This is a genomic window from Streptomyces novaecaesareae, from assembly GCF_000716875.1.
GTDB classification, from domain to species: Bacteria; Actinomycetota; Actinomycetes; order Streptomycetales; family Streptomycetaceae; genus Kitasatospora; species Kitasatospora novaecaesareae.
Genome location: NZ_JNWQ01000008.1, coordinates 1 through 115,343, shown reverse-complemented (window position 1 = coordinate 115,343; position 115,343 = coordinate 1). Strand labels below are relative to the sequence as shown.

The following is a 115,343-nucleotide window of genomic DNA, read 5'->3' as shown; positions in this document are numbered from 1 at the left end:
GCTGGTCGGGCACCTCTCGGTGATGAGCACGGACCACGCGCTGGACCGGGCGAGCTGGATCCACCACACGGAGCAGGTGATCGGGCTTCCCGACGAGGCGTCCTGGCAGGCGGCGATCACGCCGTACCCGGTGCTGGTGCGGCTGGCGAACTACTACTACGCGGTCATGCACTTCGCGGTGATGCTCGGCGTCCTGCTCTGGGTGTTCGTGCGGCACCGCGAGCGGTACGCGTGGGTGCGGAACACGGTGGTGATCACCACCGCCGTCTGCCTGTTGGTGCAGTTCATCCCGGTGGCGCCGCCCCGGATGCTGCCGGAGAGCGGCTTCGTGGACGTGGCCGCGGAGTACGGGCAGTCGGTGTACGGGGGCGTGGTCGGTGGTGTCGTGGTGGCCGACCAGCTGTCGGCGATGCCCTCGGTGCACGTTGCCTGGTGCGTGCTGGCCGCGGTCGCGGTGATCCGGGTGTCGCGCAGTTCGCTGCGGTGGGTGATGCTGCTGCACCCGGTGCTCACGGTCGCGGTGGTGGTGGTGACGGCCAACCACTTCTGGGCGGACGGCATCGTCGCGGTCGGCATCCTCCTCCTCGCGTACGCCGTGTTGGCGTTGGCGGCATGGCGACGGGGCCGGCTCTCCGACGGGACGGAGAGCCGACCCCGCAACACCGCCGAGGAGCCGTTGAAGCAGGTCAGTTGAACAGGGCCGGTTGAACAGCCCGGTTGAACAGGCCGGTTGAGCCGCGTCCTACGGCGGCTCACTTGACCGGCAGGGCGACCTTCCCCCAGGAGCCGTTGCTCAGCGCGGAGGTGGCCCAGTACCAGGCGGCGAGCCCGGAGACGGCCGCGACCCAGCCGGCGACCTTGGCGAGGCCGCCGTACCCGCCGAAGGTGGCGATGGCGGACAGCAGCAGGGAGAGCGTCAGCAGGCCGTAGACGGCACGGCTGAGCAGGCCCGAGCCCCAACTGGCCGCGGTGAGGGTGAGGGCGAGCAGGGCCCAGAGCAGCAGGAACAGTCCGGCGGCGTTCTTGCCCGCGCCGCCGGCCGCCGACCAGGTCGCCCAGAAGGCGCCGAGGCTGGTGAAGGCGGTTCCGGTGAAGCCCTCGCCGCCGCGGAGCTGCCAGAGGCCCGCGATGAAGAGGGTGAGGCCGCCGAGCAGGTGGGCGAGGTGGGCTGCGTCCCCGACTCCGGCGCCGTGCAGGACGCCGGTGGAGAGCAGGCCGTAGGCGAGAAGTGTCAGACCGAGGGCGAGGTAGCCGAGGTTACCCGCGTCGGCTCCGGTGGAACGGGCGTTCGTTGCCCCGGTAGCGTCGTTGCTCACCGGAGGCTCCTTTCACTGTGGCGCGCGCAGGGCGCAGTGACGCTGTGGTGTGGTGTCGACGAGTGGATGCGCGCGACCGCGCCGAGGGCGCACGGCTGTGAGCGTGCGCGGGCTGCGGTCAGAAGTGATGGGCCAGCGGAGAGCCGCTGGTCACGTCCCCGCCGGGTGGATTCCCCGGTGGGATCGGTCTACCCGACCGCGGGCGCTTGTACCATTGTGAAGATAACAATTTGTGACTGCGTCAGCTGCGGAGTGCTCACCAGCACGTGGAGCGCCGAGGGGTCGGCGACCGCTCAGGACTGGCGCTGGTTCGGCACCCGCAGGGTCAGGATCGCCATGTCGTCGGACGGCGGCTCGGGGGCGAAGCGCTCGACGGCGCGCTGGACGCGGGCCGCGACGGCGCCGGCGGTCAGGCCGGTGCAACCGGTGAGCACCTCGGCGAGGCCGTCGTCGCCCAGCATCCGCCGGCCCTCCCGGCGTTCGGTGACGCCGTCGGTGACGCACAGCAGGACCTCGCCGGGGGAGAGCACCAGGGTCTCGGCGGTGAGGTCGAGGTCGTCCATGACGCCGAGCAGCGGCTGCGGGGTGGCGGCGCGGTCGACCCGGCCGTCGGTGCGCAGCCGCAGCGGGAGCGGGTGGCCGGCGCAGACCAGGGAGAGTTCGGTGCTGCCGTCCGGGCGGGGTGTCAGTTCGCCGTAGAGCAGGGTGAGGAAGCGGCTGCGCGAACCCTCGTCCAGGATGGCCGCGTTGAGGCGGCGGAGCACCTGCGGGGCGTCCAGGCCCTCGCGGGCGAGCAGCCGCAGCGAGTGCCGGGCCAGGCCGGTGACCGAGGCGGCCTCGGGGCCGGTGCCGCAGACGTCGCCGATGGCGAAGCCGTAGGTGCCCTCGCGGATGGTGAACAGGTCGTAGAAGTCCCCGCCGACCTCGTTGCCCTCGCCGGCGGCCTGGTAGTAGACGTCCACTTCGACGCCCGGGATCTCGGGCAGGTCGGGCGGGAGCAGGCTGCGCTGCAGGGCCTGGCTGGTGGCGGTGCGCTCGGAGTAGAGGCGGGAGTTGTCGAGGGCGAGGGCGGCGCGGCGGGAGAGGTCCTCGGCGAGTTCGAGGATCTCCTGGCGGAACCGGACGCCGGCCGGGACGCCGAGGGCCAGCAGGCCGATGACGCGGTTGCGGGCGGTCAGCGCGATGGCGACGGTCTCGCCGAGCAGGCCGGCGAGTTCGGGGCTGTCGGTGAGTCCGCCGGCCTCGGCGGCGTCGGCGGGGGCCGTCCAGAAGCGGACGCCGTGGCTGGGGCCGGCCTCGGGGGCGGGGGTCTTGTCGAGCAGGGCGCGCAGCGGGTCGATGCGGTCCTCGTCCTCGTGCAGGACGAAGGCGAGCCGGGCCGGGGAGGCGTGGTCGGCGGTGGTGTAGACGGCGCACCAGGAGGCGAGGGTGGGGACGGCCATCTGGGCCATCAGCGCGAGGGTCTGCTCGTGTTCGAGGGTGCCCGCCAGCAGGTCGGAGGCCTCGACGAGGAAGGAGAGCGAGCCGCGGCGCAGCCGTTCGAGCTCCGTCAGCCGGGTGCTCTCGACGGCGAGGGCGACCCGGTCGGCGGCGAACTGCAGGCGCAGCGCGTCCTCGTTGTCGTAGCGGCCGGGCGAGGTGGCGGCGATGCCGAGCGAGCCGATCAGGCGGCCCTCGACCTTGAGCGGGACGGTGAGCAGGGAGCGCATGCCGCTGTCGGAGAGCAGGGGCAGGCCGGTGGGGCGGGTGGCGAGGTCCTCGTGGACGGAGGGCAGCCGGGCGGAGTCGTAGCGGTTGCCGGTCTCGACCGGGAAGCGGGTGTGCCGGCGGTGTCCCGAGGTGAGGCCGGTGGCGGCGCGGACCTCGAACTCGGCCTCGTCGTCGGTGGTGAGCAGCAGGTAGGCGGCGTCGCCGTCGAGCAGGTCGCGGGCGCGTTCGACGGTGCGCTGCAGCAGGGTGTCGAGGTCGTCGGTGGCGACCGGGCCGGCCAGCAGGTCGAGTCTGGGGCCGACCGGGTCGGGGCGTTCGCCGGGCAGGGCGCGGGCGGGGGAGCGCAGGACGGCGCGGTCGGGTTCGAGGACGAGCAGGCAGAGGGTGGAGGGGACGCCCACGGTGTCGCGCACGCGCACCTGGACGCCGTACACCTCGACCTCGCAGCCGTCCTGGCGGCGGATCCCGTAGCCGCCCTCCCAGCGGGCCAGCCGCAGGGTGTCGGTCAGGCCGAGGCCGCGGTCGGAGGTCTGCGGCCAGACGGCGAGGTCGGCCCAGGGGCGGCCGAGGACGGCGCCGGCGGGGTACCGGAAGAGCGCCTCGGCGTCCGGGTTCCAGGCCAGGACGCGGCCGTCCTCGTCGAGTTGGACGACGGCGACGTGCACCGGGCCGGGGCCGCTGGGCAGGTCGCTGCCGGGGGTGGCGGGAACGGCGTAGCGGGTGCCGAGCACGTGTGCGGGCAGGGTGAGGCGGAACCAGACGGTCTTCCGGCCGGCCCCGTACTCGACGCCCCACCGCTCGGCGAGGGCGGAGCACATCAGCAGGCCGCGGCCGCCCTCGCCGTCGGGGTCGGCGTAGCGGTCGGAGGCGGTGACGGGCCCGTCACCGAGGGAGGGCAGGCCGCGTTCGGGGTGGCGGTCGGTGACCTCGATCCGGACGGTCTCCTCCTCGCGCAGGCAGCAGACCTCGGCGGGGGTGCCGGCGTGCACGACGGCGTTGGTGACCAGTTCGCTGACCAGCACGACCGCGTCGTCCACGACCTCGGGCAGGCCCCAGCCGAGCAGCGCGTCCCGGACGAAGCCCCGGGCGGCCGCCGCGGACCTGCCGTCGGGGTCGAAGGTGGCGGCTGCGCGCGCGGTGACCACGTTGCCACTTCTCCTCTGCTGCTCTTGCCCTGGCTGTCCGGGGTGCGGCGCCGACTTCCCCGTGCGCGCCGTCGGGATGAGCGGCGGCGCTGGGTCGGGTCGTGGCCCGGTGCAGCGCTCCACCCTACTTTCCGCTTGGTACCCCGTGGGGGCGGGGAGCCGAAACAGGCACCTGAGGGTGATTCTGCCCACCTGTTTCGGACGGTGCGCTACTTTCCGTGCGTAACCGGCCGTGCACCCGGCGCGGGTGCTGCCAGACTGGGGGGTCCGCGACGACGGGTACGAGCAGTACGGTCGTGTGGGTGCCGGTGCGCCGCAGGCCGCCGGTACGCAGCCCAGCCGGGCCGGTGCCCGGGCGCGTGCCGGGCCCGGCACGGGCGGTCACCGGACAGTTCACGATGTGGGAGGGGCCCGTTGAGTTCGGCCACCAAGGACGCAACCGGTACGACGCCGCCCGCCCAGCGCGGCGGCCGCCCCGGGACCGCGCCGCGGAACGCGGCCGGCCGTCGGGCGAGCCACAACCGCGGCGCGGAGCCCGCCGACCTGCGCAAACTGCTGTCCGCGCTGACCGCGATGCGCGACGGCAACTTCCGCCGCCGGCTGACCGTCCCGGGCGACGGGCCGCTGGCGGAGATCGCCGCGGTGTTCAACGAGGTCGCCGAGCGCAACCAGCACCTGACCGGTGAACTGGCCCGGGTGCGGCGGGCGGTGGGCCGCGAGGGCCGGCTGAACGAGCGGCTGGAGACCGGCGCCGGCGAGGGCGCCTGGATGGCGGCGACCGACAACTGCAACGCGCTGATCGACGACCTGGCCCGCCCGATGGCCGAGGTGGGCCGGGTGCTGACCTCGATCGCCGAGGGCGACCTGGACCAGAAGATGGAGCTGCGCTCGCTGCACAGCAACGGGGTGAGCCACCCGCTGCGCGGCGAGTACCTGAAGATCGGCCGGACCGTCAACGGACTGGTGGACCAGCTCTCGGAGTTCACCGACGAGGTGACCCGGGTGGCCCGCGAGGTCGGCACCGAGGGCAAGCTCGGCGGCCAGGCCAAGGTCCGTAGCGTGTCGGGCAGTTGGAAGGACCTGGCGGACTCGGTCAACACCATGGCCGGCCGGCTGACCGCGCAGGTGCGCAACATCGCGCAGGTGACCACGGCGGTGGCCAAGGGCGACCTGTCCCGCAAGGTCACCGTCGAGGTGGCCGGCGAGATGCTGGAGCTGAAGAACACCGTCAACACGATGGTGGACCAGCTGAACGGCTTCGCCGCGCAGGTCACCACGGTCGCCCGGGACGTGGGGACGGAGGGCCGGCTGGGCGGTCAGGCCCAGGTGCCGGGCGTGGCCGGGGTGTGGCGGGACCTCACCGATTCGGTGAACTTCATGGCCGACAACCTGACCGGCCAGGTGCGCAACATCGCCCAGGTGACCACGGCGGTGGCGCGCGGCGACCTCTCGCAGAAGATCGAGGTGGACGCGCGCGGCGAGATGCTGGAGCTGAAGAACACCATCAACACGATGGTCGACCAGCTCTCCGGCTTCGCCGAGCAGGTGACCCGGGTGGCCCGCCAGGTGGGCACCGAGGGCCGGCTGGGAGGCCAGGCCCAGGTGCCCTGGGCGGCCGGCGTGTGGCGGGATCTGACCGACAACGTCAACTTCATGGCGAACAACCTCACCGATCAGGTGCGCAACATCGCCCAGGTGACGACCGCGGTCGCCAAGGGCGACCTGTCGCAGAAGATCCAGGTGGACGCGCGCGGGGAGATCCTGGAGCTGAAGAACACCATCAACACGATGGTGGACCAGCTGGGCGCCTTCGCGGACGAGGTCACCAGGGTCGCCCGGGACGTCGGCACCGAGGGCATCCTCGGCGGCCAGGCCAGCGTGCCCGGCGTGGCCGGCATCTGGAAGGACCTGACCAACTCCGTCAACCTGATGGCCAACAACCTGACCAGCCAGGTCCGCAACATCGCCGAGGTGACCACGGCGGTGGCCCGCGGGGACGTGTCGAAGAAGATCACCGTCGACGCCCGGGGCGAGATCCTGGAGCTGGTGACGACCGTCAACACCATGGTCGACCAGCTGTCGGCGTTCGCCGACGAGGTGACCCGGGTCGCCCGCGAGGTGGGCACCGAGGGGATCCTGGGCGGCCAGGCGCGGGTGCGCGGGGTGTCGGGCATCTGGAAGGACCTGACCGACAACGTCAACTTCATGGCGTCCAACCTGACCGGTCAGGTCCGCAACATTGCCGAGGTCGCCGGCGCGGTGGCCCGCGGAGACCTCTCCAAGAAGATCGCCATCGACGCGCAGGGCGAGGTGGCGGCGCTCGCCGCCACCCTCAACACCATGGTCGACCAGCTCTCCTCCTTCGCCGTGGAGGTGACCCGGGTGGCCCGCGAGGTGGGCACCGACGGCACCCTGGGCGGCCAGGCGAGCGTGCCGGGGGTGGCCGGCATCTGGAAGGACCTGACCGACAACGTCAACCTGATGGCCAACAACCTGACCGGTCAGGTCCGCAACATCGCGCTGGTGATCACCGCCGTCGCCCGCGGCGACCTCTCGCAGAAGATCGACGTCGACGCGCGCGGCGAGATCCTCCAGCTCAAGACCAGCATCAACACCATGGTCGACCAGCTCTCCGCGTTCGCCGACGAGGTCACCCGGGTCGCCCGCGAGGTGGGCACCGACGGGCGGCTCGGCGGCCAGGCCCGGGTGCCCGGGGTGGACGGCACCTGGCAGGACCTGACCGAGTCGGTGAACGAACTGGCCAACAACCTGACCCGGCAGGTGCGCGCGATCGCCCAGGTCGCCACCGCGGTGACCAGGGGCGACCTGAGCCTGCGGATCGACGTGGACGCGGCGGGCGAGCTCGACGAGCTCAAGGACAACATCAACCAGATGATCGCCAACCTGCGCGAGACCACCCGTACCAACCAGGAGCAGGACTGGCTCAAGACCAACCTGGCCCGGATCTCCGGCCTGCTCCAGGGCCGCCGGGACCTGGAGGCGGTCGCCTCGCTGATCATGACCGAGCTGACCCCGGTGGTCTCGGCCCAGCACGGCGCCTTCTTCCTCGCCCAGCCGGCCGGCCGCACCGCCGAGCTGATCACCGAGGACGACGACGAGAACGACACCGTGCTGCGCCTGATCGGCAGCTACGGCTACCAGCGCAGGGCGATGCCGACCACCTTCCGCCCCGGCGAGTCGCTGATCGGCCAGGCCGCGGTGGAGAAGCGGGCGATCATCCTCAAGGAGGCGCCGCCCGGGTACCTCAAGATCGCCTCCGGCCTCGGCGAGGCCTCCCCGGCCCACATCGTGGTGCTGCCGGTGCTGTTCGAGGGCCGGCTGCTCGGCGTGATCGAACTGGCCACGTTCAGCTCCTTCACCACCGTCGCGCTGGACTTCCTGAACCAGATCGCCGACCTGATCGGCGTCACCGTCAACACCATCAGCGTCAACACCAAGACCGAGGGTCTGCTGCTGGAGTCCCAGCGGCTAACCGCCGAACTCTCCATGCGGTCAGCCGAGTTGGAAGCACGCCAGGAGGAACTGGAGCGCACCAACGAGGAGTTGCAGGAGAAGGCCGAGCAACTCGCCCAGCAGAACCGCGACATCGAGATCAAGAACAGCGAGATCGAGGAGGCCCGGCAGGTCCTGGAGGAGCGCGCCGAACAGCTCGCCCTGGCCTCCCGGTACAAGAGCGAGTTCCTCGCCAACATGTCGCACGAGCTGCGCACCCCGCTCAACTCGCTGCTGATCCTGGCCAAGCTGCTCTCCGACAACAACGAGGGCAACCTCTCGCCCAAGCAGGTCGAGTTCGCCGACACCATCCACGGCGCCGGCTCCGACCTGCTCCAGCTGATCAACGACATCCTCGACCTGTCCAAGGTCGAGGCCGGCAAGATGGACGTCCGCCCGGCCAGGATCGCCCTGGTCCAGCTGGTCGACTACGTGGAGGCCACCTTCCAGCCGGTCGCGCTGGACAAGAACCTGGACTTCTCCGTCCGGGTCTCGCCCGCCCTGCCGGTCACCCTGCACACCGACGAGCAGCGGCTCCAGCAGGTGCTGCGCAACCTGATCTCCAACGCGGTGAAGTTCACCGACGCGGGCGCCGTCGACTTCTCGATCCGCGCGGCCGGCCGGGAGGTCCCGCCGCACGTGCGCGAGCGGCTGCTGGAGTCCGGCTCCATCAAGGGCCCGGACGACGAGCTGATCGCCTTCGCCGTCTCCGACACCGGCATCGGTATCCCCGGCAACAAGCTGCGGGAGATCTTCGAGGCGTTCAAGCAGGCCGACGGCACCACCAGCCGCAAGTACGGCGGTACCGGCCTCGGCCTGTCGATCAGCCGCGAGATCGCCCGGCTGCTCGGCGGCGAGATCCACGCCGAGAGCGAGCTGGGCACGGGCTCCACGTTCACGCTCTACCTGCCGCTGCGCACCCAGGCCCCGGAGGCCGGCGCGGGCGACCAGCGGCCCTCCGTCGAGCGCCTGGCCGGGCCGAACGCCCAGGCGCCGCGCGCCTCGGTCGGGGTGACCCCGGTCGGCCTGCCGGTTCCGGTCGGCGAGAACCCGGCCGACCACTGGGCCCAGGAGGTCCGCGAGATGGCCGAGGAGCGCCGCCGCGGGGCCGTGGAACGCCGCCGCAGCGCAGCCCTGGAGAGCGCCGCCGGGCCCCGGACGGTGGAGCCCGCGGCGCCCCGGCCGGTCGGCGGCGGCCCGCGCTTCGACGGACAGCAGGTGCTGATCGTGGACGACGACGTCCGCAACGTGTTCGCCCTCACCAGCGTGCTGGAGCAGCACGGCCTGACCGTCCTGTACGCCGAGAACGGCCGCGAGGGCATCGAGATGCTGGAGCAGCACGAGAACGTGGCGCTGGTCCTGATGGACATCATGATGCCGGAGATGGACGGCTACGCGACCACCGAGGCGATCCGCCGGATGCCCCAGTTCGCGGGCCTGCCGATCATCGCGCTGACCGCCAAGGCGATGAAGGGCGACCGGGAGAAGTCGCTGCAGGCGGGCGCCACCGACCACATCACCAAGCCGGTGGAGACCGACCACCTGCTGTCGGTGATGCACGAGTGGCTGAGCGGGGACCGCTCGTGAGCTCCGGGAGAGGCGCGTACCCCGGGCCGGGCACCCGGGTTCGCGCCTGCCGGTCGGTCGGTTTGCTGGCGGTCGGGCCCGGGAACCGGGTAGGGTCACCGATCGTTGCGAACAGTGACCGGATGGCGACGCCCTGCTGAGCGTACGCCGGAGCACTGGCCGCGCGCCGCTCCGGATCGGGTCACGACGGAGCGATGTGCCGGGCGAGGGGGTGCGGCTAGCATGACCGGGGTAGCGGTGGGCAGTACGCGGGTGCCTGCACCGGGCGGCAGGCAGGCGACAGGAGGGCGAGCCCTGATGCAGAAGGCGAAGATCCTCCTGGTCGACGACCGACCGGAGAACCTGCTGGCGCTGGAGGCGATCCTCTCGGCCCTGGACCAGACGCTGGTGCGTGCCGCGTCCGGCGAGGAGGCGCTCAAGGCGCTGCTCACCGACGACTTCGCGGTGATCCTGCTGGACGTCCAGATGCCCGGGATGGACGGCTTCGAGACCGCCGCCCACATCAAGCGCCGCGAGCGCACCCGGGACATCCCGATCATCTTCCTGACCGCGCTCAACCACGGTCCGCACCACACCTTCCGCGGCTACGCGGCCGGGGCCGTGGACTACATCTCCAAGCCCTTCGACCCGTGGGTGCTGCGCGCCAAGGTCTCCGTCTTCGTCGACCTGTACGTGAAGAACTGCCAGCTGAAGGAGCAGGCCGCGCTGCTGCGGCTGCAGCTGGAGGCGGGCGGCGGCGAGCCGGCCCTCGGCGGGGTGCTGCTGGGCGAGCTGTCCGCGCGACTGGCGGCCGTCGAGGAGCAGGCGGAGTCGCTCGGCAAGCAGCTGGACGGGGTCGAGGACGCCGGGGTGGGCGCGACCGCCGCGCACCTGGAGCGCAAGCTCGCCGGACTGCGCCGGGCGCTGGACGCGATGCGCCCGGGAAGCCCCTGATCTCCGGCCGGACGCTCACCCGTCCGGGTGGTTCGGTGCTGCGCGCGGGTGAATCCCGGTCAGGGTGACGGTGTGTCTGCGACACGTCCGGGCGGCCCGGCTCGGGCGCATGTGCACCGGTGGTCCGCACCGGTAGGCTGCTGACCCATGGCCACTCGTACGCCCGGGAACGCAGCACGTAAGACGAGTCCGGGACCGGCCAAGAAGGCCGCGGCGAAGGCCCCCGGCAAGCCGCCCGCGAAGAAGGCCGCGGCCCGGAAGGCGGCCCCCGCGAAGAAGGCGGCGGCCAAGCCCGCACCGCCGGCGCCGCCGTCCCGCTCGGTCCTGATGAGCGCGCTGAACGCGCTCGCGAGCCCGATCGCCGCGATCTTCCGGGGCTTCGGCCACGGCGCCAAGAACCTCGACCCGGCCCACCGCAAGGACGGCGTGGGCCTGCTGCTGTTCGCGCTCGCGCTGGCCACCGCCGCCGGCACCTGGTTCAGCGAGAAGGGCTGGCTGAACGACGCGGCCACCGCCGTGGTGTCCGGGCTGTTCGGCCGGCTCGACGTTCTGGTGCCGTTCCTGCTGGCCGGGATCGCGATCCGGATCTGGCGCCACCCGGACCTGCCGGAGGCCAACGGCCGGATCATGATCGGGCTGACCACGCTGCTGGTCGGGGTCCTCGGTCTGGTCCACATCGGCTGCGGCGCGCCCGTGATGGGCAGCGGCGCCTCCCGGATAAGGGCGGCCGGCGGCATCCTCGGCTGGGCCGTGTCCACCCCGATGCTGGCCGCCGCGGGCCCGGCGCTCGCCGTGCCGCTGCTCCTGCTGCTGGCCTTCTTCGGCCTGCTGGTGGTCACCGCCACCCCGGTCAACCGCATCCCGGAGCGGCTGCGGGCGATCGGCATACGGCTCGGCGTGGTCGAGCCCGGGCCGGACGACGAGCTCCGCGGGGGGCGTACGCCGGAGCGCGAGCTGTCCACCGATCCGCCGGAGGACGCCGACCCCGACGCCCTGCCGTTCACCGTGGACCCCGGTGGTGACGACCCGACGGACGAGGTGGCCGCCCGCCGGCGCCGCCGTCGGCGCAAGCAGGTCGACCCGGAGGACCCGGCGGAGGCCGTCAGGGTCTCCCTGGACAAGGAACCGTCGGACCCGTACGCCACCCGCAACCTCGCCGCCGGCGCGGCCGCCGACCTGGACGGCGCGCTGGTCTACGGCGTGCCCGCCTCCTCCGCGGTGGCGGACATGATGCACCAGGTGCAGGACCGCACCGCCCCGCCGGAGGAGCCCGTCGTCCCGGCCGCCCGCGGCGCGGGCCCGGGCGCGCCCGAGGAGCACGGCCCGGCGCCGGTGCGGATGGAGCAGCTCCAGCTCGCCGGCGACACCACCTACGCGCTGCCCCCCCTCGACCTGCTGGAGCGCGGCGGCCCGGCCAAGGCCCGCAGCGCCCTCAACGACGAGGTGGTCGCCCAGCTCACCGGCACCTTCTCCGAGTTCAAGGTGGACGCCCGGGTCACCGGCTTCACCCGGGGCCCGACGGTCACCCGCTACGAGGTCGAGCTCGGCCCGGCCGTCAAGGTGGAGCGGATCACCGCGCTCGCCAAGAACATCGCGTACGCGGTCGCCAGCCCGGACGTGCGGATCATCAGCCCGATCCCGGGCAAGTCCGCGGTCGGCATCGAGATCCCCAACCGGGACCGCGAGATGGTCAACCTCGGCGACCTGCTGCGCTCGCGCACGGCCGCCGAGGACACCCACCCGATGGTCGTCGGCATGGGCAAGGACGTCGAGGGCCACACCGTGATGGCCAACCTCGCCAAGATGCCGCACATCCTGGTGGCCGGCGCGACCGGTGCGGGCAAGTCGTCCTGCATCAACTGCCTGATCACCTCGATCCTCGCCCGGGCCACCCCGGACGAGGTCCGGATGGTGCTGGTCGACCCCAAGCGGGTCGAGCTGACCGCGTACGAGGGCATCCCGCACCTGATCACGCCGATCATCACCAACCCCAAGAAGGCCGCCGAGGCCCTCCAGTGGGTGGTGCGCGAGATGGACATGCGCTACGACGACCTCGCGGCGTACGGCTTCCGGCACGTGGACGACTTCAACGCGGCGGTGCGGGCCGGCAAGGTCACCCCGCCGCTGGGCAGCGAGCGGGAGCTGCGGCCGTACCCGTACCTGCTGGTGATCGTCGACGAGCTGGCCGACCTGATGATGGTCGCGCCGCGCGACGTCGAGGACTCGGTGGTCCGGATCACCCAGCTGGCCCGCGCGGCCGGCATCCACCTGGTGCTCGCCACCCAGCGGCCCTCGGTGGACGTGGTCACCGGCCTGATCAAGGCCAACGTGCCGTCCCGGCTGGCCTTCGCGACCTCCGCGATGGCCGACTCCCGCGTCATCCTGGACCAGCCCGGCGCGGAGAAGCTGATCGGCAAGGGCGACGCGCTCTTCCTGCCGATGGGCGCCAGCAAGCCGATCCGGATGCAGGGCGCGTTCGTCACCGAGGCGGAGATCGCCAAGGTGGTGCAGCACTGCAAGGACCAGCTGAGCGCCGTCTACCGGGACGACGTGACGGTCGGCGGCGGGCCGAAGAAGGAGATCGACGAGGAGATCGGCGACGACCTGGACCTCCTCATCCAGGCGGCCGAGCTGGTCGTCTCCACCCAGTTCGGCTCGACCTCGATGCTCCAGCGCAAGCTCCGGGTCGGCTTCGCCAAGGCGGGCCGGCTGATGGACCTGATGGAGTCGCGCGGGATCGTCGGGCCCAGCGAGGGCTCGAAGGCCCGCGACGTCCTGGTGAAGCCGGACGAGCTCGACGGGGTGCTGCTGACCCTGCGGGGCTGAGGGGTGCCCGTGGGGCTGACGGGCCGTGTCCTCCCTCCGGGCCCGTGTCCCGGGCGGGGTGTCACTCGTTCGGAGGAGGGTAGGCGCGGTGTGGGGAACCGAACGTCCGTACACCGCGTCACAGGGCGGAAAGCGGACCGCGGGGTCTTGCGCGCGGCTCCGCTGACGCCCGGTCAGTGGGGTGCCGGCCTCCGGCCGGAGCGGGTGCGCGCATTCGGGCCCTCTCCGCTTGAGAAACGATCCGTCCACGCCCCTAGACTGTTCCCCAGCAGGTGGCCATCCGCTCGAAAGGCGTGCCCCGTGACCATCGGCAAGTCCTCCGACCGCGAGAACGCCCCGTCGTCCGTCGAGCCGACCGACGACGCGGCACACGCGGCCGATGCCCCGAGCATCGGCCGGGTGCTGTCCGCCGCCCGGATCGACGCGGGACTCACGGTGGACCAGGTGAGTACCGCCACCCGTGTCCGGGTGCCGATCGTCCATGCCGTCGAGGAGGACGACTTCGGCCGCTGCGGTGGCGACTTCTACGCCCGCGGGCACATCCGCCTGATCGCCCGCGCCGTCGGCGTGGACGGCGAGGCGCTGGTCGCCCGGTACGACGCCGCGCACGGCGGCTCCCCGGCCTCCAAGCGCCCGGCGGGCCAGCTGATCGACAGCGGCCCGATCAAGGTGCCCAGCCGCGGCCGGCCGAACTGGGCGGCCGCCATGGTCGCCGCGATCGTCGCCGTGGTCGCCCTGATCGGCTTCAACCTGGTCAGCGGCAAGAGCGGGCACGGCACCACCGGCTCGGCCAGCGCGCCGCTGCCCAGCGGCTCCGGCACCGGCTCGATGGCCCCCGCGACCACCCCCGCCGTCCAGCCGCCGGCGCCCGCCCCGAGCGCCGCCGCGATCGCCGCCGTCCCGGCCGACAAGGTCACCGTGAAGCTGGTCGCCGAGGGCACCAGCTGGGTCTCGGCGACGGACGGCAGCGGCAAGTCGCTGTTCCAGAACAACATCAGCGACAGCCAGGCCCAGACCTTCACCGACCCCAAGCAGATCAAGCTGGTGCTGGGCAACGGCGGGGCCGTGCACGCGTACGTCAACGGCAAGGACCTCGGCCTCCTCGGCAAGGACGGCCAGGTGGTGCACGTCACGTACACCCCCGGAGACCCGCAGGCGGGCTGACCACAGGGGCTGCGGGGCCCCATGATGATCAGCTGATCCGAGGCGCGCGGCCTCCGGGGCGAACGGCACCGGAGGCCGCGCGTTAATCTTGGGCCTATGCCTGAACGCCGCACTGTCGCCCTTGTCACGCTCGGATGCGCCCGTAACGAGGTGGACTCCGAGGAACTCGCCGGGCGACTGGAAGCCGACGGCTGGTTGCTCGTCGACGACGCCGCCGAGGCCGACGTCGCCGTCGTCAACACCTGCGGCTTCGTCGAGGCCGCCAAGAAGGACTCCGTGGACGCCCTGCTGGAGGCCAACGACCTCAAGGGGCACAGCCGCACCCAGGCCGTCGTCGCGGTCGGCTGCATGGCCGAGCGGTACGGCAAGGAGCTCGCCGACGCGCTGCCCGAGGCCGACGGCGTGCTCGGCTTCGACGACTACGCCGACATCTCCGACCGCCTGCAGACCATCCTCTCCGGCGGCCACCACGCCCCGCACATCCCGCGCGACCGCCGCAAGCTGCTGCCGATCAGCCCCGCCGAGCGGCAGTCCGCCGCCGAGACCGTCGCCCTGCCCGGCCACGGCGCCGAGGCCGCCGCCGAGCCGATCGCCGACCTGCCCGAGGGCCTCGCCCCGGCCTCCGGCCCGCGCACCCTGCGCAAGCGGCTGGACGACAACCCCGTCGCCTCGGTCAAGCTCGCCTCCGGCTGCGACCGGCGCTGCTCCTTCTGCGCCATCCCGGCCTTCCGCGGCTCCTTCATCTCCCGCCGCCCCTCCGACGTGCTGAACGAGGCCCAGTGGCTGGCCGAGCAGGGCGTCCGCGAGATCGTCCTGGTCAGCGAGAACAACACCTCGTACGGCAAGGACCTCGGCGACATCCGGCTGCTGGAGACGCTGCTCGGCGAGATCGCCGCGATCGAGGGCGTCGAGCGGGTGCGGGTCTCCTACCTGCAGCCGGCCGAGATGCGCCCGGGCCTGATCGACGCGATGACCGGGATCGCCGACGTGGCGCCCTACTTCGACCTGTCCTTCCAGCACTCGGCGCCCGCCGTGCTGCGCCGGATGCGCCGCTTCGGCTCCACCGACCAGTTCCTTGAGCTGCTGAAGACCATCCGCGACAAGGCCCCGCAGGCCGGCGCCCGCTCCAACTTCATCGTCGGCTTCCCCGGCGAGACCGAGGAGGACTTCGCCGAGCTGGAGCGCTTCGTCACGCACGCCGGGCTGGACGCGATCGGCGTCTTCGGCTACTCCGACGAGGAGGGCACCGAGGCCGCGACCTACGACGGCAAGCTGCCCGAGGACGTGATCGCCGACCGGCTGGACCGGCTCAGCCGACTGGCCGAGGAGATGACCGCCCAGCGGGCCGAGCAGCGCATCGGCGACGAGGTCGTGGTGCTGGTCGAGTCGATCGAGGACGGCGTGGTCGAGGGCCGGGCCGCCCACCAGGCCCCGGAGACCGACGGCCTGACCACCCTCGAAGGCGTCGAGGCCCCCCGGGTCGGGCAGTTCTGGCGGGCCAAGGTGGTGGCCAGCGAGGGCGTCGACCTGGTCGCCGAGGCGCTGGAGCAGGTGCGGCCGGCCAGGACCTCGGGGGCCGAGACCCCGGGAGCCGGGGAATGACCCAGGGGCCCGGCGCCCCGGCCGCGGCCCACCCGGGCAGACCGGCGGCCGCGGTGCCGTCGACCCCGGGGATCTGGAACATCGCCAACGTGCTCACGATGGTCCGGGTGCTGCTGGTGCCGGTCTTCGTGGCGCTGCTGTTCGCCGGCGGCGGGCACGACCCCAAGTGGCGCTCGGTCGCCTGGGCCTCGTTCGCCATCGCGATGATCACCGACCTGTTCGACGGGGAGCTCGCCCGCCGCAAGGGCCTGGTCACCGACTTCGGGAAGATCGCCGACCCGATCGCCGACAAGGCGATCATGGGCTCGGCGCTGATCGGCCTCTCGCTGCTCGGCGACCTGCCCTGGTGGGTCACCGCGGTGATCCTGGCCCGCGAGCTCGGCATCACCCTGATGCGCTTCTGGGTGATCCGCTACGGGGTCATCCCGGCCAGCCGCGGCGGCAAGCTCAAGACGCTGACCCAGGGCACCGCGGTCGGCATGTACGTGCTGGCCCTGACCGGCTGGCTGGCCACCGGGCGGGCCGTGCTGATGGGGCTGGCGGTGCTGCTGACCGTCGGCACCGCGCTGGACTACGTCGGACAGGCGCTGCGACTGCGCCGCGAGGGACGGGCCGCGGACCGCGCGGACCGCTGAGCGACGGGGGAGACCGGGTGGCGGAGCACGACTACCGGCTGGCCGAGCGGGCGCACGCCGCGCTGCGGGCCGAGGGCGGCACGCTGGCCGTCGCCGAGTCGCTGACCGGGGGGCTGCTGGCCGCCGCGCTGGTGGACGTCCCCGGGGCGTCCGCGACCTTCCGGGGCTCGGTCACCGCGTACGCGACCGAGCTGAAGGCCTCGCTGCTCGGCGTCGACGAGGGCCTGCTGGACGTGTACGGGCCGGTCCACCCGGTGGTGGCCCGGCAGATGGCCGAGGGCGTACGGGGGCTGCTGGGCGCCACCTACGGGCTCGCGACGACCGGGGTGGCCGGTCCGGAGCCGCAGGACGGGCAGCCGGTGGGCACCGTACACCTGGCGGTCGCCGGACCGGGGGGAACTCTGGTCAGTTCGCCCCTGCTGTCGGGCGGGCGTGCCACAATCCGTCACGGGGCGGTGACCGCCGCACTGGAGCTGCTCGTCGGCCGCCTCGCACCATGAGGGCCCGCTCCGACGGATCTCCACCGAACCGAGATCTGCCGATCTGGCACGACACAGCTGGAGGATCGTGTTACATCCAACAGCCTGGTTGGGCAGAAACCAGGTGGCGAACGAGTTGCGTGATGGTGACCGGGTGGCCCGCGTCGGGTACCACGAGGGGCCCGCGGACCCGGGTAGGACACCGGAACGAGGAGGGGGACAGCCTTGCAGCCCAGAGTGAACACGACCATGGTCCCCGCACGCGAAGCGGGCAAGGCGGTACGGTGGGGTCGTGACATCTCGATCCGCAGTCCGAGGAGGGAGGCACCGATGATCCTGCTCCGTCGCCTACTGGGCGATGTACTGCGTCGGCAGCGCCAGCGCCAGGGCCGCACACTCCGCGAGGTGTCGGCGGCCGCCAGGGTTTCGCTCGGATACCTCTCCGAGGTCGAGCGGGGACAGAAGGAGGCCTCCTCGGAGCTGCTCTCCGCCATCTGCGACGCACTCGACGTCCGGATGTCCGAGGTCATGCGCGAGGTCAGCGACGAACTGTCGCTCGCCGAACTTGCGGCGATGGCCACCCTCTCCGAAGGTGATCTGCTGAGGCCGGTACTCGAACCGGTTCCGCTTCCCGCCCCCGGCAGCGACCGGGCGAACATGTCGCCCAAGGCCGCCGCGATGGACGTGGTCGCCGCCTGAACCCGGCCTCGACTCCCGGGCGCCCCTGCCCGGAGCGAGCGAAGGGAGGGCGGTCGTGCGGAGAGACGTGCGGATGCGCCCGTCGGCCCGAATACGGGCACGGGCGCGACTGTTGCTCCGGGTGCGACGCCCGGTGCGGTGGGGCCTGGCAGCCGTGGCGGCCGGGCTCGCCTGGTGGCTCCTGGTCGTCCGGGGACAACTCGCCGACGGTGCGGCGCTCGGGCTGCTCGCGGCCGGAGGCTGGGGGCTCGGTCTGATCCCGGTCCATGCCGACCGGAACGCGACCGGACCGGCCCGGCGCGGGCACGAGGAGACCGTCCGGCCGGTGGAGGCGCAGCCGCCGCAGATCGGGTGATATGACGTGGCCGGAGGCCGCGGGGTCCGACCCCGCGGCCTCCGGCGTTCTCGTGCCCGACCTCGTGCCCTGGTTCAGGGACGCAGGCGCAGTCCGCGCGGGGTGGCGTGGAATCCGGCCTCCTCCAGGACGCGGCCGAGAGCGGAGCCGAGGGTCGGCTCGCCGTTGGCCCGCTCCACCGTGACGCTGCCCAGCGCGCCCGCCCGGACGGCGGCGGCCAGCGCACCGGCCGCCGGCGCCAGAGCCGCCTCGTCCTCCGGCCAGGCCAGCAGGGACTTGCCACCGCGTTCGACGTACAGCACCAGCTCGCCGTCCACCAGGACCACCAGGGCGCCCGCCTTGCGGCCCGGGCGGTGGGCCGTGGACTCCTTGCCGTCGGGCGCGGTGGGCGGATCCGGCCAGGGCAGCGCGGCGCCGTAGGCGTTCGCCGGGTCGGCGGCGGCCAGCACCAGCGTTTGCGGCGGCTCGGCGGCCGGTGCGGCGGGCCATTCGGCGGCCCGGGCCCGCTCCAGCCGACCGTTGACGGAGCGCAGGCGGTCCGCCGCGCCCTCCATCGCGAACTGGGCGCCGCCGAGGCCCTCGACGAAGTAGCCCCGGCGGGCCCGGCCGCGCTCCTCCATCGCGGCGAGCACCCGGTAGACCCCGGCGAAGCCGCCGGGCACCCGTTCGGCGGCCACCGTGCCCCGGGTGAGCAGGCCGTGGCGGTCCAGCAGGCTCTGCGCCTGGGCGGTGGCCCGGACCGTCGGGTCGGCGGCGAGGGCGGGCAGCAGCGACCAGCGCCCGGCCACCGTCGGCGGGCCGCTGCGCAGGGCGCCGCCGACCCGGCCGAACGGGCGGCCGGCCCCGCCGTAGCGCCCGCGCGGGGTCGCCCGGGGCGCGCGGTGGGCGGTGGCGCCCGCCGTCCGGCCGGAGCCGAGCAGGGCGCGCAGCGGGGCGAGGGTGTCGTTGGTGACGTAGCCGGCCCAGACCAGGTCCCAGAGGGCCGTCACGACCTCCGGCTCCGGCATCTCCTCCGGGAGCTGCTGGACGAGCTGGCGGAAGAACAGGCCGTAGCCGCCGGCCAGCGCGGCCATCAGGGCGCTGTGCAGCGGGGTGAGCGCGGGCGGGACCGGCTCGGGGCGCAGCAGGTGGGCGTTCTCGGTGAGGTGCAGGCTGAGCCAGCCGTCCTTGCCGGGCAGCGCGCCGGCCCCGCACCAGCCGATCTCACCGGCCGCCGTCAACTCGTCCAGCAGGCCGGGGGAGTAGTCGGCGAGCCGGGCCGGGAGGATCAGCTTCTCCAGCGCGGAGGCGGGCAGGGCGGTGCCCTGCAGCTGCTCGACCACCCGGAGCAGGCCGTCCGGGCCGCGCAGCCGGTGGCCGGCCAGGTGCTGCCACTGCGGGAGGAAGGCGGCCAGGGCGCGGGGCGGGACCGGCTCGACCTCCTGGCGCAGGGCGGCCAGCGAGCGGCGGCGCAGCCGGCGCAGCACCTCGGCGTCGCACCACTCGGCGGCGGTGGTGTGGCTCTCGGCGGGCCGGAAGGCGCCCTGCACCAGGCGGCCGGCGGCGGTGAGGCGGTGCAGGGTGCCGGTGACGACGGCGGTGCCCAGGCCGTAGCGGGCGGCGGCCTCGGCGGCGGTGAACGGGCCGTGGGTGCGGGCGTGGCGGGCCAGCAAGTCGCCCAACGGGTCCTTGACCGGTTCGGTGAAGGCTTCGGGGACGCCGACCGGCAGCGGGGTGCCGAGCGCGTCGCGCAGGCGGCCGGCGTCCTCGATCGCGGCCCAGCGCTGCTCGCCGGCGATCCGGACCTGGATCACCCGGCGGGCGGCCTCCAGCTCCAGGGCCCAGAGCGGCTCGGCGCCGCGGGCGGTCAGCTCGGCCTCGTCGAGCGGGCCGAGCAGGCGCAGGGCGTCGGCGACGCCCTCGGCGTCCCTGATCCGGCGCTCGGGGGTGAGGCGCTGGAGCTCGGCCTCCAGCTCGGCGAGCACCTGGGGGTCGAGCAGTTCGCTCAGCTCGGCCTGGCCGAGGAGCTCGGACAGCAGCCGGGAGTCCAGCGAGAGGGCGGCGGCGCGGCGCTCGGCGAGCGGGGAGTCCCCCTCGTAGAGGAACTGGGCGACGTAGCCGAAGAGCAGCGAGCGGGCGAAGGGCGAGGGCTCGGGGGTGGTGACCTCGACCAGCCGGACGGCGCGGGATTCCAAGTCCCCCATCAGCTCGACCAGGCCGGGGACGTCGAAGACGTCCTGCAGGCACTCGCGGACGGCCTCCAGGACGATCGGGAACGAGCCGTACTCGGAGGCGACTTCGAGCAGTTGGGCGGCGCGCTGGCGCTGCTGCCAGAGCGGGGTGCGGCGGCCGGGGTTGCGGCGGGGGAGCAGCAGGGCGCGGCCGGCGCACTCGCGGAAGCGGGAGGCGAACAGGGCGGAGCCGCCGACCTGGTCGGTGACCAGCTGCTCGATGTCGCCCGGGTCGAACAGAGCGGCGTCGGCGCCGACCGGGGCCTCGTCGGAACCCGCCTGCTCCGAGGGGCCGGCGAAGTCGAAGTCGGGGGCGAGCAGGTCGGCGTCGGGCAGGCGCAGCACGATGCCGTCGTCGGCGTGCATGACCTGCGGGTCGAGGCCGTGCTTCTCCCGGAGCCGGGCGCCGAGGGCGAGCGCCCAGGGGGCGTGCACCTGGGCGCCGAAGGGGGAGTGGATGACGATCCGCCAGTCGCCGAGCTCGTCGCGGAAGCGCTCGACCACGATGGTGCGGTCGTCCGGGAGGTGGCCGCAGGCGGCGCGCTGTTCGGCGAGGTAGTCGAGCAGGTTGGCGGCGGCCCAGTCGTCCAGCCCCGCCTGCTTGAGGCGCTCGGTGGCGGCCTCGGGCTGCAGCGCGCCCAGCTCGCGGGTGAACGCGCCGAGGGCGCGGCCGAGTTCGAGCGGGCGGCCGAGGGTGTCGCCCTTCCAGAACGGGAGCCGGCCGGGGACGCCGGGGGCGGGGGTGACCAGGACCTTGTCGTGGGTGATCTCCTCGATCCGCCAGGAGGTGGTGCCGAGGGTGAAGACGTCGCCGACGCGGGACTCGTAGACCATCTCCTCGTCGAGCTCCCCGACCCGGCCGCCGCCCTTCTTCGCCGCTTTCGCATCGGACGCGGCCGAGCCGGCGATGAAGACGCCGAACAGGCCGCGGTCGGGGATGGTGCCGCCGGAGGTGACGGCCAGGCGCTGGGCGCCGGGGCGGCCGGTCACGGTGCCGGCCACCCGGTCCCAGACCACGCGGGGGCGCAGCTCGGCGAAGGCGTCCGAGGGGTAGCGTCCCGCCAGCATGTCGAGCACGGCGTCGAAGGCGGACTGCGGGAGGGTGGCGAAGGGCGCGGCGCGGCGGACCACGGCGAGCAGCTCGTCCACCGGCCAGGCGTCCAGGGCCGTCATCGCGACGAGTTGCTGGGCCAGCACGTCCAGCGGATTGCGCGGGATGCGCAGCGCCTCGATCCGGCCGGCCCGCATCCGCTCGGTGACCACGGCGGACTGCACCAGGTCCCCCCGGTACTTGGGGAAGAAGACACCGGTGGAGACCGCGCCGACCTGGTGGCCGGCCCGGCCGACCCGCTGCAGGCCGGAGGCGACCGAGGGCGGGGACTCGACCTGGACGACCAGCTCGACGGCGCCCATGTCGATGCCCAGCTCCAGGCTGGAGGTGGCGACCACGGCGGGCAGCCGGCCGGCCTTCAACTCCTCCTCGACCAGGGACCGCTGCTCCTTGGAGACGGAGCCGTGGTGGGCCCGGGCGATGACCGGGGGAGCGCCCTTGGCCGCGCCGGAGCCGCCCATCAGCTCGGCCGGGGCGTGCGCCTCGGGGAAGGCGGTGCCGGTGGCGCGCTCGTGGGCGATCTCGTTCAGCCGGTTGCACAGGCGTTCGGCCAGGCGGCGGGAGTTGGCGAAGACGATGGTCGAGCGGTGCGCCTCGACCAGGTCGACGATCCGCTCTTCGACGTGCGGCCAGATCGAGGCTTGGCGCTGCGGGTCGCTGCCGGCGGCGCCGCCGGTGGCCGGGGCGGCGGGCAGGTCGTCCAGGTCGGGGACGGGGACGACCACCGAGAGGTCGAACTCCTTGGCGGCGGGCGGCTGGACGACGACGGCGCCGCGCTGCGGGCTGAGGAAGCGGGCCACCTCCTCGACCGGGCGCACCGTCGCGGACAGGCCGATCCGGCGGGCCGGGCGGTCCAGCAGCTCGTCCAGCCGCTCCAGGGTGAGCGCGAGGTGCGCGCCGCGCTTGGTGCCGGCGACCGCGTGCACCTCGTCCAGGATCACCGTGTCCACGCCGCGCAGTGCCTCCCGGGCGGCGGAGGTGAGCAGCAGGAACAGCGATTCGGGGGTGGTGATCAGGATGTCCGGCGGGTGGGTCGCGAAGCGGCGGCGGTCGGCGGCCGGGGTGTCGCCGGAGCGGATGGCGACCTGGACCTCCGGCTCGGGCAGGCCCAGCCGGACGGCGGCCTGGCGCAGGCCGGTCAGCGGGGCGCGCAGGTTCCGTTCGACGTCCACCGCGAGGGCCTTGAGCGGCGAGACGTAGAGGACCCGGCAGCGGTGCTTGGGCTCGGCCGGGGGCGGGGTGCTGCTGAGCCGGTCGAGGGCGGAGAGGAAGGCGGCGAGCGTCTTGCCGGAGCCGGTGGGGGCGACCACCAGGACGTCCGTCTCCCGCCGGATGGCGCGCCAGGCCTCGGCCTGGGCGGTGGTGGGGGCGGAGAAGGCACCGGTGAACCAGGCCCGGGTGGCCGGGGCGAAGCCGGCCAGGGGGTCGTCGGGGCCGTCGGGGTCGTCGGCGGGCGGGGTCGGGTGCTGGGGCGCCATGCCCCCATGGTGCCGGGTGGGACCGACAACCGGGGGTGGACTGGGCGGGCGAGGGGCGGGGGTGCCGTAGCGGGGTGCAAGCCGAGGAGTAGCGGGGTGCAAGCCGAGGAGCAGAAACGACAATCCGCTCATATCGTGATGATTCGGGAGCATGATCCACCCGTGAACCACCGGACCGACGAGCGGAGGCCGTGCGATGGCGCAGGCGCACCCGTCGGGCCCGCCCGCCCGCACCGCCCGCCGCCGGGTCCGCGGGCCCGCCCGGGCGCTCCTCGCGATGCTGCTCACGGCGCTCGTGGTGGGCGGGGCCGTCCCGTACGTGTCCGGGCCCGGCCGGGCCTACCTCAGCTACCTGGTGCTGGCCGAGCGGGAGGACGCCCCCGGCGCCGACCGGGCCGCGGCGGAGAGCCGGGCGGCCGGCGGGCAGGTGGTGCAGGCGTACCCGCAGATCGGGGCCGTCCTGGCGTACGCGACCGGGGGGTTCGCGGACCGGGTGCGGGCCCGGCCCGGGATCGCCGCCGTCGGCGCCACCCGGACCGCCCCGGTGGTGGCGCCGCCCCGCGCGGTGGACGGCGCCGGGGACTTCACGGCGGGGGTGCCCCGGGGCGTCCGCGGGACGGTTGGTACGGACGGGGTCGGGGCGGCCGGGGCTGGGATCGGGGTTGGGGCCGGCGGCGAACGGGCGGACGGCGAGACGGCCACCGTGCCCGACCCGGCCGAGGGCGGGGCCTGGAACCTCGCCATGCTCGGGGCCACCACGGCCCGGGCCGGCGACGCCTCCCCGGTGCCGAACGGCGCCCCCGCGGGCGGCGTGCCGGGCCCGGAGACACTGCGCGGGGTGCTGGTCGCGGTGCTGGACTCCGGCGTGGACGACACCCACCCCGACCTGCGCGCCGCCGTCGACCCGAAGGCCTCCGCCTCCTGCGCCGACGGCCGGCCCGACGCCAGGACCGGCGCCTGGCGGCCCGACCCCGGAGTCGGCGAGAGCGGCCACGGCACCCACGTCGCCGGGATCGTCGGCGCCACCCGGGACGGCCGCGGCGTCACCGGGGTCGCGCCGGGCGTGCGGATCGCCGCCGTACGGCTGCTCGGCCCGCTCGGGCAGTACTACGTCGAGAACATCGTCTGCGGCCTGGTCTGGGCCGCCGACCACGGTGCCAAGGCGATCAACAACAGCTACTTCGCCGACCCGTGGAAGTACAACTGCCCCGGGGACCGCGACCAGGCCACGCTGATCGCCGCCGTCGACCGGGCCGCCCGGTACGCCCGGAGCAGGGGCGCGGTGGTGGTCGCCTCGGCGGGCAACGACGGGCAGGACCTCGGCGCCGCCCGGACCGACGAACGCAGCCCCAACGACCGGGTCTCCGGGCCGCCGCGCACCCGCTACCTGGGCACCGAGTGCGTCCGGCTGCCCGGCGAACTGCCCGGTGTCGTCACCGTCACCGCCGTCAACCGGGACGGCCACCCGTCCGCCTACTCCAACTACGGGCGCGGCCGGGTCTCGCTGGCCGCCCCCGGCGGGGACCCGGACGGCGGGGCGCAGAACGCGATCGTCTCGGACTGGCCCGGCGGGCAGTACGCGGCGCTGGCCGGCACCTCGATGGCCGCCGCGCACGTCACCGGCGCGGTCGCGGTTGCCGCGGCGCTCCACCCGGGCCTCGGCTCCGACGGCCTGGCGGCGCTGCTCGCGAACACCGCGACGGCGGGCTGCCCGGCGGGGCCGTACGCGTGCGGGGACCGGCAGTACTCCGGGGCTGGCCTGCTGGCGCTGCCGCACTGAGCCCGGCCCACCGCGGAGAGCCGGGCGACGGGGCAGAACGGGCGGGTGGCGGGTGGCGGATGGCGGGCGGTGGCGGGCCGGGGCACGGGCGGCGGGTCCGGGATACTTGAGCCATGAGGCTGACGGAGTTCTGGCGACGGATGCACGCGCACTTCGGGGAGACGTACGCGGAGTCGTTCGCGACCGACCACGTGATGACGGAACTGGGCGGGCGGACGGTGCGGCAGGCGCTGGAGGCGGGCTGGGAGGCCAAGGACGTCTGGCGGGTGGTCTGCGAGACCCAGGGGGTCTCGACGCTGCTGCGCTGAACGGGGCCTCCGGTGCCCGGGCGGGCACCGGGCGTGGGACAGACTGTCCGGGTGACAAGCAGCGCAGAACAGAAGGATTCGGACAGGTCGGCGCGGGGCGGCGGCGAGGACGCGGGCGAGATCATCGGGGGCGAGCGCCCCGGCGGTGAGCGCACCCGCGCGGGCGAGCGCACCGGCGGCGAGCCCACCGGCGGGGGCGGCGTCCTGTGGGGTGGCGGGATGCCGCGCTGGCTGCCCCGGGCGATGGTGCTGTTCCTGGTGCTGGTCGGGCTGTTCCAGCTCGCCGACTGGGCCTTCCGGCAGCTGATCGACCTGTTCGTGATGCTGCTGGTGGCCTTCTTCCTCTCGCTCGCGCTGGAGCCGGCCGTCGACCGGATGGCGGCGCGCGGGGTGCGCCGGGGGGTCGGCACCTTCCTGGTGTTCGTCGCGGTCGGGGTCGCGGTGCTCGGCTTCCTCGCGGCGCTCGGCACGCTGCTGGTGGACCAGGTGGCGAAGATCGCCGGAGACCTGCCGCACCTGGTCGACAACCTGATCGGCTGGACCAATCGGACCTTCCATCAGGACCTGTCGCTGGGCGAGCTGCAGAAGAAGCTGCTCAAGGACTCCGGCACCATCGAGAACTACGCCCAGCAGGCCGCCGACAACATCTGGGGCGTCTCCTCCACCGTGCTCGGGGGGCTCTTCCAGATCTTCACGGTCGGGCTGTTCACCTTCTACTTCACCGCCGAGGGCCCGCGGGTGCGCCGGACGGTCTGCTCGCTGCTGCCGCCGGCCAAGCAGGGCGAGGTGCTGCGGGCCTGGGAGATCGCGCTGGCCAAGACCGGCGGCTACCTGTACTCCCGGGCGGTGCTGGCGGTGGTGTCGGCGGCCGGGCACTGGGTGATGTTCGCGCTGATCGACCTGCCGTACTCGGCCGCGCTGGCGATCTGGGTCGGCGTCATGTCGCAGTTCGTGCCGACCATCGGGACGTACCTGGCGGGTGCGCTGCCGGTGCTGGTGGCGCTCACCGTGCAGCCGGTGGACGCGCTGTGGGTGCTGGTCTTCACGGTGGTCTACCAGCAGGTCGAGAACTACCTGCTGCACCCGAGGATCACCGCGCGGACGGTGGACGTGCACCCGGCGGTGGCCTTCGGCTCGGTGATCGCGGGCGCGGCGCTGCTCGGGGCGGTGGGCGCGCTGATCGCGATCCCGGCGGCGGCGACCCTGCAGGGCTTCGTCGGGACGTACGTGCGGCGGTACGAGGTGGCCGCCGATCCGCGGATCGACCGGGGCGAGCAGGGGCGGGCCCGCCGGGAGCTGCGCCGGGAGGCGGCGCGGCGGCTGCGGCGGATGGTCGGCGGGGACGGGGGCTGACGGCCGGCGGGGGCCGTGACGGGAGCCACACCGCGGGGACGTGCGACGCTTGAATCGAACAGATGTTCTTTGTACTCTCCGGCGACGAGTTTTCCACAGGCCGAGCCCGGACTGGCTCGTTTGTCAGTGGGACGCGCTAGCGTCGAGGACGATGAAGCGCACAGCACAGAACCCGAGGGAAAAAGCCATGGCAGGTACGGACCGCGAGAAGGCCCTGGAAACCGCGCTCGCCCAGATCGAGCGGCAGTTCGGCAAGGGCTCGGTGATGCGCCTCGGCGAGAAGGCCAACGAGCCCATCGAGGTGATCTCCACCGGGTCCACCGCCCTGGATGTCGCCCTCGGGGTCGGCGGCATCCCGCGCGGCCGAGTGATCGAGATCTACGGCCCCGAGTCCTCCGGCAAGACGACCCTGACCCTGCACCTGGCGGCCAACGCCCAGAAGGCCGGCGGCACGGTCGCCTTCGTCGACGCGGAGCACGCGCTCGACCCGGAGTACGCCAAGAAGCTCGGCGTGGACACCGACGCCCTGCTGGTCAGCCAGCCGGACACCGGTGAGCAGGCACTGGAGATCACCGACATGCTGATCCGCTCCGGCGCGATCGACCTGGTGATCATCGACTCGGTCGCGGCGCTCGTCCCGCGCGCCGAGATCGAGGGAGAGATGGGAGACTCGCACGTCGGTCTGCAGGCGCGACTGATGAGCCAGGCGCTGCGCAAGATCGCCGGTGCGCTGAACCAGTCGAACACCACCGCGATCTTCATCAACCAGCTGCGCGAGAAGATCGGTGTGATGTTCGGCTCGCCGGAGACCACGACCGGTGGCCGGGCACTGAAGTTCTACGCCTCGGTCCGTCTGGACATCCGCCGGATCGAGACCCTGAAGGACGGCACCGAGGCGGTCGGCAACCGCACCCGCGTCAAGGTGGTCAAGAACAAGGTCGCCGCGCCGTTCAAGCAGGCCGAGTTCGACATCCTCTACGGCGTGGGCATCAGCCGCGAGGGCGGCCTGATCGACATGGGCGTCGAGCACGGCTTCATCCGCAAGTCGGGCGCCTGGTACACCTACGAGGGCGACCAGCTCGGCCAGGGCAAGGAGAACGCCCGCAACTTCCTGCGGGACAACCCGCAGCTCGCCGACGAGATCGAGCGGAAGATCAAGGGCAAGCTCGGCATCGGCCCGAAGACCGAGGAGCCGACCGAGGGCGAGGCGGACACCGCGGCCGCCGACGGCGCGGCGAAGCCGATCACCGCGACCGTCGCCAAGACGGCCGCGGCGAAGAAGACGGCTGCTGCCAAGGCCTGAGCCGTTGACGCAGTACGACACGGTGGGAGGCGGCCCGGCGGGCCCGGAGGACGAGGACTACGGGCCGCCGGACTGGTTCGCCGCAGTAGCGGAGGAGCCGGAATCCGACCGGGCCCCGGCCCGGGCGGTGCGCGGCGCGGCGCCCGGGCCCGCTCAGGAGTGTGAGCAGCCGGCGGAGGTCTCGGTCGAGGCGCTCGGGCTGGTCTCCGCCTCCGAGCTGCCCACCGGCCGCCGTCGGCGGCGCTCGGCCGTGACGGCCGAGGAGTTCGAGGCGGGCGTGCCCGCTTCCGCACCGGCGTTCGCGTCGCGCCGCCGGAGTGAGGACGGGGCGGCCGGTCACGGGGGTGTGGCCGCCTCGACCCCGCGCTCCGGTGCGCGTCGGGGCCGCACCCGGCGCGGGCGCACCGCCGACGGGCTGTCCGGCGAGGGACTGTCCGGTGAGGGACTGTTCGGCGATGAGCAGCGCGGTGAGGATCTGTCCGGCGAGCGGAAGAAGGGCGCCCGCGGCGCTCGGAAGCAGGCCGAGGAGTCGGCCGATCCGGAGACCAGCGCCCGGGACGTCTGCCTGCGGCTGCTGACCGGCGCGGCCAAGACCCGCAAGCAGCTCGCCGACGCCCTGCGCAAGCGGGAGATCCCGGACGAGGTCGCCGACGAGGTGCTCACCCGGCTCGAAGAGGTCGGGCTGATCGACGACGCGGCCTTCGCCGAGGCCTGGGTGGAGTCCCGGCACGCCGTCCGGGGCCTGTCCCGGCGGGCGCTGGCGCAGGAGCTGCGCACCAAGGGCGTGGCCGCCGACCTGGTCGAGCAGGCCGTCTCGCAGCTGGACCACGACGACGAGGCGGACGCGGCCCGGGCGCTGGTCGAGCGCAAGCTGCGCTCCACCCGGGGGCTGGATCCGCAGGTCCGCACCCGGCGGCTGGTGGGGATGCTGGCCCGGCGCGGCTACTCCGAGGGGCTGGCGTTCCGGGTGGTGCGCGCTGCACTGGAAGAAGAGGGGAGCGAACTGTCGGAAACCGAGGGGGAGTAGTGGCTGTTTCGTACGCCTCTTGATGCGGAACGGGGCAAGTCTTGACCGTCTCGTGACCCGCACTTAGCCTCGCCTTCAGTGCCCGGGGCCGCTTCCGAACGTGCCCCGCACAGGGACGGGGAGTGGGGCGGCATGGGGATCTCTGCGGGCACCGGACCGGACGGCTCGCTGCTGCCGATCGCCGGATCGGCCGCCGCCCTGCTGGTGCTGGTGCTCGCGGTACTCGCCGGGCTGGTCATCGGACGGCTCCGGGCGGCCCGGCGCAGTGCGCTGGCCGAGGCCGAGCGGGTCCACCGGTGGGCCGAGGAGCAGGCCGTCCGGCAGCGGGCCGAACTCGCCCGCCGCGAGGAGGACTTGGCCGAGGGGCTGCGCCGACTGCGTCACCGGGAGGACGAACTGGCCGGTCGATCAGCCGAGTTGGAACGTTCCCGGGGCGAGGTCGAGGCGTTGGCGACCCGCCGGGCGGCGGCCCTGGAACGCGCCGCCGGGCTCTCCGCCGAGCAGGCCCGGGCCGAACTCCTGCGTGAGGCCGAGGCTTCGGCCCGGCGGGAGGCGGCGGTCACCGTCCGGGAGATCGAGCGCGAGGCCAAGGAGGAGGGCGAGCGCCGGGCCCGGTCGATCCTCACCGGGGCGATCCAGCGGCTGGCGACGGAGCAGACCGCGGAGACCGCCGTCACCGTCCTCCGGCTGCCGAGCGAGGACATGAAGGGCCGGATCATCGGCCGCGAGGGCCGCAACATCCGCGCCTTCGAGGCGGTCACCGGGGTGAACCTGATCGTCGACGACACCCCGGAGTCGGTGCAGCTCTCCTGCTTCGACCCGGTGCGGCGGGAGACCGCCCGGCTCACCCTGGAGCAGCTGATCGAGGACGGCCGGATCCACCCGACCCGGATCGAGCACCTCCACGAGCGCAGCCGTACGGAGGTCGAGCAGCGCTGCGTCCGGGCCGGCGAGGACGCCCTGCTGGACGCCCGGGTCGGCGGGATGCACCCCGAACTCGTCCGCACCCTGGGCTCGTTGCGCTATCGGGCCTCGTACGGGCAGAACGTCCTCGGGCACCTGCTGGAGTCCGCGCACCTGGCCGGGATGATGGCCGCCGAGCTCGGCGTGGACCCGGAGCCGGTGCGGCGCGCGGCGCTGCTGCACGACATCGGCAAGGCGCTCACCCACGAGGCCGAGGGCAGCCACGCGGCGGTCGGCGCGGAGCTCGCCCGGCGGTACGGCGAGTCCCCGGAGGTGGTGCACGCGATCGCCGCCCACCACAACGAGGTGGAGCCGTCCACCGTGACGGCGGTGCTGACCCAGGCCGCGGACGCCTGCTCGGGCGGCCGGCCGGGGGCGCGCAAGGAGTCGCTGGAGCTGTACGTGCGCCGGCTGGCGCGGCTGGAGGAGATCGCGCGCTCGTACGCGGGCGTGGCCGAGGCCTACGCGATGCAGGCCGGCCGCGAGGTCCGGGTGATGGTCCGCCCGGAGGAGGTGGACGACCTGGGTGTGGAGCTGATCGCCCGTGAGGTCGCGCGGCAGGTCTCGGCCGAGCTGACGTACCCGGGCCGGATCCGGGTGACCGTGGTCCGGGAGAGCCGCGCCACGGCGGTGGCGGGTTAGGGCCTGTCCGGCGGTCGGGGCTAGCTCGGGGAGTCGACCTGCTGCGGTGCGCGGCGGCGGTCGGCGCGCTGGGGCTCGGGCCGGTCGGCCTGCTCGGGTTCGGGCGCGGCGTCGGCGGTCGGTTCAGGGGCCGGTTCAGGGGCCGGTTCGGGGGCCGGTTCGGGGGCCGGGGCGAGGGTGGCCGGGCCGCCGCGAGCGCTGTCGGCCAGGGCGAGGAGGTCCTCCGCGACGGCGCCCTGGGTGACGCCGACCAGGTGGCCGTCCGGGCGGATCAGCAGGACGGTGTGCGGCCCGGCGCCCGGGTAGTCCTCGGTGACCAGCACCTCGGCGGGTACCGGCAGGGCCTCGGCGACCTCGGCGAGCCGGGGCATCAGGCCGGCGCCGAGCCAGTGCTCGGACGACCAGACGGCGGTGCCGGGCGCGACCAGCAGCAGCAGGAAGGTGGCGCCGAGGCGGGCGTGCAGGTGGTCGGGGGCGCCGTCGGCGGCGAGCACCGGCAGGTCCGGGACGAGCACGCCGGGGGCGGTGGCGGGCAGCAGTTCGCTGAGCGAGGTGGTGCCGCGCGAGCCGCGCTGCACCGGGACCCGGCCGGGGACGCCGGAGGGCGCCGCCGGGTAGGCGGGCGCGCCGCCGAAGCGGCCGGTGCCGAGCTGGCCGTCGGCGAGCAGCGGGGCGTGCTTGCGGAAGCCGCCGACCAGCAGCGAGCGCCGGGTCTGCTGCCAGCCGCGCAGCGGGCGCAGCAGCGGCATGGACTGGTCGACGGCGCGCAGCCGGGCGCCGACCGCGCCGCGCCGTTCGGCCTCGTAGCCGTCCAGCAGCGAGCCGCCGGGCTGGGGGCCGCCGGAGTGCAGGTGCCAGGCGAGGGCGAGCCGCCAGGCGAGGTTGTCGGCGTCGCGCAGCCCGTCCGCGAGGTTCTGCATGCCCAGGGCGCCGTGCAGGTGGGCGGCGTCGCCGGCCAGGAAGCAGCGGCCGACCCGGAAGCGGGCGGCCAGGCGCTGCTGGGCGGTGTGGTCGGCGGCGGCGAGCAGGTCGAAGCGGGGGAGTTCGCCGCACCAGCCGGTGAGGGTGGAGGTGACCCGGGTGAGCAGGGTGTCGCCGGTGACGATGCCGGGCCAGGTGGCGTGCGGGTCGACCGTCTCGGTGAGGGCGGGCCGGCCGGGGGGCAGTCGCCAGTCGAGCCGCCAGACGCCGTCCGGCAGCGGACGGGCGGAGGCCTCGCGGTCGCCGCGCCACGGGGGTTCGCGGTGCAGCCGGGCGCCGTCGAAGGGCAGGTCGACCCGGACGGTGGCGATGGCGTTGCGGTCGACCGCCGGGCGGCCGGGGAAGCGGATCTTCAGGAGCTTGCGGACGGTGGATCTCGCGCCGTCGCAGCCGACCAGGTGGCTGCCGCGCCACCAGGTGGTGGTGCCGTTCTGGGTGCCCGTGGTGCGGATGCTGACGCCGTCCCGGTCCTGTTCGAGTTCGACGACCCGGTTGAGCGGGACCAGCTTGATCAGCGGGGTGCCGGTCAGGGCGTCGCGCAGGCCGCGCTGGAGGCGGTGCTGGGGGAGGTGGAAGGTGGGCGAGTCGGTGAGGTCGATCCGCAGCACCTCCTGGCGGCGGCGCCAGATGGCGAAGGAGTCCCACAGGGCGGAGTCCGAGACGGCCCGCGGGTAGCCGATCCGGGTCAGGAAGGCGGTGGTGTCGGCGCCGAGGACGAGGCTGCGCGGGCCTTCGGGGCAGAGCCCGGAGCCCTCGTCGAGGACGACGGTCGGCACCTCGTGCCGGGCCAGGGCGAGGGCCAGGGCCAGACCGACCGGTCCGGCCCCGACCACGATCACCGGGTCCATGAGGGGACCTCCGGGCACGAACCGGCCGATCGGCCGGCGTCAGTTACCGCTGCCGCATATGCCGCGTGGATGCTCCCGGGAGGTGTCACGAAGAGCAATGCAACAGTTCACCTGCGTGTCCGTCAAGCAGCAGCCGAAGTGCGCCGGTTCGCGCCGCGACGGCCGCGTGCTTCGATCCAGCGCGCGAGCGCGGTCAGCAGCAGGCACATGGCGATGTAGAGCGGGCCGATCACGAGCACCACGGGGATGTAGGGGAAGCCCGCGGCGTTGATCGGCTGGCTGGCGATCGCCTTTCCGACGAACAGCAGCTCGTGGTAGGTGATGACGAAGCCGAGCGAGGTGTCCTTGAGGGTGACGACCAGCTGGCCGATCATCGTGGGCAGCATCGAGCGGACGGCCTGCGGCACCAGGATGGACATCATCACCTGGGTCTTGCGCATGCCGAGGCCGTACGCCGCCTCGCCCTGACCGCGCGGGACCGCGTTGACGCCGCTGCGGATGATCTCGGCCTGGACCGCGCCGTTGTAGAGGGTGAGCCCGAGCACCAGCGCCCACATCGGCTGCTGGGCGAAGAACGCGTAGTAGAGGCCGACGATCAGGATCAGCAGCGGCATCGCCCGGAAGAACTGGGTGAAGGCCGTGCAGGCCCAGCGGACCGGCTTGTGGTCGGAGAGCTGACCGGCCGCCAGCAGGGCGCCCAGGGTCAGCGAGAACAGCGCGGCCAGCCCGAAGGCCTCCAGGGTGGCCAGCAGGCCGTCCACGATCCGCTGCTGGACGGTGTTGTACTGGAACGCGTCCCACAGGTCCGCGTCGAACTGGCCGTTGTCGGCGAGTGCGGTGAAGACGTACCCGAGGAGTCCGGCGACGCCGATCAGGGAGAGGACGCCGAACAGGCGGTACCGGGCGCGGGCCTTCGGGCCGGGGGTGTCGTAGAGGACACTGGCCGTCGCGGGGCGGTTGAACAAGCTCATGCGCCCACCTCGCTGCGCTCGGCAGGGGCATTCGCCCATGCGCGCCTCTTGATTGTTCGCTCGCTGCGCTCGCTCATCGGGCCACCGCCAGTCGGGATTCCAGGAAGCGGAAGAACGTGGCGACCGTCGCGCTGATCAGCAGGTAGGCGCAGGCCACCCAGAAGAAGATCGCGAAGATCGAGTAGCCGCGCTCGGAGAAGGTCTGCTGGGCGCTGTACAGCTCGCCGACGCTGAACGCGCCGGCGATCGCCGAGTTCCTCGGCAGCGCGATGAACACGCTGCTCATCGGGGCCAGCACGGTGCGGGCGGCCTGCGGCAGGACGACCATGGTGAGGGTCTGGCCGAAGGTCATGCCGAGGCTGCGGGCGGCCTCCGCCTGGCCGAGCGGCACGGTGTTGATGCCGGAGCGGATCACCTCGCAGACGAACGAGGCGGTGTACCCGCCGAGCGCCAGCACCGCGAAGACCAGGTGGCTGAAGTGCACGCCGAGCGGCGGCAGGCCGAAGGTGACGGCGAAGAACAGCAGGGTCAGCGGGGTGTTGCGGAAGAGCGTGACCCAGCCGGTGCCGAAGGCGCGCAGGACCGGCACCGGGGAGACCCGGAAGGCCGCCAGCAGGGTGCCCAGCAGCAGGGCGAGCAGCGCGCTGAGTGCGCTCACCTCGATCGTCTGCAGGAAGCCGTCGCGGAACAACGCGAAGTTGTCGTCCTCGAACAGGAACCCCATCCGGCGGCCCTCCTCTCAATCAGGGTTGGGAATGTGGTGCGGGGGCGGATCAGTAGCGGTCGAGGGCCGGGACGTCGGGCGCGGCGGAGCCGGAGGCGGCCAGGGTCGCGTCGTAGGCCTTCTTCCAGTCGCCGTTGTCCTCGTGCGCCTTGAGGGCGTCGCTGATGGCGTTGCGCAGCACCGCGTCGTCCTTCTTGAGGCCGACGCCGTAGTTCTCCTTGGTGAAGGGCTTGCCGACGACCTTGAGCTTGCCGGCGTACTTGGAGGCGTAGCCCTTGAGGATGGCGTCGTCGGTGGTGACGGCGTCGACCTCACCGGAGAGGAGCTTCTCGACGCAGGCCGAGTAGGTGTCGAACTGCGTGATCTTCGGGCTGTACTGCTGGATGTTCTTGATCGAGGTCGAGCCGGTGGCGGTGCAGACGTTCTTGCCGTTCACACTCTCCGGGCCGGTGATCGAGGTGTTGTCCTGCTTCACCAGCAGGTCCTGGCCGGCGATGTAGTACGGGCCGGCGAAGGAGACGGTCTTCTTGCGCTCGTCGTTGATGCTGTAGGTGCCGACGTAGAAGTCGATCTGGCCCTTGTCGATGGCCGGCTCGCGCTGCGAGGAGACCAGGGTCTGCCACTTGATCTGCTGCGGGGTGAAGCCGAGGTCGGCGGCGACCATCTTGGCGATCTCGATGTCGAAGCCGCTGCGGTCGCCGCTGGCGACGTCCTCCCAGCCGAGGTTCGGCTGGTCGGCCTTGGCGCCGATGATCAGCTGGCCGCGCTTGCGGGCCTCGGCGATGATCGGGGAGTCGACCTTGGCGTCGGTCTTGACGGTGTAGGTCGGCAGCTTCGGGGCGTCGCTCGCGCTGGCGGCGGCACCGGGGGTGCCGTCCTTGCCGCAGGCGGCGGTGGCGGTGAGCGCGACGGCACAGAGCACGACGGCGAGGGTGCGGGAAGTCCTCATGAGGGTGTTCTCCTGGGGCTGGGCCGCGGTGTCAACCGGGCTCTGGCGTCTGGAAGTTGTGTACGGGCAGGGCCGATCGGCACCGTTGCCGGAGGCGGCCCGCGTGGTCTCGAAGCGTCAGTGGTGGAGGATCTTCGAGAGGAAGTCCTTGGCGCGGTCCGAGCGCGGCGCGGTGAAGAAGGCGTCCGGGGTGTTCTGCTCGACGATCTTTCCGTCGGCCATGAACAGCACGCGGTTGGCGGCGGAGCGGGCGAAGCCCATCTCGTGGGTGACCACGACCATCGTCATGCCGTCGGCGGCCAGCTGGCGCATGACCTCCAGCACCTCGTTGACCATCTCCGGGTCGAGGGCCGAGGTGGGCTCGTCGAAGAGCATCACCTTGGGCTTCATCGCCAGCGCCCGGGCGATCGCCACGCGCTGCTGCTGGCCGCCGGAGAGCTGGGCCGGGAACTTGTCGGCCTGGGCGCCGACGCCGACGCGCTCCAACAGCTCCCGGGCGGTCTTCTCGGCCTGCGGGCGGGGCACCTTGCGCACCTTCACCTGGCCGATGACCACGTTCTCCAGCACGGTCTTGTGCGCGAACAGGTTGAAGCTCTGGAACACCATGCCGACCTCGGCGCGCAGCCGGGCCAGCTCCTTGCCCTCGGCGGGCAGCGGCCGGCCGTCGATGGTGATCGCGCCGGAGTCGATCGTCTCCAGCCGGTTGATCGTCCGGCAGAGCGTGGACTTGCCCGAACCGGACGGGCCGATCAGTACGACGACCTCGCCCTGGGTGATCCTGAGGTCGATGTCCTGCAGCACGTGCAGCGCGCCGTAGTGCTTGTTGACGTTGCTCAGCACGACCAGCGGGGCGGCTGCGGGGGTGGAGTCCTGGACCGGGCTCTCGGTCATCGCGCCTGCTCCCTCTGTTTCGGATCGTGCCTGCCCGAGAAGTCTTCAACTCCCTTGGGAGGCAATGGTGGTGCGAATCCGGGAGCCGCGGCCGGCGGAGCCGCAGCCCCCGGTGGGCCGACCTTAGGAGCCGTGAGCGCGCGCCGTCAGCCGATCTGAGCGGAACTTGAGGATCACAAAACGGCCACACGGTCCGTACGTACTGTTCGCGAGGGCGCCGACGGGGCATGTCACAGCGGGAAGGTGCACCGGTGCTGCCCGTCCCCCACGAGCCCGGTGCGCGGTCCAGCCTGGCGTCGGGCCGCCCGCTGGCCCATACTGCGCAAGGGCCTGACCGATCGGTCCGCAGAACACCGGTGATCACGTGGGGGAAGGAGGAGAACACAGGATGCGACTGCTGCTCGTCGAGGACGACGAACGCGTGGCCGCCGCGCTGGTCGCGGTACTGGGCCGGCACGGCTTCCAGGTCCGGCACGCCCGCAGCGGGCACGAGGCGCTGGACGCCCTGGTGCCGGACGGGAACGAGCCGTACCGGGTGGTGCTGCTCGACCTCGGGCTGCCCGATCGCGACGGCTTCGAGGTGTGCAGCCGGATCAGGGCCGGCAGCGGAGTGCCGGTGATCATGGTCACCGCCCGCGCCGACGTCCGCTCCCGGATCCACGGCCTCAACCTGGGCGCCGACGACTACGTCACCAAGCCGTACGACATGGGCGAGCTGCTCGCCCGCATCCACGCCGTGGCCCGCCGCGGCGCCGCCCCCTCCTCGGTGTCGGTGCCCGCCCCCGACACCGTCCCGCAGCAGCGCGGCCCGCTGGAGTCCCGCGGCATCCGGATCGACCGGGAGCGCCGCCGGGTCAGCGTGGACGGCCGCGACGTGCCGCTCACCCGCAAGGAGTTCGACCTGCTCGCCCTGCTCGCGCAGAGCCCGGGCGTGGTCTACCGGCGCGAGCAGATCTTCAGCGAGGTCTGGCGCAGCGGCTGGGAGGGCAACGGGCGCACCCTGGAGGTGCACATCGGCTCGCTGCGCAACAAGCTCGCACTGCCCGGCCTGGTCGAGGCCGTGCGCGGCGTCGGCTACCGCCTGATCCCGGAGTGCCCGGCGGCCGCCGCGGCCGACCCGGCGCCGAACGCCCCCGCGGAGCACTGACCGCACGTGCGCACCCGCCTGCTCGGCATCCTGATCGCCCTCATGCTCTGCGTCCTGGCCGCCCTGGGGCTGCCGCTCGCGGCGGCGGTCGCGGCGGCCGAGCAGACCAAGGTGGTCGTCGACCGGCTCGACGACGCCGCCCGCCTGGCCCAGGACCTGCCCACCTCCGGCGCCGTCGACTCGGCGCGCAAGGGCGACCCGGAGCCCGCCCCCGGCGACCTCAGCCGACAGCGCGCGATCGACGCCGAGGTCCGCCGCTACTTCGACCTGTACGGCGTGCGGCTGGGCATCTTCCAGCGCGACGGCCTGCCGATCGCCGCCGCGCCCGAGAACTGGCGGGTGCCCGCCTCCGGCTGGGGCGCCCAGGCCTTCCAGGAGGCCCTGGACGGGCGGCGCAGCCACAACCCGCCGCAGGTCTGGCCGTGGACGCCGGACCGGACGATCACCGTCGCCACCCCGGTGGTGCGCGACGGCGACGTGGTCGCGGTCGTGCTCAGCGAGTCCCCGACCGGGGCGCTGCGCACCCGGGTGCTGCACAAGTGGCTGGTGCTCGTCGCGGGCGAGGCCGCCGCGATGATCGTCGCCGTGCTGCTGGCCGTCCGGCTCACCGAATGGGTGCTGCGACCGGTGCGCACCCTGGACCGGGCCACCCACGACATCGCCACCGGCCGGATGGCCGCCCGAGTCGCCCCCGGCGGCGGACCGCCCGAACTGCAGCGGCTGGCACGCTCGTTCAACGAGATGGCGGACCACGTGGTGCTCGCGATGGACCAGCAGAAGGCCTTCGTCGCGGACGCCTCGCACCAGCTGCGCAACCCCCTCTCGGCACTGCTGCTGCGGGTCGAGGTGCTCGGCCTGGAGCTGCCCGAGGGGCACGAGGAGGAGCTCAGCGGCGTCCGGGAGGAGGGCGTCCGACTGGCCCGGGTCCTGGACGACCTGCTCGGGCTGGCCACCGCCGAGCACGCCCGCCCCGAGCCGGAGCGCACCGACCTGGCCGAACTCACCCTGGCCCGGGCCGACGCCTGGCGGCCGGTCGCCGAGCAGCGCGGGATCGGGCTGCGCTGGGACGGCCCGGCCCTGGCGATCGGCATGGTCGACCCGATCGGCTTCGGCTCCGCCCTGGACGCCGTGGTGGACAACGCGCTCAAGTTCAGCCCGGCCGGCAGCGAGGTGCGGCTGCGGGTCGCGGTACGCCGGGACGAGGTCGCGGTGACCGTCGTCGACGCCGGGCCCGGCCTCACCGAGGACGAGCTGTCCCGGGCCGGTGACCGGTTCTGGCGCAGCCCCCGGCACCAGAACGTGGACGGCTCCGGGCTGGGCCTGTCCATCGCCCGCACCCTGCTGGCGGCCGGCGGCGGCTCGCTCGGCTTCGCACCGGTCAAGCCGACCGGGCTCGCGGTGACGCTGACGGTGCCGCGGCCGGAGAAGTGACGGCGGGCGCTCGCCGCCGCGCGCGGGCGCTCCGGCTTCGGCGGGTGCTCCGGCCTCAGTGGGCGCTCCGGCTTCGGCGGGTGCTTACGGCTTCACCGAGCGGTAGTAGCGCGCCGCGCCCGTGTGCAGCGGGAGCGGGTCGGTGTAGACGGCGGTGCGCAGGTCGACCAGCTGGGCGGCGTGCACCTGGGCGCCGATCTGGTCGCGGCTGTCGATCACCGCGCGGGTCATGCCCTCGACCAGGCCCGGGTCCGCGTCGTCCCGGGTGATCAGCAGATTGGGCACGGCCACCGTGGCGACGGCCTCCTTGGGCTCGGCGTTCGGGTAGGTGCCCTTGGGCATGGTGGCTGCCCGGTAGGCGTCGGTGCCGCCGCCCTCGGCCCTGTGCAGGGCCTCGGCGAGGTCGCTCAGCGGCACGAGCCGGATCCGGACGTGGTCGGACAGGTCGGTGAGCGCGCTGGTGGGCAGCCCGCCGGACCAGAAGAAGGCGTCCAGCTTGCCCTCGCGCAGCTGGTCGGCGGCGTCGCCGACCCCGGCCGGCACGGGAACGATGTCGCGGTCCGGGTCCAGCCCGGCCGCGGCCAGCAGCCGCTTGGTCACCAGGTTCACCCCGGACTGCGGCAGGCCGACACCGACCCGCAGGCCCTTGAGGTCGGCGGTGCGGCGCACCGGGGAGGAGACCGGGACGATCAGCTGCAGGTAGTCGTCGTAGAGCCGGGCGATCGCCCGCAGCCGGTCCTTGCCGGGGCCCTGGTAGTCGGCGACCGCGTCGGCGGTGGCGATCGCGAAGGCGTCCCGGCCGGTGATCACCCGGGTGAGGTTGTCTATCGAGCCCTCGGAGTTGTCCAGGGCCAGCCGCACCCCCGGCATCGTCGAGGAGACGTGTGCCTGCAGCAGCTGCCCGTACCGGTCGTAGACGCCGCGCTGCACGCCGGTGGCGAAGCGGACCTCCCCGCGCGGGTACCCGGGCGAGCGGCCCGCCGACAGCCACCAGCCGCCCAGGCCGGCGACCAGCAGCACCAGCACCAGCAGCGTCCGCCACAGCGGGCTGCCGGCCGCGGTGCGGACGGCGGAGCCGAGCGGGGACGGAGTGGTGGGGGCCATGCAGGGGATACTGCCAGGCGCTCCGGCCGAACGGGAGGGGACCGGGACGGCGAAAGCTCCGGGACGGGCCGCGGAAACCCTCCGGGACGGGGCCGGGGAGGCCCCCGGACCGGCCGGGGGAGGCTGCGGGCGGGGCTGCGGGCGGGCCGGGGAGCTCCGGGAAAAGCGCTTCGCGGCTGCCCGTACCCTGGTCTGGTGAGCGGTGAGAGCGGATTGAAGAGCTACAAGGTCGTCACGCACGGCTGTCAGATGAACGTCCACGACTCCGAGCGGCTGTCCGGGCTGCTGGAGGAGGCGGGCTACGTCAAGGCCGGGCCCGAGGGCGACCCGGACCTGGTGGTGTTCAACACCTGCGCGGTGCGCGAGAACGCCGACAACAAGCTGTACGGCAACCTCGGCCAGCTGGCGCCGGTCAAGGGCCGCCACAAGGGCATGCAGATCGCCGTCGGCGGCTGCCTGGCCCAGAAGGACCGCGACACCATCGTCCAGCGCGCCCCCTGGGTCGACGTGGTGTTCGGCACGCACAACATCGGGCACCTGCCGGCTCTGCTGGAGCGGGCCGCGATCGAGCGGAAGGCCCAGGTCGAGATCCTGGAGTCGCTGGAGACCTTCCCCTCCACCCTGCCGACCCGCCGCGAGTCCGCGTACGCCGCCTGGGTCTCGATCTCGGTCGGCTGCAACAACACCTGCACCTTCTGCATCGTCCCCGCCCTGCGCGGCAAGGAGGAGGACCGCCGGCCCGGCGACGTCCTCGCCGAGATCGAGGCGCTGGTCGACGAGGGCGTCATCGAGGTGACGCTGCTCGGCCAGAACGTCAACGCCTACGGCTCCGACCTGGGCGACCGCGAGGCCTTCTCCAAGCTGCTGCGCGCCGCCGGCCAGGTCGAGGGCCTGGAGCGGATCCGCTTCACCTCGCCGCACCCGCGCGACTTCACCGACGACGTGATCGCCGCGATGGCCGAGACCCCCGCCGTGATGCACCAGCTGCACATGCCGCTGCAGTCCGGCTCCGACCGGGTCCTCAAGGCGATGCGCCGCTCCTACCGGCAGGAGCGTTTCCTCGGGATCATCCGCAAGGTCCGCGAGGCGATGCCGGACGCGGCGATCTCCACCGACATCATCGTGGGCTTCCCCGGCGAGACCGAGGAGGACTTCGAGGAGACGATGCACACCGTCCGCGAGGCCCGCTTCACCAACGCCTTCACCTTCCAGTACTCCAAGCGCCCCGGCACCCCGGCCGCGGAGATGGAGGACCAGGTCCCGAAGGAGGTCGTGCAGGCCCGCTACGACCGGCTGATCGCCCTCCAGGAGGAGATCTCCTGGGAGGAGAACAAGAAGCAGGTCGGCCGGACCCTGGAGATCCTCGTCGCGGAGGGCGAGGGCAAGAAGGACGACCAGACCCGGCGGCTCTCCGGCCGCGCCCCCGACAACCGCCTGGTGCACTTCAGCAAGCCCGAGGAGCCGGTGCGCCCGGGCGACATGGTGACCGTCGAGATCACCTACGCCGCCCCGCACCACCTGCTCGCCGAGGGCCCGGTGCTCTCGGTGCGCCGCACCCGGGCCGGCGACGCCTGGGAGAAGCGCCAGGCCAAGCCCGCCGCCAAGCCGGCCGGCGTGATGCTCGGCCTGCCGTCCATCGGCGCCCCGGCCGCACTGCCGCTCGCCGCACCCGCGGGCGGCGCCTGCTGCGGCGACTGACGCACTGCTCCGTACGGCGGCCAGGTGGGACTCCCGAGTCCCGCTGGGCCGCCGTTCTTGTTGGCTAGAGTGATCCACATGCTGGTAGCCGCCGCCGTGTGCCCCTGTCCGCCGCTGCTCGTCCCCGAGGTCGCCGCCGGGGCGGCCGCCGAGCTGGACGCGCTGCGCGCCGCCTGCGACGAGGCGCTGGCGGTGCTGGCCGCGGCCGGGCCGCAGCTGGTCGTGGTGGTCGGCACCGGGCCGGAGGCCGAGGTGTGGACCGAGGGCGGGGCCGGCTCCTTCCACCGCTACGGGGTGCCGCTGGCCGCCAAACTGCCCGGCGACCGGGTCGAGGGGCCGGAGCTGGCGCCCTCGCTGACCGTCGGGGCCTGGCTGCTGGAGCGCGCCGGGGTGACCCTGCCGACGCACGCCTGCGCGGTGCCCGCCGACGCCCCGGCCGACCGGATGCTCGGCCTCGGCCAGGGCCTGGCCGGCCTCGCCGACCGGGTCGCCCTGCTGGTGCTCGGCGACGGCAGCGCCTGCCGCACCGTGAAGGCGCCCGGCTACCTGGACGAGCGGGCCGAGGGCTTCGACGCCGCGCTGGGCGCCGCGCTGGGCTCGGCCGACCTGCCCGCCCTCGCCGCCCTGGACGCGGGCCTCGCCGCCGAGCTGAAGGCCGAGGGCCGGGCGCCCTGGCAGGTGCTGGCCGGCGCTGCGGAGGGCGCCGGCCTCACCGGGCGGCTGGCCTACCAGGACGCACCGTACGGGGTCGGGTACTTCGTGGCGTCCTGGAGCTGACCGTCACGACTGCGGGGCCTGGCCCCCGTCCTGCGGCTTCGGCTTGTGGGCGAAGTCGTCGACCGCGCCCTTGGCCTTGTCGGTACCGTGCTCGATCTTCTCGCTGTACTTGCCCTTGGTCGCCTTGTCGATCGCGCCGCCAGCCTTGTCGACGATGTGGTCGATCTGGTCGCTGTGCTTGCCGGCCAGTTCGCTGGCCTTCTCCTTGAGCTCCTCGGCCTTGCCCTTGAGGTTGTCCATCAGACCCATGGCGGTCTCACCCTTCCCTGTCGTCCGTCCATCCCCGTCCCCCCGCACAACGTCCGTGCCCGGTGAAGCGTTCGCAAACCGGGCATCAACTGGGGAAACGGCTGGAAACGCTCCTGGGAACAGTCATATCGTCGCGCAGCCCGGGCCGAGCGGCAGCCCGGTCTCCGGTGCCGCCGCGGTTTTGCGAGACTGGAGCGGTGAGCAGCTCCCGTACCCCGCGTGTCGCCCCTCCCCGTGTGGTCTGCGTCGTCGGCGCGACCGCCGCCGGCAAGTCCGACCTCGCCGTCGCCATCGCCCGCAGCCTCGACGGCGAGGTGATCAACACCGACTCGATGCAGCTGTACCGGGGCATGGACATCGGCACCGCCAAGCTCACCATGGCCGAGCGCGGGGGAGTGCCGCACCACCTGCTGGACGTCTGGGACGTCACCGAGGCCGCCAGCGTGGCCGAGTACCAGCGGCTGGCCCGGGCCGAGATCGACCGGCTGCTGGCCGCCGGGCGCACGGCCGTCCTGGTCGGCGGCTCCGGGCTGTACGTCCGGGCGGCGATCGACGAGATGGAGTTCCCCGGCACCGACCCGCAGGTGCGGGCCCGCCTGGAGGCCGAACTGGAGCAGGCCGGCCCGTACGAGCTGCACCGGCGGCTGGCCGCGCTGGACCCGGCGGCGGCCGAGGCGATCCTGACGAGCAACGGCCGCCGGATCGTCCGGGCGCTGGAGGTCATCGAGATCACCGGGCAGCCGTTCACCGCCAACCTGCCGAGCAACACCGCCGTGTACGAGGCCGTGCAGATCGGCGTCGCCGTGCCGCGTCCGGAGCTGGACGAGCGGATCACGCTGCGGGTCGACCGGATGTGGGAGGACGGACTCCTCGACGAGGTGCGGGAGCTGGAGAAGGCCGGACTGCGGGAGGGGAGGACCGCCTCCCGGGCGCTCGGCTACCAGCAGGTGCTCGACCACTTCGCCGGCGAGTGCACCGAGGACGAGGCGCGGGCCGAGACCGTCCGTGCCACCAAGCGCTTCGCGCGCCGTCAGGAGTCCTGGTTCCGCCGGGACGACCGGATCAACTGGCTGTCCCGACCGGCCGGCACCGACCCCGTCGAGCTGCTGGAACACTCCCTCGAACTGATCGACGGTCAGGGAGTTCCGGCCGCGTAGGACGGGTTCCGGCCAATTCGGCGGTGCACCTGCGCGCGCAGGCGACCGTGCAGGACGAACCGGCGGTCACGGCCCGATCACGTGATGGCCACGGATCACCCGTCGACCCCGGTCAGGCCCGGAACTCCCCTCTGGACATGCCATCATCGATGCCATAGGGATCGGCCGAACGGGCCGACCATGCCCGGCCGCGAGTCCGCTCGTGTCGAACTGTCAGGGGAGGCCGCGTGTCGACGGGTACCGGCCCCGACTCCGGTCAGAGGGGAAGCGTCACCGCCCCGGCCGAGGAGTTCGACGAGTCGACGATGGGCGACCTCCCGGTGCTGACCGGACTGGAGGCGCCGACCTCGTACGCGGTCGCGCTGCCCGCCCTGGACACCCGCACACCGCCCGGGGGTGCCGTGCACGAACGGGAGATCCGGCCGCGGCGCCGGCTGCGCTGGTGGCAGACCCTGCCGATCGCCCTGCTGGGCACCCTAGGCTCGCTGATGTTCGCCTTCCCGCTCGCCTTCGGCTCGGCCGGGGCGCGCGCCACCATGGTCGGCATGCTCGGGCTGCTGCTCACCGCCGCCTCCTTCGGCTGGGGCGCGATGGCCGCCCGGCACGCCGGCTACAAGTGGCCGGGGCTGCCGCGCCGGGGCTCCGGGCAGCGGGCCGGCTGGAAGGCGATCGTGGTCTACACCCTGATCGCGCTGGCCGCCTGCGCGCTCGCGGTCTGGCGGGTCGCCTACCTGCGGTAGGCCCTCCCCGGGCAGCCGCCACGCACCTCTCAGTACCATCGGAGGGGTGAGCGCATCCTCTTCCCCGCAGGGCGGCCTCCCCTTCTTCAAGGGGCACGGCACCCAGAACGACTTCGTCATCGTCCCGGACCCGGACGGCGTGCTGGAGATCGGTCCCGAGACCGTCGCGGCGCTGTGCGACCGGCGGGCCGGCATCGGCGGGGACGGGCTGCTGCGGGTGGTGCGCTCCGCCGCCGACCCGGCCGCCGCGGGGATGGCCGACCGGGCCGAGTGGTTCATGGACTACCGCAACTCCGACGGCAGCATCGCCGAGATGTGCGGCAACGGCCTGCGGGTCTTCGCCCGCTTCCTGGTCGAGGCCGGCCTGGCCAAGCCGGGCGAGCTGGCGATCGCCACCCGCTCCGGGGTGCTCACCGCGAAGGTCGCCGAGGACGCCGAGGACGGCACGCCCGGTGACGTCACCATCGACATGGGCCGCGCCCGGCTGCCCGGACCGGACGGCATCGAGGTCGCGGTCGGCGAGCGGCGCTGGCCGGCGCTGAACGTCAACATGGGCAACCCGCACGCGGTGGCCTTCGTGGAGAGCCTGGACCACGCCGGTGAGCTGCGGACCGCGCCGCTCACCAGCCCCGACGGCGCCTACCCCGAGGGCGTCAACGTCGAGTTCGTGGTGGACCGCGGGCCGCGGCACGTCGCGATGCGGGTGCACGAGCGGGGCTCGGGCGAGACCCGCTCCTGCGGCACCGGCGCCTGCGCGGTCGCGGTGGCCGCGATCCGCCGGGACGGCGCCGACCCGGCCGTCACCGGTGAGGCCGTCGCGTACACCGTGGACGTGCTCGGCGGCCGACTGGTCATCACCGAGCACCCGGACGGCCGGGTGGAGATGGCCGGCCCGGCGGTGATCGTGGCCGAGGGCCGGCTGGACGAGCGCTGGTGGGCGTCGATCCGGTAGGGCCGACGGCCCGGTTTGCCCAATTCGTGCAGCGACGAATCCCCCCGATCGGGTGATACCGGTCGCGGACGGGAATCACGGCATCGCGGAACGTGCTCTGCTCGGTAGCATGGACCACCGGGTCGATCACCCCTGGGAGGGGCAGCACCCGGCGACTGTTGCCGGAGGTGCCGATGACCATCGAAGCCGGGCAGTCCCTGACGGGGCAGCCGACGACCGTACGGCAGGCCGGGGCCAGGAGGCCCCTCGGAGAGCTCGGCCGGGCAGCGCTCGGCCGGGCCGGGCGGGCCGCGTTACTGGCCACCGGCCGGCCGCTCGTGCCGGACGCCCTGGAGCCGCTCGTCCGGGTCCACCGCCTGCACCACCCGCAGGCCGACCTCGGCCTGCTCGCCCGGGCGTACCGGCTCGCCGAGGCCAGCCACCGCGGCCAGAAGCGCAAGAGCGGCGAGCCGTACATCACCCACCCGCTCGCCGTCACCATGATCCTGGCCCAACTCGGCGCCGGGACGACCACCTTGGTCGCCTCGCTGCTCCACGACACCGTCGAGGACACCGAGTTGACGCTGGACCAGGTCGGCGCCGGTTTCGGACCCGAAGTCGCCTACCTGGTCGACGGGGTGACGAAGCTGGAGAAGGTCGACTTCGGTGCCGCCGCCGAGGCGGAGACCTTCCGCAAGATGCTGGTCGCCACCGGGGACGACGTCCGGGTGATGGTGATCAAGCTGGCCGACCGGCTGCACAACATGCGGACCATCCGGCACATGAAGCCGGCCAGCCGGGTGCGGATCGCCAAGGTCACCCGGGACGTGCTGATCCCGCTGGCCGAACGGCTCGGCATCCAGGTGCTCAAGGCGGAGCTGGAGGACATCGTCTTCGCCACCCTGCACCCCGAGGAGTACGCCCGCACCCGGGCCCTGATGGCCGGTCACGAGGCCCAGCCGGACACCGTCCTGGAGCCCTTCGCCCGGCAACTCGCCCGGCAGCTGGCAGAGGCCGGGGTGGCGGCCGAGGTGACGGTGCGGCCCCGGCACTGCGTCTCGCTGCACCGGGTGCTGCTCAAGCGCTCCGGCGGGCCCGGGCCGGACGGGCGGCCGGAGGAGCCGCGGTCGGCCGACTTCGGGCGGCTGCTGGTGGTCGTGGAGGAGAACGCCGACTGCTACGCGGTGCTCGGCGAGCTGCACACCTGCTGGACACCACTGCCCGGGGAGTTCAAGGACTTCGTCGCCGCGCCCAAGTTCAACCTCTACCAGTCGCTGCACACCGCCGTGGCGCTGAGCGGCGGTGCCGTGGCCGAGGTGCTGGTCCGCACCCGGCGGATGCACGAGGTGGCGGAGACCGGCGTGGTCGCGCTGGGCGACCCGTCCCCGGCCGGCGCCGCCCAGGACGCCGACGAGCTGGACCGCACCGACCCGGCCCGGCCGGGCTGGCTCAGCCGGCTGCTGGAGTGGCAGCAGGAGACGCCCGACCCGGACGCCTTCTGGTCCGCGCTCACCGCGGACCTGGCCGGTGACCGCGAGATCACCGTGGTGACGGAGAGCGGCGAAACGCTTCAGCTGAGGGCCGGCGCGACCTGCGTCGACGCGGCCTACCTGCTCGGCGAGGAGACCGGCCACCGATGTATCGGCGTCCGGGTCAACGGGCGGCTCAGCGCGCTCTCCACCGTGCTGGAGGACGGCGACCTGATCGCGGTGCTCACCGAGACCCTCCCGGCCGACGGCGGGCAGCCCTCCGGCCCCGCCCCCGAGTGGCTGGCCCACGCCCGCACCCCCGCCGCCCGGCTGGCCATCGAACGGTGGCTGGCCGACCCGCCGGCCCGGCTGCCGGTGGTCCGGACCGGCCCGGCGGGCGCCCAGCCCGCCCAGCCCGCCCCCCCCGGCCGCCGGACCACCGAGAAGCGGGCCGCCCCGGTCACGGTGGCCGGACGGCCGGGGGCGGCCGTACGGCTGGCCCGCTGCTGCACGCCGGTGCCGCCGGACGAGGTGGCGGGTTACCCGATCCGCGGCGGCGCGGTGGCCGTGCACCGCACCGGCTGCCCGGCGGGGGAGCGGATGCGGGCGGACGGCCGGGCCGTACTGGAGGTCCGCTGGCAGCCGCAGGACGCCCCCGCCGAGGGGCACCGGGCCACCCTGCGGGCCGAGGCGCTGAACCGGCCCCGGCTGCTCGCCGACCTCACCGCGGCGATCTCCGCCAAGGGCGTCGGCATCGTCTCGGCCGAGGTCGAGCCGCCGCAGGAGTCCAGGGTCCGGCACACCTACACCGTGGAGCTGCCCGAGCCGGGCGCGCTGCCCGGCCTGATGCGGGCGATGCTGCGGGTCTCCGGGGTGTACGACGTGAGCCGGCCGCACGCCCCGGAGGTCGGCCGGACGCGCGGGCTGCTGTGAAATGGGATGACCACCGCGGGCCGGGCGTGCGACCATCATGGGGAATTCACGGCCGGTCCTCGGCGTTCTCAGGGCACAGGAGCCCCGGTGGCGCCGGAGGATCCGAGGGGTAGCTCACCCCGCCCGGACGGTAGCCGGGGCGGCAGCTGGGCAGACTCCCTACGGGACCGCTCCGACGGTCCCCGAAGGCCACCCGTACCAGCAGCCTAAGGACAGAATGACCTCCACGTTCGACACCCGCGACCACGCCGACGCTCCGCGCCGCATCGACGGTCTGCGGGCGGAAGCCCTCATGGACGAGGACCTCGCGGCCATCGACGAGGACCTCGACCGCCACTACGACGGCGACCAGTACGACCGCAGCGAGCGAGCCGCGCTGCGCCGTGTCGCCGGCCTCTCCACCGAACTCGAAGACGTCACCGAGGTCGAGTACCGCCAGCTCCGCCTGGAGCGCGTGGTGCTCGTCGGCGTCTGGACCGACGGCACGCTGGAGGAGGCCGAGAACTCGATGGCGGAGCTCGCCGCGCTCGCCGAGACGGCCGGCTCCGAGGTGCTGGACGGCGTCATCCAGCGTCGCGACAAGCCCGACGCGGCCACCTACATCGGCTCCGGCAAGGCGAAGGAGCTGCGCGACATCGTCGCCGCCAGCGGCGCCGACACCGTGGTCTGCGACGGTGAGCTCACCCCCGGCCAGCTGATCCAGCTGGAGGACGTGGTCAAGGTCAAGGTCGTCGACCGGACGGCCCTGATCCTGGACATCTTCGCCCAGCACGCCAAGTCCCGTGAGGGCAAGGCGCAGGTCTCGCTCGCCCAGATGCAGTACATGCTGCCGCGGCTGCGCGGCTGGGGCCAGTCGCTGTCCCGGCAGATGGGTGGTGGCGGCTCCGGCTCGTCCGGCGGCGGCATGGCCACCCGTGGTCCCGGTGAGACCAAGATCGAGACCGACCGGCGCCGGATCCGCGAGAAGATGGCGAAGCTCCGCAAGGAGATCGCCGACATGAAGAAGGGCCGCGACACCAAGCGCCAGGAGCGCAAGCGCCACCAGGTGCCGTCCGTGGCCATCGCCGGGTACACCAACGCCGGCAAGTCCTCCCTGCTCAACCGGCTCACCGGCGCGGGCGTGCTGGTGGAGAACGCGCTGTTCGCCACCCTGGACCCGACCGTGCGCCGGGCCCAGACCCCGAGCGGGCGGGTCTACACCCTGGCCGACACGGTCGGCTTCGTCCGGCACCTGCCGCACCACCTGGTCGAGGCCTTCCGCTCGACCATGGAGGAGGTCGCCGACGCGGACCTCATCCTGCACGTGGTGGACGGCTCGCACCCCGAGCCGGAGACGCAGCTGGCCGCCGTCCGCGAGGTCATCGTCTCGGTCGACGCGCAGAACGTGCCGGAGATCGTGGTGATCAACAAGGCGGACGCCGCCGACCCGCACGTGCTGCAGCGCCTGCTGCGCCGCGAGCCGCACGCCATCGTGGTGTCGGCCCGCAGCGGCGCGGGCATCGAGGAACTGCTGCAGCTCATCGACGACGAGCTGCCGCGCCCGGCGATCGAGGTGCGGGCCCTGGTGCCCTACACCCAGGGCGGGCTGGTCTCCCGGGTGCACGCGGAGGGCGAGCTGCTCTCCACCGAGCACACCGCCGAGGGCACGCTGCTGCACGCCAAGGTGCCGGCCGAGCTGGCCGCGGAGCTGGGGTACTTCGCGGTGGCCCTGCAGGGCTGAGGCGAAGGGCACGAAGGGCCCCTGGACCGTAACTCGGTCCGGGGGCCCTTCCCATGTCGCGGGTGCCGCCTGGGGGTCGCGGATCTCGCGGGCGTTGCAGGCGTTGCGGGCGTTGCAGGCGTTGCGGGTGGGGCTACCTGACGTTCTTGGCGAAGTAGTCGAAGGCCTGCTTCGCCTGGTCCTGCAGGGCCGGACCGGCCTGGTAGCCGGCCGGATTGCGGTTGCCGACCGCGCCGACGCTGATCAGGTTGGGCTTGCCGTCCTTGGTGATGAACCAGCCGCCGCCGCTGGAGCCCGCGGTCATCGAGCAGCCGATCACGTACATCGGCGGGCGGGTCCGGTCGAAGGAGAGCCGGGCGGGCGCGACGGGCGAGTCGCAGTGGTCCAGCTCCATGCCGTCGAAGGGCCGCTCGGCCGGGTAGCCGTAGGCGGCGGCCGAAGTGATCTGGTCGCGCGGGGCGTTGAACCAGATCGGGACGGCGCCGCCGACCGTCTCCTCCAGGGACTTGCCGGAATCGCCCTCGCCGCGCACCCGCACGATCCCGTAGTCGAACTGGTTGTGCGCCCCGACGCCGCTCTCCTGCAGCCAGGTCGGCGACACCAGCGCGCGCACCGCCGTCCACCGGCCGTACGGGGCGGCCTGCTGGTCGGGGTACGGCTTGCCGTGGGCGGCCTGGCCGTCCCGGTTGAACCCGGGCACGAAGACCAGGTTCTTCAGCCAGCCGCTGCCCTTGCCGTCGTGCAGGCAGTGCGCGGCGGTGTAGACGAGGTTGCTGCGGCCGGGGTTGACCGGGTCGGAGACCACGGTGGCGGAGCAGGCCGCGTCACCCTGCGGCGTGGTCATGAAGAGCCGGCCGACCACGGCGGCGGCCGGGCCGTACGGGTGCTGCTGCGGCTGGGCCGGGACGGCGGCGGGCGCCGGATCCCGCTCGACGCCGGGCGCCGCGGGGGCGGTGAGGGAGTACTCCGGGGTGGGCCGGGGCTTGGCGGCGTCCATCCGGGCGGCCGACCAGGCGCCCGGGGCCGCGTCGTTGGCGAACCCGCTGTCGGCGACGTACTTCGTCCAGTCCTCCAGCTTCCAGCCCGTCAGGTCGCCCAGGCTGGTGGGCGCGGACTTGGGGAGCGCGGGGGGCGGGACGGCCGGCCTGGCGGGGCCGTCCGGGCCGCAGGCGGTCGCGGCGAGGGCGAGCGCGGCGAGCAGCGTGGCGCCGGCCGTGGTGGCCCGGCGTCCCCGGCTGGTGGTTCTGGGCATGCTGCAAAGTCCCCCGCGCTGTGCTGGTGTTCCCGTACCGCCCCCCCCCGTGGCGGCTACGGCTTCCTGGAGATCCATTCCAGGGCCTGCTTGGCGACCGTCTCCAGGTACGGGCCGCTCAGCGAGGTGTGCTCCTGGGTGCCGATCGAGGTGTTGCTGACCAGGGCGGTCCTGCCGTCCGGCATGGTGGCGAACCAGCCGCCGCCGCTGGAGCCCTGGGTCATGTCGCAGCCGATGGTGAGCATCGACGGGCGCTTGGCGTCAAAGGAGAGCCGGGTCGGCTTGCCGCCGTCGCACTTGTACAGCTCCTGGCCGTCGAACGGCTTGAGCAGCGGGTAGCCGGTGGCCCAGACACCGAGCTTGTCGCGGGGGGCGTCGAACCACACCGGGACGGCCGAACCGACCGTCTCCTCCAGGGACTTGCCGGTGTCGTTCTGGTTGTGCACGCGCATGATCGCGAAGTCGTACTGGTTGGCGGCGTCGCCGGAGCTGCCGCCCTCGACCGTCCACTGCGGGGAGGTGGCGACCTGGTCGGCCCACCAGGTGCCGAACGGGGCCAGCTCGGACAGCGGGGCCCGCTTGCCGCCGCTGGACGCGCCCGAGTTGTTGTAGGCGGGCACGAAGACCAGGTCCTTGTAGTAGCTGCCGCCCTTGCCGGGGTGCACGCAGTGGCCCGCCGTCCACACCAGGTTGCTCCTGCCCGGGTGCTGCGGGTCGGTGATCACCGTTGCCGAGCAGTTGCCGCGGCCGCCCTGGGCGGAGAAGAACACCTTGCCGGAGGGCTGCTTGGTGTACGGGCGGGGCACCGCCACGGCCTTGACCACCGGCGGCTCCGGATCGGTCACGCCGTCGTCGGTGGCGGGCTTGGGGGTGGCCGGGGAGGGCTTGGCGGCGGGCGGAGCCGGCTCGGCGGGCTTGGAGTCGCCCATCTTGTCCGGATCCCAGAAGTCCTTCACCACCGGGTTGTTGAAGACGTGCTTGGACGCCCACTTGTCCCAGTCCTCGAACTTCCACTTCTTCAGGTCGTCCCAGCTCCTCGGCAGGCCCTCCAGCAGGCCGGTGGGCAGACCGGACGGGAGGGTGATCCCGCCGATCACGCCGCCTGCGCCGGTGCCGCCGGTCGCCGCGGCCGAGTTGGGCGGCGGCGCGGCGGTGCCCCCGCCGTCGCCCGCCGGGCCGTCCGGTCCGCAGGCGCTCACGGCGATCAGGGCTCCCGCGACCGCGGCGGCGGCCAGTGCTCGGCGGTGGATCGTTGACATCTGTGCGCGTCCCCCTGTGCTCGGTCGGTCCGTACTCGGTCGGGTGGTGCTCGGTCGGCCTGTGGTGCGGCGGGCCACCGCCCTGGAGTCTTCCATCGCAGACGAGGACGGCCGTGCCCGCCCCCCGGGTTGCGGCCCGGCCCGGAGGTCACCGATCCGTGACGCGGGCCCGGTCGGCTCGTTGGCACAGCAGGGCCCGGGCCTCCGGTGGTGGACAATCCCCGATCTTCACCTGGACGAGTGAGCCGTCCTTGTGATCACCCGTCATGGATAGGTAACCCTTACCTGACGCGACGGTGCGAGCGCCCGCCGGTTCCCTTCTCCACCTGTGCGCGTCGGCACCCCCACGCGCCCCAAGGAGCAGCCTTGAGCACCGCCCTCACCGGAGCCCCGCCCGGACCGCCGCTGTCCGCGCCGCGGTCGGCCGTCGAGCCCGACCCGCTGCTGCACGCCGACCCCGCCGTCGCCGCCGAACAGGCCGCGCTGGAAGCCCTGTTGCGCTGCTGGACCAGGGAGACCGGAGCCCGGCCCGGCCCCGACGGCTGCCTCCGGATCGCCGTCCTCGGCGGGGCGGCCCGGCTCACCGCCCCCGTCCGCTACTGGTCCCCGGGCGGTTGGCACCGCTTCGGCCGCGCCACCCTCTCGGTAGGCGAAGGGCGCGCGGCGGACGAAGGCCGTACGGCGGGTCAAGGGGCCGACGCCCCGGTGGACGCCGTCACCGCCGCCGCGCTGCTCGCCGCCGCGGCCGCCGAGCGACCCGACCCCGGACAGGTCGCCGACCTCGCCGCCCGGGTCGCCGACTCGGTCGTCCGCACCGCCGAGATCCTCGCCCACCGCCGCACCGCCCCCGCCCCCGGCGGGCCGGAACGCTCGCACTTCCTCGCCGCCGAACAGTCCCTGCTGCTCGGCCACCCGCTCCACCCCACCCCGAAGAGCCGCGACGGCCTCGGCCCGGCCCAGAGCGTCGCCTACTCGCCCGAACTGCACGGCTCCTTCCAACTCCACTGGTACGCCGTGGACCGCGAACTGCTCGCCGCGGGCTCCGCCGTCGCCGAAAGCGCCGAGCAGCTCACCGCCGGCCTGCTCGGCGGCCGCCCCGCGCTGCCGCCCGGCACCGCCGCCCTGCCGCTGCACCCCTGGCAGGCCCGCGAACTCGCTCACCGGCCGGCCGTCGCCGCACTGCTCGCCGACGGGCTGCTGCACGACCTCGGCCCGGCCGGGGAGCCCTGGTACCCCACCTCCTCGGTGCGCACCGTCTACCGGCCCGGCACCCCGTGGATGCTCAAGCTCTCGCTCGGCCTGCGGATCACCAACTCCCGCCGGGAGAACCTGCGCAAGGAACTGCACCGCGGCCTGGAGGTGCACCGGCTGCTGGAGAGCGGGCTGGCCGCCGAGTGGCAGGCCGCCCACCCCGGCTTCGACATCGTCCGCGACCCGGCCTGGATCGGCGTCGACCACCCCGCGCTCGGCGACCCGGGCGGCCTGGACACCGTGCTGCGCGCCCAGCCGTTCGCCCCCGCCGAGCGCGTGCTGTGCGTCGCCGGACTGGTCGCCGAACAGCCGCTCGGCGCCGGCGACACCGTGCCCTCCAGGCTCGGCGACATCCTGCGGGCGCTCGCCGCCCGATGCGGCCGACCGCAGCCGACCGTGGCCGCCGATTGGTTCCTGCGCTACCTGGAAACCGTCGTGCTGCCCGTCCTCTGGCTGGACGGCCGGGCCGGCATCGCCCTCGAAGCCCACCAGCAGAACAGCCTGGTCCTGCTGGACGCCGACGGCTGGCCGACCGGCGGCCGCTACCGGGACAACCAGGGCTACTACTACCGCGAGAGCGCCGCCGAACGGCTCACCGCCCGGCTGCCCGGGCTCGGCACCGACAGCGACACCTTCCTGCCCGACCCGGTGATCGACCACCACTTCGCCTACTACCTCGGCATCAACCACGTCCTCGGCCTGATCGGCGCCCTCGGCTCCCAGCAACTGGCCGACGAAACGGTGCTGTTGGCGGCGCTGCGCCGGTTCCTGGCCGGTCCCGCGGCCGCAGCCACCGGCTCGGCGCTGCCCGCGCTGCTGCTCGACGCGCCCACGCTGCCCTGCAAGGCCAACCTGCTCACCCGGATCAACGGCCTGGACGAACTGGTCGGCCCGGTCGCCACCCAGTCCGTGTACGTGGACATCCCCAACCCGGTGGCGGGCCCCTGATGTTCGACGACCTGCCCGGGTGGGGCGCGATCCCCACCTCGGCCGGCGAGTTCCGGCTCGGCCCCGTCCGGCTGCCCGCCGACCTGGACCTGCTCGCCGGGTGGATGAACGACCCCGAGGTCGCCGCCTTCTGGGAACTCGCCGGACCACCGGACCGCACCGCCCGGCACGTCCGGGCCCAACTGGACGGCGACGGCCGCAGCCTCCCGTGCCTCGGCCTGCTCGACGGCGAGCCGATGAGCTACTGGGAGCTCTACCGCGCCGACCTCGACCCCCTCGCCGCCCACTACCCGGCCCGGCCGCACGACACCGGCCTCCACCTGCTGCTCGGCCCCGCCGCCAGCCGCGGCCGGGGCCTGGGCGCCGTCCTGCTGGGCGCCCTCGCGGAACGGATCCTGCGCCGCCGCCCGCACTGCGAACGGGTCGTCGCCGAACCGGACGTCCGCAACCGGCGCTCGGTCCGGGCCTTCGAACGGGCCGGCTTCCGGGCGGCCGCCGAACTCGACCTGCCCGGCAAGCGCGCCGCCCTGATGGTGCGCACCCGGGCCGCACTGCCCGCCCGGGCCTGACCTGCTCGGGCCTGACCCGCCCGGCCCTGACCCGCGCCCGGCCCGGACTCCGCCCGACCCCGAGCCCGAGCCCGACCCCGAGCCCGCCTAGCCCCGATCCCGCCTAGGACACCCCGTGGACACCGCAGCACCCCAGCCGCCGTACGACCTGCTCGGCGTCGGCATCGGCCCGTTCAACCTCTCGCTCGCGGCGCTCGCCGAACCCGTCCCCGGCCTGCGCACGCTCTTCTGCGACCAGCGCCCGGAGTTCCGCTGGCACCACGGGATGCTGGTGGACGGGGCCCGGATGCAGGTGCCCTTCCTCGCCGACCTGGTCTCCCTGGTGGATCCGACCAACCCGTGGTCCTTCCTCAACTACCTGCGCGAACAGGACCGGCTGTTCCCGTTCTACTTCGCCGAGCGCTTCCAACTGCCCCGCCGCGAGTACGACCACTACTGCCGCTGGGCCGCCGAGCGGCTGGCCAACTGCCGCTTCGGCACCGAGGTCACCGCCCTGCACTGGGCCGGCACCTCGGGGGAAGGGCCTTGGTACCGGGTCGAGTTGACCGACACCGCGACCGGGCGGCGGACCACCGTACGGGCCCGCAACCTCGCCCTCGGCGTCGGCACCCGGCCCGTACGCCCCGAGGCCTTCGCCGCCCTGGCCGGCCACCCCCGCGCCTTCCACTCCGCCGACTACCTGGACCGCCGCGCCGACCTGGCCGGCGCCCGGGACATCACCGTGGTCGGCAGCGGGCAGTCCGGCGCCGAGGTCTTCCTCGACCTGCTCCGGCGCCACCAGGACGACGGCGTCCGGCTGCGCTGGCTCACCCGCACCCGGGCACTCGCGCCCATGGAGTACTCCAAGCTCGGCCTGGAGCACTTCACCCCCGACTACACCCGCTACTTCCACAGCCTGCCCGGGCCCACCAGGGACGCCCTGGTCGACTCCCAGTGGCAGCTGCACAAGGCCGCCAGCGCCGAGACCCTCGCCGAGATCCACGACCACCTCTACGAGCGCACCATCGGCCGCCCGATCGACACCGCCCCGGTCGAGATCACCCCCGGCACCGGCGTCACCGACGCCCGCCCCGGCCCCTGCGGCGGCCTCGAACTGCGCTGCCGGCACACCGACTCCGGCGCCGAGCACGTGCTGCGCACCGACGCCGTGGTGCTCGCCACCGGCTACCGGGCCGCCCGCCCGGCCGCACTCGAACCGCTCGCCCCCCTGATCGACTGGGACGAGACCGGGCGCTACCGGGTCGACCTCGACCACCGGGTCGCCACCCGGCCCGAACTCACCGGCGGCCTCTACGTCCAGAACGCCGAACTGCACACCCACGGCGTCGGCACGCCCGACCTCGGGCTCGGCGCCCACCGGGCCGCCGTGATCCTCAACGCCGTCACCGGCCGGACCGTCCACCGACTGCCGACCCGCACCGCCTGGACCGGCTTCGCGCCGCCCGCCCCCGCACCCGTCGGACAGACCCCCGTCCTCCCTCGCCCCCAGGAGCTGACCCGTGCCGCAACAGTCGGCCGCTGAACCGCCGCTCTACCTCCCCCCACACCTCACCGCCGGGCACTGGCAGCGGGCCGCCCGCGCCCTGCTGGCCAAGATGCTCGGCGAGTTCGCCTACGAGGAACTGCTCAAACCCCTCCCCGGCGTCCTACCCGGCGAGTACCTGCTCCCACTGCCCGGCGTCGAGTACCGCTTCACCGCCCGGCGCGGCGCCTACGACAGCTGGCAGGTCGACCCGGAGTCCCTCCGCTGCTCCGAACCCGACGGCCTGGACCCGCTGCGCTTCCTCCCCTACGCCCGGCAGACCCTCGGGATGCGCGGCGAGACCACCGGCCACCTGATCCGCGAACTCTCCGCCACCCTGACCGCCGACGCCCGCCAGCTCGCCACCGCGCTCACCGCCGCCGAACTCGCCGAACTCGACCACCCGGCACTGGAGGGCCGACAGACCGGCCACCCCTGGATCGTCCCCAACAAGGGCCGGATCGGCTTCTCCGCCGCCGACGCCGCCCGCTGGGCCCCGGAGGCCCGCAGCCCCCGCCCACTGCCCTGGATCGCCGTCCACCGCCGGCTCGCCGAGTACCGCGGCGTACCCGGCCTGGAACGGCCCGAACAGCTCTACGCCCGCGAACTGGACGACGTGGACGCACTGCGCGCCGCGCTCGGCCCGGACGCCGACGACTACCTGCTGCTGCCCGTCCACCCCTGGCAGTGGGACGAGACGATCCTGCCGCTGTTCGCGCCCTGGATCGCCTCCGGCGAGATCGTCCCACTGCCCTCGGACGGCGACCCACGGCTGCCCCAGCAGTCCATCCGCTCCTTCTTCAACACCGCCCACCCCGAGCGCTGCACGGTCAAACTGCCGCTGTCGATCCTCAACACCCTGGTCTGGCGCGGCCTGCCCACCGAGCGCACCCTCGCCGCCCCCGCCGTCACCGCCTGGCTGCACGGGCTGCGCGACGCCGACCCGTTCCTGCGCGACGAGTGCCGGGTGATCCTGCTCGGCGAGATCGCCTCCGTCACCGTCGACCACCCGCTGTACCGGGAGCTGCCCGAGGCGCCCTACCAGTACAAGGAACTGCTCGGCGCGATCTGGCGCGAACCGCTCGGCCCCCGCCTGGACCCCGGCGAGCGCGCCCGCACCCTCGCCGCCCTGCTGCAGACCGGCTCCGACGGCCGGGCGCTCGCCGCCGAGCTGATCACCCGCTCCGGCCTCACCCCCGCCCAGTGGACCGGCCGGCTGTTCGCCGCGATGCTGCCGCCCCTGCTGCACTTCCTCTACCGCTACGGGCTGGTCTTCTCCCCGCACGGCGAGAACGCCATCGTCGTCTTCGACGACCGCGGCACCCCGGCCCGGCTCGCGGTCAAGGACTTCGTCGACGACGTCAACCTCAGCGACCAGGACCTGCCCGAACTGCGCGAGCTGCCCGCCGAGGTCGCCGACGTGCTGCTGCGGGACAGCCCGCAGGGGCTCTGCCAGTTCATCCACGCCGGACTGTTCATCGGCGTCTTCCGCTACCTCGCCCCGCTGCTGGAGGCGCAGACCGGACTGCCCGAGGCCGAGTTCTGGGCCCTGCTGCGCGCCGAGATCCTCCGCCACCAGGCCCGCTTCCCCGAGCTGCGCGAGCGCTTCGAGCTGTTCGACCTGTTCCGGCCCCGGATCGACCGGCTCTGCCTCAACCGCAACCGGCTGCTCCTCGACGGCTACCAGGACCGCCCCTTCCGCCCGCACGCCGCCCGGCACGGGACCGTGCCGAACGCGCTGGTGGCCGTCGACGTACGGCCGCCCGCGCGACGGGACCGGATTGTCACCCCCGCCCCGTAGGCTGGGAGGGTCATGACGAACGACTCCGAATCCCACGACTCCGAATCCCAGCGGGCGGCGGACCTCGGCGACGAGGCCGAGGAAGCAGTCGCCGTTCCGCGCTCGCGGATCCCCGAACTGCTGCACGCCGCGGTGGCGGCCGTCGGCGGCGTCGAGCGCCCCGGCCAGGTCCGGATGGCCGAGGCCGTCGCCGACGCCGTCGACCACGGCGAGCACCTGCTCGTCCAGGCCGGCACCGGCACCGGGAAGTCCCTGGCCTACCTGGTGCCCGCGCTCGCCCACGGCGACCGTGTGGTCGTCGCCACCGCCACCCTGGCGCTGCAACGCCAGCTGGTGGAACGGGACTTGCCGCGCACCGTCGACGCGCTGCACCCGGTGCTGCGCCGCCGCCCGCTGTACGCGATGCTCAAGGGCCGCTCCAACTACCTGTGCCTGCACCGGGCCAACGAGGGCACCCCGAGCGACGAGGGCGAGGGCCTGTTCGACCCGGTGGACGCGCTCGGCGGGCCCACCGGCAAGCTCGGGCAGGACGTGCTGCGGCTGCGCGACTGGGCCGACGAGACCGACACCGGTGACCGCGACGACCTCAGCCCCGGCGTCTCCGACAAGGCCTGGGCCCAGCTCGCGGTCACCTCCAAGGAGTGCCTCGGCGCCACCCGCTGCCCGTACGGGCAGGAGTGCTTCGCCGAGAAGGCGCGGGAGCGGGCCAAGCTCGCGGACGTCGTGGTCACCAACCACGCGATGCTCGCCATCGACGCGATCGAGGGCGCGCCGGTGCTGCCCGAGCACGGGCTGCTGATCGTGGACGAGGCGCACGAGCTGGTCAACCGGGTCACCGGCGCGGCCACCGCCGAGCTGACCGTCGGCGCCGTCAACCGGGCCGTGAAGCGGGCCGCCCGGCTCGCCAACGAGAAGGCCGTGGACGCCCTGCAGGCCGCCGCCGAGAACTACCACGGCCTGATGGAGACCGCCCAGCCCGGCCGGGTCGAGGAACTGCCGGAGTACCTGGCGTACGCCGTCACCGCGATCCGGGACGCCTCCCGCCAGGTGATCACCTCGCTCGGTGAGACCAGGGACAAGGGGCTCAGCGACGAGGACGCCGTCCGCAAGCAGGCCATGGCCTCAGCCGAGACCCTGCACGAGACCGCCGACCGATTGCTGGAGGGCTCCGAGTACGACGTGGTCTGGATCGAGCGCAGCGACCGCTACGGGCTGGGCACCGCCTCGCTGCGGGTCGCGCCGCTGAGCGTGTCCGGGCTGCTGCGCGAGGGGCTGTACAAGGAGCGCTCGGTCGTCCTCACCTCGGCCACCCTCAAGCTCGGCGGGGACTTCAACGGCGTCGCCGCCTCGGTGGGCCTGCCCTCCGAGACCCGGCTGCCGGACGTCCGCACGGCCGGGGACAACCCGGAGCCGGGCCCCGGGTTCGGCGAGGACGCGGTGCCGCACTGGCGCGGCATCGACGTCGGCTCGCCGTTCAAGTACCCCAAGCAGGGCATCCTGTACGTCGCCAAGCACCTGGCCGATCCCGGGCGCGACCCCGAACGGCCTGACATGCTCGACGAGTTGGCCGAGCTGATCGGCGCGGCCGGCGGGCGGACCCTGGGCCTGTTCTCCTCGATGCGCGGCGCCCAGGCGGCCGCCGAGGCGATGCGCGAGCGGCTGGACCACCGGATCCTGCTCCAGGGGGAGGACACCCTGGGCGAGTTGATCCGCGAGTTCGCCTCGGACGCGACCACCTGCCTGTTCGGCACGCTCTCGCTCTGGCAGGGCGTGGACGTGCCGGGCTCGGCCTGCCAACTGGTCGTGATGGACCGGATCCCGTTCCCGCGGCCGGACGACCCGCTGATGAGCGCCCGCCAGCGGGACGTCGAACAGCGCGGCGGGAACGGCTTCATGGCCGTCGCGGCGACGCACGCGGCGCTGCTGATGGCGCAGGGCGCGGGCCGGCTGGTCCGCGCGGCGGACGACCGGGGCGTGGTGGCGGTGCTCGACCCGCGGGTGGAGACCAAGCGGTACGGGAGTTTCTTCCGCTCCTCGATGCCCGAGTTCTGGTACACCACGGACCGCAACCAGGTGCGGCGCTCGCTGGCGGCGATCGACGCCTCGGCGGCGCCGGTGCGGCCGGTGGTGAAGCGGGGCTGAGCGCCCCGCGCCCGCTCCGGAAGGCGCCCGAATGCCCGGCCCGCTCCCGGAAGCACCCGGAACGCCCTCGGAACGCCGGAGGGGCTCCCCGCACTCTGCGGTGGAGCCCCTTCCCGGTGTGGTGTCTGGTGTGGGCGCTCGGAGGCGGCGCAGGACCGCTCAGAGGCGGCGCAGGACCGCGACGACCTTGCCCAGGATGGTCGCGTTGTCGCCGTTGATCGGCTCGTACGCCGGGTTGTGCGGCATCAGCCAGATCCGGCCGTCCTCGCGCTTGAGCCGCTTGACGGTGGCCTCGCCGTCGATCATCGCGGCCACGATGTCGCCGTTCTCGGCGACCGGCTGGCGGCGGACGGTGACCCAGTCGCCGTCGCAGATGGCCGCCTCGATCATCGAGTCGCCGCGCACGGTGAGCGCGAACAGCTCGCCCTCGCCGACCAGCTGGCGGGGCAGCGGGAAGACGTCCTCGACCGTCTGCTCGGCCAGGATCGGCCCGCCGGCGGCGATCCGGCCCACCAGCGGCACGTAGGAGGTGGAGGGGCGGCCGGCCGTCTCGGCGGTGTTCGGGCGGGCCACCTCGACGCCGCGGACCTCGTAGGCGCGCGGACGGTGCGGGTCGCGGCGCAGGAAGCCCTTGCGCTCCAGGGCCATCAGCTGGTGGGCGACCGAGGAGGTGCTGGACAGGCCGACGGCCTGGCCGATCTCGCGCATGGACGGCGGGTAGCCCCGGCGCTGGACGGAGTCCCTGATGACCTCGATCACCCGGCGCTGGCGCTCGGTGAGGCCGGCCTCGTCGGTGCGGATGCCGGGGGGGCGGCCGGGCATCGCCCGGGCGGGGGAGGCGTGGGCGTCATCCGTGGCGGGGGAGTGTTCGATCGGCTGGTCGGGCACCCGGGTCGAGCCGGAAAGGGCCGTACCGGGGAGACGGTGGTCTTCGCTGCGGTCCATGCTGATGTCCATACCCTGCTGATTGTTGGTGCGCTGCCCCACCTTGAACTGGGCGTGTTCCTGCACCGGGATGGTGTTGCTTTCGATCGTGTTCACGGCGGCCCCTCTCGACGGCTGTCCTCTCCCTTTTCCAGCCCAACGCACCTCCTATCGAAAGGTTGCGCCAAACACACGTTCGAGTGAATTATTCGGGAGTTGGGTGACTCGATCAAGGCTTTGTTGTACATCGAGTAAATGTTCGACTCGAACGCGACTCCGGCAGTCTAATCCGCGCCGACACGCCAGGGGTGTCACTTCCCCCGAAGGCCTAGATGTAGTGGCTAGAGTCCTCTCCGTGCCCAGTACTAGTGGTCGCCTCGCATGATCAGCTTGCCGAGGCCGGGGGCGCATCGCATAGACTCAACTGGTCCGCACGTTCTGCCAGGGAGGGATCCCGAGGTGCACTGCCCCTTCTGCCGGCACTCCGACAGCCGCGTTGTCGACAGCCGGACCACCGAGGACGGCAGCTGCATCCGCCGTCGTCGGCAGTGCCCGGACTGCGGTCGCCGCTTCACCACGGTGGAGACGGCGGCGCTGATGGTCATCAAGCGCAGCGGCGTCACCGAGCCGTTCTCCCGGCAGAAGGTCATCACCGGCGTCCGCAAGGCCTGCCAGGGCCGCCCGGTCACCGAGGACGCGCTGGCCCAGCTCGGCCAGCGGGTCGAGGAGTGCGTGCGCGCCAGCGGCAACGCCGAGCTGACCACCCACGACGTCGGGCTGGCCATACTCGGCCCGCTCAAGGAACTCGACGTGGTCGCCTACCTGCGCTTCGCCAGCGTGTACCAGGCATACGACGGACTGGAAGACTTCGAGGCCGCCATCGCGGAACTCCGCGCCGAGCAGCCCCTCACCCCGGAGACGGACGACACCTGCGTGTCCGTCGCCGCCGCCGCGCCCTAGGAGGCGCCGGCACCCCGGCCCCAGGCGGGCCCAGCCGCACCACAACGGCCCTGCGGGGCCCCGGCGTGCCCGGAAACGGGGCGCAGAACACTACAAACCGTGCGAAAACAGGCAGGGTCTCCGCCTGCCCGCACACCGGAAGAACGAACCAGCAGTGCCCGGACTTTTCAGGGCACTCCGGGCGTTTGCCCAGGAGGAGGAGCGAGAAGTGACAGACACCACGAGCGGTTCCGCACGCGGGTCGAAGTCCGAGAAGACCGCGGCCAAGGGCGCCAAGGCCCCGAAGGGCGGCCTGCGGATGGAGCGCATCCACACCACTCCTGGCGTGCACCCGTACGACGCGGTCCGCTGGGAGCGGCGTGACGTCGTCATGACCAACTGGCGTGACGGGTCGATCAACTTCGAGCAGCGCGGCGTCGAGTTCCCCGACTTCTGGTCGGTCAACGCCGTCAACATCGTCACGTCCAAGTACTTCCGCGGCGCCGTCGGCACCCCGCAGCGCGAGTGGAGCCTCAAGCAGATCATCGACCGCGTGGTGCTCACCTACCGCGCCGCCGGCGAGAAGCACGGCTACTTCGCCACCAAGGACGACGCCGACATCTTCGAGCACGAGCTGACGCACGCTCTCCTCCACCAGGTGTTCAGCTTCAACTCGCCGGTCTGGTTCAACGTCGGCACCAAGCAGCCCCAGCAGGTCAGCGCCTGCTTCATCCTGTCCGTCGACGACTCCATGGAGTCGATCCTCGACTGGTACAAGGAAGAGGGCATGATCTTCAAGGGCGGCTCCGGCGCCGGCCTCAACCTCTCCCGGATCCGCTCCTCCAAGGAACTGCTGTCCTCCGGCGGCAACGCCTCCGGCCCGGTCTCCTTCATGCGCGGCGCCGACGCCTCCGCCGGCACCATCAAGTCCGGTGGCGCCACCCGCCGCGCGGCCAAGATGGTCGTGCTCGACGTCGACCACCCGGACGTCGAGGCCTTCATCGAGACCAAGGTGAAGGAGGAGGAGAAGATCCGCGCCCTGCGCGACGCGGGCTTCGACATGGACCTCGGCGGGGACGACATCACCTCCGTCCAGTACCAGAACGCCAACAACTCCGTCCGCGTCTCCGACGAATTCATGACCGCCGTCGAGAACGGCACCGAATTCGGCCTGCGCGCCCGGATGACCGGCGAGGTCATCGAGACCGTCGACGCGAAGAAGCTGTTCCGCAAGATGGCCGAGGCCGCCTGGGCCTGCGCCGACCCCGGAATCCAGTACGACTCCACCATCAACCACTGGCACACCTGCCCGGAGTCCGGCCGCATCAACGCGTCCAACCCCTGCTCCGAGTACATGCACCTGGACAACTCCAGCTGCAACCTCGCCTCGCTCAACCTGATGAAGTTCCTGCGCGACGACGACAGCTTCGACGCCGAGCGCTTCGCCAAGGTCGTCGAGCTGGTCATCACCGCGATGGACATCTCCATCTGCTTCGCCGACTTCCCGACCGAGAAGATCGGCGAGACCACCCGCGCCTACCGCCAGCTCGGCATCGGCTACGCCAACCTCGGCGCCCTGCTGATGGCCACCGGCCACGCCTACGACAGCGAGGGCGGCCGCGCCCTGGCCGGCGCCATCACCTCGCTGATGACCGGCACCGCCTACCGCCGCGGCGCCGAACTCGCCGGTGTCGTCGGCCCGTACGACGGCTACGCCCGCAACGCGGCCGCCCACCAGCAGGTCATGAAGCAGCACGCGGACGCCTCGCTCGACGCCGTCTCGGTGGACGAACTGGACGCCCCGGTCTGGCTGGCCGCCAACCGGGCCTGGCAGGACGTGGTGCGCATCGGCGCGCAGAACGGTTTCCGCAACGCCCAGGCCTCGGTGCTCGCCCCGACCGGCACCATCGGCCTGATGATGGACTGCGACACCACCGGCGTCGAGCCCGACCTCGCCCTGGTCAAGTTCAAGAAGCTCGTCGGCGGCGGCTCGATGCAGATCGTCAACGGCACCGTCCCGCGCGCCCTCAAGCGCCTCGGCTACCAGGACGAGCAGATCGAGGCGATCGTCGCCCACATCGCCGAGCACGGCAACGTCGTCGACGCGCCGGGCCTGAAGGCCGAGCACTACGAGGTGTTCGACTGCGCGATGGGCGAGCGCGTCATCTCGGCCATGGGCCACGTGCGGATGATGGCCGCGATCCAGCCGTGGATCTCCGGCGCCATCTCCAAGACGGTGAACATGCCTGAGACCGCCACGGTCGAGGAGATCGAGGAGATCTACTTCGAGGCGTGGAAGATGGGCGTCAAGGCGCTCGCCATCTACCGCGACAACTGCAAGGTCGGCCAGCCGCTCTCGGCGAAGAAGAAGGACTCCGAGGACAAGACCGAGGAGGCCCCGGCCGCCCCGGCCGCCGCGGTCGAGAAGGTCGTCGAGTACCGCCCGGTCCGCAAGCGCCTGCCCAAGGGCCGCCCGGGCATCACCACCTCCTTCACGGTCGGTGGCGCCGAGGGCTACATGACCGCCAACTCCTACCCGGACGACGGCCTCGGCGAGGTCTTCCTGAAGATGTCCAAGCAGGGCTCGACCCTCGCGGGCATGATGGACGCCTTCTCCATCGCCGTCTCGGTCGGCCTGCAGTACGGCGTGCCGCTGGAGACCTACGTCTCGAAGTTCACCAACATGCGCTTCGAGCCGGCCGGTCTGACCGACGACCCGGACGTGCGGATGGCCCAGTCGATCGTCGACTACATCTTCCGCCGCCTGGCGCTGGACTTCCTGCCGTTCGAGACCCGCTCGGCGCTCGGCATCCACTCCGTCGAGGAGCGCCAGCGCCACCTGGAGACCGGCTCCTACGAGCCGCTGGAGGCCGACGAGCTCGACACCGAGTCGCTCGCCCAGTCGGCCCCGGTGGCCCCGGTCGTCGCCGCCAAGCCGGCCCCGGCCGTCGAGGCGCCCAAGGCGGCCCCGAAGCAGGCCCACAACTCCACGGAGCTGATGGAGATCCAGCTCGGCCTCAACGCCGACGCGCCGCTCTGCTTCTCCTGCGGCACCAAGATGCGCCGCGCCGGCAGCTGCTACCTCTGCGAGGGCTGCGGCTCCACCAGCGGCTGCAGCTGACCACCCCGGTGTTCACCCCATGAGGTGAACTCCTGAAGCGGGGCGAGGACTTCACGGTCCTCGCCCCGCTTTTCGCGTTCCCCGGGGCTGCCGATGTCACGGATGGGGGTGGTGTCCGGTCGGTAGGGGGTGACGGGTTCTGGTGAGAGGAGTGGTGTGGTGAACGGGACGGTGCTGGTGACCGGGGCGACGGGGACGTTGGGGCGGGAGGTGGTGCGGCTGCTGGTGGCGCGCGGGGTGGCGGTGCGGGGGTTGAGCCGGCGGGCGCGGGGTGGGGGCGACGGGGTCGAGTGGGTGGTCGGGGACCTGGTGAGCGGGGCCGGGATCGCCGAGGCGATGGCCGGGGTGGAGGTGGTGGTGGATTGCGCGACCACGCAGCGGAAGGCGGACGTGGCCGCGGTCCGGACGCTGGTGGCGCGGGCGCGCGAGGCGGGGGTGCGGCACCTGGTGTACGTGTCGATCGTGGGGATCGACCGGGTGCCGATCGCGTACTACCGGACGAAGCTCGCGTGTGAGCGGGTGGTGCGGGAGTCGGGGCTGGGGTGGACGGTGCTGCGGGCGACGCAGTTCCATGACCTGGTGCTGAGGATCTTCGACGGGTCGATGAAGCTGCCGGTGTTCCCGGTGGTCGGCGGGGCGCGGTTCCAGCCGGTGGACGTCCGGGAGGTGGCGGCGGCGGTGGCGGACCTGGCGGGAGAGGAGCCCGCCGGGTTCGCGCCGGAGGTGGGCGGGCCGCAGGTGCGGTCGTACCGGGAGCTGGCCGAGGCGTACCTGCGGGCGGCGGGCCGGCGGCGGGTGCTGCTGCCGGTGCGGGTGCCGGGGGCCGCGGGTCGGGGGCTGCGCGCGGGCGGGAACCTGACGCCGGAGCGGGCGGTGGGCAGGGGGTCCTTCGAGGAGGCGCTGGAGCGGCGGTTCGGCGGCCGCTGACGCCGGAGTGTTGTCAACCGGGGTTGACATCCCCGTCGATGTCAACCAAAGTTGACAGCATGAGTGAGAGCGGAGAACTCGCGGCCGCGGCGAGCAGCCGTGACCCTGCGGTGGGACTCCGGGCGGTCCGTGCGCTGCGCGATCTGGCGGACCGCCTGGAAGGCCTGCAGGTGGGCAACGCCCGGTCGCAGGGCTGGTCCTGGCAGGACATCGCGGTCTGCCTCGGGGTGACCAGGCAGGCGGTGCACAAGAAGTACGCGAAGCGCGGTACCGGTGGCGACCAGGACGGAGGCTGAGTGATGTTCGAGCGTTTCACCCCCACGGCGCGGCAGGTGGTGGTCACCGCGCAGCAGGAGGCGCGGGAGTTGCGGCACGGCTACGTCGGGACGGAGCACCTCCTGCTGGCGATCCTGAGCCGGCCGGAGGACCCGGCCGCCGGGGTGCTGACGGAGGCCGGGCTGGACCACGGGACGGCGCGGCAGGCGGTGCGCCGGCTGCTGGGGGAAGGGGACCAGGCGCAGGCGCTGGCCTCGATCGGGGTCGACCTGGACGCGGTGCGGGAGGCGGTCGAATCGGTCTTCGGCGAGGGGGCGCTGGACGCCCCGCCCGAGGAGGAGCCGAAGCGCCGGGGCTGGTTCCGCTCCGGCGGCGCGTTCAGCGGGCACGTCCCGTTCACGACCCGGGCCAAGAAGGCGCTGGAGTTGTCGCTGCGGGAATCGCTGCGGATGAAGTCGGGGGAGATCGCGGTCGGGCACCTGCTGCTCGGGGTGCTGCGCGAGGGGGAGGGCCTCGGGGCACGGGTGATCGCCGACCACGGACTGGATCCGAAGGCCGTCCGGGAGGCGGTCGAACGGAAGCTGGGCTGAAGCCCGGCTGTGAACCGGGCCACTCGGTCGTGCGGCGGTTGCGTCACCAATCGGTGTACGGGACGTGGATGAAGGAGACTGCCCGTCAACTGGCCACTTGAGGCCAATGTCTGAATCGATATGATCGGCGCACAAGCGTGAACCGATCAGCCGCCCGGAGACGTTTCGCGACGTCGCCGGGCGGTCTCGTATCTGCGCCCGACCAGCTGTCGGCGGTCGCGACCGTCGTCGACCCGCCGCCCGTGCCGCCGCCCGCCGACGTTGCCGAGGACCGCACCGATGAGAGAAGCCACCAGCCCCGACGGCCGGCCGCGCCGACGGCCCGCGCCGCGCACCGTCGCCCTGACGGCGGCCGCCGTCCTGCTGACGCTGGCCGCCGCACCCGTCGGCATCACCCGGGCCCTGGGGGCGCACCAGCCGCTCACCGCCCTCGCGGTGGGCGCCGTGACGGTGCTCTGGCTGATCGCCGTCGGCCTCGCGGCGCTCGGCGCCGAGCGCTCCGGCGCACTGGCCGAGGACCTGGCCGCGCAGCACGCGGAGACGATGACGGCGCTGGTCGCCGCCGGCTCCGCCCGGCAGGCCGAGACGGCGGCCAAGGGGCGTGCCGCCGCCGCTGAGGCCGAGCGGGACACCGCCCGCGCGGAGCGGGCCCGCGCGGAGGCGGACGCCGCGGCCGCACGCACCGAGCTGGCCCGGCTGCGGACCGAGCTGGACGCCGAGCGGGCCGAGGCGGAGGTGGCACGGGAGCGGGCCGCGGCCGAGGCTGAGGCGGTACGGGAGCGGGCCGAGGCCGAGCGGGCCGAGCTGGACGGGATCGCCGCCGGCGTCCTGCCCGAGGTGGTGAAGAAGCTGCGCGGCGGCGCGGCCGTGGACAGCGCGCTGGCCGCCCACCGCAAGCACCCCCAGTACGCGCTGCTGCGCGCCGTCGGCGAGGAGATCGGCCGGGGCGAGCGGCTGCGGGCCGCCGCGCTCGCGGTCTGCGCGACCGCCGCCGGGCGGGTGCAGGCCCTGGCCACGAGCATGCACGCCGAGCTGCGCGAGATGCAGCACCGGCATGACGAGGAGGTCCTCGGCGACCTGCTGCGCCTGGACCACTCGACCGCCCAGGCGGGCCGGATGGCCGACAGCATCGCGGTGCTCACCGGCGCCCGTTCGGGCCGGCGCTGGGCCAAGCCGATCGCCGTGGAGTCGGTGCTGCGCGGCGCGCTCGGCCGGATCGGCGCCTACCAGCGGGTGCGGCTGCACAACGCCAGCACCGCCGCCGTCGCCGGGTACGCGGCCGAGGGCATCATGCACGCGCTGGCCGAGTTGCTGGACAACGCCACCAACTTCTCCGCCCCGCCGGCCGAGGTGCACGTCTACGTCGAGGAGGTGTCCGCCGGGCTGGCGGTCACCGTCGAGGACAGCGGCCTGGGCCTGGGCGACGGCTGGCTGCGCCGGGCCGAACGGGCCGTCTCCGGCGAGCCGCTGGACCTCACCACGCTGTCCGCCGGCACCCGGCTCGGCCTCGCGGTGGTCGGCGTGCTGGCCCGCAAGCACGGGCTGCAGATCTCCTTCCGGCCGTCGGCGCGCGGCGGTACGGGGGTGGTGATGCTGATCCCGCAGCAGCTGGTCACGCATCCGGCTCCGGAGTCCGCTCCGGCGCCCGTCGTGACGCAGGCGCCGGCCGCGGAGCCCGCGCGCCCTGCACTGACCCCCGCACTGACCCCCGGGCGCCCGGCACCCGCGCGCCCGGCGCGCGCCCCCCTGCCGCCGGCGCCCCACGCGCCGGCCGCGCCCGCCGTCACCGCGGCACCTGCCGTCACCGCGGCGCCCGCCGTCCCCGCCCAGCTGCCGCCCGCGCCCGCCCGGATGACGGACAGCGGCCTGCCGCAGCGCCGTCGCGGGCAGACGCTGGCCACCACCGCCCCGGCGGCGGCCCAGGCGGCGAAGCCCGTACGCGGCGACGCGGTGAGCGCGGCCGCCCGGTTCGGCGCGTTCCGTAAGGCGGCCCTGCCGATCAAGAGCGACGGGCCGCCGACTACGGACTTCACTTCCGATGCCTCATCTGTCACCGAGAAGGACTCCCGTTGACTTCCTCCTCCAGCCGAGGCCGGAGGACTCCAACCCTCGCGGGTCGGGCTTTCTGCTTCACAGCCGCTTGCCGACCTGGGTTTGCCAGCGGAGGGACGGTGTGTCGCCCATCGGTCTTACATCAGCTCCACAGACCTGACTTCCCGCCAGCCCGGCGGTAGGCCGGTTCGGAGCTTCACAACGCCCCGAGCCGACTCCGGCAACGTAGCAGACGACGGTGATGGCGGCGCTGCGATTTGACAAGTCCCGCCGAGTTCTGCCTCGCCGGCAGAACGCCCGTATTCTCCCCCGGTCAGCACCGGGACTCATCGGAGGTATCAGATGACTAGCGCCACCGACCGCGACCTCGACTGGCTGTTGGAAAACCTGCTGGCGGCAACCCCCGGCACCCGGCACGCCCTGGTTCTCTCCGCCGACGGCCTCAAGCTCTGCCACACCGCCGGGCTGGGCACCGACCAGGCCGACCAGTTGGCCGCGATCGCCTCCGGTCTGCAGAGCCTGGCCCACGGCGCCTCGATCGAGTTCGGTGACGGCAGCGGCGGCGTCCGGCAGTCGATGACCGAGTTCCACGGCGGCATCCTGTGCATCGTGGCGGCCGGCGAGGGCGCCCACCTGGCGGTGGTCACGGACGACGACGCGGACGTGGGCGTGGTCGGCCACAACATGCACGGCCTGATCGAGCAGATCGGCGTCCACCTCAGCGCGCCGGCCCGCGCGGAGGACGCCGGGGCCGACGGGGCCGCCGGGGCCGACGGGGCCGCCGGGGCCGATGGCTCCGCGGGGGCCGGGCAAGGGAGCGCCGGGATATGAACGCGGGGCCGGTGCTGCCGGGCCGCGACGACGACCCGGACCGCCTCTACACCATCACCAAGGGCCGCAGCCGGGCCCCGGAGAACGCCTTCGACCTGGTCACCCTGATCGTCGCCGAACGGCAGCCGACGCCCGGGATGCAGTCGGAGCACGTCCGGATCCTGCGGATGTGCGAGGCCCCGACCGCCGTGGTGGAGGTGGCGGCGGAGCTGGCGCTGCCCGTCTCGGTGGTGAAGATCCTGCTCGGCGACCTGCTGGAGTCCGGGGCGGTCACCGCCCGCCACCCCCGGTTCGCGCCGAACAAGGCCCGGCTGCCCGACCTCGACACGCTGAAGCAGGTGCTGCATGGCCTCCAACGGCTCTGACGTCCGGCCCGCCGCCGCCCGCACCCCGCTGCGGGCGACCGCCGACAACGCGCTGAAGATCGTCGTGGTCGGCGGCTTCGGCGTGGGCAAGACCACCCTGGTCGGCTCGGTCAGCGAGATCCGTCCGCTGAACACCGAGGAGGTGATGACCAGGGCGGGGGAGGGCATCGACCCGGCCGGCTCCTGGGGCAAGCGCTCCACCACGGTCGCCTTCGACTTCGGCCGGATCACCCTCTCCGAGCGCCAGGTGCTGTACCTGTTCGGCGCGCCCGGGCAGGAGCGCTTCTGGTTCCTCTGGGACCGCCTGTTCAGCGGCGCCCTGGGCGCGGTCGTCCTGGTGGACACCCGGCGGCTGGAGGACTCCTGGTACGCGATCGACCGGCTGGAGCACCACGGCACCCCGTTCATCGTGGCCCGCAACAACTTCGGCGATCCGACGCACACCCTGGAGCAGGTCCGCGAGGCGCTGGACCTGCCGGACTCGGTGCCGCTGGTGGACTGCGACGCGCGCGACCGCGAGTCCGGCAAGCGGGTGCTGATCGACCTGATCCACCACCTGACCGACCTCGCCGAGGCCGAATTGGCTGCCGCCGCACCGTCCATGTACGAGGAGAGCACCGCGTGACCGAGTCCGTGTACGAGGAGAGCACCCCGTGACCGAGCCCGCCGCCACCCCGCCCCCGGGCTGCCCGGCGCACGCCGGCGCCACGCCGCTGTACGGGCCGCGTTTCCAGACCGATCCGGCCCAGCTCTACCGCGAGCTGCGGGCCGCGCACGGCCCGGTCGCCCCGGTCGAGCTGGCCGGCGGTGTGCCCGCCTGGCTGGTCATCGGCTACCGCGAGCTGCAGCAGGTGACCGGTCAGCCGCAGCTGTTCGGCCGCGATTCCAGCCGCTGGCACGCCTGGGAGACGCTGCCCGCCGACTGGCCGCTGAAGCCGATGATGGCGCCCGTCCCCTCGATCCTGTACGCCGAGGGCGAGGAGCACGTCCGGCGCTCGCGCGCGGTCACCGACGCGCTGGCCGGGATCGACCCGTACGAGCTGCGCAAGCACGCGGAGGAGATCGCCGACGGGCTGATCGACGAGTTCGCCGGGCGCGGCGAGGCCGACCTGGTCGCCGAGTACGCGCACCGGATGCCGCTGCTGGTGCTGTGCCGGGTGCTCGGCCTGGACGAGGAGCAGGCGCCGCAGCTGATCGCGGCGCTGCTGGCGATGCTGGACGGCGGCCCGGACGCGCCGGCCGGGGCCCAGCGGCTGCTGGAGCTGATGCGCGCGCTGGTGGAGGAGAAGGCCGAGTACCCGGGGGCCGACGTGGCCTCGCGGATGCTGGAGCACGACGCCGGGCTGACCCACGACGAGGTGATGCGCGACCTGCGGGTGCTGCTGATCGCCGGCCACCAGCCGACCTCGTACTGGATCTCCAACGCGCTGCGGCTGATGCTCACCGACGAGCGGTTCGCCGCCTCGCTGGCCGGCGGCCGGCGCAGCATCAGCCAGGCCCTGAACGAGGCGCTCTGGGAGGACACCCCGACGCAGATCTTCGCCGGGCGCTGGGCGGTCCGGGACACCCAGTTGGGCGGTCAGCGGATCGGTGCGGGCGACATGGTGCTGCTGGGCTTCGCGGGGGCCAACGCGGACCCGTCGGTGCGGCAGCCCGACGGCCGTCCGGCGGAGGGCAACCGGGCGCACATGAGCTACTCGTACGGCGAGCACGGCTGCCCGTTCCCGGCCCAGGAGGCGGCCGAGGTGATCGCCACCACGGCGATCGAGGTGCTGCTGGACCGGCTGCCGGACCTGCGGTTGGCGGTGGCCGAGCACGCGCTGGTGTGGCGGCCGTCGGCCTGGGTGCGCGGGCTGGTGGCGCTGCCGGTCTCGTTCACCCCGGGCCACCCGGCGTAGCGCTGCCGGTCTCGTTCGCCCCGGGCCACCCGGCGTGGCGCGCGTCTTGCGGATCTCCGACGGGCCCGCCAAGATCCACAGGACGCGCACAATCGTTCGAAGTTCCTTTGTTTTCAAGGAGAGTTGGCGTCGATGACCGCTGCCCCGGCCCCGATCGTCCTCGACCCGCTGGCCCGCGACAACGCGGCCGAGGGCGCCCTGCTGCGGGCCGCCGGCCCGGTGGTGCCGGTGGAGCTGCCCGGCGGCGTGGCCGCCTGGGCGGTGACCCGGCACGCGGCCGCGCGCGAGTTGCTGACGGACTCCCGGTTGGTGAAGGACGCCGCGCACTGGGGGGCCTACCAGCGCGGCGAGGTGCCGAAGACCTGGCCGCTGATCGGCCTGGCGGTGCCCGGCCCGAGCATGGTGACCACGGACGGCGCCGAGCACCGTCGGCTGCGGGCGCTGGTCGCACAGGCCTTCACCCCACGCCGGGTGGAACTGATGCGCCCGCGGGTCGAGGAGATCACTCGCGCGCTGCTGGACGTCCTGGCGGCGGGGGAGGCGGTGGTCGACCTGAAGGCGGCCTTCGCCTTCCCGCTGCCGATGACGGTGATCTGCTCGCTGCTGGGCGTGCCGGAGTCGGACCACGGCGTGCTGCGCGACCTGTACGAGCGGTTCTTCGGCGTCAAGCCGGACCCAGCGGGCATCCAGGCGACCATCGCCGGGCTGAACGCCTTCGTCAACGACCTGGTGGCGCAGCGCCGTTCGGCCCCGGGTGAGGATCTGGCGAGCGTGCTGCTGGCGGCCGACACCGAGGGCGGGGCGCTGACCGACGCGGAGGCGGCGGCCACCCTGCGGGTGATCATCGCGGCCGGCCACGAGACCACGGTGAACCTGATCGGCAACGCGGTGCGGGCGCTGCTGGCGCACCCGGACCAGCTGGAGCTGGTGCGTTCGGGGCGGGTGTCCTGGGACGCGGTGGTGGAGGAGTCGCTCCGCTGGACGCCGCCGACCAGCAACTTCCTGTTCCGTTTCGCCGCCGAGCCGATCCCGGTCGGCGACGTGATGATCCCGGCCGGTGAGCCGGTGCTGGTCTCGTACAACGCGATCGGCCGGGACCCGCTGCAGCACGGGGTGACGGCGGAGGTGTTCGACGTCACCCGGGACCCGAGCCGCCACCTGTCCTTCGGCCACGGGCCGCACGTCTGCCCGGGTTCGCCGCTGGCCCGGCTGGAGGCGGGGATCGCGCTGCCGGCGCTGTTCGCGCGCTTCCCGGAGCTGTCACTCGCGGTGCCGGACGCCGAGCTGCGGCCGAGCGGGTCGCTGGTGGTGAACAGTCTGCTGGAGCTGCCGATCCGGCTGTTCTGACGAAGGTCGAACGCGGACCTTGGCGGGGGCGGGCTGCTGCGTTAACGTCTTCGATCAGTCCGGCCGTCGTCCGCCCGTGCCCTTGTGGGCCCATCTCCGGTACAGCGCAATGTCGTTCAGCCACCATCGGCAGCAGCACGCCCTGGCGAGGAGAACCGCATTGACCCCCAACCCGACCGCGCCACACCCGACTTCCCGCCGCCGTCTGGTCGCCGTCCCTGCCCTGCTGGCGGCGCTGGCGCTGACCGCGGCCTGCTCCAACAGCTCCGGCGGTTCGGGTGGCGGCGGGGGCGGCGCGGCCCAGTCGCTGTCCGGCGACTGCGCCAAGTACCAGCCGTACGCCGGGCATTCGGGCACGACCGTGACGATGTTCGCGTCCATCCTGAGCCCGGAGTCGGACAACCTGGAGAAGTCCTGGGCCGAGTTCACCAAGTGCACCGGGATCAAGATCAGTTACGAGGGGTCGAACGACTTCGAGTCCCAGCTGCCGGTCCGGGTGACCGGCGGCAACGCCCCGGACTTCGCGATCATCCCGCAGCCGGGCCTGCTGGCGCAGATGGTGAAGAGCGGCAAGGTGGTGAAGCCGCCCGCCCAGACCGTCGCCAACCAGGACAAGTGGAGCCCGGTCTGGAAGACCTACGGCTCGGTCAACGGCACCTTCTACGCGGCGCCGATGAGCGCCAACATGAAGTCGCTGGTCTGGTACTCGCCCAAGGCCTTCAAGGCGGCCGGCTACGAGACGCCGAAGACCTGGGCGGACCTGATGGCGCTCAGCGACCGGATCGCCAAGGCGGGCGGCCCCAAGCCGTGGTGCGGCGGCATCGCCTCCGGTACGGCCACCGGCTGGCCGGCCACCGACTGGCTGGAGGAGGTGGTGCTGGGCTCGTACGGCGGCGAGGTGTACGACCAGTGGGTCGGCCACCAGGTGAAGTTCTCCGACCAGAAGATCACCACGGCGATGAAGACCGTCGCCGACTGGATGCAGAACCCGGCCTGGGTCAACGCCGGCTTCGGCGACGTGAAAACGATCGCCACCACCACCTTCCAGGACGCGGGCACGCCGATCCTGAGCGGCAAGTGCCTGATGCTGCAGCAGGCCTCCTTCTACGAGGCGCAGTGGATCAAGGGCACCAAGGTCGGTCCGGACGGGGACGTGTTCGCCTTCCACCTGCCGGCGGTGAACCCGTCGGTCGCCAACCCGGTCGAGGGCGGCGGCGAGTTCCTGGCCGCCTTCTCCAGCCGGCCCGAGGTACAGGCGGTGCAGAACTACCTGTCCAGCTCGGACTGGGCGAGCAGCCGGGTGAAGACCGCGAGCGGCTGGGTCTCGGCCAACCAGGGCGTGGACAAGAGCCTGTACACCGACCCGATCGACAAGCTGTCGGCCGAGGCGCTGACCGACCCGGCGGCCACCTTCCGCTTCGACGGCTCCGACCTGATGCCGGCCGCGATCGGGGCCGGGCAGGAGTGGAAGTCGCTGACCGCCTGGTTCGCCGAGGGGCAGTCGATCCAGAAGACCGCCGCCGACATCGACGCCGCCTGGCCGCAGTAGCGGTCGGCCGCCGGCGGCCGCTGTGACCGTTGCGACCGGCGGCTGTTGCGACCGGCGGCAGTTGACGACGCTCCGGACGCTTCGGCCGCGCAGGCTGCTCAGGCCGCTCCGGCGCGTCACCGGGACCACCTGTCGAGGGCGGTGCGGGGCCACCCACCCGCACCGCCCGCCCCCTTCCCACCGCACCCGAAGGGACGCACGGTCATGTCCGTACCCGGATCCCCGTCATCCGCCGCCGCCCTGGCCACCGCGAGACTGGCGGTCGGCTCCTGGGGCGATGCCGCGGTCAAGTTCGGCAACACCTTCGGCGCCGTCGCGGGTTTCCTCGGCATCCTGCTGGTGGTCTTCCTGGTCGCGGGCCGGGCCCGGGGCCGCCTGGCCCGCCCGCTGGCGGTCGCGGTGTTCCTGGGCCCGGCGGCGCTGCTGCTGGCCGTCGGCCTGGTGGTGCCGCTGGTCCGCACGGTCTACCTGAGCCTGCAGAACGACGACGGCAGCCGCTTCGTCGGCGGCGAGAACTTCGGCTGGGCCCTCACCACCGACTCGGTGCAGAAGGTGCTGCTCAACACCCTGCTGTGGCTGGTGGTCGCGCCGCTGGTGGCGACCGGGCTGGGCCTGGTGCTCGCGCTGCTGGTGGACCGGATGCGCGGGCAGGCGGTCTACAAGTCGCTGATCTTCATGCCGATGGCGATCTCGCTGGTCGGCGCCTCGATCATCTTCAAGTTCGTCTACGAGTCGCGCGGGCCGGGGCAGCCGCAGATCGGCCTGCTCAGCCAACTCGCTGTCGCGGTGGGCTGGGACGACCCGCCGAACTGGCTGCTCTCGCAGCCGCTGAACACCTTCCTGCTGATGGCGGTGCTGGTCTGGGTGCAGACCGGCTTCGCGATGGTGGTGCTGTCGGCGGCGATCAAGGCGATCCCGGACGAGGTCGTGGAGGCGGCCCGGCTGGACGGCGCGAGCGGGGTGCGGCTGTTCTGGTACGTCACCGTGCCGATGATCCGCACCACGGTGATGGTGGTGCTGACCACCGTCATGATCATCACGCTCAAGGCCTTCGACATCGTCCGCACCATGACCGGCGGCAACTTCGGCACCCAGGTGCTGGCCAACGAGATGTACTCGCAGTCCTTCGTGCAGTTCAACTCCGGGCGGGGCAGCGCCCTCGCGGTGATCCTCTTCCTCGCGGTGCTGCCGCTGGTGGCCTACAACATCGTCCAGCTGCGGAAGGAGCGTGAGGTGCGGTGACCTCGCTGCGCAGGACCGGCGTCCCGAAGGCCGGTGTCCCGAAGGCCGGTGTCCTGAAAGGGGCCGCCCCGAAGGGGGCCGTCCCGAAGCCGGCTGCGGGGAAGGTGCCCGGCCGGGTGGCCGGGGGCCCCGGCCCGGTCCGCAAGGCCTTCGGCAGCCCGCTGGCCTCGGTGTTCGTGATCGCGATGACGGTGCTCTGGACGGTCCCGACGCTGGGCCTGCTGGTGACCTCGCTGCGGCCCAAGCAGGACGTGACGTCCAACGGCTGGTGGAACGCCTTCCTCCACCCGGACTTCGGCCTCGGCAACTACCACTCGGTGCTGTTCGAGGGAGGCTCCGGTGCCTCCACCGGCCTGATGCCGTTCCTGGTGAACTCGCTGGCGATCAGCGTCCCGGCGACGGTCTTCCCCCTGGTGCTCGCCGCGATGGCGGCCTACGCGCTGGCCTGGGTGCGGTTCCGGGGGAGCGACACGGTGTTCTTCACGGTGTTCGCACTGCAGGTGGTGCCGCTGCAGATGGCGCTGATCCCGCTGCTGCGGCTGTTCGCCTCCGGCGCGCACCTGGGCTCGCTGACGCTGGTCCCGGCGGTGGACCTGAAGGGCAGCTACGCGCCGGTCTGGCTGGCTCACACCATGTTCGCGATGCCGCTGGCGGTGTTCCTGCTGCACAACTTCATCGCCCAGCTGCCCCGCGACCTGATGGAGGCGGCGGTGGTGGACGGCGCCTCGCACTTCAAGATCTTCCGTTCGATCGTGCTGCCGTTGAGCGCTCCGGCACTGGCCTCGTTCGCGATCTTCCAGTTCCTGTGGGTGTGGAACGACCTGCTGGTGGCGCTGACCTTCGCGGGCGGCACGCCGGAGGTGGCACCGATGACGGTGCGGCTGGCGCAGCTGTCCGGCTCGCTCGGCGGGCGCTGGGAGCTGCTGACGGCCGGGGCGTTCCTGTCGATCATCGTGCCGCTGATCGTCTTCTTCAGCCTGCAGCGGTACTTCGTGCGGGGGCTGCTGGCCGGGTCGGTGAAGGGGTAGCGGGCGGCGGCTTCGGGTGGATCGGGTAGCGGTGGGGGTGTTCTGAACGCGTTCAGAAGCAGCTTTTGAACTTGTTCAGAATGGTCTACAGTCGGCATCGGCGGCGCCGAGCGCGCCCGCCGGCGGACTGCCCCGAGGGCGGCTTCCGCATGCCCACCGACCACTGAGGGGGACTCATGTCCGGCCTGTCCACTCCTGCCTCGGCCGATCCGCCCCCCGCGCCGGAACGCCCCTCGTACGGGCCGTACGGGCCATCCGGGCCCTATGGACCGTCCGGCCCGTACGCCCCCTACCGGGCGCCCGGTAGGTCGGCCCCCGCGAAGCTCGCCACCGCCTGGCTGCGCCGCAGCGACCCCGAACGCCGGGCCGGCGCCACGCCCAGGGTCGTCCTGCTCGCCCTGCTCACCGGCCTGCTGACGGCCTGGCTGCTGTACGACGGGCTGGGGGCCAACCTGCTGATCTGCGCCGCAGCCACCGCCCTCGGGGCCGGCTGCGCCGCCCGCGTGGCGGGCCGTCGGATCCGGCCCTGGACGGTCGTCTGGAGCCTGCTCGCCCTCGCCCTGCTCGCCATTCCGGTCTGGTGGGACGCGGGCTGGCCCACCCTGCTGGCCGTCCTGGGCGCGCTCGGCCTGGCCTCGCTGGCCCTGCACGGCGGGCGTCGCTGGCCGGGCGTGCTGCTCGCCCTGCCCGGCCTCCCCTGGCACCTGCTGCCGGCCGTGCGGTGGGCGTGGACCAGCCTGGAGGGGCGCCCGCTGCCCGGCCGCGGCCGGATCGTCCCGGTGCTCAAGGCGCTCGCGGTCGCCGCCGTCCTGCTGACCGTCTTCGGCCTGCTGTTCGCCAGCGCCGACGCCGCCATGGCCGACCTGCTGGGCGGTCTCAGCCCGGACCTCGACCTTGACCAGCTCCCGGCGCGCGGGGTGCTGTTCGTGCTCGGGACGCTCACCGCGCTGGGCTTCGCGCGGATCGCGGCCGGCCCGCGCCGCTGGGACCGGACGGTGATCCGGCCGGGCCGGGAGCGGCGGCGGCTGGAATGGGCACTGCCGCTGGTCGCGCTCAACCTGATGTTCGGCGCCTTCGCGGTGCTCCAGGCCGTCGTCGTGCTCGGCGGCGCGGACGCCGTGCTGAGCAACACCGGGATGAGCCGCTCCGCCTACGCCCGCCAGGGCTTCTGGCAGCTGAGCGTGATCACCGTACTCACCCTGGTCGTGGTGGCGGTCGCCAAGCGCTGGGCGCCGCGCACCACCGCCGCCGACCGCCGGGTGGCGCGGATCCTGCTCGGGCTGCTCTGCGTGCTCGCGCTGGCCGTGGTCGCCTCGGCGCTCGGCCGGATGTGGTTCTACGTGGACGCCTCCGGGCTCACCCGGCTGCGGCTCTGGGTGCTCGTGGTCGAGGTCTGGCTGGGCGTCGTCTTCCTGCTGCTCATCACCGCCGGGCTGACCCGCCGCACCGGCTGGCTGCCGCGGGTCGTCGTCCTCAGCGGAATGCTCACCGTCGCGGTGTACGGCCTGATGGGGCCGGACGCGATCGTCGCCGAGCAGAACGTCGCCCGGTACGAGCGGGCCCTGCGGACCGACCCGCACGCGGCGACGATCGACCTGCGCAACGTCCGCGACCTCTCGGCGGACGCGGTGCCCGCCCTGGACCGGCTGCCCGAGCCGCAGCGCAGCTGTGCACTGGAGCTGATCCGGCAGGACCTGGGCCAGGAGGCGAAGCCCTGGTACGCGACTGGCGCCTCGGTCGCCCGGGCCCGGCAGATCCTGGCGGAACGGCCGCCGGTGGACTCGCCGGTGATCGGCCGCAGGGCCTGCGATCGGGCGGGGCTGGGGTACGAGGCCTGGTAGCCCTGTGTGGGGGGGCGGACAGCGGCAGGGCCGGCCGGGAGCGTGCTGCTCCCGGCCGGCCCTGGACGTCTGTCCGGCGCCGGATGCCGCGGCGTCGGGCCGTTCCGGCGCCGGTTGGTTCCGGCGCCGGTTCGTTCCGCTGTCAGTGCATCGCGACGGCGGAGGAGTCGCCGCTCGGCAGGTCGCTGGCCTTGGCCTTGATCACGAAGACCGCGATCACCAGGGCGACCGCCGCGAGCGCGGCGCCCACGATGAAGCCGTGCGAAATGCCCTGGGTGAGCACGGTGTTGGCGGCGTCCGTCGCCGGCGGGAACTCGTGGTGCTGCTGGAGGTAGGCCAGCTGGTCCGGGGTCGCGCTCTGCATGAACCCCGGCAGCTGCGCGGTGGCTTCGGCCGTGGCGTAGTGCGCGAAGACCGTGGTCAGGATCGAGAGGCCGAGCGAACCGCCGATCTGCTGCATCGAGTTGAGCAGGCCGGAGGCGGCGCCGGTCTCCTCGCCCGGGACGCCGGCCACGGAGAGCAGCATCACCGGGACGAAGATCAGGCCCATGCCGAAGCCGAACACCACCGTGGGGCCGAGCACCCCGTCCAGGTAGCCGCTGTCCTTGCTCATCTGGGTCAGCCAGCTGAGACCGACGGTGACCAGCAGCGCGCCGCCCGCCATGAACGGCTTCGGGCCGTACTTGGCCTGGAGGTTGGAGGCGATCTGCGCGGCGATGATGATCGAGACGCTGATCGGCAGGAAGGAGACGCCGGCCTTCAGCGGGCTGTAGCCGAGCGGGCCCTGCACGAACAGCACCACGTAGAAGAAGATGCCGAACATGGCCGCGGCCAGGCAGAGCATCATCACCAGGCCGCCGGTGCGGTTGCGGTTGGCGAACAGGTGCAGCGGGGTGATCGGCTGGTCGGTGCGCCTCTCGATCACGAAGAACGCGGCGAGCAGGATCGCGCCGGCCGCGAAGGAGCCGAGCGTGATGCTGTCCGACCAGCCGTCCGAGGCGGCCCGGATGAACCCGTAGACCAGGCCGACCAGGCCGAGGGTCGAGGCGAGCGCACCGGGCAGGTCGAAGCGGCCCGGGTGGCGCTCGGACTCGGCGATGTAGCGCGGCGCGGCGACGGCGATCAGGATCGCGATCGGCACGTTGACGAAGAACACCCAGCGCCAGTCCAGGTACTCGGTGAGCAGGCCGCCGGCCAGCAGGCCGATCGCGGCGCCCGATCCGGCCACCGCCGAGAAGACGCCGAACGCCTTGTTGCGTTCCGGCCCCTCCTCGAAGTTGGTGGCGATCAGGGCGAAGGCCGTCGGGGAGCAGATCGCGCCGCCGATGCCCTGGAGCGCGCGGGCGGCCAGCAGCAGGCCGCTGTCCTGCGCGAAACCGCCGAGCAGCGAGGCCAGGCCGAACAGCAGGGTGCCGAAGATGAACACCCGGCGGCGGCCGAGGATGTCGCCCGCACGGCCACCGAGCAGCAGGAGCCCGCCGAAGGTCAGCGTGTAGGCGTTGATGACCCACGACAGGTCGGTGGTCGAGAAGTTCAGGGCGTCCTTGATGTGCGGCAACGCGATGTTCACGATCGTCGCGTCGAGCACCACCATGAGCTGGGTGGCCGCGATGACGGCCAGGGTGATGCCCTTGCCCCCACCCTTTCCGGCCCGTGGTGGTGCGTTCTTGCTGAGCGTGTCGGAGATAGCCACGAATCTGCCCCCTGCTGGCTGCGTGCTCGGTGCTGTGGACCCGGCGGACCGCCGGTGCCCGGATGCGGCAATGCGCGGCCTTGCGCAGGCCGGGAAGGAACGGGATCGTTCACTAATCGGGACGATATCCTGGCCGTGATTGTGAACGCAAGCGTTCCTTAAGGATGGTGGCGATGGAGCGGTTGGTGCGGCGCCTGGTGGCGGACCGGTCCGGTCGGTCATCGGGGCGGACTGTCGGAGACGCGGCGGACGCGGCGCCCCCGCCCGGGAGGTCGCCGGACGCCACGCGGGCCCCGGGCGTCGAGTCGGTCGTGCGGTCGGGCGCGGAGCCGGCCCTCTGCCCCGTGCGGGCCGCCCACCAGGCCCTGGCGCGACCCGGGCGGCGGCGGGGCAAGGAGTTGGAGAACGCGATCTTCGAGGCCGCGCTCGACCAGCTCACCTCCGGCGGATACGCGCGGCTGACCATGGAAGGCGTCGCCGGCGCGGCGCGGACCGGGAAGGCCGCGCTCTACCGGCGCTGGGCGTCCAAGGACGAACTCGTCATCGACGCCCTGGACGCCACTCTTCCACGCCCTTACGACACCCCCGACCTCGGGTCCGCCCGCGACGAACTCCTGCAGCTCATCGAGGCGTTCACGGCCGCGGTGAGCTCCCGGGTGGGTGCCGCGCTGCACGCGCTGATGGCCGAGATCGACCAGGAACGCGCCGAGGTCTTCAAGGGCTTCATCAACGACCGGGTCATCGAGCCGACCACGGCGACCATCCTGGAGATCCTCCGCCGCGGCGCCGAACGCGGCGACGTCCGGCCCGGCGCGGCCACCCCGCTCGTGGCCGACGTCATCCCGGCGATGCTGCTCTACCAGGCCAAGATCCGCGGATTCCAGGACCTGGGGCCGGACTTCGCCACCCGGCTGGTGGACGAGGTCCTGCGGCCGATGATCCGCGCCTGAGGGCCTGAGGGCCTGAGGGCCTGAGGGCCTGAGGGCGTAAGCCTTACGGTCGGGGCCGGGGCCGGGGACGTGGTTGCGGTCGGCTCGGGCCTCGGCCGGGTCGGGGCCGGTGCGGATCCGGCGGCCGTGAGGCGGGCTTAGGCTGGAGGCTGCCCCAGTTGAACGGAAGCCGCCATGCCCATCGTCCCGCCGACGCACTCCGTCGAACGCTCGCTGCGCCGGGCCGGCGCCAGGACCGTCGTCGGCCTGGACGAGGTCGGGCGCGGCGCCTGGGCCGGGCCGGTCACCGTCGGCGCGGCCGTCACCGGCCTGCGCAAGGCGCCGGAGGGGCTGACCGACTCCAAGCTGCTGACCGAACTGCGCCGCCGCGCGCTCGCCCCGGTCCTCGCCGACTGGGTCACCGCGTACGCCCTCGGGCAGGCCTCGCCGCAGGAGTGCGACGAACTCGGGATGACGGCGGCGCTGCGGCTGGCCGCCGTCCGTGCGCTGGAGGCGCTGCCGGTCGAGCCCGACGCGGTGATCCTGGACGGCAAGCACGACTACCTCGGCGGCCCCTGGCGGGTGCGCACGGTGATCAAGGGCGACCAGTCCTGCGTCTGCGTCTCCGCCGCCTCGGTGCTCGCCAAGGTCCACCGCGACGGCTTGATGGCCGAACTGGGCGAGGGGTGCCCGGAGTACGGCTTCGCAGACAACGCCGGCTACCCGTCCCCGGTGCACCGGGCCGCACTGGAGGAGCACGGCCCCACCGAGCACCACCGGCTCTCCTGGGCGTACATGGACGCACTGCCGAAGTGGCGCCACCTCAAGCGCGTTCGGGAGCTCCCGGGCGGGGGCCGGGAGTCCGCCGACGAACAGTTGACGCTCGGTTTCTGACGGTCCGTATGGAATTGCCCCGGGCGGGGGCGGCAGGTGTCCGGGGTCCAATGGGTGGGGCGCCCGTGCGCGTCTGACCGGCATTTGATAGATATCCGGGTATGCCTGTCTTCCCCGAGGAGCCGGAGATTCACGAGAGCCTCCCGGGCCCCGGCGTTCCCTTCCCCCGCGAGTCGGACGCACAAGCCCTCCACGCGCCTGCCACCGGCGGCGCACCCGCCACGGCACCCACCACCACCGTCGCCGCCCCGGCTCCGGTGCCCGGCCCCCGCCCGGCGCCCCGGAGCCCGGCCCCGCCGCGCGCCGCCCGCCCCGGTCCGCCGCTGATCCCCAAGCCCGGCCCGGCGCCGCGGCGCCCGGCCCCCGCCGCACCGCAGGTGGAGGTCCAGCGGATCGCCGCCACCCCGGCCCAGGCGGTCGAGCGCGCCGACGACGCCGTCGACCTGCTGCTCGACTCCGGCCGCGACCCGGGCCAGATCCTGGTGCTGACGGTCGGCGGGGCGCACCCCTGGCAGCAGCACGAGCTGTCCTTCGGCGAGGAGCGCTACTGGGCGCAACTCGCCGAGGGCGGGGACGTGTTCTACGCCGACGCCGCGCTGAACCGCCCGGTCCGGCGCGAGGTGGTCGTCCTGGTGGTCAACGGCGGACCGGCCGCCCGGGCCGCCGAGGCCTACACCAAGGCGCTCGGCCACGCGACCACGCTGCTGGTGGTCTGCGGTGACGCCGGCCCGGCGGCCACGGGGGCGGCCGGCGCCGCGCCCGGGCGCCCGCTCAAGGCCTGACCACACCCGTCCCGCTCCGGGCCCGGTGCCGTACGGTGCCGGGCCCGGAGTCCGTCCTCCGCCGGAGCGGGCCCGCGGCGGTCCGCGTCGTGGCAGCGCGCGATGGCGGCTCACTGCGGCGGCCCACGGCGATGGCGGCGCGGGGTGGCGGAGCGCGGTGGCGGCCCGGGCGTCGGTGCGGCCTTTCGGCCCTGAGACGTCCGGTGACGGTTCGCCCGGCCTCAGCGCGTGCCGGTGCGGCGGGTCGGCTCGACCGCCGCGACCCGCGCCGGTATCCACGGTGGCTCGGACTGCGGGGAGTGCGGCGTGCCCTCGCCGTGAGGGGCATGCTCGGCCGCCTGCCGGCGGGTGTACTGGCCGCGCGGGGCGTCGCGCGCCGAGCGTGGCGGCAGCTCCGTCACGGTGTGCACCGGCCCGTCCGCCCACGAACCCGCGTGCGGATTGCGCCCGTTCCGCCCGTCCCCGAGGATGTGCCAGCCCGCCGGCGTGAGTCCGATGTATGCGCCGCAGCGTAGGCCGTGCAGCACGGCCGCGTCCCGCAGCGCCCACATCCAGGCGCCGTCCTGCTCCGTCCAGCCGGGGGCGCCGTCGCGGCAGCGCAGCAGGACGGCGGTGCGGGTCGGCTCGGGCCGCCGCAGGTCGTGCGGGATGATCCGGCGCAGGTGCGCCAGCAGGGCGTTCCGGTGCTGCCAGCCGTCGGTGTCGTGCGGCCAGGGGGCGAAGGAGGCCGAGGCGGCCAGGCGGTGGATCGTGTCCAGGACGGCGACCACGACCGTGCCCGGCTGAGGCAGGTGGCGTTGGTGCAGTTCCAGGACGAACTCGCGAGGGTCGCGCAGCAACGGGATCCCCGAGGCGGTCCAGACCTCCAGGTCCAGCACCCGTCTGGGCGTGGAACCTCCGGAGAGGGGATGCTGACCTCGGTCGATACCGTTGATCACGATCCTCCTTCCTGGCCCGTGGGCAGGCTGGTGCCGGGGTACGTCGAAGGGCGGGTCCGGTGGACCGAGTTTCGGGTACTCGCCAATTCTCGGGGCATCGGGGCCGGAGCGGCAACGATGAAATGATGAACGCCACCCGATAGCCCATGTTCTGCCGGATATGTTCCACCCTGATCCGCCTCCCGTCCGGATGCCACCGGGTCTTGATCCACGACGTCCGAAGGGCGACGCGAGCCGTCGTCGGCGTGGTGACCACCGCTTTCTTCGACCGGTTGACCGGTGTGATCGAAATCGCTTGGCTCGATCCTTTCCGTTAGACCATTCGAGTGAAGGCCGTCGTTCCCCCGACGGCCTTCCGCCGCCCCGTCACCCCTGCACGGCCAGCACCAGGGGCAGCACCGCGCTCGCTCCGGCCCGGCGCAGCAGCCGGGCGGCCACGGTGACCGTCCAGCCCGAGTCGACGAGGTCGTCCACGAGCAGCACCGGCCCGCCGGCGGCCGCCACCGCCTGCTCCACCTCCGGCGGCAGGATCAGGGCCCCGGCCAGCGAGTGCAGCCGCTGGGCGCTGTTGCTGCGGGCCCCGTGCGGTGGCAGCCCGCCGGCGTACTCGATCCGGCCGAGCAGCGGCAGCCGCCCGATCTCGGCGATCCGCGCGCCGAGGCTGCCGACCAGCTGGGGCCGGGCCGAGGAGGCCATGGTCACCACACCGACCGGCCGCTCCAGCCGGGCCCCCTCCGCCGCAGCGGGCCCGGCCCAGCCGCCCGGCCCGCGGGCCCAGTCGGCGAGCACCGCCACCAGGGCGTCCACCGCCTCGCCGGGCACGGGGACGTCCGGCGCCTGCTCGGCGAGCAGGGTGCGCAGCCGGTTGCCCCAGCCGATGTCGGAGAGCCGGCCGAGCGCGCGGCCGGTCTCGGCCTGCTCGCCCGCCGGGATCCGGCCCTTGAGCGGCACCCCGAGCGCGTCCATCCCGGTCGGCCAGAGCCGGCGCGGCTCGAAGCTCACGCCCGGGCGGCCGAGCGCGGCCCGGGCCGCCGCCAGCGTCTCGGTGGTGACGTCGGGGGTGTGCAGCGGCTCCGCGCAGTTGTCGCACCGCCCGCACGGCGCGGCCTGCTCGTCGTCCAGCTGCCGGCGCAGGAACTCCATCCGGCAGCCGGTGGCCGCCGCATACTCGCGCATCGCGCGCTGCTCCGCCTCCCGGGAGGCGGCGACCTTGGCGTAGCGGGCGGTGTCGTACTCCCAGCTCTGCCCGGTGGCCGTCCAGCCGCCCCTGACCCGGCGGACGGCGCCGTCCACGTCGAGCACCTTGAGCATGGTCTCCAGCCGGGCCCGGCGCAGGTCCACCCGGGGCTCCAGGGCGGCGGTGGAGAGCGGGCGGCCGGCCTCGGCCAGCGCGTCGATGGTGCGGCGCACCTGCTCCTCCGGCGGGAAGGCCAGCGAGGCGAAGTAGCGCCAGATCGCCTCGTCCTCGCGCCCGGGCAGCAGCAGCACCTCGGCCCGGTCCACGCCGCGCCCGGCCCGGCCGACCTGCTGGTAGTAGGCGATCGGCGAGCTGGGCGAGCCGAGGTGCACCACGAAGCCGAGGTCGGGCTTGTCGAAGCCCATGCCGAGCGCGGAGGTGGCGACCAGCGCCTTGACCCGGTTGGCGAGCAGGTCGGCCTCGGCGGTGCGGCGCTCGGCGTCCTCAGTGCGGCCGGAGTAGGAGGCCACCGGGAAGCCGCGCTCGCGCAGGAAGGCCGTCACCTCCTCGGCCGCGGCCACGGTCAGGGTGTAGACGATGCCGGAGCCGGGGAGCCGGTCGAGGTGGTCGGCCAGCCAGGCGAGCCGGTGCGCCGGGTCGGGCAGGGCCAGTACGCCCAGGGTGAGGCTCTCCCGGTCGAGCGGTCCGCGCAGCACCAGGGCGCGCTCGTCGGCGGTGCCGGTGCCGAGCTGCTCGGCGACGTCCGCGGTGACCCGGGCGTTGGCGGTGGCGGTCGTGGCCAGCACCGGGACACCGGGCGGCAGCTCCGCGAGCATGGTGCGCAGCCGGCGGTAGTCGGGGCGGAAGTCGTGCCCCCAGTCCGAGATGCAGTGCGCCTCGTCGACCACCAGCAGGCCGGTGGAGGCGGCGAGCTTGGGCAGCACCTGGTCGCGGAAGTCGGGGTTGTTCAGCCGCTCGGGGCTGACCAGCAGGACGTCGACCTTCCCGGCGGCGACCTCGGCCTGGACCTCGTCCCACTCGTCGGTGTTGGCCGAGTTGATGGTGCGGGCGTGGATGCCGGCCCGGGCCGCCGACTCCACCTGGTTGCGCATCAGGGCGAGCAGCGGCGAGACGATCACCGTCGGCCCGGCACCGCGGGCCCGGAGCAGGGCGGTGGCGATGAAGTAGACCGCGGACTTCCCCCAGCCGGTGCGCTGGACGACCAGGGCGCGGCGGTGGTCGACCACGAGGGCCTCGATGGCCGTCCACTGGTCCTCGCGCAGGGCGGCGGCGGGGCCGGCGAGCTCGCGCAGGACGGCCTCGGCCCGCGCCCGGACCTCGGCGCGGTCGGGGGTGGCGGTGGTGTGGGTGTCGGGCTGCTGCATGGCGTCCATGTAACCCCGTGCCGCCGACAAGCGGCGAATGCGGGGGAGGTGGAGGAGGGGAAGCCGGGGTGTATTTCATCCGCTGGTCCGCTGAACGGCAGTCAAAAACCACCCTGTGGTGGGAGTGTCGCTTGCTCCGAATGAGTGAAGGGAAATTCGGAGGCGGAGTTATCCACAGAAAAAAGTCGGTTTCGGCGCCGTTCGCGGATTGCGTCCACTCTTGCGGCCATGAACGCGATGAACAACGAACACGTCATTCTGTCCCTCGGCCCGGCCTCCGAGCACCGGCCGGTCGTCATGCGCGGTCCGGCCGACATGGCCGAGCTGCTGCCCTACCTCCTGGGGTTCTACCCCGACGACAGCATCGTCGCGGTCGGCCTCCAGGGCCCCGAGCTGCACCAGGGCGGGCTGGTTCGGGCGGACCTCCCGGCCTCGCCCGAGCAGTGGCCGGCCGCCGCGGAGGAGACGGCCGCCCTGCTGGTCGCCCTCTCCGAACGGCACGGCTCCCGGCCGCTCCAGGTGCTGCTCTACCTGTGCCAGGATCCCGGCACGGCGCACGCCCCGCCGGTGGTGGACGGCCTGCGGCCGCTGGCGGACGGCCTCCGGGCGGCCTTCGGGCGCCGAGGAGTCGCGGTCAAGGAGTCGCTGTGCGTCTCGGACGGCCGCTGGTGGTCCTTCCTCTGCCGCGGCGACGGCTGCTGCGATCCGGCGGGCAACCCGGTGCGGCGCGGTCCCGGCCCGGGCCCGGCAGCCGCCGCCGCGACGGTCGCCGGCCTGGTTCCGCGCGGCAGCCGGAAGGCGATCATCGGCGGGCTGGTCCCGATCGGCCCGCCGCAGGACGCACCCCAGCGCGAGGCGCTCGTCCGGGCCGAGGCGGCCGCGGGCGCCCTCTCCCGCGAGCGGGGCATCGCCCTGCTCGACCAGGCCGTCGCCGAGTTCGCGGCGGGCGCCCGGGAGCTCGACCCGGATCGGACGGCCCGGCTGCTGTTCGCCCTGCAGGACCGGATCGTCCGGGACCGCGGTGTCGAGTACGCCCGCCCCGAGGAGCTGGCTCCCGCCGAGCGGCTCTGGCGCTTCCTCGCCCGGCATGCCGTGCCGCCGTACGAGGGCTGCGCGGTGGCCCCGCTCACCCTGCTGGCCTGGGCCTCCTGGGTCGCGGGGGACACGGCGACGGCCCGCGTCGTGCTCGGCCACGCGCTGCGGCTCGCCCCGGACTACCTGCTGGCCGAGCTGCTCTACGAGTCACTGAACGACGGCATGACGCCCGGGGCGCTGCTCGCCGCCGTCGAGGCCCAGCGGCGGCGGCGAGAGGAGTCCGCGCCCGCGTCGACCCACGCCGACGAACCGCCGCCGCCCGCCGGCGGAGCGGACCCGGAGCCCGCCGCCCCGGCGGCCCCGGCGGCCCCGGCAGCCCCGGGGGGCCTGGCGGCCGAGATGGCCGAGGCGGCGGATGAGCGGCCCAGCGGGGGCACCGGTGCGCGGCGCCGTCGCAGGGGCGGTCGGCGGAAGGGCACGCCGACGCCCACGGCGCCGACACCGGCCGAGCCCGGCCCGGGCGGCCTCCAGCGCCCCGGCGGGCCGGCGCCGGACGGGAGCGGCTCCGGGGCGGTCGCCCTGCTGCCCGCACCGGGTCGGGCCACGGCGCCCGGGTGCGCCCGGGCGGCGGGGGAACGGTCCGCCCGGGGCCTGCGGCTCGGCCGCGTGGCGGCGTGCGCGTCCGCCGTCCGCGCCGGGAGCGGCCTCCACCGGTGCCGGGGCGTCCGGCGGGCGGCGAGAGGAGGCCGGCGTGCGCACTGACACCGTGCGCACCGGGCCACTCGGCGCCGCGCCGGTCCTCCGGCCGCTACGCCTCGCCGTGCGCCATCTTGATCAGGCGGTCCAGCACCTTGCCGCCGCTCGCCCGCAGGCCGTCGTGCTCCCACTCGTTGGTGATCCAGGTCCGCAGGCCGCGCACCGAGCGGGCGGTCTCCAGCGAGTCGGCGGTGTCCACGTACATGTCGTCGTGGTACACCGCCGCCACGACCGGCACGCTGTTGGCGGCCAGCCGCTCGCGGTCGTACAGGTCGGGCCAGTCCGTGCGGGCGGCGAGCAGCTCCGCGGTCTCCTTCAGCGGGCGCAGCGCCGGATCGGTGTCGAACATCCAGGGGTAGATCATCTCCCCGGTGAACAGCACCGGTCCGTCGCCCGCCAGCGCGGCCCGGGCGTCGAACTGCGGGAACTCCTTGCGGATCCGCTCGGCCGACCAGGCGGTGCCGCCCTGGTCCACCGACCGCTGGCCGTAGATCGACTCGTGCAGCACGGCGTACAGCGGGCCGCCCGCGAAGGAGAGCTGGGCCTGGGCCCCGGCCAGGAAGGTGTCGGACAGCTCGGGCCCGGCCGCGCCCTCCACCCAGGCCTCCTCCAGCAGGTAGTGCAGGACGCCGGAGCCGCTGCCGCCCCCGAGCAGCAGCCCGAGGGCCTGGAAGGCCTCGACGGTGAGCAGCCCGCCGTCCGGCAGCGTCGCGGGGGAGTCCGCGAGGTGGGCGGCGATCCGGCGCACCACCTCGACGTCCTGTGGGAACCGGGCGTAGTGGCCCTCGTTCTTGCCGACGACGCGCGGGTACGCGGCGCGGTAGACGTCGTCGGCGGAGCTGCCGAGGCCGGCCAGACCGCCGGTGATGAAGGCCTCGGTCAGGCCCTCGGGGGCGATGGAGAGGTAGGTGAGGGTGCAGAAGCCGCCGAAGCTCTGGCCGAGCACGCTCCAGCGCCGGTCGGCGCCCAGCAGCCGGGTGCGGATCAGCTCGGCGTCCCGGACGATCGAGTCCGCGCGGAAGTGGGCCAGGTAGTCCGCCTGCTCCTGCGGGCCGCCGCGCCGGGCGAGGGTCTGCCGGGTCGCGGGCGTGGACCGTCCGGTGCCGCGCTGGTCGAGCAGGAGCACCCGGTAGTCGTCCAGGGCGCGCTCCAGCCAGGAGTCCCGGCCGAGCGGACGGGCGGCCTTGCCGCCGGGCCCGCCCTGGAGAAAGACCATCCAGGGCAGGTCGTCCCGCTCGCGGCCGACGGCCACCACCTCACGGGCGTACACCTCGATCTGCTCGCCCTGCGGGGCGGCGTGGTCGAGGGGGACCTGGAAGACGTGGTCGGTCGTGACAATCCCGGGCAGCCGGCTGACGGTGGACATGCAACTCCTCGGTCTCTGCTGGTCACAGCGGTGGCGTCGCGGTTCACGGGATCACCGGGTGCGGGGGCCGCGACCCCCGCACCGTATCCTGGCGGCGGTCGAGCGCCGGTTCGACCGCCCCCGTTCACCCGACCGGGCGGCCGGTACCGGTCGGCTCGGGCCGGAGCCCCGCAGGTGACGGCCCGCGAGCCCGGAGCCGGGCCCCCGCCGCAGACGGCGAAGGGCCACCGGCGACGCCCCGGTGACGTCCCGACGGAAGCGGCACGACCGCCCGGCGGTCCCGGGCCCGACCAGCGGCGCTCGTCGCGGGGCGTGACCTGGCAGCGGTGCGCGGCGTTCACCCCGGGGGCCCCGCGCCCGGACGGAGTCCGCCCGGCGGCACGGGGCCGGCTGCCCCGGGCGCTGACAGCGGCCGACGGCCAGGTGCGGCACCGGCGCCGGCAGCGGCCGCCCGACGGCCGGCCCGGCCTGCGGGCGAGGGCCACGGGGGCAGGGCGTGACCGGCAGGCCGGGGCACCGGACCTGACGGCGTGCCGGGCGCGGTGGCGGCCCCGGCACGAAGGCGCGGCGAGCCGGTACCGGCCCGGTACCGAGCGCCGCATGGCACGACCCGGCACCGGGTACGGCCAGACACGGCACAGCAGCCGACGGGAAACCCCGCCGGCCCGGCACCATCAGCACGCGATCGAGCATGCTCGCGGCCCACCGGCCTGACCCGGCCACCGGACCGCCTAGGGGAGGAGAGTCCGGTGACCGCCATGAGGCCACTACAGGCCATGCCGGCCGAGAGCGTGGTCGGCGCGCCGAGACCGGTCGGCCGTCCCGACCAGGTTCCGGCCCCGGGGCCCGCGGGCGCACCCGCCGGCCCGGGCCGCCCCACGGCCCCGCCGCGCCCGCAGCCCCCCGCCGTCCACCAGGCGGTGATCTGCGTCAACGCCCCGGCGATGGCCGCCTCCGGCCCCGACGGCCAACTGCGCGGCCACGGCCTGCACGGCTTCTACCGCAACGGCGTGCGGGCGCTCGCCCGGATGGAGCTGCGGCTGGGCGGCATGGAACCGCTGCCGCTCCAGGGCACCCTGACCAGCACCGCCCAGGCCCGGTTCCTGGGCGCCGTGCGCCTCCCCGGAGACCCGGACCCGGACCCGGCACTCACCGTCGAGCGGCTTCGCCACGCGGACGGCGTGGAGACCGTCGTCGTGCGCAACACCGGTCCGCGGCCCGCCCGGCTGCCGCTGGAGATCGCCCTCGGCACCGACCTCGGCCCGGTCGCCGAGATCGCCGCCGGGCACCGCCCGCCCGACCTGCCGGGCCAGGTGCAGTCCGCCGGGCTGCGCTGGACGGGCCCGGTGCACAGTGCGGTGGTCAGCGCCAAGCCCTCCCCGCACGCCGTCCTGGCCGGTGCCGGGGTGCTCCGCTGGGACCTGGAGGTCCAGCCCGGTGCCCGCTGGTCGGTCGAGCTGCGCACCGAGCTGGAGAGCGTCGCCACCGGCCCCCGTCCACCGGGCGGGCGCGGCACCGGCGTCCCGCTGCCGTGGTCCGAGCCAGAGGTCCGCAGCGACGACTCCCGGGCGGCCCCGCTGGTCTCCCGGTCCCTGGACGCCCTCGGCGGGCTGCTGTTCGCCGACCCGGACCGCCCGACCGACCTCTACGCGGCCTCCGGCGCGCCCTGGCGCTTCGGCCTCGCCCCGGCCGACGCGCTCTGGGCCGCCCGGCTGACCCTGCCGCTGGGTACTCGCCTGGCCGCCGGCACCCTCCGGGCGCTGGCCCGCCGCCAGCAGCCGGCCGCCCCGGGCCGTACCGAGGGCCTGCTGCCCGGCGCCCTGCGGCACGGCGGCCCGGAGCTGCCGCCCACCTGCACCGCGACCGAGGCGACCCTGCTGTTCGTCACGGTGCTGGCCGAGGCCTGGCGCTGGGGCCTGCCCCGGGCGGAGGTCGCCGAGCTGCTCCCGGCCGCCGAGCGGGCCCTGGCCGCCCTGCGCGAGGGCCTGGTCGACGGCTTCGTCACCGACCTGAGCCGCCCGGTCGAGGAGCGCTCCGCCCACCCCGTCGCCGCCCGCGCCGAGGTCCAGGCGCAGGCCCACCGCGCCGCCCTGCACGGCGCCGAACTGCTGGAGGCCTTCGGCCGCCCGGGCGCCGAGGACTGGCGAGGCTGGGCCGCCGGGCTGCGCGGGCGCTTCCGCGATCGGTTCTGGATCGACGACCTCTCCGGCGGCCGCCCCGCCGCCGGGCTCGCCCCGGGCGGCCAGGCGCTGCCCGCCCTCACCTCCTCCCTGGTGCACCTGCTGGACACCGGGCTCGCGGCCGACGGGGGCCGGCACGAGAGTCTGCTGGACCGCGAGCAGACCCGGCTGTTCGCCCAGCGCCTGGTCGCGCCGGAGCTGGACAGCGGCTGGGGCCTGCGGACCCTGAGCGCCAAGTCCCCGCGCTTCAACCCGCTGGGCCACCGCGGCGGCGCGGTGCGGGTCCACGAGACGGCGCTGGCGATCGCCGGTCTCGCCGAGGCCGGCCACGAGAACGAGGCGGGGGCACTACTGGAGGGCCTGCTCGCCGCGGGTGCCCACTTCGAGGGCCGGCTGCCGGAGATGTACGCGGGGGAGCAGCGCACCTCCGGCTGCCCGCCCGTGCCGCACCCGGCCGCGTGCCGCCCGGCGGCGGTCTCCGCGGCCGGTGCCGCGCACGCGGTGTTCGCCCTCGCCGGGGTCCGGCCCGACGTCCCGGGCGGCCGGGTCCTGGTCCGTCCGGCCAGCACCGCGCCGCTCGGTGAGCTGGAGCTGACCGGACTGCGGGTGGCCGGTGAGCCCTTCTCGGTCCGGGTCAGCCGGATCGGGGTCGCGATGGTCGAGGAGGCATCGGCGGACCTACAGCTCGTCGCCCGCTGACCGCTCGCCGCGGCCCGGCACAGCCCGGCGCGGCCGCGCCGTATGGGTGGCTCCCCGCGGGTGACACCACCACGGCGCCCGGCGCCCGCGAGTCCCCGCCCGCCCGTGCGCGAACCGTGCCGGGCGGGCCGGTCACCGGCCCCGCGCGGTCCACAGCCGGGCCTGCGCGCAGGCCTGTGCTTATCGTCAGAGAGACGACTATGATCGTCGCCATGTCGCGCTACGATCCGTCGGCCTTCCCCCCGTTCGCTGTCACGGTTGACCTGGTGGTGCTGACGGTGCGCGACCACTCGCTCTGCGCCCTGCTGGTCAGACGCGGCGAGCCGCCCTTCCAGGGGTACTGGGCACTGCCCGGCGGCTTCGTCCGCCCGGACGAGGGCCTGGCCGAGGCCGCCTCCCGGGAGCTGGCCGAGGAGACCGGCCTGCGCGCGCACTCGGCCCCCGGCCACGACGCGGTCGGCCCCGGCGCCGCCGGTGCCCACCTGGAGCAGCTCGCCACCTACGGCCACCCGCAGCGCGACCCCCGGATGCGCGTGGTGAGCGTCGCCTACCTGGTGCTCGCCCCCGACCTGCCGACGCCCCGGGCCGGCGGCGACGCCAGCAGCGCGCGCTGGGCCCCGGTCGGCGAGCTCCTGGGAGACAACCCGGCCGACGGCGTCCCGCTCGCCTTCGACCACGGGCTGATCCTCGCCGACGGTGTGGAACGCGCCCGTTCCAAGATCGAGTACTCCTCCCTCGCCACCGCCTTCTGCCCGACCGAGTTCACCGTCGGCGAGCTGCGCCGGGTGTACGAGGCGGTCTGGGGCGTGGCGCTGGACCCGCGGAACTTCCACCGCAAGGTCACCGGCACCCCCGGCTTCCTGCTGCCCTCCGGAGGTACGACGACGCGCCAGGGCGGCCGCCCGGCCCAGCTGTTCACCGCCGGCGGCGCGACCGTCCTCAACCCGCCCATGCTCCGCCCGGAGTCCTGAGCCCCGCCGGAACGGGCCCGTTCCGGGCCCAGAACGGGCCCGGGCAGCCGAATGGCCCGGCCTGGCTGCGGCCGCAGGGGCACCGGCGCAGAGTGTCGGTGACGCATCGGCCGCCGGGCCGAAGGCCCTCCCCGACCTCAGGAGCCCCGTGATGGTCATCAACGACTGCGCGAACCAGCGATCCGTCATCAAGCGGCTGGTGACCGACTACCAGAGCCTCGACACGACCACCACCGCCACGGAGCACGAGCTGGCCGTGCTGCAGGCCCAGAAGGCCCCGCCCGAGACGATCGCCTCCGTGCAGGAGAGGCTGGCCACCGAACGCGAGCAGCTGGGCGTGCTCGCCGTCGAGGGCCAGGCCGCCGTCGACGAGTTCCGGGCGGTCTGCGGCGGTGAGCAGCTCCCGGTGCTGCCGTGGCCGCCCGGCTAGGAACGGCGACGAGGGGCGGCAGCGGCTCCTGCCCGCGTCTGCACAGCGCTCGGGTCCGTGAATCGCAGGATCGGACTTTCCCCTGATCGGGTGAGGCGGGCGCCCGGTGGGCTCGTGCCGTTCCCGTAATGCCCGGAATAGCCGCCGCCGCCCCCTAATGTGCTGGCGCGGAGCCGTGCGGGCACACGCTGCCGGCCCCTCCGGGGCGCTCCGCGTCGAGCAGGTCGGCCGAGGGCATGGGAGCAGCCAGCGATGATCCAGATCACCGGACTGACCAAGGTCTACCGCAAGGGCGCCCCGCCCGCGCTACTGGATCTGACCTTCGACGCCCGGCCCGGCCTGGTCACCGCGCTGCTCGGTGCCGAGGGCGCGGGCAAGTCCACCGCGCTGCGGCTGATGCTCGAACTCGAACGCGGCCAGGGCGTCACACTCTTCGACGGCCGTCGCTACCGCCGGCTCCGCCGCCCCGAGCGCGAGGTCGGCGTGCTGCTGCCCGGCCCGGGCGAGGGCGTGGCCGCCGTCGCCGGGCACCCGGGCCTCCGGGCACACAGCCACCTGCGGATGCTCGCCGCGGCCGTCGGCGTCCCGGCCCGGCGGGCCGACGAGCTGCTGGAGCAGACCCGGCTGGCCGCCGTCGCCGGGCAGCGGCTGCGCACCTTCTCGCCCGGCATGCACCGCCGTCTGGCTCTGGCGGCCGCCCTGCTCGGCGACCCCGGCACCCTGCTGCTGGACGGGCCGACCGAGGGGTTGTCGCCGCGCAACGTCGAGTGGTTCCACTTCTTCCTGCGCTCGTTCGCCGTCGCCGGCGGGACGGTCCTGGTGACCACCCGCACCCCGCAGGAGGCCTCGCAGCTCGCGGACCGGGTCGTCACCCTGGACCACGGCCGCCTGGTGGCCGACCAGCCGGTCGCGGAGTTCCGCAGGACCAGGCTCAGCCGCGAAGTGGCCGTCCGGGGGCCGCAGATGGCACGGCTGGCGGACCTGCTGGTGAGCCAGGGCGCCGAGGTCCGCCGGGACGGCAGCGTGGGCCTGGCGGTGGCCGGCATCGACCGCACCGAGATCGGCGAACTCGCCTACCGCCACGGGATCCTGCTGCACGAGCTGGCCGACCGGGTGGTCGAGCAGCCGGCGCCCCGGGTCGTCCTGCCGACCGCCTCGGGCCGTTCCGGCCACCTCCGGGTCCGCCCGGCAGCCGAGGCCGAACCCGGCCCCGACCCCGCCGCCGAGCCCGTCACCGTGCCCGTCCCCGTCGTGGCGCCCGGCATCGAGCGTGTCCCCGCGCCGGTCACCGAGCCCGGTGCCCCGACCGCCCGCGAGCCCGAGCCCGTACCCGACACCGAGGCCGCCACCACCCCACAGCGCCGGGCGCCCCGCCGTCAGGGCGACGCGTCCCTGCCCACCCGCGCGCTGCCCGTCGCCGTGGTCGCCGCCGCGCTCCCAGCCCTCGGCAGCCCGGTCCCCGGCACTCCCGCCCCCCGGCTCGCCGAGCCCGGACAGGTCGGTGCAGCCATCGAGCCGGCCCCCACCGTCGCCGTCGACCGGCTCTTCCGGGACGACCTGCTCCCGGCCGCGGACTCCGCCCGGGTCAGGACCCGGGGCCGCCACGAGAGCACCGACCTGCTCGCCGACGACACCGTCCGGCTCCGCCGCCTCACCTCGGGCGCGACCGCGGCCTCGACCGCCGCCTCGGCCGCCTCCTCGGCCCCCTCCTCGGCCCCCGCCACCACCGACGACCACCGGAGCGAGTGAACCGTGCGTGCCCTGGCCTACGAGCTGCGCCGACTGCGTGGCCTGCGTTCCACCTGGCTGCTGATCGCCGCCGTGCTGCTCGGCGACGTCGCCGTGGCGGCCGTCCTGGCCGGCCAGGCCCCGGACGGCCCGCTGGCCGCTCCCGTCGGGGTGCGGCTGCTGACCGCCGCCGTCCCGCTGATCCCGCTGCCGTTCGCGGCTCTGGGAGCGGGCGTGCTGGGCGCACTCTCGTACGGGCACGAGGTGCGCCACCCGGGGCTGCCGGCCTCGCTGGTGTCCTACCCGCGCCGGGTGCGGCTGCTGCTGGCCAAGCTGCTGGTGGTCGGCCTGGTGGCGGCGGGGCTGGCGCTGGCCACCCTGCTGCTCGACACGGTGGCCGTGCACCTCGCGCTGCCGGGCGGGGTGACGGTGGCGGCCTGGGCGGAGCCCGCCGCGCTGTCGGCCCGGGTGTCCGAGGCGCTGACCGGCGCCGGGCTGTCCGGGCTGTCCGACCTGCCGGGCGTCCTCGCCCCGCTCGCGCTGGTGGCCGGCCACGGGGTGCCGGCCGCGCTGCTGGCGTTCGTCCTGCTGGCCGTCGTGGCCGCCTGGACGGGGGTGCTGACCGCATCGCTGACCCGCAGCGCCGCCGCCGGGGTGCTGCTGCTGTGCGCGCTGCCGCCGCTGCTGGAGTCCGGCGTCGCCCTGCTGCTGCGCCGGACCGGCAGGCCGTGGCTGGCCCGCGCGGCCGAGCTGCTGCCGTTCCAGTCCGGCATCGAGTGGGCCTACGGCGGGGCGCACGGTACGGCGGCCGGGAGCGCCGCGCTGACGGATCCGGCGCTGCTCGTGGCGGTCTCGGCCCCCGCGGCCGTCCTGCTGCTCGCCGCGCTGCTCGTCCAGGCCGGGCGCCGCGCGCTGTAGGGCCCGCTGCCCCGCTGCCGTGGCCCGCGAGGGACGGCCGGGGTGCCGCTCGCCCCGAAGTACCAAGATCGACCAGCAGTGACCGAAATGCGCGGTTCTTCCTGATAAGAAGTCAATTATCCAGTCACGGTCGATCACCCTTTCGTGTGCTTTTCACGAGAATTCTCAAGCCACGCCTGCCGATCGCCGACAAAGGAGGCGTGAGTACCCTTGCGCACCCCACCATGACCCCCGCCCGTTCCGCCGAAGGGCCCATCCACGGGTCCGGCGACCTGGACCGCTTCTCGTACGCCGACCGGCCGACCCCGCCGGCGCCCCGCTGGGAGGGCGCCGAGTCCGACATCGCCCGGGTCGGCCGCAAGACCACCAGCAGCCGCGGCCGCGGTCTGCACGGCCAGCTGGTCCAGCAGCTCGGCCAGATGATCGTCTCCGGTGACCTCGGCGCCGACCGCCCGCTGGTGCCCGAGGAGATCGGCCAGCGGTTCGAGGTCTCCCGGACCGTCGTCCGCGAGTCGCTGCGCGTGCTGGAGGCCAAGGGCCTGGTCAGCGCCCGGCCGAACGTCGGCACCCGGGTCCGCCCGGTCAGCGACTGGAACCTGCTGGACCCCGACATCATCGAGTGGCGCGCCTTCGGGCCGCAGCGGGACGAGCAGCGCCGGGAGCTGTTCGAGCTCCGCTGGGCGATCGACCCGCTGGCCGCCCGGCTCGCCGCCGGCCACGGCCGGGAGGACGTCCAGCAGCGGCTGGTCGAGCTGGTCGAGATCATGGGCCACGCCGCCGCCCAGGCCGACCTGTCCACCTACACCCGGGCGGACGCCGAGCTGCACGGCCTGGTCCTGCAGATGGCGGGCAACCGGATGCTGGAGCACCTCTCCGGGATCGTCGCCTGCGCGCTGCAGGTCTCCGGCGGCCCGGCGATCTCCTGCGAGCGCCCCTCGGAGTCCTCGGTCAGCCTGCACGCCCGGCTGGTGGACGCGCTGGGCGCCGGCGACGGCACCGCGGGCGAGGCCGCGATGCGGGCGCTGCTCACCGTCCACCCCGAGATCGAGCCGTCCGTCCCCGCGCCCCGCGAGCACTGAGCGGGCTGTTCCGAAGAGCGGAGGCGCCGGACCCCGGCGGCCCGCTCCGCCAGGGCCCTCCGGCGCACCGCACGGCGCAGCCGGGGGGCCTCCGCATGTCTGGGGCCCGCCGGAGTGCCGATCCGTGGCGCCGTCCGCGCAGGTCGGGCCGGGTCATGACAAACACTTCGGCGCGAGTGCGCGATGATGGAAGCCGGCCTTGTAGCCGCGGGCGCCGAGTGGTGTGACCCGCGACACGAAGGCCATGCGTAACACTTGACGAGTAGCAGCGATGTCTCCTGAGCGGGAGCAACTCCGGAATACTCCAACATGTCAGAATGCTGTGTTGGTCCGCGGCGCTGCTGCCGTCCTGCAAACCCAGTCCTCAAGCCCGAGTCGGTCGGAATCGACACCGCGCGTCCGACGCGCGATTTCCTTCCCCGCCCGCTCGGGCGGCCGGTACGGGTTCGAGTCCACTCATCGTCCGAGAGGTTGTTCGTGTCGGCCAGCACATCCCGTTCGCTTCCCCCCGAGATCGCCGAGTCCGCGGCTCTGCTGGCGCTCATCGAGCGGGGCAAGGCCCAGGGGCAGATCGCCGGTGACGACGTGCGCCAGGCGTTCGAGGCGGACCAGATCCCGGTCACCAAGTGGAAGAACGTCATGCGCAGCCTCAACCAGGTGCTGATTGAGGAGGGGGTGGACCTCATGGTCAGCGCGGCCGAACCGGCCGGCGCCAAGCGCAAGAGCGTTGCTGCCAAGAGCCCCACCAAGCGCACCGCCACCAAGGCTGTCACCACCCGGACCCCGGCCGCGCCGTCGGCCCCGACCAAGCCGCCCGTACGGATCGCCCCCGGCGCCCCCGTCGCGGCTCCGGCCGTCGCGGCCGCCGCCGCCCCGGCCCCCACCGTCTCCGCCGAGATCACCGTGGAGACGACCGGCTTCGCCACCGAGGTGAAGGCGGTTCCGGCGAAGAAGGCCGCCCCGGCCAAGAAGGCCGCGGCCAAGAAGACCGCCGCGCCGGCCAAGAAGGCCGCCGCCAAGAAGACCACCACCGCCAAGGCCGCCAAGGGCGGCGAGGAGGAGCTGCTCGGCGAGGAGGAGCTGCTCGAGGAGGTGGCGCTGCCGGGCGACAAGGCCGAGGCCGAGGGCCCGGAGGAGGAGTCGGAGGGCTTCGTCCTCTCCGACGACGACGAGGACGACGCGCCGGCCCAGCAGGTCGCCGTCGCCGGTGCCACCGCCGACCCGGTCAAGGACTACCTGAAGCAGATCGGCAAGGTCCCGCTGCTCAACGCCGAGCAGGAGGTCGAGCTCGCCAAGCGCATCGAGGCCGGCCTGTTCGCCGAGGACAAGCTCTCGGCCGCCGACAAGCTCGCCCCCAAGCTCAAGCGCGAGCTGGAGATCATCGCCGAGGACGGCCGCCGGGCCAAGAACCACCTGCTGGAGGCCAACCTCCGCCTGGTGGTCTCGCTGGCCAAGCGCTACACCGGCCGCGGCATGCTCTTCCTGGACCTGATCCAGGAGGGCAACCTGGGCCTGATCCGTGCGGTCGAGAAGTTCGACTACACCAAGGGCTACAAGTTCTCCACCTACGCCACCTGGTGGATCCGTCAGGCGATCACCCGCGCCATGGCCGACCAGGCCCGCACCATCCGCATCCCGGTGCACATGGTCGAGGTCATCAACAAGCTGGCCCGCGTCCAGCGCCAGATGCTCCAGGACCTGGGCCGCGAGCCCACCCCGGAGGAGCTGGCCAAGGAACTCGACATGACCCCCGAGAAGGTCATCGAGGTCCAGAAGTACGGCCGCGAGCCGATCTCGCTGCACACCCCGCTGGGCGAGGACGGCGACAGCGAGTTCGGTGACCTGATCGAGGACTCCGAGGCGGTCGTCCCGGCCGACGCGGTCTCCTTCACCCTGCTCCAGGAGCAGCTGCACTCGGTGCTGGACACCCTCTCCGAGCGCGAGGCCGGCGTGGTCTCGATGCGCTTCGGCCTGACCGACGGCCAGCCGAAGACGCTCGACGAGATCGGCAAGGTGTACGGGGTCACCCGTGAGCGCATCCGCCAGATCGAGTCGAAGACCATGTCGAAGCTGCGCCACCCGTCGCGTTCCCAGGTGCTGCGCGACTACCTGGACTGATCGACGACAGTCGTCCCGGCGAAGGCCCGGAGCCGTACGGCTCCGGGCCTTCGCCGCTGTCCGGGGCCGGGTGCGTCAGCGTCCGGGTGGTGGTTGTCGCTCGTCCGGGTGGCGGCGCGGCGGGAAGTGGTCGCGCAGTGTAGCTGATCACCTACGCTGTGCCGGTTGCCTGCTGCCGAGCCTCTGGAGTCACGGTGCCGACCGAGCCGGACCGCACTGACCTGTCGACCCCCGTCCCACCCCGGACGGGCCGTGGCCGCCGCCGCGCCGCCGCGCTGGCGCTGCTCGCCACCGTCCCCGTGCCGCTGGTCGCCCTCGGGGCGGCGACGCCGGCCGAGGCGCAGCGCCGGGTGGTCGGCGGCAACGCCGTGAGCACGGCCGACCACCCGTGGATCGTGGCCCTGGCCAGCCGCCAGCAGTTCGGCAACGGCCGCTCCGGCCAGTTCTGCGGGGGCGCGTTGGTCGGCCCGACCAAGGTGGTGACGGCCGCGCACTGCTTCTACGACGAAGCCAAGGGGCGGGTGGAGCGGCCCGGCCTCAAGGTGATCGTGGGTCGGGACGACATGCGCGGCACCGCCGGCCGGGAGGTGGTGGTGCGGTCGGTCTGGATCCACCCCGACTACTCCTTCGCCGCCAACATGAACGACATCGCGGTGCTCACCCTCGCCGACTCCCAGGGCCCCCGGCCGGTGGTCGAGCTGGTCGGTCAGGGGGAGACCGAGCCGTACGCGGCCGGGACCAGAGCGCGGGTCTACGGCTGGGGAGACACCAGCGGACGGGGCGACTACTCGTCCACGCTGCGCGGAGCGGACGTGCCGATCGTGCCGGACCAGACCTGTGCGCACGCCTACCCGGGCGGGCAGGACGGCAAGTTCGACGCCCGCGGCATGGTGTGCGCGGGCGAGGAGAAGGGCGGAAAGGACGCCTGCCAGGGCGACAGCGGCGGCCCGCTGATCGTCGGCGGCCGGCTGGTCGGCCTGGTGTCCTGGGGGACGGGCTGTGCCGAGGCGGCCCACCCGGGGGTCTACACGCGGGTGTCCTCGGTGGCGGACGCGGTGCGCTCGGTACTGTGAACGTCGCTACGGGTGATGCGGTGGTCACGTTCTGACGTCGCGTCGGGCCGGGGCCCCGGCTGTCGGGGCGTGCGGAAGCGAATGCGGGAGAGCCGTCAGGAGAACAGCAGAGCCGGGCGACCGGCCCCGAGGGGGTCGGTCGCCCGGCTCACCGGTCGCGCTCGGTGCGCGGCCGGACACAGCTCGACGCTGGCTGCTGGTGGCGGCGCCCGGGATCAGCGCTCGTCGTCGGTGGCCGTCGCGTTGGTGCTGGTGCTGAGACGGCCGCTCTCGTCCTGTATCTCCACGGCGATCTTCTTGAGCTCGGGCTCGAACTTCCGGCCGTGGTGGGCGCAGAAGAGCAGCTCTCCGCCGCTGGCGAGTACGACGCGCAGGTAAGCCTGGGCGCCGCAGCGGTCGCAGCGGTCAGCCGCGGTGAGCGGGCTCGCAGGGGTCAGAACAGTAGTCACGTCGCCTCTTCTCTAGCTCGACGAGCTGTCGTACCAGGGTCAACATCCAACCAGGCCGAAAACGTTCCCGCTCGTGGCTTTTCTTCTCTGAGGATTCTGCTGTGTTGATGAGGACGTGCCCCGGGCTGCGGTGGTTCATGCCTGCCGAATCCCGGGATCCGCCCGTCGCTCGAACGCCCGATCGGGATCGGGTCCGAGGTCCGCGTAGCATAATCCTCTGCCGGGTTGGAGCATAAGCCCCGCCCTGGGCCCCGGTAGCCTGCATCACGGCAGTTCCGGGGCCTGTACCGGGCCCCACGACCCGCCAGGACCGGTGCTACCGGGAGGAGATGGCGCACCCGGGGCCCACACCCGGGTGCGGTGCTTGTTCGCGCAGCGCGTACAAGCTGCGCGGGGCCGGTCCGTCGTGCTGCGCACCCGGCGGAGCGGTGCGGGCACGCAGGGCGACGGATGTCGGTGCGGCGTGCTGCACTGGCGTTTGGTCCGGATCCGTCCGGATGTGACCGATGAGACAGAACTTCACCGAGGAGAGTGCCGCGTGAGTGCCGAAACGACCGTGCCGTCCGCGCTGCTGGCCGGCGACGACGGTTCCAACTACACCGCGCGGCACCTGCTCGTCCTGGAGGGCCTGGAGGCGGTCCGCAAGCGTCCCGGCATGTACATCGGCTCGACCGACAGTCGCGGCCTGATGCACTGCCTCTGGGAGATCATCGACAACTCGGTCGACGAGGCGCTGGGCGGCTACTGCGACCGCATCGACGTCGTACTGCACCCGGACTCCTCCGTCGAGGTCCGCGACAACGGCCGCGGCATCCCCGTCGACGTCGAGCCCAAGACCGGGCTGTCCGGCGTCGAGGTCGTGATGACCAAGCTGCACGCCGGCGGCAAGTTCGGCGGCGGCTCGTACGCGGCCTCCGGCGGTCTGCACGGCGTCGGCGCCTCGGTCGTCAACGCCCTCTCCGCCCGACTGGACGTCGAGGTCGACCGCTCCGGCCACACCCACGCGATCAGCTTCCGCCGCGGCACCCCCGGCATCTTCACCGAGGCCAGCCCGGACGCGCCCTTCGAGCCGGCCAACGGCCTGACCAAGGCCCGCAAGGTCCCGAAGACCCGCACCGGCACCCGGATCCGCTACTGGGCCGACCGGCAGATCTTCCTCAAGGACGCCAAGCTCTCCCTGGAGCACCTGCACAGCCGCGCCCGGCAGACCGCCTTCCTCGTGCCCGGCTTGACCATCGTCGTGCGTGACGAGCGACTCACCGAGAGCGAGCAGATCGACGAGTCGGTCTTCCGCTACGACGGCGGCATCGCCGAGTTCTGCGAGTTCCTGGCCCCCGACAAGCCGGTCTGCGACGTGCTGCGGCTGCGCGGCGAGGGCACCTTCAAGGAGACCGTGCCGGTCCTGGACGAGCTCGGCCACATGACCCCGACCGAGGTCACCCGCCACCTCGGCGTGGACATCGCGCTGCGCTGGGGCACCGGCTACGACACCACGCTGCGCTCCTTCGTCAACATCATCGCCACCCCCAAGGGCGGCACCCACGTCACCGGCTTCGAGCGCTCGCTGGCCAAGACCGTCAACGAGGCGCTGCGCGCGGGCAAGCTGCTGCGCGTCGCCGAGGACGACATCACCAAGGACGACGCCACCGAGGGCCTCACCGCGGTGGTCACCGTCCGGCTCGCCGAGCCGCAGTTCGAGGGCCAGACCAAGGAGGTGCTCGGCACCTCGGCGGCCAACCGGATCGTCGCCGCCGTCGTCGCCAAGGAGCTCAAGGCCTTCCTCACCTCGGCCAAGAAGGACGAGAAGCTCCAGGCCCGGGCCGTGCTGGAGAAGGTCGTCGCGGCCGCCCGCACCCGCGTCGCCGCCCGGCAGCACAAGGAGGCCCAGCGCCGCAAGACCGCGCTGGAGACCAGCTCGCTGCCCGCCAAGCTGGCCGACTGCCGCAGCGACGACGTCGACCGCAGCGAACTGTTCATCGTCGAGGGAGACTCCGCGCTCGGCACCGCCAAGCTCGCCCGCAACTCCGAGTTCCAGGCGCTGCTGCCGATCCGCGGCAAGATCCTCAACGTGCAGAAGGCCTCGGTGAGCGACATGCTCAAGAACGCCGAGTGCGCCGCGATCATCCAGGTGATAGGGGCCGGTTCGGGCCGCACCTTCGACATCGACCAGGCCCGCTACGGCCGGGTCATCTTCATGGCCGACGCCGACGTCGACGGCTCGCACATCCGCACCCTGCTGCTGACCCTCTTCCACCGCTACATGCGGCCGATGGTCGAGCAGGGCCGGGTCTTCGCCGCCGTGCCGCCGCTGCACCGGATCGAGCTCACCAGCCCCAAGCGCGGCCAGGAGAAGTACCACTACACCTACTCCGACGCCGAACTGCGCTCCACCCTGCTGGAGTTCCAGCGCAAGGGGCAGCGCTGGAAGGAGCCGGTGCAGCGCTACAAGGGCCTCGGCGAGATGGACGCCGACCAGCTGGCCGAGACCACCATGGACCCGCGCCACCGCACGCTGCGCCGGATCAACCTGGGCGACCTGGAGCAGGCCGAGCGGATCTTCGACCTGCTGATGGGCAACGACGTCGCCCCGCGCAAGGAGTTCATCGTCGACTCGGCGGCGACCCTGGACCGCTCGCGCATCGACGCCTGACGCGGCCATCGGCGTCCGAGGCGTCCATCGGAGCGTGACGCACCCGGAACGACGAGGGCCCTCCACCCGTGGGTGGAGGGCCCTCGTGCTGCCGGTTCCACCCCGCGTCCACCCCGGCTCCGATCAGCGGGAACCGCCGGATCCGTAGCGTCGGAGAGGTCAGCAACAGAGCCTCTCCCCGGGACGGAGCACCTCCCATGAGTTCCCTCGCCAACCTCCTCGTGATCGCCGCGGTGGTGGTCCTGGTGGTCGGACGCCAGATGCGCGTCCAGCGACTGGACACCGAACGCCGTTTCTGGCTGCTCCCGCTGATCCTGGGCGCGCTCGCGCTGCGCGACCCGCAGATCATCGACCACCAGCACACCGCGCTGTCGGGCGCCCTGCTCGCCGCCGGAGTGGTCGCCACCCTGGCGATGGGGACGGTCTGGGGCTGGACCGTCCGGATCTGGCGGGCCGCCGACGGCAACGTCATGGTCAAGGGCACCAAGGCCACCCTGGCCGCCTGGGGCGGCATGATCGCCGTCCGGATCGGCCTGTACGCGGCCGGCTCGGCCCTGGGCGTCCACCAGGCGGGCAGCTCGCTGATGCTCGGCATCGCGGTCCTGCTACTGGTCCGCTCGCTCGTGGTCAACTGGAGGGCCCGGACGCTGGAGCCCGCCCGGGCGACCGCCGTACTCCACTGATCCGCCGCCGTGAACACCGAGGAGGCCCCCTTGCCCGGGTGGTACTGGACCCGCTGGCAGTCCCGGGAGGGGCTGGAGCGCGAGGCCGAGAGCGGGCCCCGGCGGGTCCTCGCCGTGTTCGGCCGGGCCGTCCTGCTGGCCGTCATCGGCTGGGGGACCTTCTCCGGCGGCAAGTACGCCGGCTGGGGGCTGGTGGCCGCGGTTGCCGGGCTGGTCACGGCCATCGCACTCTGCGCGCTGTACCTGAGGGTCACCCGGGAACAGCGCCCGGTGGCCTCGTACCTGCTGGTCGCGGTGCTGGTCGGCGGTGGCTGGCTCGCCAACCAGGGGCAGGCCTACACGCTGGCCGACTTCCTCTGGATCGGGCTGGCCGTCACGGCCCTGATCCGGTTGCCGCCCGCGCCCGCACTGCTCACCGCGGCCGCCGCGCTGGGCTCGTACACGGCGGCCTCCCCGGCGAGTTGGCTCAGCGTCGCCGGCACCATCGGCGGTTCCCTCCTGGTCGGCTTCCTGCTGCGGCTGGACATCGAGGCGCGCGGCACCGCCCGTCGGCTGCTGGTCCAGGAGCGGGCCGTCCGGGCCGCCGAGGCGGAGAGCGCGGCGCTCGCCGAACGGGCCAGGATCGCCCGGGAGATCCACGACGTGCTCGCCCACAGCCTCTCCGCGCAGCTGGTCCACCTGGAGGCGGCCCGGCTGATGCTGGACGCCGGGACGGACCGCGCGCAGATCCGCGAACGGGTCGTCGCCGCACGGCGGATGGCCCAGGACGGGCTGGTCGAGACCCGGCAGGCGCTGTCCGCGCTGCGCGGGGAGTTCACGCCGGTCGGGGAGTTCCTGGTGGAGCTGGCCGAGCGGGAGCGGGCCCCGCTCACCGTGACCGGCACGCCCCGGCCGCTGGCCGCCGAGGCCGGGTTGGCGGTGCGCCGCACGGCGCAGGAGGCGGTGACCAACGTCCGCAAGCACGCGCCGGGCGCCCGCTGCTCGGTCGAACTGCGCTACCTGGACGACGCGGTGGAGCTGGAGGTGCGCAACACCCGGGCGCCGCGCGGCCAGTCGGCGGGTGAGCTGTCCGCCGGTGAACTGGCGGACAGCGGCAGCGGGTACGGTCTGCTGGGGATGCGCGAACGCGCGGAACTGCTCGGCGGCGCCCTGCTGGCGGGCCCGGAGGACGGAGGGTGGCGGGTGTTGCTGCGGGTGCCGGCATGAACGTCGCGGTGACCAGGGTGCTGGTGGCGGACGACCAGACGGTGGTGCGCGAGGGCATCGTGATGCTGCTGGGCCTGCTGCCCGGCATCGAGGTGGTCGGCGCGGCGGGGGACGGGGAGGAGGCCGTCACCCTGGTGGAGCGGCATCACCCGGACGTGGTGCTGATGGACCTGCGGATGCCACGGGTGGACGGCGTCGAGGCGACCCGGCGGATCCGGGCCGCCCACCCGGAGACCGAGGTCGTGGTGCTCACCACCTACGCCGACGACGAATCGCTGTTCCCGGCACTGCAGGCCGGGGCGCGCGGCTACCTCACCAAGGACGCCGGCGGCGAGGAGATCGCCAAGGCCATCGCGGACGTGCGCGCGGGTGCGGCCGGGCTCTCCCCGCAGGTCCAACTCCGTTTGCTGGAGCGGCTGTCGGAGGCTCCGGCGAAGTCCGCGCCGACCGCGCCGGGAGGGCCGGCCGGACCGGGAGCGTCGGCCGCACCGGGCGCGCCGTCGGCCGGGAGGGGTGGCGCACTGCCGGACGGGCTGACCGCTCGGGAGGCCGAGGTGCTCGCGCTGATCGCCGAGGGGTTGTCCAACGCCGAGATCGCCCAGCGGCTGTTCGTCAGTCAGGCGACCGTGAAGACCCACATCAACAACCTGTTCGCCAAGACCGCGGTGCGGGACCGGGCGCAGGCGGTCGCCTACGCGTTCCGACACGGAATCACCGGTATGCAGTAGTAGTCGGATGACCGTCCGTCAGATGATCGACCACCTCATTGAGTGAACGCATCTGCGATGGTCAGGGATGCTGTCCGGCGGCCTCCATGATGGTTCGGGTCAGAACGCCCGGCCCGGCCCAGGAGCAGCAGTGCCACAGCAGCAGACCAGCAGTCCCGGCCAGGGGCAGCGATTCGACTGGTGGGCCGCTCCGGCCGCCGCCTCCGCGTCCGAGGAGGTCGCCGTACCCCGCCGAACGGCGGTACCGGCCCAGCCGATGCCCACCCGTACGGCCGCCGCCCAGCCGGCCGCCGCCCCCGAGCCGGTGGCCGCGCCGCCCGCCGTGTCCGCGGCCGCTCCGGCCGTCGTGCCGCAGGAGCCGCCGGCGCCGGCGAGCGCCACCGACAGCACCGAGGTGTACCGGGCCGTCCAGGCGAGCGCGGCCTTCCAGGACATCCGCCGCAGCTACCGGTTGTTCGTCTTGCCAATCGCGGGCGTCTTCCTCAGCTGGTACCTGATGTACGTGGCCGCCCAGGCCGCCGCCCCCGCCCTGATGCGCACCCGGGTGGCGGGGCCCTTCAACGTGGCCTGGCTGCTCGGCCTTTCGCAGTTCCTCTCCACCTTCCTGCTCACCTGGCTCTACGCCCGCAACGCCCGGACCAAGCGCGACCGCGCCGCCCTGGGCCTGCGCTGGGACACCCAGGACCAGCTGCGATGACGACCGCCACCCCGCCCCCCGTCGCCCCCACCGGCGACCACCACTCGCTCGCGATCGTGCTGTTCGCCGTCGTCGTCCTGGTCACCCTCGGCGTCACCCTCTGGGTCGGCCGCCGGGGCAACGCCGCCGAGGACTTCTACGCCGGCGGCCGCGACTTCACCCCGCTGCAGAACGGCTTCGCGCTGTCCGGCGACTACCTCTCCGCCGCCTCCTTCCTCGGCGTCGCCGGGCTGATCGCCCTGTACGGCTACGACGGCGTGCTCTACAGCATCGGCTTCCTGGTCGCCTGGCTGGTGGTGCTGATGCTGGTCGCCGAACTCGTCCGCAACGCCGGCCGGTACACCCTCGCCGACGTGCTCGCGCTGCGGCTGCGCCGCCGCAGGGTGCGGGCCGCGGCCGGCGGCGCCAGCGTCGTCGTCACCCTGCTCTACCTGGTCGCCCAGATGGTCGGCGCCGGCTCGCTGGTCGCCCTGCTGCTCGGCACCAACAGCCCGCACGCCCGGACCTGGACGATCATCGCGGTCGGCGCGCTGATGGTCGTCTACGTGACGATCGGCGGGATGCGGGCCACCACCTGGATCCAGATCATCAAGGCCGTCCTGCTGACCGCCGGATCGGTGCTGCTGACGGTGCTGCTGGTGGTCCGCTTCCACGGCGACCTCGGCGAGCTGATGCGCCAGGCCGCCCAGCACAGCGGCGCCGGGCACCGCTACCTGGAGCCCGGACTCAAGTACGGCGCGAGCTTCACCAGCCGGCTGGACTTCTTCAGCCTCGGCCTCGCCCTGGTGCTCGGCACCGCCGGTCTGCCGCACATCCTGTCCCGCTTCTACACCGTGCCCACCGCGCGGGCCGCCCGCCGCTCCACGATGTGGGCGATCGGCCTGGTCGGCGGCTTCTACCTGATGGCCATCGCACTCGGCCTCGGCGCCACCGCGCTGGTCGGCTCGGCCGAGGTGCGGCACGCCAACTCGGCCGGGAACACCGCCGTCCCGCTGCTCGCCCTGGTGCTCGGCGGCGGCAACGGCAGCACCGGCGGGGTGGTGCTGTTCGCGCTGATCTCGGCGATCGCCTTCGCCACCATCCTCGCCGTGGTCGCCGGGCTCACCCTGGCCTCCTCGGCGGCCTTCGCCCACGACATCTGGGCCGGCGCCTGGCGCAACCGGCCGCGGCGGGAACGGGCACGGTCACTGCGCGACCGGCTGCGCCGCCGCTCGGCCGAGGCCCTTCCGGCCGCCCGGTCGGCGGACGAGCCCGGGCCCGGGGCCGCCGAGCAGCAGGAGGTCGTCGTCGCGCGGATCGCCGCGGGCGGGATCGGCGCGGCCGCGATCGTGATCAGCCTCTACGCCCAGCAGCTGAACGTGGCCTTCCTGGTCGGCCTGGCCTTCGCCGTCGCCGCCTCCTCCAACCTGCCCGTCCTGCTGTACACCCTGTTCTGGTCGCGGTTCACCGCCCGCGGCGCGGTCTGGTCGGTGTACGGCGGGCTGGTCCCGGCGATGGTCCTGGTGTTCTTCTCGCCGGTGGTCTCCGGCTCCAAGGCGGCGCTCTTCCCCGGCGTCGACTTCCACTGGTTCCCGCTGGAGAACCCCGGCATCATCTCCATCCCGCTCGGCTTCCTGGCGGGCTGGATCGGGACGGTCACCTCGCCCGAGCCCGCCGACGCGGACCGCTTCGCCGAACTGGAGGTGCGGGCCCTCACCGGTGCGGGCGCGGCCTGAGCCGTCGCGTCCCGGGGAACCCCGGCGGGCCTGGGGCCGCCGGGGTTCCCCCGTGTTCAGAGCCGGGGTTCCCCGTGTGTTCAGAGCCGGGCCGCCAGGCCGTAGCGGTGCTCGGGCCTGCCGGTGTCCCCGTAGCGCAGGGTCAGCCGCAGCCGGCTGTCGCGCTCCAGCTGCTTGAGGTAGCGCTGCGCCGTGGAGCGGCTCAGCCCGGTGGCGTCGGCGACCTCCTGGGCGGACAGCGGTCGGCCGGCCCGGCGCAGGACGCCCAGCACCAGGTCGGTGGTCGGCGCCGAGTGGCCCTTGGGCAGCGCCCCGGTCGGGGCACCGGCGCTGCGCAGGGTCGCGAAGAGCCGGTCCACCTCGTCCTGGCCGGCCTCCCGGGCGGGGGCGGCCAGCGCGTGCCGCAGCTGCGCGTACGCCACCAGCTTCTCCCGCAGCCCGGCGAAGGTGAACGGCTTGACCAGGTACTGCAGCGCGCCGTGCTGCATGGCGGCGTGCACCGTCGACACGTCCCGGGCGGCCGTCACCATCATCACGTCGCAGGCCACCTGGCGTTCCCGCAGCCGGCGCACCAGCGCGAGGCCGGTCTCGTCCGGCAGGTGGTGGTCGAGCAGCAGCAGGTCCACCGGGCGGCGCTCCAGCGAGGCCAGTGCCTCCCCGGCCGAGTGCGCGGTGCCGGTGACCCGGAAGCCGGGCACCTTGGCCACGTACGCGGCGTGTACGTCCGCGACCCGGAAGTCGTCGTCCACCACGAGTACGTCGATCATCACGCCTCCACGAGCCGGTCGGTGAGCAGGGCCTCGGGCAGCTCGACCGTGAACCGGGCGCCGCCGAGCGGTCCGGTGTCGAGCACGATCCGGCCGCCGGTCCGCTCGACCAGCCGCCGCACCATCGCCAGCCCGAGCCCGCGCGGGCGGTGCGCGGGCGCGTCCTTGCTGGTCCACCCCTCCTCGAAGACCTGCTCGCGCAGTTCCTCCGGTACGCCCGGACCGCTGTCCGCGACCTGCAGCAGCAGGGTGGAGCCGGCCGCCGCCAGGCTCACCTCGACCCGGCCGCCCCCACTCGGTGCCACCGCGTCCACCGCGTTGTCGACCAGATTGCCGAGCACCGTCACCAGGGCCCGCGGGTCCACCACCGCGTCCGGCAGGTGTGCCGCCGGGGCCAGCGCCAGCCGGACCCCGCGCTCGCCCGCCACCGCCGTCTTGCCCGCCAGCAGCGCCGCGACGTGCGGGTCCTGCACCTGTTCGGCGATCCGCGCGGCGACCACGGCGTGCGAGCCGGACTGCTCCGAGATGAACGCCACCGCCTGCTCGTGGCGGCCCAGCTCCAGCAGGCCCAGCAGGGTGTGCATCCGGTTGGCGTGCTCGTGGTCCTGAGCCCGTAGCGCCTCGGTCAGGCTGCGGGTGGTGTCCAGCTCGCGGACCAGCGACTCCAGCTCGGTGCGGTCGCGCAGCGTCACCACCGCGCCGCCCACGGGCCCGTCCTCGGCCGCGGCCATCCGGTTCACCACCAGCACCCGGTCGTCCCGGACGGCCGGCAGGTCGGTGCCGGTGATCCGGCCGGTCAGGACGTCGGCCAGCCGGCCCGGCGGCAGCACCGCGCCGATCGGGCGGCCGGTGCAGTCCTCGGGCAGGCCGAGCAGCCGCAGCGCCTCGTCGTTGGCCAGCCGGATCCGGCCGTGCTCGTCCAGTGCCACCATGCCCTCGCGTATGCCGTGCAGCATCGCCTCCCGCTCCACCAGCAGCGCGGAGATGTCGGCCAGCGCGATGTTGTGGGTGCGGCGCTTGAGCCGACGGGCCAGGGCGAGGGTGGCGACCGTACCGGCGGCCAGGCCGGCGCCCGCGCACAGCAGGATCCCGGTGAGCATCTTCAGCAGCCGGCGGCGGATCGAGTCGTCGCTGATGCCCACCGACACCTCGCCGACGATCCGGCCGTCGGCCATCCGCAGCGGGACCTTGCCGCGCGCGGTGCGGCCCAGGGTGCCCTGCTGGATCGCGGTGACGCTGCGGCCGGCCAGGGCCGGCTCCGGGTCGGTGCTGACCCGGTGGCCGATCCGGCCCGGGTCGGTGTGCGAGAGCCGGATCCCGTCCAGGTCGGTGACCACGACGAAGCTGGCGCCGGTGGCCAGGCGGATCTGTTCGGCGTTGCGCTGCGCGGCCACCACGTCGCGGGTCGCGGCGGCCCGGGCGATCGTCTCGTCGGTCGCGGTGGCCTGGGCGATCGACAGTGCCCGCTGCATCGCGTCGTGGTCCAGTTCGTTGCTGACCGGGGCCAGGAACAGCCCGGCGGTCACGGCGGTGACACCGACGGTGACGACGGTCTGGCTCAGCAGCAGCTGCGCGAAGACCCGGCGGGGCCAGTGGGGGAGCTTCATCCGGGCCTCCTCTCGGCGGCTGCGGGGGTTCTGCGGCGTGCTGCGGGCGGTTCTGCGGGGGTCCTCGGGTGGGGGATCGGGACACCTTACGTTTCCGGCGTGTTTCTGTCAGCCGCGTCCCCGCAGTTGTAGCGGAAGCAAAACGAGCAGAACACCCCTCAAAGCGGAGAAGTCGCACTACGCGGAGAAGGCTCCCGCCGGAGCCGGGCCCGCTCCTACCTTTCCGGGGCAAGCACAGACCCGGGAGGACCGAATGCGTGAGCGAGTGGAGCGAGTGAACCATCGAGGGGTGCGACCGGTGCGAAGCACCCGCCGAGCGACGCGAGGTGGGGCATGAGCACCCCGGCGATCGAGCTGACCGGCGCGACCAAACGGTTCCGCACCCCCTCGGGGGCGCTGCACACCGCCGTACGCGATCTCGATCTGACCGTCGCCCAAGGCGAGTTCGTCGCCGTCGTCGGCCCCACCGGCTGCGGCAAGTCGACCACGCTGACCCTGGTCAGCGGCCTGGAGGAGCCCACCGAGGGCGAGGTCCGGGTGTACGGGGAATCCGTCAGCGGGATCAACTCCCGGGTCGGGTTCGTCTTCCAGCAGGACGCCGTCTTCCCCTGGCGCACCGTCCTGTCCAACGTCATGGCGGGCCCCCGCTTCCGCGGTGTGCCCGCCGCCGAGGCCAGGGAGCGGGCCCGGGACTGGCTGGGCCGGGTCGGCCTCGGCGCCTTCGAGGACCGCTACCCGCACCAGCTGTCCGGCGGCATGCGCAAGCGCGTGGCGCTCGCCCAGACCTTCGTCAACGACCCGGCGATCCTGCTGATGGACGAGCCGTTCTCGGCACTGGACGTGCAGACCCGCGCCCTCATGTCGGACCAGCTGCTGGAGCTGTGGGCCGGTACCGGCTCGTCGGTTGTCTTCGTCACCCACGACCTGGACGAGGCCATCGCGCTCGCCGACCGGGTCGTCGTCATGACGGCCGGACCGGCCACCGTCAAGGAGATCTTCACCGTCGACCTGCCGCGACCGCGCACCGTGGAGGCCGTCCGACTGGAACCGAGGTTCGTCGAGCTGTACCGCGAGATCTGGGCCTCGCTCGGCGAAGAGGTACGCATCACCCGGGAGAGAGGAGCGGGTCGTGCCGCTTGAGACCGCGTCGGCCGTCACCGGGACGCCCCCGGCCGTCACCACGAGAACCGAGGCCCGCGAACGGGCCGCCCGCAACCGGAAGTTGGGCGTGTACGCGGCCCGGGTCGCGGTCCTGGTCGCCTTCCTCGGGCTCTGGGAGGTGTGCGCCCGGACGGACGTCATCGACCCGTTCAACTTCTCGCAGCCGTCGAGGATCTGGGACCAGATCTGGCAGTGGATCACCCACGGCACCGCCCAGGGCTCGCTCGGCGAGCAGATCGGCTACACCCTCTACGAGGCCCTCACCGGCTGGGTGATCGGCGTCGTCGGCGGTGTGCTGCTGGGCATCGCGCTCGGCCGGATCCGCTTCCTGGCCGACGTGTTCGGACCGTACATCAAGGTGCTCAACGCCATCCCGCGGATCGTGCTGGCGCCGATCTTCCTGATCTGGTTCGGCCTCGGCCCGGCCTCCAAGGTGGCCTCGGCCGTGGTGCTGGTGTTCTTCCCGGTGTTCTTCAACGCCTTCCAGGGCGCCCGCGAGGTGGACCGCAACCTCGTCGCCAACGCCCGCATCCTGGGCGCCGACAACCGCAAGGTCACCTTGCAGGTGGTCATCCCCGCCGCCACCACCTGGATCTTCACCAGCCTGCACGTCAGCTTCGGCTTCGCGCTGATCGGCGCCATCGTCGGCGAGTACATCGGCGCCACCAAGGGCCTCGGCCTGCTCGTCGCGGCCGCCCAGGGCACCTTCAACGCGGCCGGCGTGTACGCCGCCATGACCATCCTCGCCGTCGTCGCGCTGTTCACCGAGGGGCTGCTGACCTTCGCCGAGAAGAAGCTGTTCCGCTGGAAGCCCGCCGACGCGGGCGACGGCCGCTGACCCGGGCGACGACCGCCGACTCCCCCCTGCTGCAAGAAGAGAGGCACCCCCACCCATGCGCCCCCACCCGACCGGCAGATCCGCCGCAGCCGCCCTCGCCGCCGTCCTGCTCCTCCCGCTCTCCGCCTGCGCCAACGACGCCGCCACCGCCGGGCACGGCGCCGTCGCCGCCCCGGCCGGGCAGCAGGTCGACGGGCCCAAGGTCAAGATCATGGTCGGTGGCCTGGACAAGGTCATCTACCTGCCCGCGATGCTCACCCAGCGGCTCGGCTTCTTCGCCGAAGCCGGCGTCAACGTCGAGCTGATGACCGAGCCCGCCGGCGTCAACGCCACCACCGCGCTGCTCGCCGGGGACGTCCAGGGCGCGGTCGGCTTCTACGACCACACCATCGACCTGCAGGCCAAGGGCAAGAACGTCGAGTCCGTGGTGCAGTTCTCCCAGGCCCCGGGCGAGGTCGAGATCGTCTCCGCCAAGCAGGCCGACGCCATCAGGTCCGGCGCCGACTTCAAGGGCAGGAAGCTCGGCGTCACCAGCATCGGCTCCTCCACCGACTTCCTCACCAAGTACCTCGCGGTCAAGAACGGCACCGCCGTCAGCGAGTTCAGCCCGATCGCGGTCGGCGCCGGCCAGACCTTCATCGCCGCGCTCCAGCAGGGCAGCATCGACGCCGGGATGACCACCGACCCGACCGTCGCCAACGTCCTGGACAAGGGCCTCGGCAAGATCCTCTACGACATGCGCACTCCCGAGGGCTCGCGCCAGGCCCTCGGCGGGCTGTACCCGTCGTCCTCGCTGTACATGAACATCGACTGGGTGGAGAAGAACAAGGACACCACCCAGAAGCTCGCCAACGCCTTCGTGAAGACCCTCAAGTGGATGTCCACCCACACCCCCGAGGAGATCGCCGCGAAGATGCCCGCCGACTACGCGCAGGGCGGGGCCGACCAGTACGCGGCGGCCATCAAGGCGACGCTGCCGATGTTCACCACGGACGGCGTGATGCCGGCCGACGGGCCGAAGACGGTGCTCTCGGTGCTCGCGGCGTTCCACCCGGACGTCAAGGGCAAGGAAGGGACGATCGACCTGTCCAGGACCTACACCACGGAGTTCGTCGGCAAGGCCGCCACCGGCTGACCACCGGCTGACCACCGGCTGATCACCAGTTGGTCCCGAGGCCACCGACCACAAGCCGCGGCGGTCCCGCGCCCACCCCCACGGGCGCGGGGCCGCCGCGTTTCAGACCCCTCGTACGGACAGCACGTCCATCCGCGACGGCGTCCCCGCCGCCTTGCCGCAGCTCTCCGGACGCGGCGGCTCGCTCACCGACTCGATCACGTCCACCTCCCACGCCCGGCCGTCCCGGTGCAGCACCCCGACCAGCCAACGGCGCTCGCCGTCCGGCCGCTGGGTGAGCGTCAGCGCGTCCACGCCGGTCTCCCCGGTCGCCAGCCGCACCGCGTGGTCGGCCGCCTGCCCCGGACGGTCCCAGCCCGAGCAGCCCCGCGACCACTCCGGCACCATGTGCCCGGCCGCCGTCGCCGCCAGCACCTCCTTGGCCGTCTCCGCCGTCAACCGCCCGTACGCGTAGCCGTACGGCAGCACCAGCATCGTGGGGGAGAAGCGGTGCCCGCCCAGGTGGGTCACCTCCCACACCTCGCTGTGCCCGGCCGCCGCCAGCTCCGCCGCGAGCGGACGGCCCAGCAGCGCGCAGCAGCGGTCCCGCCGCCCGTTGGTGCACACCAGCGCCACCGGGCCGCCCACGTGCTCCGCCCCGAAGCCGGTGTGGTCACCGGCGCCCAGCGCCGCGAAGTCCAGCCCCAGCAGCTCCGCCGGGTCCGCCACCCCAGCCCGGCGCACCCAGCCGCGCCCCGGCACCGTGTGCGCCACGAGCACCTCGTGCCGCGCCGTCGGCAGACAGTCCGCGTGCCGCCCCGGCCGCCGGATCAGCGCCACCCGCACGCCCGTCCCCGCCGCGGCCGCCTCCAGCGCCCGCCCCACGGCCGGATCCAGGTGGCTCTCACCCAGCGCCTTCGCGCCCCACGGCCCGGCCTGCTCCACCAGCAGCCAGGTGGTCGCCACCGCCGCCGTCGCTGCCAGCGGCTCCGAAAGTTCACGCGACGCGGTCGCACAGGTGCTCACGCGGGCAAGGCTACCCTC

Annotated in this window: 87 protein-coding genes (1 of these 87 running past the window's edge); 66 read left to right on the top strand and 21 right to left on the bottom strand. The window is 73.6% G+C overall.

Annotated elements, in window-relative coordinates:
* Window positions 1-694: the 3' portion of a phosphatase PAP2 family protein gene (locus tag OP86_RS05070; RefSeq protein WP_063832294.1), read on the top strand. Its footprint begins 152 nt before the window's first position; only the last 694 of its 846 coding nucleotides appear in the window; the start codon falls outside the window, past its left edge; the stop codon is at window positions 692-694.
* A 58-nt stretch (window positions 695-752) separates the two neighbouring features.
* Here OP86_RS05070 and OP86_RS05065 read toward each other — a convergent pair whose 3' ends face one another.
* On the bottom strand, window positions 753-1,316 hold the full coding sequence (locus tag OP86_RS05065; RefSeq protein WP_030057578.1) for an acetate uptake transporter: 564 nt from the start codon (window positions 1,314-1,316) through the stop codon (window positions 753-755).
* 293 nt (window positions 1,317-1,609) lie between these two features.
* On the bottom strand, window positions 1,610-4,171 hold the full coding sequence (locus OP86_RS05060) for a SpoIIE family protein phosphatase (protein WP_030057579.1): 2,562 nt from the start codon (window positions 4,169-4,171) through the stop codon (window positions 1,610-1,612).
* A gap of 543 nt (window positions 4,172-4,714) precedes the next feature.
* Between OP86_RS05060 and OP86_RS05055 the strand changes: the two genes are divergently transcribed.
* From OP86_RS05055 to OP86_RS05015, 9 genes are all read left to right on the top strand, one after another.
* On the top strand, window positions 4,715-9,271 hold the full coding sequence (locus tag OP86_RS05055; RefSeq protein ID WP_030256996.1) for a HAMP domain-containing protein: 4,557 nt from the start codon (window positions 4,715-4,717) through the stop codon (window positions 9,269-9,271).
* 294 nt (window positions 9,272-9,565) lie between these two features.
* Window positions 9,566-10,204, top strand: coding sequence for a response regulator (locus tag OP86_RS05050; protein WP_030057580.1), 639 nt, complete (start codon window positions 9,566-9,568; stop codon window positions 10,202-10,204).
* A 147-nt stretch (window positions 10,205-10,351) separates the two neighbouring features.
* Window positions 10,352-13,030, top strand: coding sequence for a DNA translocase FtsK (locus OP86_RS05045; RefSeq protein ID WP_030256993.1), 2,679 nt, complete (start codon window positions 10,352-10,354; stop codon window positions 13,028-13,030).
* Window positions 13,031-13,330: 300 nt separating this feature from the next.
* On the top strand, window positions 13,331-14,194 hold the full coding sequence (locus tag OP86_RS05040) for a helix-turn-helix domain-containing protein (RefSeq protein ID WP_030256990.1): 864 nt from the start codon (window positions 13,331-13,333) through the stop codon (window positions 14,192-14,194).
* A 96-nt stretch (window positions 14,195-14,290) separates the two neighbouring features.
* Window positions 14,291-15,796, top strand: a complete 1,506-nt coding sequence (rimO, locus tag OP86_RS05035; protein WP_030057583.1) for a 30S ribosomal protein S12 methylthiotransferase RimO — start codon at window positions 14,291-14,293, stop codon at window positions 15,794-15,796.
* Window positions 15,793-16,431: a CDP-diacylglycerol--glycerol-3-phosphate 3-phosphatidyltransferase gene (pgsA, locus tag OP86_RS05030; protein ID WP_030057584.1), complete on the top strand. Its 639-nt coding sequence runs from the start codon at window positions 15,793-15,795 to the stop codon at window positions 16,429-16,431. The genes rimO and pgsA overlap by 4 nt, the downstream gene beginning before the upstream one ends.
* Window positions 16,432-16,448: 17 nt before the next feature.
* Window positions 16,449-16,931 carry a CinA family protein gene (locus tag OP86_RS05025; protein ID WP_418952596.1) on the top strand — a complete coding sequence of 161 codons (483 nt, stop codon included), beginning with the start codon at window positions 16,449-16,451 and terminating at the stop codon, window positions 16,929-16,931.
* A gap of 309 nt (window positions 16,932-17,240) precedes the next feature.
* On the top strand, window positions 17,241-17,609 hold the full coding sequence (locus OP86_RS05020) for a helix-turn-helix domain-containing protein (protein WP_030057586.1): 369 nt from the start codon (window positions 17,241-17,243) through the stop codon (window positions 17,607-17,609).
* 121 nt (window positions 17,610-17,730) lie between these two features.
* Entirely contained in the window at window positions 17,731-17,964 is a 234-nt protein-coding gene (locus OP86_RS05015) for a hypothetical protein (RefSeq protein WP_157849663.1), read from the top strand.
* A 74-nt stretch (window positions 17,965-18,038) separates the two neighbouring features.
* On the opposite strand, the gene OP86_RS05010 is transcribed toward OP86_RS05015, so the two are convergent.
* Entirely contained in the window at window positions 18,039-22,763 is a 4,725-nt protein-coding gene (locus tag OP86_RS05010) for an ATP-dependent helicase (RefSeq protein WP_078588621.1), read from the bottom strand.
* Between the two features lie 196 nt (window positions 22,764-22,959).
* Here OP86_RS05010 and OP86_RS05005 point away from each other — a divergent pair, with 196 nt between their 5' ends.
* The 6 genes from OP86_RS05005 to rny all read left to right on the top strand — a co-directional run bounded on the left by OP86_RS05005 (window position 22,960) and on the right by rny (window position 30,139).
* On the top strand, window positions 22,960-24,543 hold the full coding sequence (locus tag OP86_RS05005) for a S8 family serine peptidase (RefSeq protein ID WP_030057589.1): 1,584 nt from the start codon (window positions 22,960-22,962) through the stop codon (window positions 24,541-24,543).
* Window positions 24,544-24,656: 113 nt separating this feature from the next.
* Window positions 24,657-24,851, top strand: a complete 195-nt coding sequence (locus OP86_RS05000) for a DUF3046 domain-containing protein (protein WP_030057590.1) — start codon at window positions 24,657-24,659, stop codon at window positions 24,849-24,851.
* A 51-nt stretch (window positions 24,852-24,902) separates the two neighbouring features.
* On the top strand, window positions 24,903-26,204 hold the full coding sequence (locus OP86_RS04995; protein WP_418952595.1) for an AI-2E family transporter: 1,302 nt from the start codon (window positions 24,903-24,905) through the stop codon (window positions 26,202-26,204).
* Between the two features lie 187 nt (window positions 26,205-26,391).
* Complete coding sequence (gene recA, locus OP86_RS04990) at window positions 26,392-27,507, top strand: recombinase RecA (protein WP_030057592.1); 1,116 nt, start codon at window positions 26,392-26,394, stop codon at window positions 27,505-27,507.
* A gap of 4 nt (window positions 27,508-27,511) precedes the next feature.
* On the top strand, window positions 27,512-28,534 hold the full coding sequence (gene recX / locus OP86_RS04985) for a recombination regulator RecX (protein ID WP_234434903.1): 1,023 nt from the start codon (window positions 27,512-27,514) through the stop codon (window positions 28,532-28,534).
* 132 nt (window positions 28,535-28,666) lie between these two features.
* Window positions 28,667-30,139: a ribonuclease Y gene (rny, locus tag OP86_RS04980; RefSeq protein ID WP_030057594.1), complete on the top strand. Its 1,473-nt coding sequence runs from the start codon at window positions 28,667-28,669 to the stop codon at window positions 30,137-30,139.
* A 20-nt stretch (window positions 30,140-30,159) separates the two neighbouring features.
* On the opposite strand, the gene OP86_RS04975 is transcribed toward rny, so the two are convergent.
* The 5 genes from OP86_RS04975 to OP86_RS04955 all read right to left on the bottom strand — a co-directional run bounded on the left by OP86_RS04975 (window position 30,160) and on the right by OP86_RS04955 (window position 35,503).
* Window positions 30,160-31,968, bottom strand: a complete 1,809-nt coding sequence (locus OP86_RS04975) for an FAD-dependent monooxygenase (protein ID WP_063832293.1) — start codon at window positions 31,966-31,968, stop codon at window positions 30,160-30,162.
* A 122-nt stretch (window positions 31,969-32,090) separates the two neighbouring features.
* Window positions 32,091-32,939 (bottom strand): amino acid ABC transporter permease, encoded by an 849-nt coding sequence (locus OP86_RS04970; RefSeq protein ID WP_030057597.1) that lies wholly within the window; start codon window positions 32,937-32,939, stop codon window positions 32,091-32,093.
* A 73-nt stretch (window positions 32,940-33,012) separates the two neighbouring features.
* Complete coding sequence (locus tag OP86_RS04965; RefSeq protein WP_030057598.1) at window positions 33,013-33,663, bottom strand: amino acid ABC transporter permease; 651 nt, start codon at window positions 33,661-33,663, stop codon at window positions 33,013-33,015.
* 49 nt (window positions 33,664-33,712) lie between these two features.
* On the bottom strand, window positions 33,713-34,612 hold the full coding sequence (locus OP86_RS04960) for a glutamate ABC transporter substrate-binding protein (protein ID WP_030057599.1): 900 nt from the start codon (window positions 34,610-34,612) through the stop codon (window positions 33,713-33,715).
* Between the two features lie 117 nt (window positions 34,613-34,729).
* Window positions 34,730-35,503 (bottom strand): amino acid ABC transporter ATP-binding protein, encoded by a 774-nt coding sequence (locus tag OP86_RS04955; RefSeq protein ID WP_030256981.1) that lies wholly within the window; start codon window positions 35,501-35,503, stop codon window positions 34,730-34,732.
* 388 nt (window positions 35,504-35,891) lie between these two features.
* Between OP86_RS04955 and OP86_RS04950 the strand changes: the two genes are divergently transcribed.
* Window positions 35,892-36,650: a response regulator transcription factor gene (locus OP86_RS04950; protein ID WP_030057602.1), complete on the top strand. Its 759-nt coding sequence runs from the start codon at window positions 35,892-35,894 to the stop codon at window positions 36,648-36,650.
* A gap of 6 nt (window positions 36,651-36,656) precedes the next feature.
* Window positions 36,657-38,081 (top strand): sensor histidine kinase, encoded by a 1,425-nt coding sequence (locus OP86_RS04945; RefSeq protein ID WP_030057603.1) that lies wholly within the window; start codon window positions 36,657-36,659, stop codon window positions 38,079-38,081.
* Window positions 38,082-38,165: 84 nt separating this feature from the next.
* On the opposite strand, the gene OP86_RS04940 is transcribed toward OP86_RS04945, so the two are convergent.
* A complete protein-coding gene (locus OP86_RS04940) occupies window positions 38,166-39,185 on the bottom strand; it encodes a TAXI family TRAP transporter solute-binding subunit (protein WP_030057697.1) in 1,020 nt (339 codons plus the stop codon).
* A 195-nt stretch (window positions 39,186-39,380) separates the two neighbouring features.
* Between OP86_RS04940 and miaB the strand changes: the two genes are divergently transcribed.
* Both miaB and OP86_RS04930 read left to right on the top strand, forming a co-directional pair.
* Window positions 39,381-40,883: a tRNA (N6-isopentenyl adenosine(37)-C2)-methylthiotransferase MiaB gene (gene miaB, locus OP86_RS04935; protein WP_267883105.1), complete on the top strand. Its 1,503-nt coding sequence runs from the start codon at window positions 39,381-39,383 to the stop codon at window positions 40,881-40,883.
* Between the two features lie 78 nt (window positions 40,884-40,961).
* Window positions 40,962-41,660: a class III extradiol ring-cleavage dioxygenase family protein gene (locus OP86_RS04930; protein WP_030057605.1), complete on the top strand. Its 699-nt coding sequence runs from the start codon at window positions 40,962-40,964 to the stop codon at window positions 41,658-41,660.
* A 3-nt stretch (window positions 41,661-41,663) separates the two neighbouring features.
* Here the strand turns inward: OP86_RS04930 and OP86_RS04925 are convergent, their stop codons facing one another.
* Window positions 41,664-41,909 (bottom strand): antitoxin, encoded by a 246-nt coding sequence (locus OP86_RS04925; RefSeq protein ID WP_033330999.1) that lies wholly within the window; start codon window positions 41,907-41,909, stop codon window positions 41,664-41,666.
* A gap of 197 nt (window positions 41,910-42,106) precedes the next feature.
* On the opposite strand from OP86_RS04925, the gene miaA reads away from it, so the two are divergent.
* From miaA to hflX, 5 genes are all read left to right on the top strand, one after another.
* A complete protein-coding gene (gene miaA / locus OP86_RS04920; RefSeq protein WP_033330998.1) occupies window positions 42,107-43,066 on the top strand; it encodes a tRNA (adenosine(37)-N6)-dimethylallyltransferase MiaA in 960 nt (319 codons plus the stop codon).
* A 227-nt stretch (window positions 43,067-43,293) separates the two neighbouring features.
* The gene (locus OP86_RS04915) at window positions 43,294-43,806 is read left to right on the top strand and encodes a hypothetical protein (RefSeq protein WP_030057608.1); all 513 of its coding nucleotides are present in this window, start codon (window positions 43,294-43,296) and stop codon (window positions 43,804-43,806) included.
* Window positions 43,807-43,852: 46 nt separating this feature from the next.
* Complete coding sequence (gene dapF, locus OP86_RS04910) at window positions 43,853-44,758, top strand: diaminopimelate epimerase (protein ID WP_030256977.1); 906 nt, start codon at window positions 43,853-43,855, stop codon at window positions 44,756-44,758.
* A gap of 173 nt (window positions 44,759-44,931) precedes the next feature.
* On the top strand, window positions 44,932-47,139 hold the full coding sequence (locus OP86_RS04905) for a RelA/SpoT family protein (RefSeq protein ID WP_051829693.1): 2,208 nt from the start codon (window positions 44,932-44,934) through the stop codon (window positions 47,137-47,139).
* Between the two features lie 217 nt (window positions 47,140-47,356).
* Window positions 47,357-48,859, top strand: a complete 1,503-nt coding sequence (hflX, locus tag OP86_RS04900) for a GTPase HflX (protein WP_030057611.1) — start codon at window positions 47,357-47,359, stop codon at window positions 48,857-48,859.
* 133 nt (window positions 48,860-48,992) lie between these two features.
* Here hflX and OP86_RS04895 read toward each other — a convergent pair whose 3' ends face one another.
* Together OP86_RS04895 and OP86_RS04890 are read right to left on the bottom strand one after the other, a co-directional pair.
* Window positions 48,993-50,111 carry a trypsin-like serine peptidase gene (locus OP86_RS04895; protein ID WP_030057612.1) on the bottom strand — a complete coding sequence of 373 codons (1,119 nt, stop codon included), beginning with the start codon at window positions 50,109-50,111 and terminating at the stop codon, window positions 48,993-48,995.
* 56 nt (window positions 50,112-50,167) lie between these two features.
* On the bottom strand, window positions 50,168-51,370 hold the full coding sequence (locus OP86_RS04890; protein ID WP_030057613.1) for a trypsin-like serine peptidase: 1,203 nt from the start codon (window positions 51,368-51,370) through the stop codon (window positions 50,168-50,170).
* Between the two features lie 366 nt (window positions 51,371-51,736).
* Between OP86_RS04890 and OP86_RS37755 the strand changes: the two genes are divergently transcribed.
* From OP86_RS37755 to OP86_RS04865, 5 genes are all read left to right on the top strand, one after another.
* Entirely contained in the window at window positions 51,737-53,569 is a 1,833-nt protein-coding gene (locus OP86_RS37755) for an IucA/IucC family protein (RefSeq protein WP_033330995.1), read from the top strand.
* Window positions 53,461-54,138, top strand: a complete 678-nt coding sequence (locus tag OP86_RS37750; RefSeq protein WP_030057616.1) for a GNAT family N-acetyltransferase — start codon at window positions 53,461-53,463, stop codon at window positions 54,136-54,138. The genes OP86_RS37755 and OP86_RS37750 overlap by 109 nt, the downstream gene beginning before the upstream one ends.
* 115 nt (window positions 54,139-54,253) lie before the next feature.
* Window positions 54,254-55,660, top strand: coding sequence for a lysine N(6)-hydroxylase/L-ornithine N(5)-oxygenase family protein (locus OP86_RS04875; protein WP_030256967.1), 1,407 nt, complete (start codon window positions 54,254-54,256; stop codon window positions 55,658-55,660).
* Window positions 55,638-57,461, top strand: a complete 1,824-nt coding sequence (locus OP86_RS04870) for an IucA/IucC family protein (protein WP_030057619.1) — start codon at window positions 55,638-55,640, stop codon at window positions 57,459-57,461. Before OP86_RS04875 ends, OP86_RS04870 begins: the two co-directional genes overlap by 23 nt.
* A gap of 12 nt (window positions 57,462-57,473) precedes the next feature.
* A complete protein-coding gene (locus OP86_RS04865) occupies window positions 57,474-59,603 on the top strand; it encodes an ATP-dependent DNA helicase (protein WP_078588619.1) in 2,130 nt (709 codons plus the stop codon).
* A gap of 159 nt (window positions 59,604-59,762) precedes the next feature.
* Here OP86_RS04865 and lexA read toward each other — a convergent pair whose 3' ends face one another.
* Complete coding sequence (gene lexA / locus OP86_RS04860) at window positions 59,763-60,425, bottom strand: transcriptional repressor LexA (RefSeq protein WP_224281048.1); 663 nt, start codon at window positions 60,423-60,425, stop codon at window positions 59,763-59,765.
* Between the two features lie 561 nt (window positions 60,426-60,986).
* On the opposite strand from lexA, the gene nrdR reads away from it, so the two are divergent.
* The 15 genes from nrdR (at window position 60,987) to OP86_RS04785 (ending at window position 78,533) form a co-directional block, all read left to right on the top strand.
* Window positions 60,987-61,487, top strand: coding sequence for a transcriptional regulator NrdR (gene nrdR / locus OP86_RS04855; RefSeq protein ID WP_051829692.1), 501 nt, complete (start codon window positions 60,987-60,989; stop codon window positions 61,485-61,487).
* Between the two features lie 208 nt (window positions 61,488-61,695).
* On the top strand, window positions 61,696-64,587 hold the full coding sequence (locus OP86_RS04850) for a vitamin B12-dependent ribonucleotide reductase (protein WP_030256964.1): 2,892 nt from the start codon (window positions 61,696-61,698) through the stop codon (window positions 64,585-64,587).
* A 159-nt stretch (window positions 64,588-64,746) separates the two neighbouring features.
* Window positions 64,747-65,514, top strand: a complete 768-nt coding sequence (locus OP86_RS04845) for an SDR family oxidoreductase (protein ID WP_030256961.1) — start codon at window positions 64,747-64,749, stop codon at window positions 65,512-65,514.
* Between the two features lie 59 nt (window positions 65,515-65,573).
* On the top strand, window positions 65,574-65,810 hold the full coding sequence (locus OP86_RS04840) for a hypothetical protein (protein ID WP_033330993.1): 237 nt from the start codon (window positions 65,574-65,576) through the stop codon (window positions 65,808-65,810).
* Between the two features lie 3 nt (window positions 65,811-65,813).
* Window positions 65,814-66,380, top strand: coding sequence for a Clp protease N-terminal domain-containing protein (locus tag OP86_RS39110; protein ID WP_030057627.1), 567 nt, complete (start codon window positions 65,814-65,816; stop codon window positions 66,378-66,380).
* Window positions 66,381-66,659: 279 nt separating this feature from the next.
* Complete coding sequence (locus OP86_RS04830) at window positions 66,660-68,453, top strand: sensor histidine kinase (RefSeq protein ID WP_051829691.1); 1,794 nt, start codon at window positions 66,660-66,662, stop codon at window positions 68,451-68,453.
* Between the two features lie 321 nt (window positions 68,454-68,774).
* Complete coding sequence (locus OP86_RS04825; RefSeq protein WP_051829690.1) at window positions 68,775-69,263, top strand: roadblock/LC7 domain-containing protein; 489 nt, start codon at window positions 68,775-68,777, stop codon at window positions 69,261-69,263.
* Window positions 69,260-69,628 (top strand): DUF742 domain-containing protein, encoded by a 369-nt coding sequence (locus OP86_RS04820; RefSeq protein ID WP_030057630.1) that lies wholly within the window; start codon window positions 69,260-69,262, stop codon window positions 69,626-69,628. Before OP86_RS04825 ends, OP86_RS04820 begins: the two co-directional genes overlap by 4 nt.
* Window positions 69,609-70,253, top strand: a complete 645-nt coding sequence (locus tag OP86_RS04815) for a GTP-binding protein (RefSeq protein ID WP_030057631.1) — start codon at window positions 69,609-69,611, stop codon at window positions 70,251-70,253. Before OP86_RS04820 ends, OP86_RS04815 begins: the two co-directional genes overlap by 20 nt.
* Before the next feature lie 28 nt (window positions 70,254-70,281).
* Window positions 70,282-71,526 carry a cytochrome P450 gene (locus tag OP86_RS04810; protein ID WP_030256952.1) on the top strand — a complete coding sequence of 415 codons (1,245 nt, stop codon included), beginning with the start codon at window positions 70,282-70,284 and terminating at the stop codon, window positions 71,524-71,526.
* 132 nt (window positions 71,527-71,658) lie between these two features.
* A complete protein-coding gene (locus OP86_RS04805; RefSeq protein WP_030057633.1) occupies window positions 71,659-72,873 on the top strand; it encodes a cytochrome P450 family protein in 1,215 nt (404 codons plus the stop codon).
* Between the two features lie 160 nt (window positions 72,874-73,033).
* A complete protein-coding gene (locus OP86_RS04800) occupies window positions 73,034-74,422 on the top strand; it encodes an ABC transporter substrate-binding protein (protein WP_063836567.1) in 1,389 nt (462 codons plus the stop codon).
* A 204-nt stretch (window positions 74,423-74,626) separates the two neighbouring features.
* Window positions 74,627-75,664 carry a carbohydrate ABC transporter permease gene (locus OP86_RS04795; RefSeq protein WP_078588617.1) on the top strand — a complete coding sequence of 346 codons (1,038 nt, stop codon included), beginning with the start codon at window positions 74,627-74,629 and terminating at the stop codon, window positions 75,662-75,664.
* A complete protein-coding gene (locus OP86_RS04790) occupies window positions 75,661-76,692 on the top strand; it encodes a carbohydrate ABC transporter permease (protein ID WP_234434901.1) in 1,032 nt (343 codons plus the stop codon). Before OP86_RS04795 ends, OP86_RS04790 begins: the two co-directional genes overlap by 4 nt.
* Before the next feature lie 176 nt (window positions 76,693-76,868).
* A complete protein-coding gene (locus tag OP86_RS04785) occupies window positions 76,869-78,533 on the top strand; it encodes a DUF4153 domain-containing protein (protein ID WP_051829689.1) in 1,665 nt (554 codons plus the stop codon).
* Between the two features lie 142 nt (window positions 78,534-78,675).
* On the opposite strand, the gene OP86_RS04780 is transcribed toward OP86_RS04785, so the two are convergent.
* Entirely contained in the window at window positions 78,676-80,226 is a 1,551-nt protein-coding gene (locus OP86_RS04780) for an MFS transporter (RefSeq protein WP_051829688.1), read from the bottom strand.
* A gap of 398 nt (window positions 80,227-80,624) precedes the next feature.
* Here OP86_RS04780 and OP86_RS04775 point away from each other — a divergent pair, with 398 nt between their 5' ends.
* The 3 genes from OP86_RS04775 (at window position 80,625) to OP86_RS04765 (ending at window position 82,831) form a co-directional block, all read left to right on the top strand.
* Window positions 80,625-81,176: a TetR/AcrR family transcriptional regulator gene (locus OP86_RS04775; RefSeq protein WP_234434900.1), complete on the top strand. Its 552-nt coding sequence runs from the start codon at window positions 80,625-80,627 to the stop codon at window positions 81,174-81,176.
* 174 nt (window positions 81,177-81,350) lie between these two features.
* Window positions 81,351-82,049, top strand: a complete 699-nt coding sequence (locus OP86_RS04770) for a ribonuclease HII (protein WP_030256942.1) — start codon at window positions 81,351-81,353, stop codon at window positions 82,047-82,049.
* A 101-nt stretch (window positions 82,050-82,150) separates the two neighbouring features.
* Window positions 82,151-82,831 (top strand): hypothetical protein, encoded by a 681-nt coding sequence (locus OP86_RS04765; RefSeq protein ID WP_051829687.1) that lies wholly within the window; start codon window positions 82,151-82,153, stop codon window positions 82,829-82,831.
* Between the two features lie 221 nt (window positions 82,832-83,052).
* Here OP86_RS04765 and OP86_RS04760 read toward each other — a convergent pair whose 3' ends face one another.
* Window positions 83,053-83,772: a hypothetical protein gene (locus tag OP86_RS04760; RefSeq protein WP_234434905.1), complete on the bottom strand. Its 720-nt coding sequence runs from the start codon at window positions 83,770-83,772 to the stop codon at window positions 83,053-83,055.
* A gap of 363 nt (window positions 83,773-84,135) precedes the next feature.
* Window positions 84,136-86,331 (bottom strand): RecQ family ATP-dependent DNA helicase, encoded by a 2,196-nt coding sequence (locus OP86_RS04755; RefSeq protein ID WP_030256938.1) that lies wholly within the window; start codon window positions 86,329-86,331, stop codon window positions 84,136-84,138.
* A gap of 228 nt (window positions 86,332-86,559) precedes the next feature.
* Here OP86_RS04755 and OP86_RS04750 point away from each other — a divergent pair, with 228 nt between their 5' ends.
* Window positions 86,560-88,128 (top strand): DUF4192 domain-containing protein, encoded by a 1,569-nt coding sequence (locus tag OP86_RS04750; protein WP_051829686.1) that lies wholly within the window; start codon window positions 86,560-86,562, stop codon window positions 88,126-88,128.
* Window positions 88,129-88,174: 46 nt separating this feature from the next.
* Here OP86_RS04750 and OP86_RS04745 read toward each other — a convergent pair whose 3' ends face one another.
* Window positions 88,175-89,488: an alpha/beta fold hydrolase gene (locus tag OP86_RS04745; protein ID WP_030057644.1), complete on the bottom strand. Its 1,314-nt coding sequence runs from the start codon at window positions 89,486-89,488 to the stop codon at window positions 88,175-88,177.
* 758 nt (window positions 89,489-90,246) lie between these two features.
* Between OP86_RS04745 and OP86_RS04740 the strand changes: the two genes are divergently transcribed.
* The 8 genes from OP86_RS04740 to OP86_RS04705 all read left to right on the top strand — a co-directional run bounded on the left by OP86_RS04740 (window position 90,247) and on the right by OP86_RS04705 (window position 100,684).
* Window positions 90,247-92,367, top strand: a complete 2,121-nt coding sequence (locus OP86_RS04740; RefSeq protein WP_234434904.1) for an amylo-alpha-1,6-glucosidase — start codon at window positions 90,247-90,249, stop codon at window positions 92,365-92,367.
* A gap of 212 nt (window positions 92,368-92,579) precedes the next feature.
* Window positions 92,580-93,338, top strand: a complete 759-nt coding sequence (locus OP86_RS04735) for an NUDIX hydrolase (protein WP_030057646.1) — start codon at window positions 92,580-92,582, stop codon at window positions 93,336-93,338.
* 151 nt (window positions 93,339-93,489) lie between these two features.
* Entirely contained in the window at window positions 93,490-93,768 is a 279-nt protein-coding gene (locus tag OP86_RS04730; RefSeq protein WP_030057647.1) for a hypothetical protein, read from the top strand.
* A 252-nt stretch (window positions 93,769-94,020) separates the two neighbouring features.
* Window positions 94,021-95,517 carry an ATP-binding cassette domain-containing protein gene (locus OP86_RS33325; RefSeq protein WP_051829685.1) on the top strand — a complete coding sequence of 499 codons (1,497 nt, stop codon included), beginning with the start codon at window positions 94,021-94,023 and terminating at the stop codon, window positions 95,515-95,517.
* A gap of 3 nt (window positions 95,518-95,520) precedes the next feature.
* Window positions 95,521-96,414, top strand: coding sequence for an ABC transporter permease (locus OP86_RS04720; protein ID WP_030256918.1), 894 nt, complete (start codon window positions 95,521-95,523; stop codon window positions 96,412-96,414).
* 146 nt (window positions 96,415-96,560) lie between these two features.
* Window positions 96,561-97,493 carry a FadR/GntR family transcriptional regulator gene (locus OP86_RS04715; RefSeq protein WP_033330989.1) on the top strand — a complete coding sequence of 311 codons (933 nt, stop codon included), beginning with the start codon at window positions 96,561-96,563 and terminating at the stop codon, window positions 97,491-97,493.
* 471 nt (window positions 97,494-97,964) lie between these two features.
* Window positions 97,965-99,611, top strand: coding sequence for an RNA polymerase sigma factor (locus OP86_RS04710; protein ID WP_063832291.1), 1,647 nt, complete (start codon window positions 97,965-97,967; stop codon window positions 99,609-99,611).
* Window positions 99,612-99,892: 281 nt separating this feature from the next.
* On the top strand, window positions 99,893-100,684 hold the full coding sequence (locus OP86_RS04705) for a S1 family peptidase (protein ID WP_051829696.1): 792 nt from the start codon (window positions 99,893-99,895) through the stop codon (window positions 100,682-100,684).
* A gap of 215 nt (window positions 100,685-100,899) precedes the next feature.
* Here OP86_RS04705 and OP86_RS04700 read toward each other — a convergent pair whose 3' ends face one another.
* A complete protein-coding gene (locus OP86_RS04700; RefSeq protein WP_030057655.1) occupies window positions 100,900-101,133 on the bottom strand; it encodes a DUF7455 domain-containing protein in 234 nt (77 codons plus the stop codon).
* A gap of 538 nt (window positions 101,134-101,671) precedes the next feature.
* Here OP86_RS04700 and OP86_RS04695 point away from each other — a divergent pair.
* The 6 genes from OP86_RS04695 to OP86_RS04670 all read left to right on the top strand — a co-directional run bounded on the left by OP86_RS04695 (window position 101,672) and on the right by OP86_RS04670 (window position 108,812).
* A complete protein-coding gene (locus OP86_RS04695) occupies window positions 101,672-103,783 on the top strand; it encodes a DNA gyrase/topoisomerase IV subunit B (RefSeq protein ID WP_030057656.1) in 2,112 nt (703 codons plus the stop codon).
* 197 nt (window positions 103,784-103,980) lie between these two features.
* Window positions 103,981-104,466: a CcdC protein domain-containing protein gene (locus OP86_RS04690; RefSeq protein WP_030057657.1), complete on the top strand. Its 486-nt coding sequence runs from the start codon at window positions 103,981-103,983 to the stop codon at window positions 104,464-104,466.
* A gap of 30 nt (window positions 104,467-104,496) precedes the next feature.
* Complete coding sequence (locus tag OP86_RS04685; RefSeq protein ID WP_030057658.1) at window positions 104,497-105,672, top strand: sensor histidine kinase; 1,176 nt, start codon at window positions 104,497-104,499, stop codon at window positions 105,670-105,672.
* On the top strand, window positions 105,669-106,400 hold the full coding sequence (locus OP86_RS04680) for a response regulator transcription factor (RefSeq protein WP_030057659.1): 732 nt from the start codon (window positions 105,669-105,671) through the stop codon (window positions 106,398-106,400). The genes OP86_RS04685 and OP86_RS04680 overlap by 4 nt, the downstream gene beginning before the upstream one ends.
* 130 nt (window positions 106,401-106,530) lie before the next feature.
* Window positions 106,531-107,097 carry a DUF485 domain-containing protein gene (locus tag OP86_RS04675; RefSeq protein WP_234434898.1) on the top strand — a complete coding sequence of 189 codons (567 nt, stop codon included), beginning with the start codon at window positions 106,531-106,533 and terminating at the stop codon, window positions 107,095-107,097.
* The gene (locus OP86_RS04670; RefSeq protein ID WP_030256904.1) at window positions 107,094-108,812 is read left to right on the top strand and encodes a solute symporter family protein; all 1,719 of its coding nucleotides are present in this window, start codon (window positions 107,094-107,096) and stop codon (window positions 108,810-108,812) included. Before OP86_RS04675 ends, OP86_RS04670 begins: the two co-directional genes overlap by 4 nt.
* Before the next feature lie 80 nt (window positions 108,813-108,892).
* Here OP86_RS04670 and OP86_RS04665 read toward each other — a convergent pair whose 3' ends face one another.
* Window positions 108,893-109,579 carry a response regulator gene (locus tag OP86_RS04665; protein ID WP_030057662.1) on the bottom strand — a complete coding sequence of 229 codons (687 nt, stop codon included), beginning with the start codon at window positions 109,577-109,579 and terminating at the stop codon, window positions 108,893-108,895.
* Window positions 109,579-111,186, bottom strand: a complete 1,608-nt coding sequence (locus tag OP86_RS04660; RefSeq protein ID WP_030256902.1) for a sensor histidine kinase — start codon at window positions 111,184-111,186, stop codon at window positions 109,579-109,581. The genes OP86_RS04665 and OP86_RS04660 overlap by 1 nt, the downstream gene beginning before the upstream one ends.
* Window positions 111,187-111,519: 333 nt before the next feature.
* Here OP86_RS04660 and OP86_RS04655 point away from each other — a divergent pair, with 333 nt between their 5' ends.
* From OP86_RS04655 to OP86_RS04645, 3 genes are read left to right on the top strand one after another with little or no spacing between them, the layout of a single operon-like run.
* Window positions 111,520-112,326, top strand: coding sequence for an ABC transporter ATP-binding protein (locus tag OP86_RS04655; RefSeq protein ID WP_030057664.1), 807 nt, complete (start codon window positions 111,520-111,522; stop codon window positions 112,324-112,326).
* Complete coding sequence (locus OP86_RS04650) at window positions 112,316-113,185, top strand: ABC transporter permease (protein ID WP_030057665.1); 870 nt, start codon at window positions 112,316-112,318, stop codon at window positions 113,183-113,185. Before OP86_RS04655 ends, OP86_RS04650 begins: the two co-directional genes overlap by 11 nt.
* Window positions 113,186-113,240: 55 nt before the next feature.
* Entirely contained in the window at window positions 113,241-114,320 is a 1,080-nt protein-coding gene (locus OP86_RS04645) for an ABC transporter substrate-binding protein (RefSeq protein WP_030057666.1), read from the top strand.
* Window positions 114,321-114,422: 102 nt separating this feature from the next.
* On the opposite strand, the gene OP86_RS04640 is transcribed toward OP86_RS04645, so the two are convergent.
* Window positions 114,423-115,325: a ferredoxin family protein gene (locus OP86_RS04640; RefSeq protein WP_030057667.1), complete on the bottom strand. Its 903-nt coding sequence runs from the start codon at window positions 115,323-115,325 to the stop codon at window positions 114,423-114,425.
* Between the last annotated feature and the right edge of the window lie 18 nt (window positions 115,326-115,343).

What these genes read in the sequence shown, in the direction of transcription:
- OP86_RS05045 (WP_030256993.1), top strand. Translation starts at nt 10,352, where the DNA reads ATGGCCACTCGTACGCCCGGGAACGCAGCACGTAAGACGAGTCCGGGA.
- rimO (WP_030057583.1), top strand. Translation starts at nt 14,291, where the DNA reads ATGCCTGAACGCCGCACTGTCGCCCTTGTCACGCTCGGATGCGCCCGT.
- pgsA (WP_030057584.1), top strand. Translation starts at nt 15,793, where the DNA reads ATGACCCAGGGGCCCGGCGCCCCGGCCGCGGCCCACCCGGGCAGACCG.
- OP86_RS05020 (WP_030057586.1), top strand. Translation starts at nt 17,241, where the DNA reads ATGATCCTGCTCCGTCGCCTACTGGGCGATGTACTGCGTCGGCAGCGC.
- OP86_RS05010 (WP_078588621.1), bottom strand. Translation starts at nt 22,763, where the DNA reads ATGGCGCCCCAGCACCCGACCCCGCCCGCCGACGACCCCGACGGCCCC.
- OP86_RS05005 (WP_030057589.1), top strand. Translation starts at nt 22,960, where the DNA reads ATGGCGCAGGCGCACCCGTCGGGCCCGCCCGCCCGCACCGCCCGCCGC.
- OP86_RS05000 (WP_030057590.1), top strand. Translation starts at nt 24,657, where the DNA reads ATGAGGCTGACGGAGTTCTGGCGACGGATGCACGCGCACTTCGGGGAG.
- recA (WP_030057592.1), top strand. Translation starts at nt 26,392, where the DNA reads ATGGCAGGTACGGACCGCGAGAAGGCCCTGGAAACCGCGCTCGCCCAG.
- rny (WP_030057594.1), top strand. Translation starts at nt 28,667, where the DNA reads ATGGGGATCTCTGCGGGCACCGGACCGGACGGCTCGCTGCTGCCGATC.
- OP86_RS04975 (WP_063832293.1), bottom strand. Translation starts at nt 31,968, where the DNA reads ATGGACCCGGTGATCGTGGTCGGGGCCGGACCGGTCGGTCTGGCCCTG.
- OP86_RS04970 (WP_030057597.1), bottom strand. Translation starts at nt 32,939, where the DNA reads ATGAGCTTGTTCAACCGCCCCGCGACGGCCAGTGTCCTCTACGACACC.
- OP86_RS04965 (WP_030057598.1), bottom strand. Translation starts at nt 33,663, where the DNA reads ATGGGGTTCCTGTTCGAGGACGACAACTTCGCGTTGTTCCGCGACGGC.
- OP86_RS04960 (WP_030057599.1), bottom strand. Translation starts at nt 34,612, where the DNA reads ATGAGGACTTCCCGCACCCTCGCCGTCGTGCTCTGTGCCGTCGCGCTC.
- OP86_RS04955 (WP_030256981.1), bottom strand. Translation starts at nt 35,503, where the DNA reads ATGACCGAGAGCCCGGTCCAGGACTCCACCCCCGCAGCCGCCCCGCTG.
- OP86_RS04950 (WP_030057602.1), top strand. Translation starts at nt 35,892, where the DNA reads ATGCGACTGCTGCTCGTCGAGGACGACGAACGCGTGGCCGCCGCGCTG.
- OP86_RS04940 (WP_030057697.1), bottom strand. Translation starts at nt 39,185, where the DNA reads ATGGCCCCCACCACTCCGTCCCCGCTCGGCTCCGCCGTCCGCACCGCG.
- OP86_RS04930 (WP_030057605.1), top strand. Translation starts at nt 40,962, where the DNA reads ATGCTGGTAGCCGCCGCCGTGTGCCCCTGTCCGCCGCTGCTCGTCCCC.
- OP86_RS04925 (WP_033330999.1), bottom strand. Translation starts at nt 41,909, where the DNA reads ATGGGTCTGATGGACAACCTCAAGGGCAAGGCCGAGGAGCTCAAGGAG.
- OP86_RS04905 (WP_051829693.1), top strand. Translation starts at nt 44,932, where the DNA reads ATGACCATCGAAGCCGGGCAGTCCCTGACGGGGCAGCCGACGACCGTA.
- hflX (WP_030057611.1), top strand. Translation starts at nt 47,357, where the DNA reads ATGACCTCCACGTTCGACACCCGCGACCACGCCGACGCTCCGCGCCGC.
- OP86_RS04895 (WP_030057612.1), bottom strand. Translation starts at nt 50,111, where the DNA reads ATGCCCAGAACCACCAGCCGGGGACGCCGGGCCACCACGGCCGGCGCC.
- OP86_RS04890 (WP_030057613.1), bottom strand. Translation starts at nt 51,370, where the DNA reads ATGTCAACGATCCACCGCCGAGCACTGGCCGCCGCCGCGGTCGCGGGA.
- OP86_RS04865 (WP_078588619.1), top strand. Translation starts at nt 57,474, where the DNA reads ATGACGAACGACTCCGAATCCCACGACTCCGAATCCCAGCGGGCGGCG.
- lexA (WP_224281048.1), bottom strand. Translation starts at nt 60,425, where the DNA reads ATGCCCGGCCGCCCCCCCGGCATCCGCACCGACGAGGCCGGCCTCACC.
- OP86_RS04840 (WP_033330993.1), top strand. Translation starts at nt 65,574, where the DNA reads ATGAGTGAGAGCGGAGAACTCGCGGCCGCGGCGAGCAGCCGTGACCCT.
- OP86_RS39110 (WP_030057627.1), top strand. Translation starts at nt 65,814, where the DNA reads ATGTTCGAGCGTTTCACCCCCACGGCGCGGCAGGTGGTGGTCACCGCG.
- OP86_RS04830 (WP_051829691.1), top strand. Translation starts at nt 66,660, where the DNA reads ATGAGAGAAGCCACCAGCCCCGACGGCCGGCCGCGCCGACGGCCCGCG.
- OP86_RS04825 (WP_051829690.1), top strand. Translation starts at nt 68,775, where the DNA reads ATGACTAGCGCCACCGACCGCGACCTCGACTGGCTGTTGGAAAACCTG.
- OP86_RS04820 (WP_030057630.1), top strand. Translation starts at nt 69,260, where the DNA reads ATGAACGCGGGGCCGGTGCTGCCGGGCCGCGACGACGACCCGGACCGC.
- OP86_RS04815 (WP_030057631.1), top strand. Translation starts at nt 69,609, where the DNA reads ATGGCCTCCAACGGCTCTGACGTCCGGCCCGCCGCCGCCCGCACCCCG.
- OP86_RS04805 (WP_030057633.1), top strand. Translation starts at nt 71,659, where the DNA reads ATGACCGCTGCCCCGGCCCCGATCGTCCTCGACCCGCTGGCCCGCGAC.
- OP86_RS04795 (WP_078588617.1), top strand. Translation starts at nt 74,627, where the DNA reads ATGTCCGTACCCGGATCCCCGTCATCCGCCGCCGCCCTGGCCACCGCG.
- OP86_RS04785 (WP_051829689.1), top strand. Translation starts at nt 76,869, where the DNA reads ATGTCCGGCCTGTCCACTCCTGCCTCGGCCGATCCGCCCCCCGCGCCG.
- OP86_RS04770 (WP_030256942.1), top strand. Translation starts at nt 81,351, where the DNA reads ATGCCCATCGTCCCGCCGACGCACTCCGTCGAACGCTCGCTGCGCCGG.
- OP86_RS04765 (WP_051829687.1), top strand. Translation starts at nt 82,151, where the DNA reads ATGCCTGTCTTCCCCGAGGAGCCGGAGATTCACGAGAGCCTCCCGGGC.
- OP86_RS04755 (WP_030256938.1), bottom strand. Translation starts at nt 86,331, where the DNA reads ATGCAGCAGCCCGACACCCACACCACCGCCACCCCCGACCGCGCCGAG.
- OP86_RS04750 (WP_051829686.1), top strand. Translation starts at nt 86,560, where the DNA reads ATGAACGCGATGAACAACGAACACGTCATTCTGTCCCTCGGCCCGGCC.
- OP86_RS04745 (WP_030057644.1), bottom strand. Translation starts at nt 89,488, where the DNA reads ATGTCCACCGTCAGCCGGCTGCCCGGGATTGTCACGACCGACCACGTC.
- OP86_RS04740 (WP_234434904.1), top strand. Translation starts at nt 90,247, where the DNA reads ATGAGGCCACTACAGGCCATGCCGGCCGAGAGCGTGGTCGGCGCGCCG.
- OP86_RS04735 (WP_030057646.1), top strand. Translation starts at nt 92,580, where the DNA reads ATGTCGCGCTACGATCCGTCGGCCTTCCCCCCGTTCGCTGTCACGGTT.
- OP86_RS04730 (WP_030057647.1), top strand. Translation starts at nt 93,490, where the DNA reads ATGGTCATCAACGACTGCGCGAACCAGCGATCCGTCATCAAGCGGCTG.
- OP86_RS33325 (WP_051829685.1), top strand. Translation starts at nt 94,021, where the DNA reads ATGATCCAGATCACCGGACTGACCAAGGTCTACCGCAAGGGCGCCCCG.
- OP86_RS04690 (WP_030057657.1), top strand. Translation starts at nt 103,981, where the DNA reads ATGAGTTCCCTCGCCAACCTCCTCGTGATCGCCGCGGTGGTGGTCCTG.
- OP86_RS04680 (WP_030057659.1), top strand. Translation starts at nt 105,669, where the DNA reads ATGAACGTCGCGGTGACCAGGGTGCTGGTGGCGGACGACCAGACGGTG.
- OP86_RS04670 (WP_030256904.1), top strand. Translation starts at nt 107,094, where the DNA reads ATGACGACCGCCACCCCGCCCCCCGTCGCCCCCACCGGCGACCACCAC.
- OP86_RS04665 (WP_030057662.1), bottom strand. Translation starts at nt 109,579, where the DNA reads ATGATCGACGTACTCGTGGTGGACGACGACTTCCGGGTCGCGGACGTA.
- OP86_RS04660 (WP_030256902.1), bottom strand. Translation starts at nt 111,186, where the DNA reads ATGAAGCTCCCCCACTGGCCCCGCCGGGTCTTCGCGCAGCTGCTGCTG.
- OP86_RS04655 (WP_030057664.1), top strand. Translation starts at nt 111,520, where the DNA reads ATGAGCACCCCGGCGATCGAGCTGACCGGCGCGACCAAACGGTTCCGC.
- OP86_RS04645 (WP_030057666.1), top strand. Translation starts at nt 113,241, where the DNA reads ATGCGCCCCCACCCGACCGGCAGATCCGCCGCAGCCGCCCTCGCCGCC.